Origin of the sequence: Streptomyces sp. NPDC051364, assembly GCF_040682115.1 — a bacterium.
Taxonomy (GTDB): domain Bacteria; phylum Actinomycetota; class Actinomycetes; order Streptomycetales; family Streptomycetaceae; genus Streptomyces.
This window is the reverse complement of the sequence record NZ_JBFBAH010000010.1, coordinates 98378-213720: the sequence shown is the minus strand read 5'-3', so window position 1 is coordinate 213720 and position 115343 is coordinate 98378. Positions and strand designations below refer to the sequence as shown.

Annotated in this window: 91 protein-coding genes and 11 pseudogenes (1 of these 102 cut by a window edge); 54 read left to right on the top strand and 48 right to left on the bottom strand. The window is 70.9% G+C overall.

All coding sequences use genetic code 11. The features are described 5' to 3' along the window. The 4 genes from AB0M76_RS22795 to AB0M76_RS22780 all read left to right on the top strand — a co-directional run. A protein-coding gene (locus tag AB0M76_RS22795; RefSeq protein ID WP_365954615.1) for a type I polyketide synthase crosses the window boundary here: on the top strand, positions 1-6412 show its 3' portion. It extends 152 nt beyond the left edge of the window; only the last 6412 of its 6564 coding nucleotides appear in the window; its start codon lies beyond the left edge, outside the window; the stop codon is at positions 6410-6412. Between the two features lie 5 nt (positions 6413-6417). After that, entirely contained in the window at positions 6418-9525 is a 3108-nt protein-coding gene (locus AB0M76_RS22790; protein WP_365954614.1) for an acyltransferase domain-containing protein, read from the top strand. Positions 9526-9619: 94 nt separating this feature from the next. Beyond that, positions 9620-12898 (top strand): amino acid adenylation domain-containing protein, encoded by a 3279-nt coding sequence (locus tag AB0M76_RS22785; RefSeq protein ID WP_365954613.1) that lies wholly within the window; start codon positions 9620-9622, stop codon positions 12896-12898. 297 nt (positions 12899-13195) lie between these two features. Beyond that, positions 13196-15466 (top strand): MMPL family transporter, encoded by a 2271-nt coding sequence (locus AB0M76_RS22780; protein WP_365954611.1) that lies wholly within the window; start codon positions 13196-13198, stop codon positions 15464-15466. A gap of 156 nt (positions 15467-15622) precedes the next feature. On the opposite strand, the gene AB0M76_RS22775 is transcribed toward AB0M76_RS22780, so the two are convergent. From AB0M76_RS22775 to AB0M76_RS22750, 6 genes are all read right to left on the bottom strand, one after another. Next, a complete protein-coding gene (locus AB0M76_RS22775) occupies positions 15623-16399 on the bottom strand; it encodes a MerR family transcriptional regulator (protein WP_365954610.1) in 777 nt (258 codons plus the stop codon). Positions 16400-16403: 4 nt separating this feature from the next. Then, positions 16404-17204 carry an alpha/beta hydrolase gene (locus AB0M76_RS22770; protein ID WP_365954609.1) on the bottom strand — a complete coding sequence of 267 codons (801 nt, stop codon included), beginning with the start codon at positions 17202-17204 and terminating at the stop codon, positions 16404-16406. A 168-nt stretch (positions 17205-17372) separates the two neighbouring features. Next, positions 17373-18140, bottom strand: a complete 768-nt coding sequence (locus AB0M76_RS22765) for an alpha/beta fold hydrolase (protein WP_365954608.1) — start codon at positions 18138-18140, stop codon at positions 17373-17375. Between the two features lie 333 nt (positions 18141-18473). Further along, positions 18474-19262, bottom strand: a complete 789-nt coding sequence (locus AB0M76_RS22760; RefSeq protein ID WP_365954607.1) for an ABC transporter permease — start codon at positions 19260-19262, stop codon at positions 18474-18476. Beyond that, positions 19259-20221, bottom strand: coding sequence for an ATP-binding cassette domain-containing protein (locus tag AB0M76_RS22755; protein ID WP_365954606.1), 963 nt, complete (start codon positions 20219-20221; stop codon positions 19259-19261). Before AB0M76_RS22755 ends, AB0M76_RS22760 begins: the two co-directional genes overlap by 4 nt. Positions 20222-20248: 27 nt before the next feature. After that, a complete protein-coding gene (locus tag AB0M76_RS22750) occupies positions 20249-20917 on the bottom strand; it encodes a DUF4097 family beta strand repeat-containing protein (protein ID WP_365954605.1) in 669 nt (222 codons plus the stop codon). 783 nt (positions 20918-21700) lie between these two features. Here AB0M76_RS22750 and AB0M76_RS22745 point away from each other — a divergent pair. From AB0M76_RS22745 to AB0M76_RS22735, 3 genes are all read left to right on the top strand, one after another. Further along, positions 21701-23197 (top strand): PKD domain-containing protein, encoded by a 1497-nt coding sequence (locus tag AB0M76_RS22745; protein WP_365954604.1) that lies wholly within the window; start codon positions 21701-21703, stop codon positions 23195-23197. Between the two features lie 207 nt (positions 23198-23404). Continuing rightward, entirely contained in the window at positions 23405-24373 is a 969-nt protein-coding gene (locus AB0M76_RS22740) for an immunity 49 family protein (RefSeq protein ID WP_365954603.1), read from the top strand. Between the two features lie 28 nt (positions 24374-24401). Next, positions 24402-25514 carry an ABC transporter substrate-binding protein gene (locus AB0M76_RS22735; RefSeq protein ID WP_365954602.1) on the top strand — a complete coding sequence of 371 codons (1113 nt, stop codon included), beginning with the start codon at positions 24402-24404 and terminating at the stop codon, positions 25512-25514. Between the two features lie 59 nt (positions 25515-25573). On the opposite strand, the gene AB0M76_RS22730 is transcribed toward AB0M76_RS22735, so the two are convergent. Next, positions 25574-26632: a vWA domain-containing protein gene (locus AB0M76_RS22730; RefSeq protein WP_267003483.1), complete on the bottom strand. Its 1059-nt coding sequence runs from the start codon at positions 26630-26632 to the stop codon at positions 25574-25576. Positions 26633-27057: 425 nt separating this feature from the next. On the opposite strand from AB0M76_RS22730, the gene AB0M76_RS22725 reads away from it, so the two are divergent. Continuing rightward, positions 27058-29667, top strand: coding sequence for a serine hydrolase (locus AB0M76_RS22725; RefSeq protein ID WP_365954601.1), 2610 nt, complete (start codon positions 27058-27060; stop codon positions 29665-29667). A gap of 257 nt (positions 29668-29924) precedes the next feature. Here the strand turns inward: AB0M76_RS22725 and AB0M76_RS22720 are convergent, their stop codons facing one another. The 4 genes from AB0M76_RS22720 to AB0M76_RS22705 form a co-directional block, all read right to left on the bottom strand. Further along, the gene (locus tag AB0M76_RS22720; RefSeq protein WP_365954600.1) at positions 29925-30602 is read right to left on the bottom strand and encodes a hypothetical protein; all 678 of its coding nucleotides are present in this window, start codon (positions 30600-30602) and stop codon (positions 29925-29927) included. A gap of 228 nt (positions 30603-30830) precedes the next feature. Continuing rightward, on the bottom strand, positions 30831-31010 hold the full coding sequence (locus AB0M76_RS22715) for a hypothetical protein (RefSeq protein WP_365954599.1): 180 nt from the start codon (positions 31008-31010) through the stop codon (positions 30831-30833). Positions 31011-31072: 62 nt separating this feature from the next. Next, positions 31073-34393, bottom strand: coding sequence for an amino acid adenylation domain-containing protein (locus AB0M76_RS22710; RefSeq protein WP_365954598.1), 3321 nt, complete (start codon positions 34391-34393; stop codon positions 31073-31075). Continuing rightward, positions 34390-41526: an amino acid adenylation domain-containing protein gene (locus AB0M76_RS22705; RefSeq protein ID WP_365954597.1), complete on the bottom strand. Its 7137-nt coding sequence runs from the start codon at positions 41524-41526 to the stop codon at positions 34390-34392. The genes AB0M76_RS22710 and AB0M76_RS22705 overlap by 4 nt, the downstream gene beginning before the upstream one ends. Between AB0M76_RS22705 and AB0M76_RS22700 the strand changes: the two genes are divergently transcribed. Beyond that, complete coding sequence (locus tag AB0M76_RS22700) at positions 41491-41892, top strand: ACT domain-containing protein (RefSeq protein WP_365954596.1); 402 nt, start codon at positions 41491-41493, stop codon at positions 41890-41892. The genes AB0M76_RS22705 and AB0M76_RS22700 overlap by 36 nt on opposite strands. A gap of 1 nt (position 41893) precedes the next feature. Here AB0M76_RS22700 and AB0M76_RS22695 read toward each other — a convergent pair whose 3' ends face one another. After that, positions 41894-42976, bottom strand: coding sequence for a hypothetical protein (locus tag AB0M76_RS22695; protein ID WP_365954595.1), 1083 nt, complete (start codon positions 42974-42976; stop codon positions 41894-41896). A 70-nt stretch (positions 42977-43046) separates the two neighbouring features. After that, the gene (locus AB0M76_RS22690; RefSeq protein ID WP_365954594.1) at positions 43047-43169 is read right to left on the bottom strand and encodes a hypothetical protein; all 123 of its coding nucleotides are present in this window, start codon (positions 43167-43169) and stop codon (positions 43047-43049) included. 279 nt (positions 43170-43448) lie between these two features. On the opposite strand from AB0M76_RS22690, the gene gntD reads away from it, so the two are divergent. Together gntD and AB0M76_RS22680 are read left to right on the top strand one after the other, a co-directional pair. After that, positions 43449-44540 carry a guanitoxin biosynthesis L-enduracididine beta-hydroxylase GntD gene (gene gntD, locus AB0M76_RS22685; protein ID WP_365954593.1) on the top strand — a complete coding sequence of 364 codons (1092 nt, stop codon included), beginning with the start codon at positions 43449-43451 and terminating at the stop codon, positions 44538-44540. Positions 44541-44609: 69 nt separating this feature from the next. Next, positions 44610-45908: an MFS transporter gene (locus AB0M76_RS22680; RefSeq protein WP_365954592.1), complete on the top strand. Its 1299-nt coding sequence runs from the start codon at positions 44610-44612 to the stop codon at positions 45906-45908. 99 nt (positions 45909-46007) lie between these two features. Here AB0M76_RS22680 and AB0M76_RS22675 read toward each other — a convergent pair whose 3' ends face one another. From AB0M76_RS22675 to AB0M76_RS22665, 3 genes are all read right to left on the bottom strand, one after another. Then, positions 46008-46853 carry an NlpC/P60 family protein gene (locus tag AB0M76_RS22675; RefSeq protein ID WP_365954591.1) on the bottom strand — a complete coding sequence of 282 codons (846 nt, stop codon included), beginning with the start codon at positions 46851-46853 and terminating at the stop codon, positions 46008-46010. A 254-nt stretch (positions 46854-47107) separates the two neighbouring features. Continuing rightward, positions 47108-47905 carry an alpha/beta fold hydrolase gene (locus tag AB0M76_RS22670; RefSeq protein WP_365954590.1) on the bottom strand — a complete coding sequence of 266 codons (798 nt, stop codon included), beginning with the start codon at positions 47903-47905 and terminating at the stop codon, positions 47108-47110. Positions 47906-48042: 137 nt separating this feature from the next. Then, positions 48043-48711 (bottom strand): DUF4097 family beta strand repeat-containing protein, encoded by a 669-nt coding sequence (locus AB0M76_RS22665; RefSeq protein WP_365954589.1) that lies wholly within the window; start codon positions 48709-48711, stop codon positions 48043-48045. A gap of 586 nt (positions 48712-49297) precedes the next feature. Here AB0M76_RS22665 and AB0M76_RS22660 point away from each other — a divergent pair. Continuing rightward, complete coding sequence (locus tag AB0M76_RS22660; protein WP_365954588.1) at positions 49298-49819, top strand: hypothetical protein; 522 nt, start codon at positions 49298-49300, stop codon at positions 49817-49819. Between the two features lie 246 nt (positions 49820-50065). Here the strand turns inward: AB0M76_RS22660 and AB0M76_RS22655 are convergent. Further along, positions 50066-51161, bottom strand: a pseudogene (locus AB0M76_RS22655) (MerR family transcriptional regulator). An 835-nt stretch (positions 51162-51996) separates the two neighbouring features. Here AB0M76_RS22655 and AB0M76_RS22650 point away from each other — a divergent pair. Next, the gene (locus AB0M76_RS22650; RefSeq protein WP_365954587.1) at positions 51997-52536 is read left to right on the top strand and encodes a hypothetical protein; all 540 of its coding nucleotides are present in this window, start codon (positions 51997-51999) and stop codon (positions 52534-52536) included. A gap of 317 nt (positions 52537-52853) precedes the next feature. Further along, on the top strand, positions 52854-53372 hold the full coding sequence (locus AB0M76_RS22645) for a hypothetical protein (RefSeq protein ID WP_365954586.1): 519 nt from the start codon (positions 52854-52856) through the stop codon (positions 53370-53372). A 283-nt stretch (positions 53373-53655) separates the two neighbouring features. Here AB0M76_RS22645 and AB0M76_RS22640 read toward each other — a convergent pair whose 3' ends face one another. Next, positions 53656-54309 carry a hypothetical protein gene (locus AB0M76_RS22640; RefSeq protein ID WP_365954584.1) on the bottom strand — a complete coding sequence of 218 codons (654 nt, stop codon included), beginning with the start codon at positions 54307-54309 and terminating at the stop codon, positions 53656-53658. Continuing rightward, entirely contained in the window at positions 54306-55628 is a 1323-nt protein-coding gene (locus AB0M76_RS22635; protein ID WP_365954583.1) for an AAA family ATPase, read from the bottom strand. The genes AB0M76_RS22640 and AB0M76_RS22635 overlap by 4 nt, the downstream gene beginning before the upstream one ends. A 222-nt stretch (positions 55629-55850) precedes the next feature. On the opposite strand from AB0M76_RS22635, the gene AB0M76_RS22630 reads away from it, so the two are divergent. After that, entirely contained in the window at positions 55851-56363 is a 513-nt protein-coding gene (locus AB0M76_RS22630; RefSeq protein WP_365954673.1) for a hypothetical protein, read from the top strand. After that, positions 56360-56497 (top strand): hypothetical protein, encoded by a 138-nt coding sequence (locus AB0M76_RS22625; protein WP_365954672.1) that lies wholly within the window; start codon positions 56360-56362, stop codon positions 56495-56497. The genes AB0M76_RS22630 and AB0M76_RS22625 overlap by 4 nt, the downstream gene beginning before the upstream one ends. On the opposite strand, the pseudogene AB0M76_RS22620 reads toward AB0M76_RS22625, so the two are convergent. Beyond that, positions 56449-56814 (bottom strand): annotated as a pseudogene (locus AB0M76_RS22620) (IS110 family transposase); the annotation flags it as partial. The gene AB0M76_RS22625 and the pseudogene AB0M76_RS22620 sit on opposite strands and share 49 nt — an antisense overlap. Before the next feature lie 420 nt (positions 56815-57234). Between AB0M76_RS22620 and AB0M76_RS22615 the strand changes: the two are divergent. Further along, complete coding sequence (locus AB0M76_RS22615) at positions 57235-58203, top strand: hypothetical protein (protein WP_365954582.1); 969 nt, start codon at positions 57235-57237, stop codon at positions 58201-58203. 28 nt (positions 58204-58231) lie between these two features. Here AB0M76_RS22615 and AB0M76_RS22610 read toward each other — a convergent pair whose 3' ends face one another. After that, entirely contained in the window at positions 58232-58834 is a 603-nt protein-coding gene (locus AB0M76_RS22610) for a S1 RNA-binding domain-containing protein (protein WP_365954581.1), read from the bottom strand. Between the two features lie 6 nt (positions 58835-58840). Between AB0M76_RS22610 and AB0M76_RS22605 the strand changes: the two genes are divergently transcribed. The 3 genes from AB0M76_RS22605 to AB0M76_RS22595 are packed head-to-tail and all read left to right on the top strand — an operon-like array spanning position 58841 to position 60034. Then, positions 58841-59467 (top strand): amidase domain-containing protein, encoded by a 627-nt coding sequence (locus AB0M76_RS22605; RefSeq protein ID WP_365954580.1) that lies wholly within the window; start codon positions 58841-58843, stop codon positions 59465-59467. Continuing rightward, positions 59448-59600, top strand: a complete 153-nt coding sequence (locus AB0M76_RS22600; RefSeq protein WP_365954579.1) for a hypothetical protein — start codon at positions 59448-59450, stop codon at positions 59598-59600. Before AB0M76_RS22605 ends, AB0M76_RS22600 begins: the two co-directional genes overlap by 20 nt. Before the next feature lie 23 nt (positions 59601-59623). Then, on the top strand, positions 59624-60034 hold the full coding sequence (locus tag AB0M76_RS22595) for a hypothetical protein (RefSeq protein ID WP_365954578.1): 411 nt from the start codon (positions 59624-59626) through the stop codon (positions 60032-60034). Between the two features lie 229 nt (positions 60035-60263). On the opposite strand, the gene AB0M76_RS22590 is transcribed toward AB0M76_RS22595, so the two are convergent. Continuing rightward, positions 60264-61736, bottom strand: a complete 1473-nt coding sequence (locus tag AB0M76_RS22590; protein ID WP_365954577.1) for a hypothetical protein — start codon at positions 61734-61736, stop codon at positions 60264-60266. Positions 61737-61756: 20 nt separating this feature from the next. On the opposite strand from AB0M76_RS22590, the gene AB0M76_RS22585 reads away from it, so the two are divergent. The 3 genes from AB0M76_RS22585 (at position 61757) to AB0M76_RS22575 (ending at position 68479) form a co-directional block, all read left to right on the top strand. Further along, entirely contained in the window at positions 61757-66358 is a 4602-nt protein-coding gene (locus tag AB0M76_RS22585) for a WD40 repeat domain-containing protein (RefSeq protein ID WP_365954576.1), read from the top strand. Positions 66359-66646: 288 nt separating this feature from the next. Continuing rightward, on the top strand, positions 66647-67342 hold the full coding sequence (locus AB0M76_RS22580) for an RES domain-containing protein (protein ID WP_365954575.1): 696 nt from the start codon (positions 66647-66649) through the stop codon (positions 67340-67342). A 729-nt stretch (positions 67343-68071) separates the two neighbouring features. Continuing rightward, on the top strand, positions 68072-68479 hold the full coding sequence (locus AB0M76_RS22575) for an XRE family transcriptional regulator (protein WP_365954574.1): 408 nt from the start codon (positions 68072-68074) through the stop codon (positions 68477-68479). 83 nt (positions 68480-68562) lie between these two features. On the opposite strand, the gene AB0M76_RS22570 is transcribed toward AB0M76_RS22575, so the two are convergent. Then, entirely contained in the window at positions 68563-69429 is an 867-nt protein-coding gene (locus tag AB0M76_RS22570; RefSeq protein WP_365954573.1) for an AraC family transcriptional regulator, read from the bottom strand. A gap of 217 nt (positions 69430-69646) precedes the next feature. Between AB0M76_RS22570 and AB0M76_RS22565 the strand changes: the two genes are divergently transcribed. Further along, complete coding sequence (locus AB0M76_RS22565; protein ID WP_365954572.1) at positions 69647-70213, top strand: histidine phosphatase family protein; 567 nt, start codon at positions 69647-69649, stop codon at positions 70211-70213. Positions 70214-70317: 104 nt separating this feature from the next. On the opposite strand, the gene AB0M76_RS22560 is transcribed toward AB0M76_RS22565, so the two are convergent. The 3 genes from AB0M76_RS22560 to AB0M76_RS22550 form a co-directional block, all read right to left on the bottom strand. Continuing rightward, complete coding sequence (locus AB0M76_RS22560; RefSeq protein ID WP_365954571.1) at positions 70318-70992, bottom strand: hypothetical protein; 675 nt, start codon at positions 70990-70992, stop codon at positions 70318-70320. Continuing rightward, the gene (locus AB0M76_RS22555) at positions 70989-72332 is read right to left on the bottom strand and encodes a hypothetical protein (RefSeq protein ID WP_365954570.1); all 1344 of its coding nucleotides are present in this window, start codon (positions 72330-72332) and stop codon (positions 70989-70991) included. Before AB0M76_RS22555 ends, AB0M76_RS22560 begins: the two co-directional genes overlap by 4 nt. A 133-nt stretch (positions 72333-72465) precedes the next feature. Further along, positions 72466-73059 (bottom strand): TetR/AcrR family transcriptional regulator, encoded by a 594-nt coding sequence (locus AB0M76_RS22550; protein ID WP_365954569.1) that lies wholly within the window; start codon positions 73057-73059, stop codon positions 72466-72468. A gap of 91 nt (positions 73060-73150) precedes the next feature. On the opposite strand from AB0M76_RS22550, the gene AB0M76_RS22545 reads away from it, so the two are divergent. The 6 genes and pseudogenes from AB0M76_RS22545 to AB0M76_RS22520 all read left to right on the top strand — a co-directional run. Beyond that, the gene (locus tag AB0M76_RS22545) at positions 73151-74371 is read left to right on the top strand and encodes an alpha/beta fold hydrolase (protein WP_365954567.1); all 1221 of its coding nucleotides are present in this window, start codon (positions 73151-73153) and stop codon (positions 74369-74371) included. Between the two features lie 75 nt (positions 74372-74446). After that, positions 74447-74839 (top strand): nuclear transport factor 2 family protein, encoded by a 393-nt coding sequence (locus AB0M76_RS22540; protein ID WP_365954566.1) that lies wholly within the window; start codon positions 74447-74449, stop codon positions 74837-74839. Positions 74840-74925: 86 nt separating this feature from the next. Continuing rightward, on the top strand, positions 74926-75516 hold the full coding sequence (locus AB0M76_RS22535) for a hypothetical protein (protein ID WP_365954565.1): 591 nt from the start codon (positions 74926-74928) through the stop codon (positions 75514-75516). Between the two features lie 120 nt (positions 75517-75636). Next, a complete protein-coding gene (locus AB0M76_RS22530) occupies positions 75637-76281 on the top strand; it encodes a dihydrofolate reductase family protein (protein WP_365954564.1) in 645 nt (214 codons plus the stop codon). A 216-nt stretch (positions 76282-76497) separates the two neighbouring features. Beyond that, positions 76498-77136 (top strand): SRPBCC family protein, encoded by a 639-nt coding sequence (locus AB0M76_RS22525; RefSeq protein ID WP_365954563.1) that lies wholly within the window; start codon positions 76498-76500, stop codon positions 77134-77136. 27 nt (positions 77137-77163) lie between these two features. Beyond that, positions 77164-77884 (top strand): annotated as a pseudogene (locus tag AB0M76_RS22520) (hypothetical protein); the annotation flags it as partial. 294 nt (positions 77885-78178) lie between these two features. Here AB0M76_RS22520 and AB0M76_RS22515 read toward each other — a convergent pair. Continuing rightward, positions 78179-78445, bottom strand: a complete 267-nt coding sequence (locus AB0M76_RS22515; RefSeq protein WP_365954562.1) for a hypothetical protein — start codon at positions 78443-78445, stop codon at positions 78179-78181. A 111-nt stretch (positions 78446-78556) separates the two neighbouring features. Between AB0M76_RS22515 and AB0M76_RS22510 the strand changes: the two genes are divergently transcribed. Further along, positions 78557-78712 carry a hypothetical protein gene (locus AB0M76_RS22510; RefSeq protein ID WP_365954561.1) on the top strand — a complete coding sequence of 52 codons (156 nt, stop codon included), beginning with the start codon at positions 78557-78559 and terminating at the stop codon, positions 78710-78712. A gap of 194 nt (positions 78713-78906) precedes the next feature. After that, positions 78907-79200, top strand: a pseudogene (locus AB0M76_RS22505) (glycosyltransferase); the annotation flags it as partial. Between the two features lie 429 nt (positions 79201-79629). Here AB0M76_RS22505 and AB0M76_RS22500 read toward each other — a convergent pair. From AB0M76_RS22500 to AB0M76_RS22490, 3 genes are all read right to left on the bottom strand, one after another. Then, on the bottom strand, positions 79630-80883 hold the full coding sequence (locus tag AB0M76_RS22500) for a hypothetical protein (RefSeq protein ID WP_365954560.1): 1254 nt from the start codon (positions 80881-80883) through the stop codon (positions 79630-79632). A 360-nt stretch (positions 80884-81243) separates the two neighbouring features. After that, positions 81244-81483: a DUF3732 domain-containing protein gene (locus AB0M76_RS22495; protein ID WP_365954559.1), complete on the bottom strand. Its 240-nt coding sequence runs from the start codon at positions 81481-81483 to the stop codon at positions 81244-81246. 271 nt (positions 81484-81754) lie between these two features. Next, on the bottom strand, positions 81755-83161 hold the full coding sequence (locus AB0M76_RS22490; protein ID WP_365954558.1) for an MFS transporter: 1407 nt from the start codon (positions 83159-83161) through the stop codon (positions 81755-81757). 101 nt (positions 83162-83262) lie between these two features. Between AB0M76_RS22490 and AB0M76_RS22485 the strand changes: the two genes are divergently transcribed. The 3 genes from AB0M76_RS22485 (at position 83263) to AB0M76_RS22475 (ending at position 85826) form a co-directional block, all read left to right on the top strand. After that, a complete protein-coding gene (locus AB0M76_RS22485; protein WP_365954557.1) occupies positions 83263-83790 on the top strand; it encodes a helix-turn-helix domain-containing protein in 528 nt (175 codons plus the stop codon). 820 nt (positions 83791-84610) lie between these two features. Continuing rightward, positions 84611-85177: a hypothetical protein gene (locus AB0M76_RS22480; RefSeq protein WP_365954556.1), complete on the top strand. Its 567-nt coding sequence runs from the start codon at positions 84611-84613 to the stop codon at positions 85175-85177. Positions 85178-85598: 421 nt separating this feature from the next. Further along, positions 85599-85826 carry a hypothetical protein gene (locus AB0M76_RS22475; protein ID WP_365954555.1) on the top strand — a complete coding sequence of 76 codons (228 nt, stop codon included), beginning with the start codon at positions 85599-85601 and terminating at the stop codon, positions 85824-85826. Positions 85827-85933: 107 nt separating this feature from the next. Here the strand turns inward: AB0M76_RS22475 and AB0M76_RS22470 are convergent, their stop codons facing one another. Further along, a complete protein-coding gene (locus AB0M76_RS22470) occupies positions 85934-86251 on the bottom strand; it encodes a hypothetical protein (protein WP_365954554.1) in 318 nt (105 codons plus the stop codon). 68 nt (positions 86252-86319) lie between these two features. On the opposite strand from AB0M76_RS22470, the gene AB0M76_RS22465 reads away from it, so the two are divergent. The 3 genes and pseudogenes from AB0M76_RS22465 (at position 86320) to AB0M76_RS22455 (ending at position 87606) form a co-directional block, all read left to right on the top strand. Continuing rightward, positions 86320-86658 (top strand): hypothetical protein, encoded by a 339-nt coding sequence (locus tag AB0M76_RS22465; protein ID WP_365954553.1) that lies wholly within the window; start codon positions 86320-86322, stop codon positions 86656-86658. 161 nt (positions 86659-86819) lie between these two features. Continuing rightward, positions 86820-87200: pseudogene (locus tag AB0M76_RS22460) on the top strand (hypothetical protein); the annotation flags it as partial. A 109-nt stretch (positions 87201-87309) separates the two neighbouring features. After that, a complete protein-coding gene (locus AB0M76_RS22455) occupies positions 87310-87606 on the top strand; it encodes a hypothetical protein (protein WP_365954552.1) in 297 nt (98 codons plus the stop codon). Between the two features lie 226 nt (positions 87607-87832). Here AB0M76_RS22455 and AB0M76_RS22450 read toward each other — a convergent pair whose 3' ends face one another. Further along, positions 87833-88603, bottom strand: coding sequence for a hypothetical protein (locus AB0M76_RS22450; RefSeq protein WP_365954551.1), 771 nt, complete (start codon positions 88601-88603; stop codon positions 87833-87835). Continuing rightward, positions 88587-89816, bottom strand: coding sequence for a hypothetical protein (locus AB0M76_RS22445; protein ID WP_365954550.1), 1230 nt, complete (start codon positions 89814-89816; stop codon positions 88587-88589). Before AB0M76_RS22445 ends, AB0M76_RS22450 begins: the two co-directional genes overlap by 17 nt. A gap of 131 nt (positions 89817-89947) precedes the next feature. Here AB0M76_RS22445 and AB0M76_RS22440 point away from each other — a divergent pair, with 131 nt between their 5' ends. Next, positions 89948-90232, top strand: a complete 285-nt coding sequence (locus AB0M76_RS22440; protein WP_365954549.1) for a transposase family protein — start codon at positions 89948-89950, stop codon at positions 90230-90232. Here AB0M76_RS22440 and AB0M76_RS22435 read toward each other — a convergent pair. From AB0M76_RS22435 to AB0M76_RS22425, 3 genes and pseudogenes are all read right to left on the bottom strand, one after another. Then, positions 90163-90372, bottom strand: a pseudogene (locus AB0M76_RS22435) (IS5/IS1182 family transposase); the annotation flags it as partial. The gene AB0M76_RS22440 and the pseudogene AB0M76_RS22435 sit on opposite strands and share 70 nt — an antisense overlap. A 66-nt stretch (positions 90373-90438) precedes the next feature. Continuing rightward, positions 90439-91506 carry a tyrosine-type recombinase/integrase gene (locus tag AB0M76_RS22430; RefSeq protein ID WP_365954548.1) on the bottom strand — a complete coding sequence of 356 codons (1068 nt, stop codon included), beginning with the start codon at positions 91504-91506 and terminating at the stop codon, positions 90439-90441. 205 nt (positions 91507-91711) lie between these two features. Further along, positions 91712-92479: a dienelactone hydrolase family protein gene (locus tag AB0M76_RS22425; RefSeq protein ID WP_365954547.1), complete on the bottom strand. Its 768-nt coding sequence runs from the start codon at positions 92477-92479 to the stop codon at positions 91712-91714. Positions 92480-92998: 519 nt separating this feature from the next. On the opposite strand from AB0M76_RS22425, the pseudogene AB0M76_RS22420 reads away from it, so the two are divergent. From AB0M76_RS22420 to AB0M76_RS22405, 4 genes and pseudogenes are all read left to right on the top strand, one after another. Next, a pseudogene (locus tag AB0M76_RS22420) lies at positions 92999-93418 on the top strand (transposase); the annotation flags it as partial. Between the two features lie 157 nt (positions 93419-93575). Continuing rightward, on the top strand, positions 93576-93938 hold the full coding sequence (locus AB0M76_RS22415; protein WP_014173936.1) for a MarR family transcriptional regulator: 363 nt from the start codon (positions 93576-93578) through the stop codon (positions 93936-93938). Further along, the gene (locus tag AB0M76_RS22410) at positions 93935-95422 is read left to right on the top strand and encodes an MFS transporter (protein WP_365954546.1); all 1488 of its coding nucleotides are present in this window, start codon (positions 93935-93937) and stop codon (positions 95420-95422) included. The genes AB0M76_RS22415 and AB0M76_RS22410 overlap by 4 nt, the downstream gene beginning before the upstream one ends. A gap of 112 nt (positions 95423-95534) precedes the next feature. Further along, the gene (locus AB0M76_RS22405) at positions 95535-95828 is read left to right on the top strand and encodes a DUF1330 domain-containing protein (RefSeq protein WP_365954545.1); all 294 of its coding nucleotides are present in this window, start codon (positions 95535-95537) and stop codon (positions 95826-95828) included. 45 nt (positions 95829-95873) lie between these two features. Here AB0M76_RS22405 and AB0M76_RS22400 read toward each other — a convergent pair whose 3' ends face one another. The 4 genes from AB0M76_RS22400 to AB0M76_RS22385 all read right to left on the bottom strand — a co-directional run bounded on the left by AB0M76_RS22400 (position 95874) and on the right by AB0M76_RS22385 (position 99531). Then, positions 95874-96698, bottom strand: coding sequence for a hypothetical protein (locus tag AB0M76_RS22400; protein WP_365954544.1), 825 nt, complete (start codon positions 96696-96698; stop codon positions 95874-95876). Then, on the bottom strand, positions 96640-96945 hold the full coding sequence (locus AB0M76_RS22395) for a hypothetical protein (protein WP_365954543.1): 306 nt from the start codon (positions 96943-96945) through the stop codon (positions 96640-96642). The genes AB0M76_RS22400 and AB0M76_RS22395 overlap by 59 nt, the downstream gene beginning before the upstream one ends. A gap of 112 nt (positions 96946-97057) precedes the next feature. Continuing rightward, the gene (locus AB0M76_RS22390; RefSeq protein ID WP_365954542.1) at positions 97058-97474 is read right to left on the bottom strand and encodes a hypothetical protein; all 417 of its coding nucleotides are present in this window, start codon (positions 97472-97474) and stop codon (positions 97058-97060) included. A gap of 1478 nt (positions 97475-98952) precedes the next feature. Continuing rightward, positions 98953-99531 (bottom strand): TetR/AcrR family transcriptional regulator, encoded by a 579-nt coding sequence (locus tag AB0M76_RS22385; protein ID WP_365954541.1) that lies wholly within the window; start codon positions 99529-99531, stop codon positions 98953-98955. A gap of 89 nt (positions 99532-99620) precedes the next feature. Here AB0M76_RS22385 and AB0M76_RS22380 point away from each other — a divergent pair, with 89 nt between their 5' ends. Continuing rightward, positions 99621-100067 carry a DUF1772 domain-containing protein gene (locus AB0M76_RS22380; protein ID WP_365954540.1) on the top strand — a complete coding sequence of 149 codons (447 nt, stop codon included), beginning with the start codon at positions 99621-99623 and terminating at the stop codon, positions 100065-100067. A 239-nt stretch (positions 100068-100306) separates the two neighbouring features. After that, positions 100307-100732, top strand: coding sequence for a DUF4267 domain-containing protein (locus AB0M76_RS22375; RefSeq protein WP_365954539.1), 426 nt, complete (start codon positions 100307-100309; stop codon positions 100730-100732). A gap of 54 nt (positions 100733-100786) precedes the next feature. On the opposite strand, the pseudogene AB0M76_RS22370 reads toward AB0M76_RS22375, so the two are convergent. The 4 genes and pseudogenes from AB0M76_RS22370 to AB0M76_RS22355 all read right to left on the bottom strand — a co-directional run. After that, positions 100787-100959, bottom strand: a pseudogene (locus tag AB0M76_RS22370) (transposase); the annotation flags it as partial. Between the two features lie 93 nt (positions 100960-101052). Continuing rightward, complete coding sequence (locus AB0M76_RS22365) at positions 101053-101541, bottom strand: hypothetical protein (RefSeq protein ID WP_365954538.1); 489 nt, start codon at positions 101539-101541, stop codon at positions 101053-101055. A gap of 16 nt (positions 101542-101557) precedes the next feature. Further along, complete coding sequence (locus tag AB0M76_RS22360; protein WP_365954537.1) at positions 101558-102190, bottom strand: integrase; 633 nt, start codon at positions 102188-102190, stop codon at positions 101558-101560. A gap of 237 nt (positions 102191-102427) precedes the next feature. Then, positions 102428-104116, bottom strand: coding sequence for a serine/threonine-protein kinase (locus AB0M76_RS22355; protein ID WP_365954536.1), 1689 nt, complete (start codon positions 104114-104116; stop codon positions 102428-102430). Positions 104117-104501: 385 nt separating this feature from the next. Here AB0M76_RS22355 and AB0M76_RS22350 point away from each other — a divergent pair, with 385 nt between their 5' ends. Both AB0M76_RS22350 and AB0M76_RS22345 read left to right on the top strand, forming a co-directional pair. Then, positions 104502-104792: a hypothetical protein gene (locus AB0M76_RS22350; protein WP_365954535.1), complete on the top strand. Its 291-nt coding sequence runs from the start codon at positions 104502-104504 to the stop codon at positions 104790-104792. Then, entirely contained in the window at positions 104789-105058 is a 270-nt protein-coding gene (locus AB0M76_RS22345) for a hypothetical protein (RefSeq protein WP_365954534.1), read from the top strand. Before AB0M76_RS22350 ends, AB0M76_RS22345 begins: the two co-directional genes overlap by 4 nt. A gap of 650 nt (positions 105059-105708) precedes the next feature. Here AB0M76_RS22345 and AB0M76_RS22340 read toward each other — a convergent pair. Together AB0M76_RS22340 and AB0M76_RS22335 are read right to left on the bottom strand one after the other, a co-directional pair. Beyond that, positions 105709-106374, bottom strand: coding sequence for a hypothetical protein (locus AB0M76_RS22340; RefSeq protein ID WP_365954533.1), 666 nt, complete (start codon positions 106372-106374; stop codon positions 105709-105711). A gap of 190 nt (positions 106375-106564) precedes the next feature. Further along, positions 106565-106915: pseudogene (locus AB0M76_RS22335) on the bottom strand (MarR family transcriptional regulator); the annotation flags it as partial. Between the two features lie 272 nt (positions 106916-107187). Here AB0M76_RS22335 and AB0M76_RS22330 point away from each other — a divergent pair. Continuing rightward, the gene (locus tag AB0M76_RS22330) at positions 107188-107769 is read left to right on the top strand and encodes a hypothetical protein (RefSeq protein ID WP_365954532.1); all 582 of its coding nucleotides are present in this window, start codon (positions 107188-107190) and stop codon (positions 107767-107769) included. 155 nt (positions 107770-107924) lie between these two features. Here AB0M76_RS22330 and AB0M76_RS22325 read toward each other — a convergent pair. Both AB0M76_RS22325 and AB0M76_RS22320 read right to left on the bottom strand, forming a co-directional pair. Further along, positions 107925-108555, bottom strand: a pseudogene (locus tag AB0M76_RS22325) (helicase); the annotation flags it as partial. Between the two features lie 131 nt (positions 108556-108686). Further along, on the bottom strand, positions 108687-109292 hold the full coding sequence (locus AB0M76_RS22320; RefSeq protein WP_365954531.1) for a helix-turn-helix domain-containing protein: 606 nt from the start codon (positions 109290-109292) through the stop codon (positions 108687-108689). 232 nt (positions 109293-109524) lie between these two features. Between AB0M76_RS22320 and AB0M76_RS22315 the strand changes: the two genes are divergently transcribed. From AB0M76_RS22315 to AB0M76_RS22290, 6 genes and pseudogenes are all read left to right on the top strand, one after another. Further along, positions 109525-110694: an NAD(P)/FAD-dependent oxidoreductase gene (locus AB0M76_RS22315; protein WP_365954530.1), complete on the top strand. Its 1170-nt coding sequence runs from the start codon at positions 109525-109527 to the stop codon at positions 110692-110694. 204 nt (positions 110695-110898) lie between these two features. Next, a complete protein-coding gene (locus AB0M76_RS22310) occupies positions 110899-111465 on the top strand; it encodes an RNA polymerase sigma factor (protein ID WP_365954529.1) in 567 nt (188 codons plus the stop codon). A 147-nt stretch (positions 111466-111612) separates the two neighbouring features. Continuing rightward, complete coding sequence (locus tag AB0M76_RS22305) at positions 111613-112467, top strand: CU044_5270 family protein (RefSeq protein ID WP_365954668.1); 855 nt, start codon at positions 111613-111615, stop codon at positions 112465-112467. Between the two features lie 335 nt (positions 112468-112802). Then, on the top strand, positions 112803-113339 hold the full coding sequence (locus AB0M76_RS22300) for a peptidase inhibitor family I36 protein (protein WP_365954528.1): 537 nt from the start codon (positions 112803-112805) through the stop codon (positions 113337-113339). Between the two features lie 328 nt (positions 113340-113667). Continuing rightward, complete coding sequence (locus AB0M76_RS22295) at positions 113668-114123, top strand: hypothetical protein (protein ID WP_365954527.1); 456 nt, start codon at positions 113668-113670, stop codon at positions 114121-114123. A 55-nt stretch (positions 114124-114178) separates the two neighbouring features. Continuing rightward, a pseudogene (locus AB0M76_RS22290) lies at positions 114179-114367 on the top strand (carboxymuconolactone decarboxylase family protein); the annotation flags it as partial. Positions 114368-115343: the final 976 nt, after the last annotated feature.

Genomic DNA, 115343 nt, shown 5'->3' with positions numbered 1-115343 from the left:
GGCGTCCCCGGAGGCACTGTGGGACCTGGTGCAGGCGGGCGCGGACGCCGTATCGGAGTTCCCCGAGGACCGCTACTGGGACCTGGAGGACCTCTACGACCCGCAGCGCGAGCGGCCGGGCACCTGCTACACGCGGGAAGGCGGCTTCCTCCATGACGCGGGCGACTTCGACGCCGACTTCTTCGAGATCAACCCGCGCGAGGCGCTGGCCTCCGACCCGCAGCAGCGGCTCCTGCTGGAGACCTCGTGGGAGTCCCTGGAGAGGGCCGGCATCGACCCGCACTCCCTGCGCGGCACCAGCACCGGCGTCTTCGCCGGCATCGCCTACTTCGGGTACGGCAACCACTACTTCACCCCCGAGAACATCTCGGGCTACGCGCAGATCGGCTCCCTGCTGAGCGTCGCGTCCGGCCGCGTGTCGTACGCGCTGGGCCTGGAGGGCCCGGCGGTGTCGACCGACACCGCGTGCTCGTCCTCCCTGGTGACGGTGCACCAGGCGGTGCAGTCGCTGCGCCAGGGCGAGTGCGGCCTGGCGCTGGCCGGCGGTGTCACCGTCATGGCGATGCCGCAGGTGCTCCGCGAGTTCGCGCGCCAGGGCGGCCTGGCGGCGGACGGCCGGTGCAAGGCTTTCGCCGACGCGGCGGACGGCACCGGCTTCTCCGAGGGCGTCGGCATGCTGGTCCTGGAGCGGCTCTCCGACGCGCAGCGCAACGGCCGCAAGATCTGGGCGGTCATCCGCGGCTCCGCCATCAACCAGGACGGCGCCTCCAACGGCCTGACCGCACCGAGCGGCCCGGCGCAGCAGCGCGTCATCCGGGCCGCGCTGGCCAACGCCCGGGTGCAGGCGGGCGACGTCGACGTGGTCGAGGCGCACGGCACCGGTACCACGCTCGGAGACCCCATCGAGGCGCAGGCGCTGCTGGCCACCTACGGGCAGGAGCGCGAGCCGGGCAACCCGCTGTGGCTGGGCTCCCTGAAGTCGAACATCGGCCACACCCAGGCGGCGGGCGGCGTCGGCGGCATCATCAAGATGATCATGGCGATGCAGCGCGGCGTCATGCCCAAGACGCTGCACGTGGACCAGCCCTCGACGCACGTCGACTGGACGGCCGGCGCGGTCGAGCTGCTGACCGAGGCCCGCGAGTGGACCACCGCCCCGGGCCGTCCCCGCCGGGCCGGCGTGTCCAGCTTCGGCGCCAGCGGCACCAACGCCCACCTGATCCTCGAGCAGGCCCCCGAGCCGCAGCCGGCCCCCGACGCCGCCGACCGGGTGCCGGCCGGCATCTCGGGCCTCGTGCCGTGGGCGCTGTCGGCGCGGTCCGAGCAGGCGCTGCGGGCGCAGGCCGAGAAGCTGCGCACGTTCGTCGCCGCCGACCCGGCGGCGGACCTCGCCGCCATCGGCGCCTCGCTGGTTTCCGGCCGGGCGCAGTTCGAGCACCGCGCCGTGGTGCTGGGCAGCGGCCGGGACGACCTGCTGGACGCCCTCGCGAAGCTGGCCGAGGGCGCCGAGTCCCCCGCCGTGGTGCGCGGCGCGGCCGGCGAGCCGGGCGGCTCCGCCTTCATGTTCCCGGGCCAGGGCTCGAAGTGGACCGGCGTGGCCCGCGAGCTGTACGACACCTTCCCCGTCTTCGCCGAGGCCCTCGACGAGGTCTGCGCGTGCTTCGACGCGCACCTCCCCTTCGGGCTGGGGCCCCTGCTCCTCGCCGACGAGCCCGAGGGCCGCGAGCGCACGGACGTCATGCAGCCCGCGCTGTTCGCCCTGCAGGTCGCCCTCTACCGGCTCCTCAGCCAGTACGGCCCGCAGCCGACCCACCTGATCGGCCACTCCGTCGGCGAGATCGCGGCCGCCCACGTGTCCGGAGCCTTCGACCTGGACACCGCGACCCGCATCGTGGCCGCCCGCGGCCGCACCATGCAGGCCGTCACCGAGCCCGGCGCCATGCTGGCGGTCCGCGCCCCGGAAGCCGAAGTCGCCGCGCTGCTGCGCCCGTACACCCGCACCGGCATCGCCGCCGTCAACGGCCCGGAGTCGGTGGTGGTCTCGGGCCTGCGCGACGAGGTCCACGACCTGCGCGACCGGCTCGTCGCCGACGGCCGGTCGGCGAAGCTGCTCCCCGTCGACCACGCGTTCCACTCCCCGCTGATGGGCCCGGTCCTGGAGGAGTTCGAACTGGCGCTGCGCGCGCTTCCCATGGGCGGCGAGCTGTCGGTCCCGGTCGTCTCGACGCTGCTGGGCCGCGAGGCCACCCTCCAGGAGCTGACGTCCGTCGCCCACTGGGTCGACCACGTCCGCGAGCCCGTGCGCTTCCACGACGCAGTGGAGCGCGCCCGCGCGGCCGGCGCGAACGTCTTCGTCGAGGTCGGCCCGGGCTCCACGCTCGCCGGCCTCACCAAGGACGCGTTCGCCGCGCAGGGCGTGCACGACGCCGCCGTGGTGGCCTCGGCGCGCCGCGACCGCGGTGTGGCGCAGGGCCTGCTCGGCGCGCTCGCCGACCTGCACGTCCTGGGCGCCACCGCGGACTGGGCCGCCCTGTTCGGCACGCAGGAGCGCGTCGACCTCCCGACGTACGCGTTCCAGCACCAGCGCTACTGGATGGACTTCCTCTCGGGCCTCGCGTCCGCGGACGTGACCTCCGCCGGGCTGTCCGCCGCGGAGCACCCGCTGCTGGGCGCCGTGGTGGAGCACCCCAGCACCGACGAGCTGGTGTTCACCGACCTGTGGTCCCTGCGGACCCACGAGTGGATCGCCGACCACGCCGTGTTCGACTCGGTCGTCGTCCCGGCGACCGCCTACATGGACCTGGCGCTGTCGGTGGGCGAGCACGTCGGCTGCGCCTCGGTCGAGGAGCTCTCCCTCGAAGTCCCGCTGATCCTCCCCGACACGGGCGACGTGCAGGTGCGCGTCGTCGTCGGCGCCGCGGACGAGAGCGGCCGCCGCTCCCTGGACGTGTACTCGCGTCCCGCCGAGGACGCCGCCGGTGCCGGCGGCTGGACCCGGCACGCCATGGGCAGCCTGGCGCCCGGCGCCCCGCAGGACGCCGACCGGGCCGACGACGCCCGCGCGCTCGCCGCGTGGCCGCCGGCCGGGGCCGAGCAGATCGGCTTCGACGGCCTCTACGACTCCCTTGCGGACGGCGGCTTCGACTACGGCCCGCTGTTCCGCGGCCTGCGCGAGGTCTGGCGCAAGGGCGACGACCTGTTCGCCCTCGCCACCCTGCCGGAAGGCGCCGACGGCGGGTTCGCCCTGCACCCGGCGCTGATCGACACCGTGCTGCACGCCGTCGTCGTCGGCGGCGTCATCACCGTGACGGGCGACCAGGGCTGGATGCCCTTCGCCTGGTCCGGCGTGCACCTCGCCGGGGAGTGCGGCCCGACCGTGCGCGTCAAGCTCACCCCGGCCGCCGAAGGCGTCGTATCCCTCGTGATCGCCGACGAGCACGGCCACGAGATCGCCCACGTCGACGCGCTGACGTTCCGCCCGGCCAGCGCCGAGCAGGTCCGCTCGGCGCGCGGCGGCCGCGAGCAGTCCCTGTACGCACTGGACTGGCGCCCGGCCCCGGAGGCCGCGCCGGACGCCGGCCGCGCCCAGTGGGGCGTCATCGGCGCGGAGACCGGCCGGGCCGCCCGGCTCGTCGCCGCGGGCGACGGCAGCGTCTCGCTGTACGCGTCCCTCGGCGAGGTCCTCGCCGCCGACGCCCCCCGCCACCTCGTCCTGTGCCTCGACGACGCCGTCGCCCCCGGCGACGACCTGCTCACCACGGTCGGCGACGCGGACAAGCACGTGCTGGACTGGGTCCAGCGGTTCCTCGCCGAGGACCGGCTCGCCGCGTCCACGCTGGTCGTGCTCACCCGCCTGGCGCAGGCCGCCGGCGCGGGGGACAACGTCGAGAGCCTGCCCGGCGCGTCCGTGTGGGGCCTGATCCGCTCCGCCCAGACCGAACACCCCGGCCGGTTCCGGCTCGTCGACATCGACGACGAGGAGACCTCGTGGGCGGCCTTCGCGGACGCCCTCGCCCTCAGCGAGGACCAGCTGGCGCTGCGCGGCGGTACGTTCCTCGTGCCGCGGATGGCGCAGGCCGCGCCCGCCGACCACCAGCTCGACGCCCCGGCAGACGGCGCGTACCGGCTGGGCATCGCGAAGGCGGGCACGCTGGAGAACCTGACGTGGGTCGCGTGCCCCGAGGTGGCGGCGCCCCTGGAGGCCGGGCAGGTCCGCATCGCCGTCCAGGCCGCCGGCCTCAACTTCCGCGACGTCACGATCGCCCTGGGCCTCATCGACCGGACGGACTTCGACTCCGGGCTCGGCAGCGAGGGCGCGGGCATCGTGCTGGAGGTCGCGGACGACGTGGCCGGCCTTGCCCCGGGCGACCGGGTGACCGGCATCTTCAACGGCTCCTTCGGCCGCGTGGCCGTGGCCGACCACCGCCTGCTGGCCCCCGTCCCCGACGGCTGGAGCCACGCCGAGGCGGCCTCCATGCCGAGCACGTTCCTCACCGCCTACTACGCGCTCTTCCACGTGATGAAGCTGCAGAAGGGGCAGCGCATCCTCATCCACGCCGCGGCCGGCGGCGTCGGAACGGCCGCCGTCCAGCTGGCCAAGCACGTGGGCGCCGAGGTCTACGCCACCGCCAGCCCGGCCAAGTGGCCCGCGCTGCGCGGCATGGGCCTCGACGACGCGCACCTGGCGTCCTCGCGCGACCTGGAGTTCGTGGAGAAGTTCCTCGAAGCCACGGACGGCCGCGGTGTCGACGTCGTACTCAACTCCCTCGCGCACACCTTCGTCGACGCCTCCCTGAAGCTGCTGCCGGGCGGCGGCAACTTCATCGAGATGGGCAAGACGGACATCCGCGACCCCCGGCAGGTCGCGGCCGACCACCCCGGAGTCGACTACCAGGCCTTCGACCTCTACGGCACGGCGGGCCCGGACACCATCCACGAGATGTTCCGCGACGTCATGGAGCTGTTCGCCGGCGGACAGGTGCAGCTCAGCCCGATCTCCGTCCGCAGCATCCGCGAAGCCCGCGCGACGTTCCGCGAGATGAGCCAGGGCCGCCACGTCGGCAAGCTGGTCTTCGACCTGAGCGGCGGCTTCGGCGGCGGCACCGTGCTCGTCACCGGCGGCACCGGCGGCGTCGGTTCGCTGGTGGCGCGGCACCTCGTCGCCGAACACGGCGTACGGAGCCTGGTGCTGGCGAGCCGTCGGGGAACGGCGGCCGACGGCGTTCCCGAGCTGGTCTCGGACCTCGAGGAGGCCGGCGCCGCCGTCCGGGTCGTGGCATGCGACATCGCGGACCGGGCCGCCCTGGCGGACCTGCTCGCGGACATGCCCCCCCGGTACCCGCTGACCGCGGTCGTCCACGCGGCGGGCGTCCTGGCGGACGGCACCGTCGAATCGCTGACCGCGGAGAGCCTCGACCACGTGCTGCGCGCCAAGGTCGGCGGTGCGGCCAACCTGCACGAGCTGACCCGGGAGCACAGCCTGTCGGCGTTCGTCCAGTTCTCCGCCCTCGCCGGCACGCTCGGCACCGGAGGACAGGCGAACTACGCCGCGGCGAACGGCTTCCTGGACGGTCTGGCGGCGCAGCGCAGCGCATCCGGCCTGGTCGGCACCTCGCTGTGCTGGGGCTGGTGGGAGCAGAGCAGCGGCATGACCGAGGACCTGGACCAGGCCGATCTCTCCCGGCTCCGGCGGATGGGCATCGCCCCGATGCCGACGCCCGAGGCACTGGCCCTGTTCGACTCGGCGTGTGCGAGCGGCAGGCCGGTCCTCGTCCCGGCCCGGGTGGACGTCGCCGGGCTGCGGAACAAGGCCGCCGACGAGCTGCCGCTGCTGCTGCGCGGCCTCGTCGACGGCGCCCGTCCGCGCCGGGGCAGGGCGGGCACGCCCAAGGACGGCGGCTCTGCGGACCTGTCCGCCAGGCTGGTCACCCTGCCGGCGGACGAGGCCGAGGCAGCGGCCGTGGACTGGATCCGCGACCAGGCGGCAATCGTGCTCGGACACCCGTCCGGCGCGGCCGTCGACGCCGACCAGGCGTTCACCCAGCTCGGATTCGACTCGCTGACCGCGGTCGAACTGTGCAACCGCCTGGCCGCCTCGACCGGACTGCGCCTGGCGTCCACCCTCGTCTTCAGCTACCCCACACCGCGCGAGCTGGGCCTGCACCTGCTCGGCCTGCTGCGGCCCGAGGCGGACGCGAGCGCGGACGAGGACGCTGCGATCCGCGAAGTGCTGCGGAACGTCTCGATCGACAGCCTGCGCAGCGCAGGTCTCCTGGAGCTGGTCCTGGCGTGCGCCAACCCGCCCCGGGCGAACGGCGACGCAGCCGCGGCGGACGCGGACACCGCCGCGGACGAACTGTCGGACTTGGACCTGGACGCGCTGCTCGACCTGGCTCTGGATGAGAAGAGGTAAGTGACATGACCAACTCCGCGGATCAGACGGCGGAGGGCGGGGACCGGGTCCAGCGGGCGCTCCGTGCGCTGCTGGAGGAGCGCGACCGCCTGCGCCAGGAGAACGACGCCCTGAAGGCCGGTCGTGGCGAGCCGATCGCCGTGGTGTCCATGGCCTGCCGCTACCCGGGAGGCGTCTCGTCGCCCGAGGAGCTGTGGGAGGTGATCCGCAGCGGCCGGGACGTCGTGGACGGGTTCCCGACGGACCGCGGGTGGCGGGACGTGTACGACCCGGACCCCGACACCGTCGGCAGCGCATACGTGCGCCAGGGAGGGTTCCTGGCGGACGTCGCCGGCTTCGACGCGGACTTCTTCGGCATCAGCCCGCGCGAGGCACTGGCGACCGATCCGCAGCAGCGCCTGCTGCTGGAGACGTCGTGGGAGGCCTTCGAGCGCGCCGGCATCGTCCCCGCCGACGTACGCGGGGCGGAGGTCGGCGTCTTCTCCGGAGTGAGCTCCACCGAGTACGGGTGGCGATTCCTGGAGGCGGGCCAGAGCGAGCTGGAGGGCTACCTGCTGTACGGCAGCTCGCTGAGCGTCGCGTCCGGCCGGGTGGCGTACGAGCTGGGGCTGACCGGGCCGGCGGTGTCCCTGGACACGGCGTGCTCGTCCTCGCTGGTGGCCCTGCACATGGCGGTGCAGTCACTGCGTGCGGGAGAGTGCTCGCTCGCGCTGGCCGGCGGGGCGCTGGTGATGTCGACGCCCGCGGCCTTCGTGGAGTTCGCCCGCCAGGGCGCCCTGTCGGCCGACGGCCGGTGCAAGGCCTTCGCGGACGGAGCCGACGGGACCGGATGGGCGGAGGGCGTGGGCGTGCTGCTCCTGGAGCGGCTGTCCGACGCCCGCCGCAACGGCCACCCGGTGCTCGCCGTCGTCCGCGGTTCCGCGGTGAACCAGGACGGGGCCAGCAACGGGCTGACCGCTCCCAACGGCCGCGCCCAGGAGAAGGTGATCCGGCGGGCACTGGCGAACGCGGGGGTCAAGGCCTCCGAGGTGGACCTGGTCGAAGCCCACGGCACCGGAACCACCCTGGGCGATCCCATCGAGGCGGACGCCCTGCTGGCGACCTACGGGAAGGACCGGGCCGAGGGCAGGCCGCTCTTCCTGGGATCCCTGAAGTCGAACATGGGTCACGCCCAGGCCGCCGCCGGGGTCGGCGGGGTCATCAAGGCCGTGATGGCCATGCGTCACGGGTACCTGCCGAAGACCCTGCACGTGGACGCGCCCACGCGACACGTCGACTGGTCCTCCGGCGGGGTCGAACTGCTGGCCGAGGGCCGTGAGTGGACCCGGGCTGACGGTCCGCGCCGGGCCGGGGTGTCCTCGTTCGGCGTCAGCGGCACCAACGCGCACGTGATCCTTGAAGATGCTCCGCAGCAGGAGCAGGCGGACGAGCGGGCTCCGGTCCCTGGCGTCGTCGGCGGGCTGGTGCCCTGGGTCGTGTCGGCCAAGAGCGCGGCCGCCCTGCAGGGCCAGGCGGGCAGGCTGCGCGACTTCCTCGCTGCCGACCCGCAGGCGGACATCGCCGGCATCGGCGCGTCGCTGCTGTCGAGCCGGTCGCGGTTCGACCACCGTGCGGTCGTGCTGGGCCGCGGCCGCGACGAACTCCTGAGCGCTCTGACGGCGCTGGGCGAAGGCGCGGAGTCCCCCGCGGTGGTGCGCGCAGCCGCCGGGAAACTCGGCGGTGTCGCCTTCATGTTCCCCGGTCAGGGGTCGCAGTGGGTCGGCATGGGCCGGCAGCTGTACGACACCTTCCCGGTCTTCGCGCAGAGCCTCGACGCGTGCGCGGCCGCCCTGTCCGAATGGGTCGACTGGTCGCTGCTCGACGTGGTGCGCGGCGTGGAGGGGGCGCCGTCCCTGGACCGGGTGGACGTGGTCCAGCCGGCGCTGTTCTCGGTGATGGTGTCCATGGCCGCCCTGTGGCGCTCCTGGGGCGTGGAACCGGCCGCGGTGGTCGGACACAGCCAGGGCGAGATCGCCGCCGCCTACGTCTGCGGTGCGCTGTCGCTGAGGGACGCCACCAAGATCGTGGCGCTCCGCAGCCTGGCTCTGGTGGACCTGATCGGTCACGGTGGGATGGCATCGGTCGCGGAGTCCGCGGACGTCGTAGCGGAACGCCTCGCTCCGTGGGGCGACCAGCTGAGCATCGCCGTCGTCAACGGGCCCCGCTCCGTGGTGGTGTCCGGGGAGCCGGACGCGCTCGACGAATTCGTCGAGAAGATGAAGGCCGACGGCGCCCAGGCCCGGAGGATCTCGGTCGACTACGCCTCGCACTCCCACCATGTGACCCGGGTCCGCGAGCAGGTGACCGGCCCGCTGTCCGACGTGAGCCCGAAGACGTCGACGCTGCCCTTCTACTCGACCCTCCACGGCGAGGTCATCGACACCGCACGGCTGACCGGCGACTACTGGTACGACAATCTGCGCGAGAAGGTCCTCTTCGAAACCTCCGTCCAGCGGCTGGCCGAGGACGGTTTCCGGGTGTTCGTCGAGATGAGCCCGCACCCCGTTCTGACCGTCCCGGTGCAGGAGATCGTCGAGGACGTGGACGACGCGCTGGTCCTGTCCTCCTCGAGGCGGGACCGGGACGAGGTGGAGGCCGTGGTCGGCTCGCTGGCCCAGCTCCACGTCCGGGGCGGGTCGGTGGACTGGGACGCCCTGTTCGGGACGCGCGAGCGGGTGGACCTCCCGACGTACGCGTTCCAGCGGCAGCGGTACTGGCTGAACTCCTCGCAGACGGCGGTGGCGGCGGAGGTGCCCTCGACCGATGCGCCGGCAGGCGACGACCACCTCGTCCCCCTGCCGGACCGGCTCGCCGCCCTCTCCGACGACGACGCGAAGGCACTCGTGCTCGAGCACGTCCTCGAGAAGGTCGCCGTCGTGCTCGGACACCCCTCCAGCGCGTCGCTCGACCCCGACCAGGAGTTCAAGGAGATCGGATTCGACTCGCTGCTGTCGGTGGAGCTGAGCAAGCGCCTGACCGCATCGACCGGACTCAAGCTGAGGGCGAACCTGGTCCTGAAGTTCCCGTCACCGAGGCGGATCGCCGAGCACGTCACGTCCTCGATGGCCGCGTAGGAATGTCCCGCCGGCGGGACACACCGCAAGCTCCACAGCGGTGTGTCCCGCCCGGCACCAAGTTGTCTTGAACGGCTGACCCACTTCCCTGAAGGTGGGGGTGATCTGTGAAGTTCTCCGATTCCCGGGCCTGTTTGCTGAGGAGTTGATCTGTGTGCGTTCGTTCGGTGCGTCGTCTGCGCATAAAGGCATGTGGCGGGCGCAGGAAATGGCTCCCGACACGCCGAACCATGCGCTGACCATGTGGGATGTGGACGGTGAGCTGGACGCGGCGGTCATTGAATCCGCGTTCCTGCACGTGATGGGCGAGGCGGAGGTGCTGCGCGTCAACTTCGTCGACGACGGCAGCGGGCTGCGCCTCGTACCCCGGGAACTGGGGGACTGGCGGCCGTTCTTCCTGGACCTCAGTGCCGAGGCCGATCCCGAGCAGGCGGCGCGCGAAGCGCTGGCCGACATGGTGCGGCAGCCGTTCGACCTGTCGCGGGACCTGCTGTTCCGACTGGGTGTGGTCAAACTCGCGGAGGCCCGTTCCCTCCTGGTGATCGCCTACCACCACCTCATATCGGACGGGTTCGGCGCGGGTGGCCTGCTCTCGCGGCGCCTCGCCGAGGTCTACACGGCGCTGCTGCGGGGCGAGAACGTACCGGAGCTGGCGCACCCGTGGGACGCCGAGTCGTTCGCGTCCGAGGCGACGGAGTACCTCGCCTCCCAGAAGTTCACCGAGGACACGGAGTTCTGGCGCGACTACCTGAAGGATGCGCCGGCGCCCGCGCAGGTTCCGCGGGTCGCCCTGTCCGACTCGCTGCGGGCCGCGCTCTCCCAGCCGATGAGCAGCGCCGACCGCTGGTCGGAGGTGGCCGAAACCATCGGCATGGTGAGCCGGACGCTGACCGTTCCGCGCGCCGAGGCCGACGTGTGGACCGAGACCGCGACGTCCATGGGCGTGTGGATGTCCCAGATGCTCACCGCCGCCGCGGCGGTCTTCTTCCGGCACCGCTGCGACCGTCCGGAGTTCCTCCTCTCGCTGGCCGTGGGCAACCGCGTCGGCGTGGCGAGCAGGACCCCCGGCCTGGCCGTGAACGTGGTGCCGGTACGGGTGGCCGTTCCGCTCGGCGCGACCTTCGCCGAGATCGCCGACGCGATGGTCGACGAGACGTACGAGCTCTTCGGCCACACCGCCTGCCACTACTCGGACATCCAGCGCGCGAGCGGAACCGTCCTGAGCGGCCGCGGCAGTTTCGGTGCCGTCATGAACGTCGTCGAGTTCGTGGAGCAGCTCCACTTCGCCGACAGCCCGGCGCGCTACTCCGGCGCGACGACCGGCACCTTCGAGGAACTGTCGATCGGCGTCTACACCGACGGAAGCGCCGACAGCGACCTCTACATCCGGCTCGACGCCCCCGCGAGCCTGTACCACCGCGCGGAGCTGCGCTTCCTCGGCGAGGAGCTGATCGCGCACATCCGTGCCGTGGTGGCCGCCGGTACGCAGCCGATCGGTGCGCTGGACGTGGTCAGCGGTGTCGAGCGCGACGGCGTCCTGACGGCACCGAACGACACGGACGCGGCGCTGCCGGGGCTGACGGTTCCGGAGCTGTTCGCCCAGCAGGTGGAGCGGGACCCCTACGCCATCGCGATGGTGTCCGGCGACTCGGAGGTCTCCTACCGGGAGCTGGACGAGCGCTCGAGCCGTCTGGCCGGGGCGCTGCGACGCCGGCACGTCGGACCCGAGACGGTCGTCGCCGTGGCGATGCCCCGGTCGGTGGACCTCGCCGTCGCCCTGCTGGGCGTCGTGAAGGCGGGCGGAGCCTACCTGCCGATCGACCCGACGCTCCCGGCGGAGCAGATCACATCGCAGGTCGGCGACTCCTCGGCGCGCGCACTGCTCACCGATGCGGCGACAGCCGGCGCACTCTCCTCCGGCCTGGACGTTCCCGCGATCGTGTTCGACGACATCCGCTCGGACAGCGCCGACGAGAACGACGGTGCGCCGCAGGCTGCGGTCCCGTCGCACCAGGACAGCCTGCTGGCCGTGATGCACGGCTCCGGAACGGCCGGCGCGGCCACCGGAGTCGCCGTGACGCACCGGAACATGGAGCGGTTCGTCAAGGACCGCCACTGCAAGGAGGCCGGCCACGGCACCGTGCTGTGGCACGCGCCGCACACCGCCGATGCGCTCGCCCTCGAACTGTGGGTGCCTCTGCTGAACGGCGGCCGCGTGGTCGTGGCTCCCGCGGGGGAGCTCGACATCGACGCGCTGACCGCTGCGCGAGCGGCGCACGAGATCTCCACGGTGTGGCTGCCCGCGAGCCTGTTCTCGGCGATCGCGGCAGAACGCCCCGAGAGCTTTGCCGGGCTGCGCGAGGTGTGGACCGGTGGCGACCGCGTGTCCACGGCCGCGCTGCGCCGGGTCCGCGAGGCCTGCCCCGAGCTGACGATCATCACCGGCCACGGCCTGACGGAAACGACCGTATTCGCCGCATGCCAGCGCCTGGCTGCGGACGAACCGGTGCGCCTCGCATCCGCGGTCGGCCGTCCGATGGACAACACCGCGCTCTACGTGCTGGGTCCGGGACTGGCGCCGGTCCCCGTCGGCGTGACCGGAGAGCTGTACGTGGCCGGGCCCGGCGTGGCCCGTGGATATGCCCGGCAGCCCGGGCCGACCGCGGAGCGGTTCGTGCCCTGCCCGTTCGGTCCGGCCGGCGGGCTCATGTACCGGACCGGAGACCGGGTGCGCTGGGGTACCGGCGGCCGGCTCGAGTACGTGGCCCGGGCCGACGCCCAGGTCGATGTACGTGGCGTTCGAGTCGAGTTGGCCGAGGTCGAAGAGGTGCTGTCCGAGCACAGCGGCCTTGCACAGTCGGTCGTGGTCGTCAAGGAGGACGGTTCGGGGCAGCAGCGGCTGGTGGCCTATGTGGTCCCGGTCCGCGGCCAGGCCGTTTCGGGCGAAGAGCTGCGCCGGTTCGCCGCAGGGTGGCTGCCGGAGTCCATGGTGCCGTCGGTGTTCACGGTGCTGGAACGCCTGCCGGTGACGGTCAACGGGACGGTCGACCGGGCGTCGCTGCCGGAGCCCGAGTTCGACGCGAAGTACCGGGCACCGCGCAACGAGACCGAGCGGGTGCTGGCCGCGGCGTTCGCCGACGTGCTCGAGCTGGACCGGGTGGGCATCGACGAGGACTTCTTCGACCTCGGTGGCAACTCGCTGCGGGCGATCAGGCTGGTCGGCCTGATCCGGGCGGAGCTGAACCAGGAGGTGTCGATCCGCAGGCTGTTCGCGGCGCGCACCATCACCGGTCTCTCGGACATGTGGAAGGACCTCGCCCAGTCCAGCAGGCCGACTCTGCGCAGGAGGACGAGGGAAGGCGCCGTTCTCTGACCGTGCCGTCACGCCGATGCGCCCGCGGCCCCCTGACCGGGGGGCCGCGGGCGTTCGTGCTGCCGGCCCGCCGTTCTCGAGCAGGGCTCCAGTGGGCCACCACCGGTTTCCGGTGAACTTCCGACGGGGTTCAGCTCGTGCTGGATCGAACCGTGCGACTGGTTCCGCACAGCGTTCCGTGGCTGAAGCCGGTGTGGTGGCGCGAATCCATCGCCGTCAAGAAAACCGCATGAGCGGTTTGTTATTGTCCTTGAGTCCTGCCTGTTGCTCTGCCGATCCGATGGGAGTCCACTCGCCGTGGCCACCTTCCTTTACAAACTCGGCCGTTTGGCGTTCCGGCGCCGATGGCTGCTGGTCATCCTGTGGGTGCTGATCTTCGGCGGCGTCGGAGTCGCGGCGTCCTCCGCACCCCCGCCCCCCGCCGACACCTTCTCCATGCCGGGCACCGAGTCGCAGAAGGCGTTCGACCTGCTCAAGGAGAAGTTCCCCACGGCCAGCGCCACCGGCGCCAGCGCCCGCGTCGTCATCCGCGCCCCCCAGGGCGCCAAGATTTCCGACACGGGCCCGAAGGCCGGCGTCACCGAGTTGCTCGGGAACCTGTCCAAGGCCCCCGAGGTGATCGGCGCGACCGACCCCTACCAGGCCGACACCATCAGCAAGGACGGCACCACCGCCTACGCGGTGGTCACCTACAAGGTCCCCGGCCCCGAGGTGAGCGACGAGGCGCACGACGCCTTCGACGAGATCACCGAGAAGGCCCGGGCCGGCGGACTGACCGTCGAGGCCGGCGGTGACGCCGTCAAGATCAAGGCCGAGATGGGCGGTTCCGGCGAAGGCATCGGCATCCTGGTCTCCGCCATAGTCCTGCTGCTGACCTTCGGCTCGATGATCGCGGCCGGCATGCCGCTCCTGACCGCCACCATCGGCGTCTCCATCGGCATCTCCGGCATCACCGCGCTCGGCAGCACGTTCGGGCTCTCCGCCACCACCTCGACGCTGGCGATGATGCTCGGCCTCGCCGTCGGCATCGACTACGCGCTGTTCATCGTCTCCCGCTACCGCTCGGAGATGGCGGAGGGCCGCGACCGCGAGGAGGCCGCCGGACGCGCCGTCGGCACGGCCGGCTCGGCCGTCGTCTTCGCGGGCCTCACCGTCATCATCGCGCTGGCCGGCCTGTCCGTCGTGAACGTCCCGCTGCTCACCAAGATGGGCCTGGCCGCCTCCGGTACGGTCGCCGTCGCCGTCCTCATCGCGCTGACGCTGGTTCCCGCGCTGCTCGGCTTCGCCCCGTTCAAGGTGCTGCCCCGCCGCGAGCGCCACCTGTTCTGGAGCGGGCCGCTGTCGGCCCGCAAGCAGCGCGTGTCCGCCAAGCGAGCCGCCAAGGCCGCGGCGCGCGCCGCGAAGAAGGACCCGAACAAGCCGAACCTCGGCTCCCGCTGGGCCGGCTACGTGCTCCGCAACCCGGTCGCCGTCCTGCTCGTCGGCGTCGTGAGCCTCGGTGCACTCGCGGTGCCCGCCGCCAGCCTGGAGCTCGGCCTGCCGGGCGAGGGCACCATGTCGACGGAGACCACCCAGCGCAAGGCGTACGACATCCTGTCCGAGTCCTTCGGCGCCGGCTTCAACGGCCCGCTGATGGTCACGGTCAGCGCCAAGGACGCCAAGGCCGCCGGCGACACCGTCGGCAAGGCCCTCGCCAAGGTGGACGGGGTGGCCTCGGTCTCCCCGGCCGTCGCCAACGAGGCCGGCGACACCGCCATCCTCAACGTCGTCCCGACCACCGGTCCGGCCGACAAGAAGACCGAGGACCTCGTCCACAACCTCCGCGCCGTCGCGGGCGGCCTGGAGGAGCAGACCGCCGGCGAGGTGCTGATCACCGGCCAGACCGCGATGCTCATCGACTTCTCGAAGACGCTGGACGACGCGTTCGTGCCCTACCTCGGCCTGGTCGTCGGCCTGGCCTTCGTCCTGCTGGTCCTGGTCTTCCGCTCGCTGCTCGTCCCGCTGAAGGCGGCCCTCGGCTTCCTCCTGTCGGTCAGCGCGGCCCTCGGCGCCGTCGTCGCGGTCTTCCAGTGGGGCTGGCTGAAGGACGTCCTCGGCATCGACCAGACCGGTCCGATCATGAGCACCATGCCGATCTTCATGATCGGCATCGTCTTCGGCCTGGCCATGGACTACGAGGTCTTCCTGGTCTCCCGGATGCGCGAGGCCTACGTCCACGGCGCAGGCCCGGACGAGGCCGTGGTCACCGGCTTCCGCTACAGCGGCCGCGTCGTCACCGCCGCGGCGGCCATCATGATCAGCGTGTTCTCCGGCTTCATCCTGGACGCCAACGACATGATCCAGATGATCGGCTTCGGGCTGGCGACGGCCATCCTCTTCGACGCCTTCGTCGTCCGCATGGCGATCGTGCCGGCCCTGTTCGCCCTGCTCGGCAAGGCCGCCTGGTGGCTGCCCCGCTGGCTCGACGCCATCCTCCCGAACGTCGACGTGGAGGGCGAGAAGCTCAACCGCATCGTGGCCCGCTCGGTCCCGATCCGTGAGCGCGAGCTCGCGGACCGCGTCTCCTAGCGGATCCCCGCAAGGGGACACATACAGCGGACTCCCGCGGCGGACCGGCCCCCGTCCGGACCGTCAGGGAGCCGCACCCCCGCCGGCCCGGTGGCACCAGCCACCGGGCCGGCCGTCGTCTTCGGGCCGGGCCGCCGGCAGCTGCCTCGCAGGCCGTTACTGATGCGGGATGTCGACGCCCGCTGCGCGGAGGTTCGCCTCGAGCAGCTCGGTCAGCCGGGCAGCCGCCGGCGCCTGGTCTTCCCGGTGGTGGTTGATGAGTCCGTAGCGGGTGGCGGCGTCGGGCCTGGCCCGGAACTCGGCCGGCATCGACAGCAGTTCGCGGTTGGCCAGCACCTTGGCGGCCAGGGCGGACGCGATCTCGTCCAGCCGTGGGTCGTCCGGATCCCACGACTCGGCGTCCTGGCAGAGCTTCATCAGCTCGATGTACTGGGGGTCGCCGAGCTGGCGCTCGAGCTGGCTCAGGAAGCTGTCGAAGACCTCCGGCACCAGTGCACGGGCCAGAATCAGGGCCTCCTGCTGGATGGCCACATAGTCGGCACTGAAGCCGAGCTCCGCGAACCGGTCCAGGGCCACGCACGCGCGCTCGGGCAGCAGGAGCCGGTCGCCGGCGGCGAGCCGGTGCAGCACCGCGCGCCGCGCGATCAGCTCCTCGATCCGATCGGTGAGCCGCCGCTCGACGTCGTCCAGGGCGGAGACGAACTGCTCGGGATCGGCGTCGAGCAGATCCCCGACCTCGGCCAACGGCACGCCCGCGTCGGCGAGCGTGCGGGCCTGGACCAGCCGCAACATGTCGGACGATCCGTACCGGCGATAACCGGAGCTGTCGCGTTCCGGTTCGTCGACCAGGCCGAGCCGGTGGTAGTGGCGCACGGTCTTCACCGTGACCCCGGCGAACGCGGCCGCCTGACCGATCGTGAGTCCGTACACCATCGGCTCAGCGGGCCCTCAGGTCGTGGGCGGCCGAGGTCTCGCGCACGGCCGAGGCGATGGCCCGGAAGTCCTTGGCCAGAACCTTGGAGTGGTTGCTCGCGACCTTCGCGCTCACCTTGACGTTCGGGTTCCGGGCGAGCACCGGATCGAGCGCGGCCCGCATCTTCTCCATCTCCTCCTGGCCCCCGCCGAGGCTGGCCCCCGTGGCGAGGACGTACCGCACCGGGCAGGTCAAGCGGTCGAGGACCGGCTCGATGGCGGCGTTGACCTCGTTGGCCTCGATGTTGATGTCGGCATGCTGGTCGGCGGTCATCCGCGCGGCCAGGCCCAGCGGGCGTACCAGCGGCAGCAGCCACCGCATCCGGCGGAACAGGCGCCGGATCCGCTCACGGCCCTCCTCGCCGGTCAGACCGTACGGAATGCCGCCGTCCACGGACACCACCCCCAGGACGCGGTCCGGATTCCGGTCGGCCCAGTGCGCCGCGAGCGCCGCACCGTAGGACCAGCCGACGAGCAGCGGCCGCTCCACCCCGGTCGCCTCGAGGACAGCATCGAGGTCGCGGACGCACGCCTCGAAGGAGTAGTCCGCCGACCGCCTCGACCGGCCGCGGGCCCGCTCGTCGTAGGTGATGTGCCGCCAGCCGGAGTCGAGTTCGGCGATCACGGGCCGCCAGGGCCGGGAGTCGGCATAGGAACCGTTCAGATAGACGACGGGACGGCCGGGGCCGCGCGTGTCCGTGACGGCCAGGGCCGTGTCGTCGACAGGGACCATGCCGGTCCAGGACGAGGAAGTGGAATTGGTCATGCCATCAGCGTCCACCCTGACCCAGGGTCAAGGTCAACCCGTCATATTGAGCCGCACTCCGGGCATCGCGGCGGAACACGAAGACCTCCGGTGTGGTGGTGTCAGGACACCACCACACCGGAGGTCTTCGCCACTCCTGGGCACGGCGGGCCGGCCAGGAAGCACGGGTCAGGAAGCGGCGGCGGCGAGCAGCCCCTCGGTGACGGCCGCAGTGACCTGGTCGATCTGGTCGACGAGGTAGAAGTGGCCGCCGGGGAAGACCTTCAGGTCGAAGTCACCGCTGGTCTGCTCCCGCCAGGTCCCGGCCTCCTGGACCGTCACCATCGGGTCGCTGTCCCCGATCAGGGCGGTGATCGGAGCGCCGAGCGGCTCTCCCCCGCGCCAGTCGTACGCGGCGAGGGCCCGGTAGTCGGCTCGCAGTGCCGGCAGTACGAGCTCCAGGACCTCGGGGTTCTCGAGCATCGACTGATCGGTGCCGCCCAGCCTGCGCAGCTCGGCCAGCACGTCGGCGTCGTCGTAGAAGTCGTACTGGGCACTGGTGCCCGGGCGCGGCGCGCCCCGGCCGGAGAGGAACAGCCGCTGGGGCCCGGGCAGTTCGCCCCGGGCGACGAGGAGCCGGGCCGTCTCGAACGCGACGAGCGCGCCCATGCTGTGGCCGAACAGGGCGTACGGCCGTCCGGGGTCCGCGGCCAGTTCGTGGGCCAGCTCCTCGGCCACTGCCTCGACGAGCGGGGCCACGGCCGTGAACGGCTCCTCGTGGTACCGGTCCTGGCGCCCCGGGTACTGCACGGACACCACGTCGAAGTCCGCGGGCAGCGCGCGCGCCAGCTGCACGTACGCCGTCGCGGAGCCCCCCGCGTGCGGGAAGCAGAAGAGGCGTGGCCCGTATTCCGTGGTCGTGGTCGTGGTGAAGCGCCGGAACCACGTGCTGTTCATCGTCGGTGTGTCCCTTCGTCTGTGCCGGCAACACTGCCCCCGCTGATCACACCGACCGGACCGGCAGCGGGCGGGCAGAGCGAAAGCCCGCCGGTGCCCTCGGGGGATGGGCGCCGGCGGGCGGTTCGGATGCCCCGCGAGGGCTTGCGCCCGTCCGTATCGGAGCTCATGACCCGAGCATTGCGCCCCGTCCTCGAAGGGTGCTCGCAGTCTGCTGGAGAACCCGTACAGCCGCTGTCATCCGGTGTACCGGATGGCCGGGAATGCCGCGAGGGCGGCGTGCCCGGCGGGTGCCGGGTCACGCCGCCCTGGGGCGGTCCACGCTCATGGCTGTTACCTGGGGTCGCGGTTGAAGGATGCGGTGGACCAGCGGTAGCCGAGTGCGATGAGGGCGATGGACCAGCCGAGGGCGAGCCAGCCGTTGTTGCCGATCTCGGTGCCGAGCAGCAGGCCGCGCAGGGTCTCGATGACCGGGGTGAACGGCTGGTACTCGGCGATCGGCTGGAACCAGCCCGGCATCGAGTCGATCGGGGTGAACGCGCTCGAGATGAGGGGGAGGAGGATCAGCGGCATCGCGCTGTTGCTGGCAGCTTCCGCGTTGGGGCTGACCATGCCCATGCCGATGGCGATCCAGGTGAGCGCGAGAGCGAAGAGCGCGAGGAGCCCGAACGCGGCGAGCCATTCCAGGGCCGTGGCGTCCTTGGAGCGGAAACCGATGGCCACGGCGACGGCGCCGACGAGGACGACGCTGGCGATCGACTGCATCACGCTGCCGATGACGTGCCCGATGAGCACGGATCCGCGGTGGATGGCCATCGAGCGGAAGCGGGCGATGATGCCTTCGGACATGTCGGTGGAGACGGACACGGCGGCGCCGATGACGGTGCTGCCGATGGTCATGAGCAGGATGCCGGGGACGATGTAGGCGATGTATGCGGAGCGGTCTCCGCCGCCGCTGATGCCTCCGCTCATGGCGCCGCCGAAGATGTAGACGAAGAGCAGCAGGAGCATGACCGGGGTCAGCAGCAGGTTCAGTGTGAGCGAGGGGTAGCGGCGCGCGTGCAGGAGGTTGCGGCGCAGCATCGTGGACGAGTCGCGCACGGCGAGGGAGAAAGAACTCATCGGACGGTCTCCTCGGACTGGCTGGGCTGGCTGGGGATGTTGGTGCCGGTCAGGGCGAAGAAGACATCGTCCAGGTCGGGGGTGTGCACGGTCAGCTCGTCCGCCTCGACACCGGCGGAGTCCAGCCGGTCGAGGATGGTGCGCAGTTCGCGCTGACTGCCGCCGCTGGCAATCTGCAGGGCGAGCGCTTCGTCGTCCCGGGCCACGTCGCGCAGCGCGGACGCGGCGCTCTGGTATGCGGCAGGGTCGGTGAACCTCAGCCGGACGTGCCCGCCGGGGATGAGCCGCTTCAACTCGTCGGCGCTTCCCTCGGCTGCGATCTTGCCGTTGTTGAGGACGGCGATGCGGTTGGCGAGCTGGTCCGCCTCCTCGAGGTACTGGGTGGTGAGGAAGACGGTGACGCCGTCGGAGACCAGCTCGTGGATGATCTGCCACATGTTGTGGCGGGAGCGCGGGTCGAGGCCGGTGGTGGGCTCGTCGAGGAAGATGATCCGCGGGTTGCCGACCAGGGTCATGGCGATGTCGAGGCGGCGCTTCATACCGCCGGAGTAACTGGCGGCAGGCTTCTTGGCGGCCTCCACCAGGTCGAAGCGCTCCAGCAGTTCGGCGGCGGTGCGCCGCCCCTCGCTCTTGGACAGGTGGTGGAGGTCGGCCATGAGGAGCATGTTCTCCTCGCCGGTGATCAGACCGTCGACGGCGGAGAACTGCCCGGTGACACCGATCGCCGCCCGCACCGCCTGCGGATCGGCCGCCAGGTCATGACCGGCGACACGGATCTCACCGGCGTCCGGGGTGATGAGGGTGGAGAGGATCTTGACGGCAGTGGTCTTCCCGGCGCCGTTCGGCCCGAGCAGGGAGAAGATCGTCCCCTCCGGAACGCTCAGGTCGATGCCGTCGAGCACGGTCTTGTCGCCGTAGGACTTGCGCAGCCCGTTCGCCGCGATGGCCAAGCCGGTCATGATGGACGCTCCCTTTGACGCTGCGGGTTAGAGGCTGCGGGCGGTGATGTTGCCGTAGTTGGTGCTGGCGTGGATGTTCAGGCCGGCGACGCCTTCGCTGTTCTGGAGCGAGTTGTTGATCCGGCCGTAGGTGGTGCCGGCGTCCAGGGCAGCGGAGACTCCGCGGGCGGCGCCGACCGTGATCTCGCCCTGCTCCGTGCGCAGCGTGACCGTGCCGCGCACGGCCTCTGCGATGTGGAGGTCGCCCTTCTGGGTGCTGATCTGCGCGTCCCCGCCCAGACGGCCGACCGACACATCACCCGACATGAGGGTCAGCCGGGCGCTTGCCGCTTCGTCGATGTTGACCGTGGCCTGCGCGCCCTCGAAGGAGACATCGCCGAGGCGTCCGACGCAACGGAACTCGGCGCTGGCCGCCTTCGCCTCGATACGCGATCCGGCGGGCAGCTGGACGGTCAGTTCGATGGATCCGGAAGAGCCGAGGACCTGGTTCTTGGCCGGTGCGGCCTGGATGCGCAGGACGCCGTCGATGTAGGTGACGGTGGTCTCCTCGGCGGCCTTCACGTCGCGGCTCTTGGACGGGTCGGCGGGCAGGATCTCGACGGTGGTGTTGTCCCGGTCGGCGGCGATGAACCGGATGCGTCCGGCGGGGATGTCGAGGACGGTGGAGCGGCCGGCGGGGGTGTCGAACTTCTGCATGGCGTTCTCCTTCTGCTTCAGCGTGCACTCTGTCGGCCCGCTGTTTCTGATGATGGAAAAGCTACGTTGCATTCACAGAGTTGGCAACACATGCGTTGCGCAAAATCAGCATAAACGCAGGTGAGGGGCAAGAATTCGTTGCAATGTTCCTGAGGCTAACGCAACGTACGCCCTCGGTTCGTTGCAATGGATTGAGTGTGAATGCGATACCTGGAGACACCACGGACCGCGAAGGAGGCTGTGGAGGCGAGGCGAGGCGAGGCGAGGCGAGGCGTGGCCCCTGGCCGACGCCGAGAACGCGAACGCCCGCGCCCGCGCCCGCGAGGCCGTCGAGCGCTTGCCGGCCTGACCGCTGCCGCCCCCGCCGCGCGCCCGCGGATCGTGGAACGACCGTCGCAGCCGGTGGTCCTGGGACCTGTCCGGACGATCATGCGCACGGCGAAATGACGAGGTTGCCGGGTTGGTTGGCTTTCGGTGTCACCCGCCCCACAGCTCCGGCAACGCCGGTCGGAGGGCCGGTCGCGGGTGGGTCGGGGGCTCTGTACTCTGAGCGGGCTTTCGAACTTGTTCAAGCTGTAACAGAAAAATGGGGGGCCGGTGCGTAGTCGCCGACTCGTAGTTTCAGCCGTTGCCCTTGCGGCTGGTGTGGGTCTCATACCGGGCGTGGCGCAGGCCGACGGCCCGGCGCCGGCCGGGGTTTCCGTGCCACCGGTCGAAGTGGCTGCCGACGATGCCGGGGCCGGGGCCTATCAGAGTTCGGGCGACCGGACGGTGCGAACCTCCTTGACCGGCCATGACGTGGCGGCACAGGACTCCGCCGCCGCCTCGAACCTGGAAGTCGCTCTGGCGGCTGACATCACGACCGCGCGCGGAATCTCCCTGACCGTCAACCTCTACAACGGTGTGCCGGTCCCGCACGAGGTCACGATCGCCTGGGGCGACGGCACGACGGACGCGATCACCATGAACGGTGGGGAAGTCCGGGGGTTCAACAAGCACACCTATCCGAGGCCCGGCGACTACACGGTCACCGTGACCGCCACGGACAGCGTCAACAAGGTGCAGGCCGTGAACCAGCTCGCGTTCTCGACGGCCGGTTCGTTCTTCGTCCCGCACACGCCCACCCGGCTTCTCGACACCCGCTCCGGCGTCGGCGCGGCGAAGGCCAAGGTCGGTGCGTACTCGTCGGTCTGGGTGAAGATCGCGGGCAGGGCGAAGGTCCCGACCGGGGTCGCCGCGGTGGTTCTCAACGTCACCGTCACCAACACCACCGCCGGCGGACACGTGTCCGTCTACCCTGCGGGCAAGCAGCGGCCCGAGTCCTCGAACATGAACTACGTCGCCGGGCAGACCGTTCCGAACCAGGTGATCGTGCCGGTCAGCAAGGACGGGTACGTCGAGCTCTACAACGGCGGCTGGAACGCGGTCGACCTGCTCGCTGACGTGACCGGCTACTTCGACCGCTCCGCGAACGACGGCTACACCTCCCTGAACCCGGTCCGTTTCGTCGACACCCGCGACGGGCTCGGCGCGGCGCGCGGCCAGGTCGCCGGGCAGGGCACGTTCGGTGTGCAGATCACCGGCAAGAGCGGGATCCCCGCCGGGGTGAGCGCCGTGGCGCTGAACGTGACCGTCACCAATCCGCGGGAGGCCGGTCACCTGACGGTTTTCCCGAGCGGGCAGACGGCGCCAACCACGTCCAATCTGAACTTCACGGCCGGTCAGACGATCGCGAACTCCGTCATCGTGCCCGTCGGCGCCGACGGAAAGATCAATGTCCGCAACGGCGCCTGGGCGGGGACCGATGTCATCGTCGACGTCGTCGGCTACTACGGCGCCGGCAGCAAGGCGGCCTTCACCAGCACGACCCCCGGCATCCCGACGGGTGGACCGTGGCGGCTCCTCGACTCGCGTCGCTGGGGCGGCCCCGGCACCTGGCCGTGCCTCGCCGGCGGCTACATGCCCATGGACATGGATTCCGGGAATCGTGACCGTCTTCCCGTCGAGGCCTACGTACTGAACGTCACCGTCACCAGCACGAGCGGTCCCGGCTTCCTCTCGGTCGCCCCGGACCCGTACGCGATGGACGCGTACAGGAACGGACGTCCGACCCCGCCGCCGCGGCCGGTGTCCTCCACGCTGAACTGGACGGCGGGCAAGGACGTTCCCAACCTGGTCCAGGCGAAGCCGGGCCCCCACGAGGTCATCGACCTCTGGAACCAGAGCAGCCGTGAAGCCCACTACATCGTCGACTGGTTCGGCCAGTACGACGCTTACTAGGACTTCTCCGGCCGATCCGCTTCCCCGCCGAGCCGGTACCCGGCGGGGAAGCGGCGCCCCGGACCGCCGTCGGCGCCCACCGGCACCGTCACCAGGTTGGCCATGGGTCCTGCCGGTAGCCCGGGTCTCCCGGTCGGACCCGGGCAATGTCCGAGCCCGCTGATAGCGTCCCCCGTCCGGCCGGAAGATCACGAAGGGGCGACAGCCGTGCAGGACGAAACACGCCACGAGGTCAGCGGAGAGCGCATGGCCCGAGCGCTCGAGGACATCAGCCGACGGACCCGGCGGCGGTGGTACGACATGCGCTACGACCACGCATCCCCAGCGAGGCTCCAGGAGTTGCAGGACGAACTCCTCGACCACGTCGCCGCCCGTACCGTGGAGGACCCGGCGCTCGAGGAGTCGGCGCGCTCGGCGCTGAGGACCGCAGCGGAGTGCTCCCTGGGGTTGCTGAGCCTCGGCTGCTTCCCCCACGGTGACCAGGAGATCCTCTTCCCGCTCATCGGCGAGACCCTCAGCAGCGAGGACATAGCCTTCGGCGACGTCGTCGAGCTCGACCCCGAGGGGCAGGCCCCCACGGCCAGGACGTGGATCGACACGTTCGAAACGTGCACGGTCAGCGGCCTGGTGTGGGAATGGCAGAAGGTGATCGGCCTGCTGTTGCGGAACAACTACGCGCCCGCGATCCACGACGGGGTGCCCTACTCGAAGCTGAACTCGACGTCGGACCCGGCCGACCTCGCAGCGATGGACGCACTCTGCGGCTACCTGGCCCGGGCAAGCGGCCACCTGCCCCGCGACTGGCCCACCGTGCCCCTCTGCAAGCCGGACGCCGACGAGCGCGCACAGGCTGCCCGAAGGCTCGACGCAGTCGGCCCCCTGACACGGGATCAGCGTCTCCTTCGCGTACTCCTCGACGACGACCAGCAAGCGTTCGAGCAGGCACTCGCGGCCCGGCTCATCGAGTGCCGGGAGAGCGTGGGCCCCGATCCCGCTCCCAGGACCCTGCTGCCGCTCGGCACCCTCGCCCTGGCCGCCCTTGCAGTCCAGGTGCACGGGTGGGACCTGGCCGTCCGGTCCGGCTACCTGCCGCCCGGCATGCTGGGCTCCCCGGATGCGCTGCAGCGAGCAGCGGACGCCGACGGGAACGCCCTGAGCCATTGGACCGCCACGTAGTCATCTCGCCACTCGGGAGAACCAACCCATGAACACGCCACCATCGCCGCCCGGAGCGGAGCGAACCGACGGATCAGCCGTCCGGATCGGCGCTCTCGTTCCGCTGACCCGGCCCGGCTGGGTCGAGGCAGGCCAACACCTGCTCGCCGGACTCGAGCTGGCCGTTCGCGAAGTCAATGACGCCGGCGGGATCCTCGGGCGACCGCTCGAGCTGGTGGTCCGGGACACCGCGGCCGATCCACACAGGGCCGCGGCGGCCGTGGACGAATTGGCCCGCCTGGGCGTGGCCGCACTGGCGGGGGAGTATCACAGCGTCGTCGCTCGCGCCGCTGCCGCCAGGGCCGACGCCCTCGGCCTGCCGTTCCTCTGCTCGTCAGCGGTTCTCGACGCGCTCACCGAACAGCCGACGGAATGGGTCGCGCGCCTCGCACCGGCGCAGTCCCACGGCTGGCAGATCTACGCGGACTTCCTCCTCGGCGCGGGCCACCGTCGCATCGCCGTGGCAGCCCAGCCGAGTGTCTACTGGGCGTCCGGGGCCCGCATCCTGCGGGACTACCTCGCTCCACGCGGCGGCACGGTCATCGAACTCGACATGAGCGAGCTCACCCCCGCCGCGGTGTGCGACGAACTCGTCGACAACCGTGCGACAGCCCTCCTCCTTCTGGTCGGCCACCCGGAGCCGGCCGTGCCGATCGTCAAGTCCGTCCGCCGCGACCAGCGCCTCGCCGAGATCCTGATCGGTGCTCCGGCCGGGCAGCCGGAGTTCGCCGAATGGGCGACGCTGCTGGGCGAGGACGGGGCCGCGATCCCGTTCTTGCGCTACCTGCCCGAGCGCCTCGGCCCACTCGGCGCACGAGTCGGGACGGCCCTCCGCGAGCGGCTGGGCGAAGCGCCCTCCTTCGTCGCCTTCGAGGGCTACGACACGGTCGCCGTCCTCGCCGATGTGCTGCGTTCCAACGGCGCGGACCGGGCGCACACTGCCGAATCCTGGCCGCGCGTCGCAGTCGAAGGCACCCGCGGGCAGATCCGGTTCTCCCGCACACCAGGCATCAGCGTGTGGCAATGGGCTTGGACGCCGGTCCAAGTCGTCGATCGGGATCCGGCAGAACCCGGTCGCTTCCGGATCCTCCACACAGGCTGAGCCGCCCGGGACTTCGCCGGGGTGCACACGAGGCACCTCGGCGCCGCTCTCCCCTCGTTTCAGAGCATGATGAGCAGACGCGTCTTCGGCTTGAGCTTCCGGTTCACCGAACGGCTCTGCACGTACACCTCCAGCTTGGGATTGCGCCCCGCCTTCACGGAGACGGTCCCCTGGATGCCCGTGCCGAACAGAAGGCTGCGGGCCGCGTCGCCCGTGTATGCGCGGTCGGTGTCCTTCTCGACCACGATGACTTCCTTGTCGGGCTGAACCTGCACCCGGGTGCCCAGCTGGTAGTAACACGACCCGCGTTCGTACGTCACGCCCGGGTGCGAATCGACGAAGGACCGAATCTCGACCTCCGTGTCGACCTTCAGGAGTCGGTACTTGTCGGCCGGGACCGGTTCGAGGTTCGCCCGCACGTCGTCGACCGAGATGTCCTGGCCGACCGCGAACAGGTTCTTCGTACCGCGTACGCCCTTCTCGCGGCCGCGGAGGAAGCTGGTGGCGGCGGCGCGCACGGTACCGATCGCCTCCTCGACACCCTCCTGCGAATCGGCATCCCAGATGGCGATGTTGCCGGCCGGGAAGCCGTAGTTCTGGGCGGTCCGCTTCGCCAGCGAGTTCGGAACGAGGATGGCGGAAGTCCAGTGGCCCGGGAGCGCACCCATCTTCGCCGCGATCTTGTCGAGCCAGGGGCCGAGGATGGCCATGTCGCCGTCGTGCCGCCGGTCGCCGCCGGAGGCGTTCTCCTCGCCGTCCGTCACCACGATCTGGAGGAAACTGTGCTCGCCGTACGCCTCCCAGATGTGGCCCAGGTCGTCCAGCGACTTCAGTGAGGCCTCGATGAGGGCGGTAGCGCCATTGTTGACCTTGTACAGACCCCGCATGGACGGCAGATGCTTCACGTCCATGTCCCAGACCAGGTTCTCCACCTTGTGGTCGAAGGAGTAGAGGCTGATCCGGGTCTCATGACCGAGGCTGTCCGACTCGGCCTTCAGGCCCGCCACGAACTCGTCCACGACACGGATGAGCTGACTCTGGTGCTGATGCATGGAACCCGAACAGTCCACTACCAGCGCGACGTGATTCACCTTGTGCTGGATCTTGTTGGCGGACATGATTCTGCTCCTTCTCCGAGCTCCCCGAGTGATGTCTCCACACTATGAGCAGCCACTGACAACGAGCCTGACGGCCAATCACCCGCCCGCCCGGGCCCCCGTAACGGCCCCGGGAGGGAGACGGCGCAAGAGCCGGACACCCGTCTTCCGGGCCGCCCTCCGATGACAGCGATGCCGTCCAGGAGCCGAGGCAGGTGCGGCGAGGCGCAGCCGACGATGACGGCTGCCCCACCCGACCCACCCGCCCATCAGCTGCTGTCCGCGGCCGGAGTATGACCGGACGGTCACAGGATCCGGCTCCGGGAACGGACGGGGCGCGGCGTACATCTAGCCGGTCGGCGAGGCTCCTGCGGGGGCCTCGCCCGACGGTATCGGCAAGAACCGGGCGGCTGCCGCCCGGGGGTGAGTGGCAAGGCGGAGCAGGAATGAAGGCGGTAGCGGTGGCGGGCGGTTCCCCGGACACCCCGGAGTCTCCGGACACCCCGGAGACTCCGGAGGCGGAAGCGACCGAGGTACTGGGAACGGATCCCGGTACGCAGGACACGCCCCCCGGTACCGGCGGCTCGGACACCCCGGAGCGCGCAGAGGCCGAAACCCCTGCCGAGGCAGACGACGCCACCGAGACCGATCTCGAGGAGGACGCGCCGGAAGAACCCGAGGCGAAGGCCGAAGCCGAGCCGGAGGCCGACGCGGAGCCCGAGGCTGACCCGGACCCGGAGCCGGACCCGGACCCGGAGCCGGAGCCGGAGCCGGAGCCGGACCCGGACCCGGACCCGGACCCGGACCCGGACCCGGACCCGGAGCGGGAGGCTGACGTGGAGCCCCAGGCGGAAGCTGAGGCCGAGCACGCATCCGAGGCGGAGGCCGAAGACAGCTCCGAGGCCGAGACAGAGGCCGACGCGGAGCCCGAGGCTGACCCGGACCCGGACCCGGACCCGGAGCCGGACCCGGAGCCGGAGCCGGACCCGGAGCCGGACCCGGAGCCGGACCCGGACCCGGAGCCGGACCCGGACCCGGAGCCGGAGGCTGACGTGGAGGCCCAGGCGGAAGCTGAGGCCGAGCACGCATCCGAGGCGGAGGCCGAAGACAGCTCCGAGGCCGCGACAGAGGCCGACGAGACCGCTCCCGAGGCCGAAGCACAGCCCGACACGGAGGCGGAGCCCGAGACGGAGGCCACCGAAGGGGACGTATCCGACCCCGAGACGGAGGCCACCGGCGGGGACGTACCCGACCCCGAGACGGAGGCCGGAGACGGGGGTGGTGGCGGCGGTGCTGCCGGCCAGGACGAGGGCGCGCCCGTCGAGGATGCCGAGGAAGCCGAGGAAGCCGAGGAGGTCGAGGCCGAGGAGCCTGCAGAGGCCGGTCCCGCGGACGACGCTGGCCGGGAGCCCCGGCCGGTGCCGTCCTGGGCACGGGACGGCGAGGCCGAGGCCGATGCGGAGCGGACCAGCCAGTTCGTGGCGCTGAAGGAGCTGGACGCCCCGGCGAAGAAGGCCCCTTGGCCGGAAGCCGTACCGCAGAACCGGACCCCGGCCCAGGCCCCTGCCCCGGCCCGGACCCCGGCCCCCGCCCCGGCCCCTGCCCCGGCCCGGACCCCTGCCCCTGCCCCCGCCCCGGCCCGGACCCCTGCCCCGGCCCGGACCCCTGCCCCGGCCCCCGCCCCCGCCCCGGCCCGGGCAACGGCCCCGGCCACGGCTCCCGCGGAGGTCGTCGAGCCCACCCGCGAGGTCCCGCAGCCCCCGCTGGATCTGCTGGCCGAACTCACCAACACAACTCCCCCGCCGGAGACCCCGCGCCGCACCGCGGTCCGGCGCGTCAAGATCTGGACCCCGATCCTGCTGCTCCTGGCCGGCGCGGTCGCCGGCGGGCAACTGCTGCGCCCGCTGCCCGCCCCGCAGCTCGTCGCGGCCGAGCAGGCGCACAACCTCGACGGGCAGTTCTCCGTACCGTGGCCCGCCAAGGGCCAGGGCGCCGTACGCGTGCCCGGTTCCGGCGACATCGGCGCCTTCGGCGAGCAGAAGCCCGTCCCCACCGCGAGCGTCGCCAAGGTCATGACGGCCTACGTCATCCTCAAGAACCACCCGCTCCGCAAGACCGAGGCAGGCCCCCAGATCGAGGTCGACGCGAAGGCCGTCGCGGACGGCACCTCCGAGAACGAGTCCCGGATCGAGGGCTTCGTCGCCGGGGCGAAGTTCAGCCAGCAGGACATGCTGAAGATGCTCATGATCAAGTCGGCCAACAACGTGGCCCGGCTGCTGGCGCGCTGGGACACCGGCACCGACTCCGAGGCGGCGTTCGTCGGCAAGATGAACGCCGCCGCCCGGGAACTCGGCATGCAGAACACCACGTACACCGACCCCAGCGGTCTGGACGCCGGAACCGTCAGCACGGCCGCCGACCAGCTGAAGCTGGCCGAGGCCGTGATGAAGGACGAGGCGTTCCGCGCGGTGGTCGCGCTGCCGAGCGCCGAGATCAAGGGGCTGTCCAAGACGCTCACCAACAACAACACCCTGCTCTCGGTCAACGGCCTGAGCGTCCGCGGCATCAAGACCGGGTCCAGCACCCCCGCGGGCGGCGCCCTGATGTGGGCGGCGTACAAGTCGGTCGGTGACGAGACCCCGCTGATCCTCGGCACGCTCATGGACCAGCACGTGGACGGCCCGGACCTCAACGGCGAGAACAGCCTGAAGCTCGTGCTGGCGAACAGCAAGAAGATCATCGAGGCGGTGCGGCAGGCGCTCGACTCGGCTCCCGTGGTCCGCAAGGGCCAGACGGTCGGCCACGTGGACGACGGCCTCGGCGGCCGTACTCCGCTGGTGGCCACGAAGGACCTGAACGTGATCGGCGTACCGGGCCAGCAGCTGAAGCTCACCCTGCGGCCGGGGGCCTCCGGGACCCCGCACGCCGCGAAGGCGGGCACCGAGGTCGGCGTCCTCACGGCCGGTGACGGGGAGGGCGCGAAGAGCGTGCCCGTGGCGGTCGGGACCGAGCTGGCCGAACCCTCCTTCGCCACCCGGGTCACCCGCCTGCAATAGGTCGTGTCGTCTGGCTGGGCGTACCGTCGCGCAGGAGCAGGTACGCCCGGCCACTGAACCCGTCCGGCCCGAGGTGGCAGTGCTGCGGCGGGCTCGATATTGCGTCAATACAGCGGCAGTCAAAAAGGCCTCGGCCTGGCGGGAGTGCGACCCTGACCGATCGACGACACGGGCCGCGCCGGCACACCCTGTGAGAGGCACTACGGCGGAGGGGGGAGGCCCTCTGGTGCAGCCCTCTGGTGCACCCTCGGCGTGGTTCAGGAGGCTGCGGCGGCCGTCTGGATACGAGGTACGAAGGTCCCCTCGGCCATGCGGTGGGCGGTGGCCGGGTTCAGGTCGCTGCCCGGCCCCTCCAGCCTGATCTCTGCGATGACCGTGCCCGTGCACATGATGAGGTCGAGGCCGTCGAGGCTGCCGGCGTTCCGGTAGTACGCGTGGCTGGTCACGCCGGCGACGGGAGACACGTTCGCCTTGGTGTACTTGGCCGACCAGGCCGCCTCCTTGCCGCACGCGTCGTGGGCGGCCTTCTGGTCGGCGTAGGCCTTGATGCCGAAGATCACGGTTTCGCCGAATGCCTCGAACTTCGCCGAGCCGTCCGCGATGGCGGTGCAGTCCCAGTGTGCGTCCGGGCCGCACTCCACCGGGGACTTGGGCTGTTCCTCGATGTCGGCACGGCCGGTCTTCGGTGTCCACTCGGCCATCTGTGACGGGTCGGGCAGCGCCGACTGAATCCGCTGCTCGGTGTTGAAGACGGTGGCGAAGTCCGTCGTGCCGGCCGCCGGCTTGCCTGAAGCGGCTGTACCCGCACCCGTGTCGGCCGCAGTCGGCGGCTTCTCCGTACCCGCCCCGTCCGCACCGCTTCCGCAGGCGGTGATCAAGGCTGCGAGCGCCACAAGGACCGCAGCCTTCGAACCAACGCCGGACCTCAACTGCATTTCCCGCTCCCCGTTTGACCCGTCGGACGGCGCCCACTGGACCCGGTTGCCGCATCGGCAGGTGATCCTTGCAGCTGATCGCTGTGGTCATCAAACGAACGTCCGGTCCTGGACGCGATCACGGTTGCTGGTCCGCCTTGGTGTGGACCGCAGGGCGCCGGCGGGCCGGGGCTTGCGCTCGCCTCGCCGCCCAGCGCCCTGCCGTCGCCGGACGCGCTTTTTCAGGGCTCAGCCGTTCTCCGTGGGCTTCTGCTGGGCGGTGGGGGACGGCTTGCCCTCGCAGCCGCAGCCGCCGCGCTGGACGGTGAAGCGGCGGCGCGGCGCCGGGGCGGCGGCGGGAGCGGCGGAGTCGGGGGCGTCGGAAGCGGTGTCGGAAGCGGTGTTGCTCGGGCGGGTGTACTCGGTCATGTCTCCTGCTTTCGGGTGGGTGCGGCGCCGATACGGCTCCGCACGAAGGTGATGGGAGCGGTTCAGGGCCGGGTGGCCCCCCAGGAGAACCCTGCGAACGCCGGACGGCCGGTGGGGGCCTGCGGCGCCTCCACCCGGGGCGTGAGCGAGCAGACCGGGGTCTGCGGGCCGGCCGTCGCCAGCCGGCGCGCGGCGTGGGCGGCCCTTTCTGCCAGCCCCTGTGCCGTGCCCGGTTCGTAGAGCGCGGAGTCGTACTGGAGGAGCAGTTTCAGGCCGCTCGAGCAGCGCGAGAACTGGAACGAGAGCTCGAACAGCCCCTCGACCAGCGGGATGGCGCCGCCGGTGAGCCGGAGCGCGCCCGGCCCGGTGTCGATCTCGTCCCAGAGGGTCACCCACACGTCGAAGAACGGGTTGCGGCCCGGGTTCCGCGGCGGGTCCAGGGTGCGCACCAGCTCGCTGAAGGGCAGCCCGCCGTGGTCCATCGCGCCGACCGCCTGGTCCGCGAGATCGTCGACCAGCGCGGCGCAGGGCGATCCGCCCTGTACGGCGGTCCGCAGGACCACGGTGTTGACCATGCAGCCCACCGCCTCCGCCGGGCCGGGCCCGAGGGCGGGGCGGCGGCTGACGGCCGTGCCGAGGCTGATGTCGCCGGCGCCGGTCGCCTCGTGCAGCGTGGCGGCGACGGCGGCGGCCAGCACCGGGAACAGCCCCGTACGGCGGCTGCGCGCGAGCTCCTCCAGCCCCTCGAGTTCGGCGGCGTCGAGGTGCACGGCCGTGACCGCGGTGGCCCGGCCGGCCGGGCCGGCGCGCGGATGGTCGACGGGCAGCGGGAGCGGAGCCGGCGGCGGGCTCAACCGGCTCCGCCAGTACGCGAGGTCGTCACCGGAGGTCGGCTCGTACGAAGCACGGCCGGGCAGTCCCGGAACCGGAACCGGAACCGGGTCCGGGTCCGGACCGGTCCCGGCCAGGGCCCGGGCGATGATCTCGAGCGAGGTCTGGTCGCCGACGATGTGGTGCAGGACGACCAGCAGCCGGTCCCGGCCGCCGGGGCGGCGCATCAGTGCGGCCCGCACCAGCGGCCCGTGTGCGAGGTCGAACGGCGCGTGGGCCCACTCCTGTACGGCGGCCGCGCGGGCGGCCTCGTCGGGCAGGTCCAGGACCGCCAGGCGGGCGCGCTCGGACGCGGGGGCGGGCACCGGCTCCCCCCACTCCTCGCGGAAGACGGTGCGCAGCTGCGGCTGGAGCTCCTGGAGGCGGGCGAACGCTGCGCCCAGCGCCTCGGGATCGGCGGCGCCGTGGCACTCCAGCAACATCGGCACGTGGTACGCGGCGCTCCCGCGCGCCCCAGTACCCCGGGTCCGGTCCTCCAACCACAGCCACCGCTGAGCCCCACTGACGCCCGGTGACCCGTCGGCGCCCCCGGCCGGGGCCACGACCTCGACCTCGACCTCGGCCTCGGCCGTCGCGGAGGCGGTGCGTGGCGCCAGTCGGTCGGCGAGGTCGGTGACGCTCGGGCATTCGAACACATCGCGGACGCGGACCGGCACGGACAGCCGTTGCGCTGCCTCCACAGCCAGGGAGGCGGCCTTGAGGCTGTTTCCCCCGAGCAGGAAGAAGTCGCCGTGGTCCGGGACCGGTTGGCCGAACGCCTCGGAGAACAGAGCCCGCAGCACGGCACGGACGGCGTCGGCCGCCCCACCCGCATCCCCCGCGGGCCGCAGCCCGGCAGACGGAACCGCCGCACCGCCGGAGGCACCGGCATCCCCCGCGGGCACGAGCCCGGCGGACGTGTCCGGGGCAGCAACGGCCGGGAGGCCCGTGGGGAGGGGCCGGGCGGAAAGGCTGCGCCGGTCGATCTTGCCGTTGGGAGTGCTCGGCATACGGTCCAGCGGGATCACCGCGGCCGGGACCATGTAGTACGGCAGCCGCTCGGCCAGCCTGGCCCGCCAGTCGGCGGGCAGCGGCCCGTCGGTGACCACGTACCCGGCGAGCAGCGGCTGCGCCGTCCCCTCGGGTACGACCACGGCGGCGGCCGCGACGCCCGGCAGAGCGGTGAGCGCCACCTCCACCTCGCCGGGCTCGATGCGGAAGCCGCGGATCTTCAGCTGCCGGTCGGCGCGCCCGCGGAAGTCCAGGGTGCCGTCCGGGCGGTGGCGGGCCAGGTCGCCGGTGCGGTAGAGCCGGGCTCCGGGGCGGGGGTCGTCGGGGTCGGGTACGAAGCGTGGCGCGCCCGCGTCGGGCAGGCCCAGGTAGCCCCGGCCCACGCCGGCGCCGCCGATCCACAGCTCGCCCTCGACGCCGGGGCCGACCGGTGTGCCGGAGCCGTCGCGCACCGAGTAGCGCAGGTTGGCCATGGGGCGGCCGATGGTCGCCGGCTCCCCGGGGGCGCCGGGCAGGCACCGGTGCCAGGACTGGAACACCGTAGCCTCGGTGGGCCCGTAGACGTAGATGAGGTCGCGGCCCGGGGCCCAGCGGTCCACCAGCGCCTGGCTGAAGGACTCGCCGCCGGTGACGACCGTCCGTACGCCCGCGAAGGCGGCCGGGTCCAGCTGGGCCAGCAGCGCGGCGAGCAGGAACACGGTGTCGGCGCGGCGTTCGCGGACCAGTGCGGCCAGGGCTTCGGCGGAGGCGACGGGCTCGTCGAAGACGACGACGGCCGCCCCGGCCCACAGGGTCGCGAGGATCTCCCACACCGAGACGTCGAAGGCGGGGCTGGCGAACTGGAGCACGCGCCGGCCCGGGGCGAGGCCGAAGGGGGCGGCGGAGGCCTCCAGCAGATTGGCCAGGGAGTGCTGTTCGATGGCCACCCCCTTGGGGCGGCCGGTGGAGCCCGAGGTGTGGATGACGTACGCGAGGTCGGCCGGGCCCGGCTGCGGCCCGCCCGGCTCCGGCACGGCCGGGCCGACGGCGCCCGGCGCGTCCAGGTCGACCTCCAGCACACCCGGTGCGGGGAACAGGTGGGCGAGCCGGGCACTGGTCAGGGTGATCGGTGCGGGGGCGCTCTCGATGAGCTGGGCGAGCCGCTCGGCCGGGTGGTCCGGGTCCAGCGGTACGTACGCGGCTCCGGCGCGCAGCACCGCGAGGACGGCGACGACCAGCTCGGCGGAGCGGGGCAGGCAGACCCGGACCAGGACGCCCGGCCCCGCCCCGCGCTCGCGCAGCCGTACCGCGAGCGCCTCGGCGAGGCCGTGCAGCTCCCCGTGGGTGAGGTCCCGGTCGCGGGCCAGCACGGCGGGCCGGTCCGCGACCGGGCGGGCGCGCTCGGCGAGCAGGTGCGCCACCGGGCCCCGCGGGACGGGCGCGGCCGTGTCGTTGAGTGCGGCCAGGGTCTGCTGCCAGGCGGTCACCGCCGCTCCCGGGCGGGTCATCGGTACTGCGGTCAAGGCCGTACGCTCCCTGCGGTGTGCGGTCGGTCGGTTTCGGCAGGGCAGGCGGGCGGGTGGGGCGGCGCCGGCCGGTCCTCGGCTGCGGGGGACCAGGACGGGTGGCGGTGCAGAAGGTCCACCACCTCGTCGAGCAGCCCCTTGGCGGTGGCCTCGGGGAACAGCGCCCGGTCGTAGGCGAGTTCGAGCAGGACCCGGCCGTCGCGCTCGTTCGCGTAGATCCGCAGGTCGTCGGTGAGCGGGGTCTGCGAGGGGGCGGCGGACAGGAACTCGGGCCCGCCCTCGAAGCGTTCGGGCGTCTCCCAGCTCAGTCCGGCGTCGAAGAGGAGCCGGCGGCCGCGCGCGGGCCGCTCCGCGATCTCCACGGCCATGGTGTCGAAGGGAAAGCGGGCGTTGTCATACGCCTCGGCCAGCCGGTCGCGCACCTGGACCAGCAGCTCGGCCGGGCTGTCGGCCTCGCCGGGGGCGAGTCGCACCGGCAGGGCGTTGACGAAGCAGCCGACGGTCTCGGCGGTCTCCGCACGGTCGCGGGTGCCGGCCGGGCAGCCGATGACCACCTCGGCGCTGCCGGAACGGCGGTGCAGCACCAACGCCCAGGCGGCGAGCAGGGCGCTGAACGGGGTGGCGCCCCCGGACCGGGCAGCAGCGTGCAGCACGGCGGCGGGCAGGGCGCGGTGGACCAGTCCCGCTCCCTGCTGTCCGGCGCCCTCGCGGGGGCCGGCGTCCGGCAGGTCGAGGCGGGGGAGCGGCCCGGCGAGGGTACGGGTCCAGTACGCGCGCTGGCGGGCGGCGTCGGGACCCTCCAGCCAGGCGGCCTCCTCGGCCACCCAGTCGCGGTACGGGTGGGCGGGTCGGCCGTCCCACGGTTCGCGTCCGGCGGCGAGGGCGTCGTACGCGGCCAGCAGGTCGCGGGCCACGACGGCGGCGCTGTCGCCGTCGTACACGATGTGGTGGGCGGTGATCACCAGGATGTCGCCGCCGGGGTGGCCGGTCAGCAGCCGCACTGCGAACAGCGGGCCGGCGGCCAGGGCGAACGGGGTGCCGTGGGCGGCGTCCACCGCCTCGGCGAGCGCCTCTTCGGTGCCCTCGATGCGCAGGACGGACAGCGGCGGCCCGTCGGGCAGGCGGTCCATGACGATCTGCCGGACGGTGCCGTCGACGACGGCCACCCGGGTGCGCAGCGCCTCGTGCCGGTCGGCGAGGGCGGTGACGGCCGCCTGCAGGACGCCGGGGTCGAGCGTCCGGCCGGCCCGTACCGCGTCGCTGATGTTGAGGGCGACGGGGTTGCGGCTGGTCCGGGCGGCCATCCAGATCCGGCGCTGGGCGCGGGAGAGCGGCAGGACGGCGCCGTCGGGGCCGGGCGCGAGCAGGGGCGCGGCCGCCGGGGCGGCCGGGGCGCCGAGCGGGATGGCGTCCGGCTGCTCGAGCACGGCCGCGAGGGCCCGTACGGTCTGCTGCTGGAACACGGCGACGAGCGGCACCCGGACGCCGAACTCCTCCTGGAGGGCGGCGGCGAGGCGGGCGGCGGTCAGGCTGTGGCCGCCGAGGGAGAACAGATCGGCCTCGGGGTCGGTGACCGGGGTCCCGAGCACGTCCGCCCAGATCTTGGCCACGCGCTCCTCGGTGGGGTTCAGGTCCGCGCACGCGAGCGGCTCCTCGCGGGGCGGGGCGGGCAGTGCGCGGCGGTCGAGCTTGCCGTTGGGGTTCAGCGGCAGCTCGTCGATCGCGACGTACGTACGGGGGACCATCGCGGCCGGGAGCAGCTCGGTGAGGTGGGCCCGCAGGGTGTGCGGGGCGGCGTCGCCCACCACGTAGGCGACGAGGCCGAGTTCGCCGCGCTCGTCGGGCACGGCGATGACGGCGCAGCGCCGTACGTCCGGGTGCTCGGCGAGGACGGCCGCCACCTCGCCGGGCTCGACCCGCTGGCCGCGGATCTTGACCTGGTCGTCGATGCGGCCGAGGTAGAGCAGGTTGCCGTCGGGCCGGCGGGCGGCGCGGTCGCCGGTGCGGTACATGAGCCGGCCGGGGCGCAGCGGGTGCGGTACGAAACGGTCGGCGGTCAGCTCCGGGTTGCCGAGGTAGCCGCGGGCCAGGCCCGCGCCGGAGATGCACAGCTCGCCGGGGACGCCAACGGGGGCGAGGTCTCCGTGGGCGTCGACGACGTCGACCGTCTTGTTGGCGATGGGGTGCCCGATCAGGACGTCGGCGCCCGGGTCGGTGATCCGGTGGACGGTGGTCCACACGCTGTCCTCGGTGGGCCCGTACTCGTTGTAGAGGACGGTGTCGGGGAGCAGGTCGGCGTGCCGGGCGGCGAGGGCCTCGGGGAGCCTCTCGCCGACCAGGACGATCTGGCGGACGGAGGTGAGCCGGGGCGCGCAGCGCTCCAGCATCAGCTGGTAGAGGCTGGGGACCAGCATGATGTGGGTGACCGCGTTGCGGCCGATCTCCTCGGCCACGTGCTCGACGTCGAGGAGGCGGTCCTTGCCGAGGACCACCACCCGGGTGCCGGCGATCAGCGCGGAGAAGATGTCGTTGACCCCGCTGTCGAAGTGCAGCGGCGGCACCTGGAGCACGGCCGCGTCCGGTCCGAACCCGTAGTAGCCGGCCCGGTAGTGGACGGTGTTGACGATGCCGCGGTGCTCGATCATGACGCCCTTGGGGCGGCCGGTGGAGCCCGAGGTGTAGATGACGTACGCGAGGTCGTGCGGACCGGCCCGGAGCGCGGGCGGCAGCGGGGCGGGGGCGGCGCCGGGCTCCGCGGGGGCGCGCGGGTCGAGGACGGGCAGACCGGTCAGGGCGGCGGTCTTGGCGTGGTACGGGCCGTCGGCGAGCACGGCGAGCGCCCCGCTGTCGGCGAGGGCGAACGCGAGCCGGTCGCCGGGCTGTTCGGGGTCCAGCGGGACGAAGGCGGCGCCGGTCTTCAGGACGGCGAGCGCGCTCACGACCATCCACTCGGTCCGCTCGGTGACCACGGCCACCAGCGTTCCGGGGCCCGCGGCGCAGGCCGCCCGCAGCCGGGCGGCGACGGCCTCGGCGCGGGCGTCGAGCTCGGCGAAGCTGAGGACGGTGGTGCCGTGCACCACGGCGGGCCGGTCGGGGCCGGCGGCCGTCTGCTCCTCGACCAGGTCCAGGAGGGTCCGGTGCTCGGGGAAGGGGGCGGCGGTGTCGTTGGCCTCGTCGAGCAGGAAGCGCCGTTCGGCGGCGGGCAGGACCGGGATCCCGGGCAGCGGGGCGTCGGGGCCGGCCAGCAGCCCGGCGAGCAGGTGGACCAGCCGCTCACCCATGCGGCGTGCGCTGTCCCGGTCGAAGAGGTCGTCGGTGTAGCCGACCCACAGCTCGCCCGGGGCTCCGGCCCGGGCGTCGAGGAAGCTGAACGCCAGGTCGAAGTCGCTGACCGGCTGTTCGAGGTCGAGGTGGCGCACGGCCGGGCCGGTGCCGCCGGGTGCTCCGGCGCCGTCGTCGAGGACGGTCTCGACGAGGACGTCGAAGACGGGGTTGCGGCTGGGGTCGCGGGGCAGCGCGAGGTCCTCGACGAGCTGCTCGAACGGGTACTCCTGGTGGGTCATGGCCTCCTGCGCGGTGGTGCGCACGGCGGCCAGCAGCTCGCGGAAGGAGCCGGCGGGGTCCACCGGGGTGCGCAGGACCACGGTGTTGGCGAACAGCCCGACCGTCTCGGCGGACCGCCGGTCGGGCCGGCCCGCGACCACGGTGCCCAGCAGTACGTCCGGCTGCGCGCACAGCCGCCACAGCAGGACGCGCAGCGCCGCGGTGAAGCCCATGAAGGGGGTGGCCGCGTTCGTGCGGCACAGCTCGGCCAGCGCGCGGGTGAGTTCCGGGTCGAGGGTGAGGCGTACGGTGCCGCCGGCGGCGCTGCGGGCGGCGGGGCGGCGCCGGTCGGCGGGCAGTTCCAGCGGTTCGGGCAGGCCCGCGAGGCGCTCCTGCCAGTACGCGCGGTGCTCCGCGCCCGCCGGGCCCGCGAGCCGGGCGGCGAGCCGGTCGGTGTGCTCGGTGTACGTGGGCGCCGGCTCCTGCGCGGCGGCCTGGCCGGTCAGCGAGCGCACGAGCTCGCGCATCAGCAGGCCGAAGGACCAGCCGTCGCAGATCGCGTGGTGCACGGTGAACAGCAGCACGCCGCCCGTCGCCGGGCCGTTCCCGGACCGGGGGTCGGGCAGCCAGGAGACCTTGGCCAGCGGGCCCTCGGCGAGGTCGAAGCGGTGGCGGCAGGCCCGTGCGAAGGCCTCGTCCACGGTGGTGTCCCGCTCGACGGCGAGGACCGCGGAGGGCGCGTCGAGGATCACCTGGGTCAGGCCCCCGGGCGTGTGGCGCAGCACGGTCCGCAGGGATTCGTGCCGGGCCACCAGCGCGTCGACGCCTGCGGCGAGCCGGTCCTCGTCCACGGGGCCGTCGAGCCGGTAGGCCTCGACCATCGTGTACGGGGGGACGGGCGACTCGTCCAGCCGGTCCAGCAGCCACATCCGGCGCTGGGCGTTCGAGGCGGGGAAGGTGTTCCCGGACCGGGGTGCCCGCGCGGCGGCCTCGGCCGCGGCGTGCGCAGCGGGGTCCCGGGGCAGGGCCCCGCGTTCGCGCAGTACGGAGGCCAGCGCCCCCGGGGTGCGCAGGTCGAGCACGTCGTGGACGCGGGCCGCATCGGGGCGTCCGGTGCCCTCGCACAGCGCGGCGACGAGCTGGACGGCGGCCAGGCTGTGGCCCTCGGCCTTGAAGAAGTCCTCGTCGGCGGAGTGCGGCGGGTGGCCCAGCACCTCGGCCCAGGCGTCGTGGACGAGCTGTTCCAGGGGGCCGGCGGGCTGCCATCCGGGGCCCTGCGCAGCGATGGGGAGCGCGAGCAGCGCGGCCCGGTCCACCTTGCCGTGGACGGTGAGCGGCAGCGTCTCGAGCCGGTGCAGGCCGGCCGGGACCATCGGGGAGGGCAGCTGCTCGCGCAGCCATGCGGCGAGGGCGTCGGGGGCGAGCGGGGCGCCCCCGGGCGCCTGCGGTCGGGCCACGTACCAGGCGTGCAGGGTCACGGTGGCGTCGGCGGCGGTGCGGGGCACGACCACGGCCTCGATCACCTCCGGGTGCCGGACCAGGGCCTGTTCGACCTCGCCGGTCTCCACCCGGGTGCCGAAGACCTGTATCTGGCCGTCGGCGCGGCCGAGGAACTCCAGTTCGCCCTCGGCGTTCCAGCGGCCCTGGTCCCCCGTACGGAAGACGCGGGCGTTCCCGGCGTGCGGGGAGCGCCCGAAGCGGGCGGCGGTGGCCTCGGTGTCCCCGCGGTAGCCGGGGGCGACGCCGGGTCCGGCCACGTGGATCTCGCCCGGTACGCCGGGCGGGGCGAGTTCGCCGGAGGGGGTGACCACGAACACGCCGTAGCCGGGTGAGGGGCGGCCGACCGGCACCCGGTCGAGCCGCTGGGCGAGCGCGCCGTCCCGGATGAACATGGTGGCTTCGACGGTGGCCTCGCTGGGCCCGTACAGATTGCCGAAGGTGGCGATGCGCAGCCGCCCGGCGGTACGCGGCAGCAGCCCGCGGGCGATGGTGTCGCCGCCCAGCAGCAGATGGCGCAGCGGGAGTTCGCCGTCCTCGGGCAGGGCGCGCAGCAGGACGGACAGGAGTCCGGGCACGCAGTTGACGAGGTTGACCTCGCCGTCGCGCACCCGCTGCCACAGCGCGTGCGGGTCGAGCCGGTCGGGGTCGCCGACGGCGACGAGGGTGCCGCCCGCGAGGAGCGTGGCGAAGACCTGGAAGGCGGTCGCGTCGGAGGTGATCGCGGAGAGCAGGGCGGTGCGGGTCGCGGCGTCGATGCCGAGCGCGCTGATCCCGGTCAGCATCTTGTGGCACAGCTGGTCGTGGTACACGGCGACCGGGCGGGGGGTGCCGGTGGATCCGGAGGTGAACAGGACCATGGCCGGGGCCCCGGGCTCGGCGGCGTCGCGGGCGTCTGCGTCGGCCGGCGCTGCGGCGAGCAGGGAGGTCAGGCCCGCCACCGGGACGGGCAGCTCCTCGTCGGCGGGGCCGTACCCCTCGGCGCGCAGCACCAGGCGGGCGCCGCTCAGCCGGGCCAGCAGGGACACGCGCGCGGCGGGGTGGCGGTGTTCGAGGGGGACGACGGCCGCGCCGGTGCGCAGGACGGCGAGGAAGGCGGTGACGAGGTCGGCGCCGCGCGGGGCCATGACGCAGACGGCGTCGCCGGGGCCGATGCCGTGCCGTGCGGTGAGCGCGGCGGCGGCCCGCCCGGCCTCGGCGGCGAGCTGCCGGTAGGTCAGGGTGCGGCCTTCGCCGGTGACGGCGACGGAGTCGGGGGTGCGCCGGGCGGACTCCTCGAACAGGGCGGTGAGGGTGGCGGCCTCGAAGGCCGCGGGGACGGGCAGCTCGGCGAGGGCGAGGAGTTCGGCGCGCTGGGCGGCGCCGAGCACGTCCGTCTCCGCCGGGGTCCGGCGCGGGTCGGCGGCGAGGGCCTCGAGTACGGCGGCCACGCAGCGGGGCAGGGCCGCGGTGAGGCCGGCGGAGCCGTGGGCGGTGACCGACAGTGCACCGTCCGGGGCCGGTTCGGCGCGCAGGACCAGGCCGGCCCGGGGGGCCGGTGTGCGGTCCCCGTACAGGGCCGGGCAGACGACGGCGAGCTGCGCCAGGGCGGAGCCCGTGCCGGGGGTGACGGCGTCCAGCCGGGCGCTGAGCGCGTCCCGGTCCTGCCAGGGGCGGGCGGAGGCCTGCTCCAGCTCGGAGTGCAGGGCCTCGAGGAAGTCGGTGGCGGGCGCGGCGGGGTCCAGCGGGGCCAGCAGCGCGAACTCGGCACCGCCGGACGGTGTGCCGAGCGCCGGTACGAGGACCGGCACCCGCCCCGGCGCACCGGACCCGGTGGAACCGGTGAGCCGGGCGAGGGCGATCCGGGCGGCGGCGACGGTGAGCAGCAGCAGGCCTTCGGGGGCGCCGCCGGTCATCGCGTGCAGGGCGGCGGCGGCTTCGGGGGCCACGCGGCCGGGCGGTGCGGCGACGGCGCCGGGCGCGCCCGCGGGCTCGAGCAGGGGTTCGCGGCAGGCGCCGTTGAGGCGCGGGAGCCAGAACTCGGCCTCCGCGGCCGACGCCTTAGGGTCGTCCCCATGGCCGAACTCTCCGTCACCATCGTTGCGCAGCACTTCTACGTCCTCCCTGAGCAGTTGTGGGTGCACCGCCTGCCGGCGGACGCCCCCGTTCCCCCGTTGCCCGGCCGTCCGTGGTCCTCGGTCACCCGGGCGCGGGACGGGCTCACCGTGGTGTGCGCCGAGCGGCTGCCGGGCGCGTCCGGCGCGAGCGGTCCGTGGCGCGGGCTGTACGGGACCGGCGCACACTCCCTGGACCTGCCGGGCATGCTGGCGAGCGTGCTGGTGCCGCTGGCCGGGGCCGGGATCGGCGTGTTCGCCGCGTCGACGTTCGACGCGGACCTCGTACTCGTACCGGCCGGGGAGTACGAGCAGGCCCGGACCGCTCTGGAAGCGGCCGGGCACGTGCTGTCGTCGGACTGACTCAGACGCCGGTGAGAATCCGCGCCGGCGCCACGCCGAGGGCCGGGAACAGCTCCACGTCGCGGCCGTCCACGCCGCGCATCAGCACGTCGATGGCGGTGCTCATCAGGTCGATGTGGAACTGCGTGAACGTGCCCAGACCCAGGCCCAGGTGCACACCCGGGTGCCGCTCGTTGGCGAAGTGGTTGCCGGGGAGCAGCGGGGAGCAGCTGGCGTTGGTGCCGAAGCCGATCTCGTGGACCTTGGCGTAGCGGTCGTCCTTGGCCAGCAGCTTCTCGAGGTTGACGGCGAACTCGGTGCGTCCGGCGACGGCCGGGCGGACCGCGGTGATACGGCCCTCGGCCAGCGTGATGATCGCCGGCTGGTCCGCCATGGAGGCGAGGTCGCGGTAGACCTGCTCGGTCTCGGCGAGGCTGGTCTCGTGACCGCCGCGGTGGACGATCGGCGCGCCCTGGAGGGTGATGTCGCCGTTCAGCGTGAAGTGGGTGTGGAGCTCGAATTCGCCCGAGGCGTTGACCAGCGAGCTGAGCTCACCGGTGGGCAGGACGACCTGCTGGCCGGGCAGGAGCGGGCCGTGCAGCGAGAACCAGTGCTCGGAGAGCTGGTGCTGGAAGACGGCCTCGGTGCCGAACTCGCGGCCGAGGAAGAGCATGTCGTCGGCCTGGTCGAGGAGGGTCAGGAACTCCTCCTCGATGCCGAGCTCGCGCTCGTAGTCGACGTCGGCGACGACGCGAACGTTGTTGCGCAGGCTCTCCTCGGAGAAGGGCACCGAGAAGCTGGAGAAGGCGCCCATGGCCATGCCCACGAGGTCTTCGTCGTCGAAGTGGACGAACTCGTCGTCGGCGATCCACAGGACGGAGGCACGGCGGCCGGAGGCGCGGATGGCGGCCATCTCGGCGATGAGGCCCGCGCGGGAGTCGGGGCCGGTCCAGGTGAACTCCTGTACCGGGACGGTGCTGGTCTCGACGGTGAGCGCGCTGCGCACGCCCGGCGACGTGACCAGGAGGAAGACGTCTCCGAGGTCACCCCCGAACACCTTGCGGAACTGCTCAGGGCTGATCGGTACGGGCTGTGCGGTGTTCAAGGAAACCTCCCTGTAAAGGCCTGCCGGGGTGCGAGTGCCGTTCACTCGCACCCCGGAACACGACTCGAACTCAGCCCTCGAGGCGGTCGTACTTCCCGTACTTGCTGATGCGGGAGCTGATCGACGGCTTCTCCTGGGCCACCGGCTTGTTGTTGGCCTGAACGGTCTGCTGGTCCATGTCGTTCTGGGTCACTTCGACTCCTCGTCGTGTTCTGGTGGAGCTCCGGTAGCCGCGGGTTGCGGGGTTCCGGTGTGGTCGGGGCCGGTCCCGGACGGGGCCTCGGCCTTTCCCGAGAACAGAACAACTCGCTTGGCTACAGAACCGCTTGAAAGACGTTGGAGACGGCATGCCGACCAACTTGCATGGGTGCGAGACTGGTCGGGGCGAAGTCTGTGCGACGTCCTTGAGTGCCATTCGAGTGGATCCTGAGAGGCTGCGGCAACTCCACGCCTCCTGAGAAAGGGAGCCACCATGCAGACCATCGCACCGGCCGTCATCGCCCCGACCGCGGCGTCACAGCCGGGTCCGGGGGTCCCGCGCATCGAACTCCTGCCCGACGAGCGCCACAGTGTGGCGGCACTCGCCCACGAGTACGCGCGGGCCTCGGCCTCGCTGGACGCCCGGCGATCCCTCCAGCTCGCCGCCCTGATGGCCCATGAGCTGCCGCGTTCGCTGCGGCGGCTGATGACCGAGTTCCGCCTGGCCGGGTCCCCGCACGCGGGCTTCCTGATCAGCGGGCTGCTCATCGACGAGAACGCGCTGGGCCCCACCCCGATGAGCTACCAGGAGCGCCCCGACCGCCCCGAGCTGCGGCACGCGGACGCGGTGCTGTCCCTGGTCGGCTCCCTGCTCGGGGAGCCCTTCTCGTTCAGCAGCCAGCAGCGCGGCCGGCTGCTCCTCGACCTGTTCCCGGTGCCCGGGCACGAGCTGGACCAGCTCGGTTCGGGATCCACGGCCATGCTCGACTGGCACACCGAGGACGCCTTCCACCCGCACCGCGCGGACTGGATGATCCTGCTGGGCCTGCGCAACCACGACGCGGTGCCCACGACCTTCGCGGCCATGGAGGACATCGAGCTCAGCGAGGAGCACCGCGCCGTCCTCTTCGAGAAGCGCTTCGCGATCCTTCCGGACCAGTCGCACACCAAGAGCTTCAACGTGGCCACCGGCGCCGCCGACGCGACGGGTGCCTCCGGAGCCGAGCAGTTCCGACGCATCGACACCATGGCGAACCGGCCCGAGCCGATCGCCCTGCTGGAGGGCGACCCCGCGGCCCCGTGGCTGCGCGTGGACCCGCCGTTCATGCACACCAACCCGCTCGACCCGCAGGCCGCGGACGCGCAGGACGCGCTGCTGGCCGCGATCGAGGCGAAGCTGACCGACGTGGTGATCGGCCGCGGCGACCTGTTCGTCATCGACAACAAGCGTGCGGTGCACGGCCGCCGGCCGTTCACCCCCCGCTACGACGGCACCGACCGCTGGCTCAAGCGCATCAACCTCACGGCCGATCTGCGGCGCAGCGCCGGATCCCGGCTCGGCGACCACGGCCGGGCCGTGGTCTGACCCCACCACTGCCGCAGGCGCTCACGCCGCGCGCGGACGACCCTTTTCCCCTTGAAAGGATTCAAGGCCTTGGCCGCAGAACCCAATCTGATCCGACGCCACCGGCTGTTCCGCCGGTTCTGGCTGGCGCGCGCGGTCTCGCTCGTCGGCGACGGCGCAGCCATGGTGGCGCTCGTCCTGCTGGTCAGCCGTGGTGACCACGCCGGAACCGGTGTGTCGCTGATCCTCCTCGCCGAGTCCGTGCCGCGGTTCTTCGGGCCGCTCGCCGGAGCGCTCGCGGACCGGATGGGCGTGCGGCGCCTGCTGATCGCCGCCGAGCTCGTCCAGGCCCTGGTCTTCGGGGTCGTCGTACTGGCACGGCCCGGGCTCGCCGTCCTCGTGCCGCTGGTCGCGGTGGCCGCCGCGGCCTCCACCGTGTTCTCCGCGGCCGGCCGCACGGTGGTGCCGCGCCTGGTCGACGAGAAGGACCTGATGCCCGCCAACGCGTGGATGGGCACCGCCTTCAACCTCCAGGCCGCGCTCGGCCCGGTCCTCGGCGGCGTGTTCTCCGCCTGGGGCGGCGAGTACGGCGCGCTGGCCGTCAACGCGGGCAGCTTCGTGGTCTCCGCCCTGCTGCTGACCCGTATCCCGGCGCTGGAGCCGCTGCGCACCGGCCAGCGGCGGACCCTGCTGGGCGACACCGTCGAGGGGCTGAAGTTCGTACGGCACCACCGGGTGTCCCGGGCCATCGTGCTGCTGCTCCTGCTCGGCCTGTTCTTCGGCTCGCTCGACAACCTGGCGCTGGTCTTCCTCGCCGAGCACACCCTGGACGCCGGCGAGACCGGATACGGCATCCTGTCCGCGTCGTTCGGCGTCGCCATGGTCGCCGCCTCGCTGTGGCTGGTCCGCACCGCCGAGAGCCGCTCGCCCGTGTGGGTGCTGCTGGCGGGCTGGTTCTTCACCGGCCTGGGCCTGCTGCTGACGGCCGCCGCTCCGGTGCTGCTCGCCGCGATCGCCATGCAGCTGATCGCGGGCCTGGGCAACGGTGTGGCCAACGTCGGCGAGGAGACGCTGCTGCAGAAGGCCGTGCCCGCCGAGGTGCTGGGCCGGGTGGGCGGCACGCTGTCCTCCGCCGCTTTCTTCGGCAGCACGGCCGGCTACCTGGCCGGCAGCCTGCTCAGCCCCGACAGCCACGCCCGGCTGGTCTTCGTGATCGCGGGTGGCGGCATCTTCCTGGCGCTCGCGCTGTGCGGCCCCGCGCTGCTCTCCGCCCGCGCAACGCTCACGGCAGCCCCGGCCGACACCGAGGACCAGGAGCAGCAGAAGGCCGCCCAGGCGGCCGCCGAACCCGCTGCCCAGGCCGTCGTCCAGCCCGGAGCCGTGGCCTGACACCCCGGCGCTGAACCTGCGGCGCTTCACGCACTGCCGGATCGTGCCCCCGGCCCGACGGATGACCATCCGTCGGGCCGGGGGCACGTCACGGTCGGTTCAGCAGTCGGGGATGACGGTGCCGTTGTTGTCCTTGGCGACGTCGTTGCCCCATCTGGACAGGTAGTACGCGGACACCCATTGCCCGGCGGGACCCACGTCCGGGTCGGTCTTCAGCCACCAGTGGTTGAAGCTGCTCCCGCTGCGCACCTCGCGCCCCCAGGCCTTGCAGAACACGTAATTCGTCCCCTTGTAGAGCGTGCCCGTGCTGGTCGTGCTGGTCGGCGAACCGTAGACGGAGGCGTTCCCGAACGTGTCCACCCAGTACCGGCTGCCGCCGGGCGGCTGGGGGGAACCCCCTCCGGGGCCGTAGAGGCGGATGGCTCCGTAGTAGTCACCGTGCGAGGAGAGCGCGGAGACCTGGACGTGGCCGCCGGAGTACGGTGCCTCGGCGATGTAGCCCTGGCCCAGGTACATCGCCACGTGATGGATGGTCGAGGGCGTGTTCCCGAAGAAGACCAGATCGCCGGGGAGCAGCGGTGCGGTGCCGTTGCTGCGGTAGAACCTGGCGACCGCCCTGGAGGAGGTCCACTGGGTTCTGGTCACTCCGTTGATGACGTCGGTACCCACTGCGAGGTAGTAGGCGTAGCGGACCATTCCGGAGCAGTCCAGCCCACGGACGTGGCAGTCGTTCGGGGCACCGTTGGAGGGGTCGCAGATCCCGTACGTGGGGCCCGGCTGCCCACCGTGGCCGCCGCCCCAGGAGTACGGGGTCCCGATCAAGCCGCAGGCGGCGTTCACAGCCGAGTTGGCCTGCGCGGCCGCCCCGGAGGACAGGACTGCGCAGGCCGGGGCCGCGCGGGCCTGCGGGGCGCCGGAGAAGAAGACGATGACGGAGGCCAGCATGGCGAGGAGCGCGGCGAAGCGCAGGGCGGGGAGGGAGCGCCGCGGTGGGAGGTTGACGCGCGTAGGTGGCGACGTGTTCGCGGCTCTCCAGACTGACGTTCTGGAACGAGCTGGTGTGCTGGGTCAATTTGATGTCGCCGTCCGGGGCTACCGAGGTGACCACGGAGGCCTGATAGACCTCGCCCTGAATCCTGTGCCTACCCTCCACACGGTGATGACACCCCGCCCCCTGCCCGCACCTGCGTCCCGCACGATCACGATCCGGGTGCATCCGCGAGCTCGCGTACCGCGTCGGCGACGGCCCGGAAGTCCTTGCGCAGGATCTTGGAGTGGTTGCTCGCGACCTTCGCGCTGACCCGGATGTTCGGGTTACGGGCGACCACCGGGTCGAGGTTGGCGCGGATCTTTTCCATCAGCTTCGGGTCGCCGCCCAGGTTGCCGCCGGTGGCGAGCACGTACCGGGCCGGCACGGTCACACGGTCGAAGACCGGGTTGAGGGCGGCGGGCGCGCAGAGCTCGTTGATCTCGATGTTGATCTCGGCGTGCTGGGCGGCGCTCATGCGCGCGGCCAGGCCGAGCGGGCGGGCGATCGGGAACAGCGGGCTCATCCGCCGGAACAGCTTGCGGATCTGTTCGCGGGCGGCGTCGTCGAGCCACTCGTGCGGCATGGCGCCGTCCACGGACACCACCCCCGCGGCGCGGTCCGGGTTCCGGGCGGCCCAGTGCACGGCGAGCATCGCGCCGTAGGACCAGCCCACCAGGATCGGCCGCTTCACGCCCCTGGCCGCAAGGACGGCGTCGAGGTCGCGCAGGCACGCCTCGAACGAATAGTCCGTGGCGCGCTTCGACTTGCCGCGGGCGCGCTCGTCGAAGGTGATGTGCCGGTAGCCGCTGCCGAGGTCGGCGATGACGCGCCGCCAGTGCGACTGGTCGGCGTAGGAGCCGTTGAGGTAGACCACGGGACGGCCGGAACCGCCGGTGTCGGTCACGGCCAGTGCGGTGTCGTCGATCGACACCATGCCGGTCCAGGCGGACTGCTTGACGGAGGTCATGGCTTGCCTCTACTTCCAGGGTCAGAGGTGAATCAGAGCGGTGGGCTGACAGTGATGTCGGCACAGGGCGTGCGGCGCCGCGTACTCCGGGGCTCTCCTCGGCCTCTTCGGACCGGGTACTCCCCAGGGGCTGCGGGTCAGATGCTTCGGGCGGTGATGTCGCCGTAGGCGGTGGTCGCGTGGATGTTCAGGTCGGGGGTGCCCTCGGTGTTCTTGAGGGCGTTGTGGATGCGGCCGTAGGAGGTGCCGGCGTCCAGGGCGGCGGAGACTCCGGCGGCGGCGCCGACCGAGATGTTGCCGTGCTCGGTGCGCAGGGTGACCGTGTCGTGTACGGCCTCGGTGATGTTGATGTCGCCCTTCTGGGTGCTGATCTCGGCGGGGCCGAGGAGGCGGCCGACGGTGATGTCGCCGGCGAGGAGGGCGAGGTGGGCGCTTGCGGCCTCGTCGAGCTTGACCGAGCCCTGGGCGCCTTCGAAGGCGACGTCGCCGAGGCGTCCGACACCGCGGAACTCGGCGCTGGCCGCCTTCGCCTCGATACGGGAGCCGGCGGGCAGCTGGACGGTCACCGCGACCGAGCCGGAGTTGCCCAGGATGCGGTCCTTCGCCGGTGCGGCCTGGATGCGCAGCACGCCGTCGGCGTATCCGACCGTGATCTGCTCCGCGGCCTTCACGTCACGGCCCTTCGAGGCGTTCGCCGGCAGGACCTCGACCGTGGTGTCCGTGCGGTCGGCGGCGATGAAGCGGATACGGCCTGCGGGGATGTCCAGGACGGCGGCGATCTGGGCGGGAGTGTCGAACTTCTGCATTGTTCTTTCCTTCGGCTCGCTGTTTCCGATGAAGGAAAAGCTACGTTGCGTTTAGAGATCCTTCAACACTGCCGTTGCGCATGAATGGTATTTCTGCAGCTCAAAGGCGATAAATTGTTGCAATGGGTTCCAAATTAATGCAACGAGAACGCCCTCTGTGTTGCAATCAACTGGAGGTGAAGGCTATGCCGGAGGCACTGCGAGCGGGCTGCGGAAGGGGTCCGGGTGGCGCGCCTGGTTGTCAGCGCCGAACTCGAGCGCGCAACAGTTCCCGTACTTCCCCGACGCCCTCCCCGTGATCGGACTTGGTGTCGAGGCGCTGTGTGTCCTCGGAGAACGGCTCCGCCCACAGCGGCGGTCCTGCCGCTGCCAGAAAGGAGGCGCCCGTCGGGGGAGTCGCCATCCAGTGGCAGAAGGCATCAGGCGGCGACTGGGGCGCCTACGCAGCCGAAGTCAGCCGGCGCACCACCTCGTGAGCGCACGCGAATCCCGACGCCGGAGACGGTGGCCGGTCGAGAGTAGTAGCCGGTCAGGCCGCAGATCGCCGGTCGGGTTCGAGGACGCAGCGCACACTACGATGATCAGCATGGAACCGGTGTCCACCCTCGTCCACTCGGACAGCCCGTTCATCAACTTCCGCGACTTCGACTTCGCCGGGGGCTCCCACGGTTATCGCTGGGTCGACACCAAGCGCTTCCGGCTGTCAGCCGATACGCCCGACGACCGCGACGTGTTGGCGGCCTTGATCGCGCACCCTCAGTTCCGGGACACGTACGACGGAGCGGGCGTTCAGGACCGGCCCCGGCACGGCCAGTGGTGGCTTGACCGCATCACCCCCGACACCTACAAGGCAGTCGACGACGCAACCGCAGCCGACATCATCCACTCGTGGGCCGGCCGGCACGGCGACATCCCGGAGAAACTCGAGGCACGCCTGCGGCAGGAGATCTGCACCCCGATCCGCACGGCAACCACCCGATACGTGCTGGGACGGCTCCCCGAGGACGCGTTCCACGACTACGGCCCCATCCACATCGACTACCACGAACTGGTCCTCATCGACCGCCCCGCAGCCGCACTCACTCTGCTCGTCGCAGCCGACGACTAACCCTCCTGGGACTGCACCGCCGATGCTTGAAGCCGAGGCATTCGGAGGCCGGACCCGACGCGACGCGCCCGGCCTCGCCGGAGCGGAGGCCGAACTTGCGCAGATCGACCAGCGGAGCGCGCAGCCAATTGACCTGGGCATGCCGGGTGGCGCCGCCGGTCCCGCCCACAGCGCCATGCCCGCTCAGCGCCGCACATGACCGGTGGGCCGTCCAGGAGTCGCCACGATGCTCAGGTGCGACGCGGTTCAGGCTATGAGCAGGCGGAGGCCGAGATCTGCCGCGTCGAGGTCGGCGAGGTCGCGGTTGCGCTCGGCCCACCGGCCGGACTCGAGGTCGTCGCCGAGCCTCTGCACTGCCCGCTGCTCGGCCTCCGGCCCGACCCTCGTCCACACCGACATCGCGCGGCGCACGTGATCCCCAGATACGCCTCCGGTCGGCGCCAGTACGCTTCGAAGAGGCCGTCGGTGCAGTCCCACGGGATGGGGACCGGCTCCGCGCGGGCGCCGATCGCGTCGGCCATCCCAGCAAGCGAGGGAAATGGTGCGAGGACGGCGGCGAACTCGGGCAGGTAGTCGCGGGTAAGCCAGAACCGGTCCTGCCATCCGGGCTCGTCGGTATCGAACGTGAGCACCACCACGCGGCGGGCCACGCGCCGCATCTCGCGCAGCCCCGCTATCGGGTCCCCCCAGTGGTGAACGGTGGGGACGGCCATCGCGACGTCGAATGACCGGTCCTCGAACGGCAGGCTCTCCGCGGCGGCGGCCACGCACGGCGCCGCGCCGGCAGGCCGCTGCCCCCGCATGACCGCCGACGGCTCCACTGCGGTCACGTGGCGATCAGCAGGCTCGTAGGAGCCGGTGCCGGCCCCGACGTTCAGCACCGTCTGCGCGTCCCCGAGCGCGTCCCAGATCTGCGCGGCGATCCGCGGCTCGGTACGCCGTGTCGCGGTGTAGGCGCCGCCGATCGCGTCGTACAGCCGTGCACCGAGCATCTCCAGTGCTCCTCCGGTGTCACCTTCAGTCCCTTCGCCCGTGCCTCGAGTTCCCTGTCGATGGCCGCCGCCATGGCGTCGGCGTGATCACGCCGCTCCAGCAGCAGGCCGCGCAGTCGGCGCAGGTGCGCGACCGCGTCGGTGGACGGGTCGCCGACCAGTTCCGCGACCTCCCGCAGCCCGAAGCCCAACCGCCGATAAGTCAGCACTTCCCGCAGCCGCTCCACGTCGCCCGCCGAATAGGCCCGGTACCCGGCCGCGGTCCGCGCCGACGGACGCACGAGCCCGATCGCGTCATAGTGATGCAGCGTGCGGACGCTCACGCCGGCCAACTCGGCAACGCCGCCCACGGTCCAGTGATCCTCCACGGCACCGACTATGCAGCCTGACGCCACGTGAGGGTCAAGAACCTCACTCCCGGCAGTGGCTGCGTAGGTCACAGGCAGAAACGGTTGTAGCCGGATTCCGGGAACGGCTGGGGGCCGTTGCCCTGAAGAATGTTGGCGAAAAGTAGGAACGAGGGTCTGCTCGTATCGCGTGATGGCAGCCTGAAGCTGCGGCCTGGCCGCGCATTCGCGGGTCGTAGCCGGGCATGTGGGCCGGGTGGTGGTTGGCGCGTATGGGGCCCGGGCACAGACCGCGGATTCGATCGTGTTCAAATAGGTGTTGAGCCTGTGGCCACGGGCCTGACTGCGGGGGGTGGAGTTGCTTTGGGGTGCACGGGCTGGTGGCGTGCCGGGCTGATGTTGGCCGTAGGCGTGGTGACGGTTGCCTGCAATTCTGCGGCGTACCACGCCGTGGGGCTTTCGGCCGACCAGCTGGCAGGCCAGTGGCGCAGCAGGGAGGGTACGGTCTTGACCTTCCATGAGAACGGAAGTTTCACCAGCGACGAGGTTGCCCTGTTGTCGGCGGCAGCGAGCTGCGGCGACCGATCGCACCTGTCCTCCGGCAACTGGCACTTCGGTTCGAGGCTGGGCGAACCAGTGGATCGCGGCGCCTACTTGTAGCTCACGTTCTCCGGTACCGACTGCATGGTTCCAGTCTTCATCTTCGGCGAGGTGGACGATCCCGTGATGTGTCCGCCCGACGGCGATCCCGACGCCGGCTGCCAGTACGACGAATGCCTCCGCCGCGTCACACCTGCCCCCGCTCCTTGACCGGGGCCCGGCCTTGTCGAGTCCGGCAGTGACCACGGTGCCTGGGCGCCTATGGGTGGGTGGTCACAGCAAGGGCCGAGTCCTCGACGTACGTCGTACTGCGCACAAGCAGGGGCGGAGCCCGGAGCCGGTTCGGGCGTACAGCGAGTCAATCAAGGCCGCCGCCGCGCATGCCGTCATCCAGCCGAACAACGCCAAGGCCACGCTCGGCACGATGCTCGCCTCACGGCACGGCGCCCAGAGCGCCACCGTGCCGGAGACGGTGGAAGCTGCCCGGGCCGGGGTGCACCTGGCAGCGGCGCAGAAGATTCAGACAGTCCGCGGTGTCGCCGGACACCTGTGGACCGTCCTCAAGGACCGCGCCGGAGAGTACTTCGACCAACTGCGAAGCGACGTACGCGTCAGCGCCTTCTTCCGGGATCTGTCCGCCCGCGCCTGCGACAAGATCGCCGGGTGGGCGCAGGCAGCTGCTGACCGGCTCCGCCAGGACACCTGGGGCTCTGAGCACGGCGGAGACCTGCCGAGCGCCGAGGCCCTTTTGCACCTGGGCGCCGCCGCACGCGCCTAAGGTGCCCCTCGCGGCAGCCGTGGCGGCACACTGCCGACTCCTGCGGACAAGGTGGCGGACGGGGTGGACATCCCAGCCATGCGGAAGATGAGGGAGGCCTGGCCCGCCCCCTGCCGGCTGCTCGTCCACGGGTTTCGGCATCGGCTGCTCGCGGCCGGTCGACCACGGCCAAGAGGCCCGTGAAGAGGCCCCGGGCAGCACTGAGCAGGCGGATACACCTGCGGCGCGGTGGCGGTCCCGAACAGCCGCAGTCCCGTAGGCCCCAGCGCTAGCCGCGACTGGTCCCGGCGACCCGTACCCAGGTCGCCGGGACCCTGGTGACGGAGTTCACCACGGACGTTGTGGCAGCGCCGGAGCGTTCCGCGCTGTGGGAGGAGGCCACAGCGCGGTCGCACATGCGCAATCGGCTGCGCAGCAACGACCAGGACGACTTCCGAGCCAAGATTCGCGGCGTCGACTTAGGGGAACTACAGGTATCCGCGCTGGCCTACCCGCATCTGGAGATCGTGCGGACCGCGAAGCATATACGTCAGTCCGACCCGGCGGCTTACCAGATCAACTACCTCCTCCGTAGAGAGGGGGTGCTCTCTCTGAACCGGAATGACACGGCCCTGCGTACCAGTGACCTGGTTGTGTTGGACAGCAGCCGTCCATACCGCGGTGATGTTCGCGCCGGTCCAGGCACCTGGTCCCATGTGACCGTGCAGGTCCCCCGAGGGCTGCTGCCGCTGCCGGAGAAGACGGTGCAGCACCTGCTTGGGGTCCCGATCAGCGGGAGCTGCGGCATGGGGGGTGTTTGCCCACTGGCTGACCGACCTCAACGCGCGCGCCGGTGAGTTCACCCCAGCCGACCTCCCCACTCTCGCCTCGGTCACCCTGGACCTCCTGGCGTAGCCCACCCGTACTCGTTCAAGGCCCCGGTCTCCGCTGCGAAGTAGGGCGGACGTTCTGTCCCACGGCGCGTAGCAGGGTCGCGTTCGACACGACGTTCCGGGTGCCCGCGTCGGCGCCGGGGCGGCGCGTACCGCTCCAGGGAGCGGACGGAGGCGGGGCGGGAGCGGGCCAGCAGCATCGGGGGCGGGCGGGTGGCCGTTGTTCACCCGGCCAGGAATTGTGCTCCTACAGGAAGTTCCGGGTCCGGAGCGCCCGCGCGGTGTCCTCGCACCACTTCCGGTACGAGGGGAGCTGCTCGAGCACCTCGAGGTTCGTGCGCCGTACGAGCAGTTCCGCACTGTCGCTCAGTACTTCGCGGCCGTCCGGCCCGAGGAGGGCCTTCCAGACCTGCTTGGGGTTCCGCTTCTCCTTGCTGCCCTTCATCGTGACGTGGCCCTCCAGCGCGGAGGGCGCGGTGTACGGGTACGCCTTCAGGGGTTCGGCTCCGACGACCTGTTCCAGGGCTTTCCGGTCAGCCAGCATCCAGGACTCGGTCATGAGCACCGGAACTAGAGGTACCGAGACCCCGGCCCGCGCGACCAGTCCCCGCCGCTGCTCCAGCTCGGCGACCAGCTTCAGGCGTTCGTCGCGGGCGTCCTCATCACCGTGGACGAAGACCACGTCGCAGTCCCGGGCGAGTTCCTCGGCCGCGCGCAGTACCCGCTCCGGCTTGTCGTTCGTGCGTACGCCGGACACTTCGCACCGCAGTACCTCCACGGTCTGCGAGCTGTGTTGCTGGATCAGCCGGTCCAGCTGGCGCTTGACGAGGCTCGCCAGGTAAGGCCCGTCGCTGCCTTCGACGAGCAGCCCGGGTTTCAGCGGCCGGTACTTGTACGTCACGACGCCCCCCGGCCCAGGTTCCTCAGCAGCCTCTCCACGTGCTCCGGTGAGACCGTCTCGCCGGGATCCCGCTCCGGATCGAAGGCCCGCAGCGGACGGGCCACGGTCGTGCGGACGACGCTCTGCGTCTGCGGATCCACCCGGTCGGCCTGCTCCATGAAGACGAGGCTGCCGGAGAGGTCGTCGCGGAGCGCTGCCAGCAGGGCCGGGGAGTGCGTGGTGGCGATGAGCTGCCGGTACGGGGCGGCGGGGGCGGCGGCGTCCGGTGTCACTCCGGTGCCTCGCCTGAGCCTACGTACGAGATCGCCGACGTGCTCGGGGTGCATGCCGTTCTCGATCTCCTCCACGTACATCCCGCACGGCCAGACCGGGTCCGCGGCAGCGGCGAGCAGGGCCACCATCCGCAGGGTGCCGTCGGAGAGGGCGGGCGGGCTGATCCAGCCCGTGTTGCTGAACTCCACCTCGAAGTCGTATTCATCCCGGCGCCGGTCGTACAGCGGCCGGATGTCCTGCACTCCGTCGATGAGCGCGGCCAGATCACCGACGAACCGCCTCCAGTTGCCCGGCGACTCGTCCTTGATGCGGTGCAGGACCGCCGCCAGGTTGCCGCCGTCCGGGGTGGTCCTGCCGGTGGCGACAGCAGCCGTCGGCGTCCGCAGCGCCTCCGGATCGAGGACGAAGGGGTGCCAGGAGGCGCACTCACGGGCCACCAGTGCGCGCAGTTCGGCGCCCGGCGCCACCGCGAAGTCCTCGGCGTACCTTTCACCGTCCTCTTCGGCGCCGCCTTCGAAGTCCCCCAGAGCCTGCGGATCCCAGGCGGGGCCGATGTTCCCCTTGAAGGCCAGATAGTCCACGTCGTCCGTGCGGGCAAGGAAGGCAGAGCGCGCCTGCGCGATGGCAGACTGCGCTTCCTCATCCAGCCCCACGTTCGTCATCCACCCGGGTTTGACGAGGCTGCTGACCCAGATGGCGCTCGTCCTGTGCACTCCCACCTTGCCGTTCGGCATGCGGCCCACGCTCAGGCGGATACGGACCGGGAGCGGGCCGTCCTGCGAGGCGATCAGTGTTCCGACGGTGATGGCGAGCGTGTGGCCCGGCTCATCGGCGCCCCGGTGGAACAGACTGCCCGGGGACAGCCGGGAGTCTTCGCGGACCGTTGCCTCGAAGCCGCGGTCGGCGATGCCGGCGACCAGGCGCAGCGCATCGAAGAGGTTCGACTTCCCGGCACCGTTCGGGCCCAACAGGATGAGCGTCGGCGGCACATCGAGGCTGAAGTCGCGGAACGACTTGAAGCCGTCGATCCGAATCTGGGTGATCATCCTCTATTCTGCTCCTCTGGGCCGTCACGTGCCCTGCCACCCTAGCGTCGAAGACATCACCGGCATGCGAACGGGTGCTCTGGCGGCGCCGTCTGACTGCTCGCCAGGCGTACGTGTCCACCACTCAGGCCGCATCCACGACGCCGTCGCGCCCACTACCTGCACGGCAGCGGCACGCCGCTGGAGCTCGACATCGACCGGGCGTTGAGCGAGGACCCCGCGATGCGGGCCGATGTTCACAGGGACATCCAGAAGAATCAGGACGAGTGGAAGCGGGAGGCTCTGGCCGCCTTCGAGAAGTCCGGCGGCGCGCCCGTCTCGATTCCCGTGGAGTACCGGGCACCCGGACCCCCGCTCGAGCCGGGCGCGAGCTTCCAGAACCGGGACTGGTATCTGGGCGTCGGCGGTCATCAGCGGGTGGTCTCCGGCGAGGTGTCCGTCGTTCCGGGCGCGGACGGAGAGCCGAAGATCAGCATGGACTACCAGGTCAACATCTACGACCGGTACAACTGGGACGGCATCAAGTCGACCCCGATCGGTCCGACGGACATCAAGGACTCGGAAATGGCGCGGCTGCACACCGTCGGTCTGGCCCGGGAGTTCGACATGCGGGGCACCAGTTCAGTACAGAAGTACGATTTCGATGCACCCGGTGCGGGCGTGGCGCCGCCGGCGGACGCGGGCCGTGACGGTACGCGCAGTGACCCGTCCCGCGGTGAGGAGAAGAACCGGTGAAGCGCAGAACGGTCGGGGTCGCGGTCGGGGTCGCAGTGGTGGCCATGACGGCCGTGGGGCTGATGGCGATTTCGTCGCCGGGGCGGATGGGCCGCAGGTCGCGGCGCATCCTGGCCTGGTCGGCGATGACATAGGCGTCGCGGGCGTCGGTTTTCCCCTCACCTCTGTAGCCGTCGGAGGCACGGTTCACCAAGCGGCCGGGGATGTAGAGGACTTCCTGGCCATGGTTGATCAGCAGAGCCAGCAACAGCGCGGGCTCCCCGCCCGCCATGTCGATGGCCCAGGTGACCTGGTCGCCGCCCGTGAGGGCGAGGACGTCCCCGATCAGCTTCAGCAGCTCGGGCTCGTCGTTGGCGACCCGCCGCGACAGCAGCGTTTTGCCGTCTGCGTCCATTGCGAGGCCGTGGTGGTGGCCCTTGCCGCTGTCGATCCCTGCCCATATCCGGCTCATCGCGCTCCTGACCTGCTCGTCGTACGCTTCGTACCACGGACGACTTCGCCGGCATTGCTCTACTCAGCGACTTGTTCGCACTTCCTAATCGGCGGCCGAGTCGTCGTGGGGAGCCGGGCGGCCAAGCATGTGGAGCCACAAGCCGGCAGCGAACCGAGAGCCACACCCGCCTCCCCTGGGTGCCGCAACCCTACGAATGGCTGGGGCCTCCCAGGAAGAAGGTAGAGCGAACCGAACTCCGCCGCTTCGCGACGCCGGTCCAAGGACCCATTCCTCCCCGGCCTGAAGGGCGGAGCCTCCTGGGAGAAATCCGGTGAGCGAGCTCGGCCAAGGTCCGCCCGGCAGGCAGGGGACGGTGGGGCGGGCTTGCCGTGGGCGGCTTCAAGCGGGCCGACGACGGCAGCTACTACGGTCGTCCGGGTGAGAGCCGTGAACCCGACCGCCGAGGCGTTGCTCGCGGGCATACCCGCCCTTGCCCCGTACGCCCGCAAGGCCACGCTGCTGCGCCCCAAAGCGGGTGAGCCGTCACCGCACGGCAGTCATGTCGGCGGTCCGCTGGTGTGGCCCGCCGGCGAGAAATGGCCCGTGTGCAAGGGGCCGCACATGGTCGAGGTACGCGAGAAGCTCTCCGATGCGGATCGGGAGACCATGCAACGGATCGGCCGGGACGCGCGGACCCGGCGGGTCCGGAGGTCGCACGCCGCGTACCGGATCACCGAGGAGGAGGCCGCACTCCGTACCCGGATCATGGGAGCCGATGCGCTCGACGCGCTCACGTGGGAGCGGATCCGCCGGGTGCCGGTGTCCAGCGTCCCCGGCGTACCGCTGATCGGGGTCCTGCAGCTCCTCAAGCAGGACGTGCCCGCGGCCGACTGGCCGGAGGGCATGGACGTAATGCAGGTTCTGTGGTGCCCCCGGGAGCATGCCGAACTGCCGGGGCAGGGGTACTACTGGGGACCCGCCGTCGAGATGTATTTCCGTTCGGCCGCTTCGCTCACCGCTGTGCCGGATGTCCCCGTGCCGGTCGACGCCGTGGCCTCGTACGTGCCCCGGCCCTGCCTTCTCGATCCGGTCGAGGTGATAGACCTCCCGGCCCAGGACGAACTGCCCGGGGAACTCTTCGGCGAGGCGGAGTCCTGGGCCGAGCAGCACGGTATCGAGTACCACCGCACTCTGGCCTGCCTGGAGGGATGGAAGGCCGGCGGCTGGCCGAGCTGGCACCTCACGGACCTGGTCCCGATCGACTGTGCCTGCGGTGCGACGGCCCGTCTGTTCCTCACGGTCGACAGCGGCCGTGATCCGGATCTCAATGTCGGCCGGTTCGGTGAACTGCGCATCTTCACGTGTCCCGTGGATGTCTCGCACCCGCTCCGCCTGAACATCCAGTAGCACGCCCCTTCCATGTTGCGGGGGCCTGCTACTGAACGTCTGACGACCGGGCCTGAACGCGCGACAGCCCGATGCGGCGGTTCCCCGGGTCGACGTCGATGATCTTGACGGTGAGGATGTCGCCGACCTGGATCCCCTCCTCGGGCTCGTCCACCGACGTCTCGGCCGGTTCGGTGTGGTGCAGCAGTCCCTCGAAGCCGTCGTCCCGGTCCTCGATGCGGACGAAGGCACCGGAAGGTGTGATCCGGGTGACCGGTCCCGTGACGATCCGGCCGACCTGCTGCGCAAGCGCCGGCATCGGATCTTCCTCCAGCGCCTTGAGCGAAAGCGGCACCCGCTGCCGGACGAGGTCGACGTCGAGGATCTCGGCGGTGACCTCTTGACCCACCGTCAGTATGTCGGAGGGGTAGTCGATGTGGCGCCAGGACACCTCGGGCAGATTGATCATCGCGGTGAAGCCGCCGATGTCGACGAAGGTGACGCCGAAATCGGGCATGGCGACGACGGTGCCGGTGCAGATCCGTCCTCGGTGCAGGGTGGTGAGGAACGCCCAGTCGCGGTCGTCGGCGGTCGGCTCGGTCCTCCAGCGCGCCCGCAGGACGCCGTCCTCGTCGGGCAGGACGGCCGTCATGAGCGGTTGCCTTTCGTCGATGCAGAGGGACAGGGCCGCTGCGGCACGGGCGCCGCAGACATGCGCCGCCAGTTCCGCGAACTGGCTCTCGTCGGCGACGATGCTCGCGATCCGGCCGTCCTCGTGACCCCGCAGCAGCAGAAGGACCTCATGCGGGCCGATCCCGTGACCCTCGCCGATCTCAAGGGCCTGCCGCCCGAGGTCGGCCGCGAGCTCCGCGGCCCCGACGGCAAGATAGACCGGGTCGAGATGGTGCGGTACGCACTCGACCACTGGGACAAGCTGGATGATCTCGACTTCAAGAACAACTGCGCCAACTTCACGTCGTCGGCCCTTGAGGCCGGAGGTATGCAGAAGAAGTTCGACTTCTGGCTGGGGCCCCGCGGGGACAACACCTGGGGCCGGGAGAGCGGCCTGGGGATAGAAAGGATCGACCGACGGGTATACCACTCCCGCTCGTGGGGGCTGGCCAAAGACCTGCACGGCTTCCTTCTGCACAACGGCGGTGAGGAAGTCGCGAGATCGGAAGCACGCCCTGGCGACGTGATCTTCTACGAGCAGGTCGGCCCCCGATCCGGACGAGCCGCCCGGGGAGATCTACCACGCTGCCGTCGTGACGTCGGTGACCCCTGACGGCGACATCAAACTGACCCAGCACACCAGCTCGTTCCAGAACGTGAGTCTGGAGAGCCGCGAACACGTCGCCACCAGGAACCACGGCGAGCAGCGCATCCGCATCGTCCGACCCCACCCGAATTGGTACTGATGGAAACCTCACGCTCCGCCGCGGTGTCGGGCGCCGCGCGGGACCGCACGGTCACGTCCGGCATGGTGCTCACGGCACTGCTCGTCCCGGTCGTGGCCGCCCTCGGTGTGGTCACCTCGTTGCGCGTCGAAAACATCGACATGGACTGGGTACACCGGCAACAGGCGGCCTGCCGGCACATGCCCTTCCCGAAGATGGAATACGTCCTCGCATGGTCGGGACCGCTCGTCGGCCTGTCGGCCATGACCATCTGCGTACTGCTCGGGCGGTGGATCCGTCGATGCTGCGGCCTGCGACTCTGGGACACCTGGCCTGGGCTCTTGGCTTTCGTCTGCTCCATGCTCAACGTTCTGGCAATTCTGCTGGAACTGTTCATGCTGTGGACCACCTACAACCCCGACATGCCGGGGTCGATCCTCGGTGACTGCGGTTAGCCGCCCACATCGCGCCGCGCGCCGGGCGCCCGCCGCGCGGCCACGGGATCAGCGTCGCCGGGTCCGGGTCAGGGACCTGGTTCTCGGCGTGGCTCCTCGTCGGATTGATGAGGGGCACGGGCCCGCCGGACAGGTGCCCTGACGTGTGAGTCATCCGCAGAGCGGGACTTGCTTGCGGAGGAGCCGGCATTCGGCTCCTCCGGGCATCTGCCGTTCGAGCAAGCCGGGGTCAGTCCTCCGCCTCCGCCAGGGGCTCGTCCGGGTCGGTGGCCATGGTCAGCTGGGTGATGCCGCAGCCGTCCGGGGTGCGGACGTCGATGCGGTACAGGCCCGGGGTCGGGGCGGTTGCCGTTGCGGTGGCCACGCCGTCCTCCCAGGTCAGGGTGAGCGGGGTCGGGCGGGTGGGGTTCTCGAGGTCCGTGAGGCGGCAGGTCAGGCCCGAGAGGGTGTCGACGTCGCTGAGGTGGAGCTTCCAGGGCCGGCCCGCCGGGACCAGGTCGGGGGCGCTCAGGCCGCAGCCTGCTTCGCCCTGGGGCGGGCCGGGGTTGATGTCGTCGCGGACGATCTCGGTGACGGCTTCGAGGGCGGTCTGCGCCTTGGCGACGTCGCCGTGCTGGAGCGGCAGGTGGGTGATGATGTCGGTGAGGATCGCCGACTCCTTGTAGACGGTGCCGTCGCCGTGCACCTGGAAGTACCGGACACGGTCGTGCCGGTCGAGGATGAAGGTCCCGTCGGAGTTCTGCCGGGCGCCGTCGAGGTGGGCCTCGACCTTGCCGTCGGTGATCGTCAGGTTCTGCCAGGTGGGCTGGTTGATGCCGACGACCGAGCGGTGGCCGGGCAGGGTGATGCTCTTCTGGCCGTGGTGGAAGCGGGCCGCGTTGCGCGCCAGTTCCGCGTCGCCGCCGATGGCCGCGACGTCGCTCGGCGTGAGGTGGCGTACGTCGTCCCCCGCGCGCAGGCTCCGGTACTGCGGCAGCAGGTCGTGCAGGCCCGGCATCGTGGCGCAGATGGCCCGGAGTTTGCGGTGCGGCAGCCGTACGGGGGTGCCCCGGCCGGTGGCGAGGATGACGGCGGCCTTGACCGAGCCCTGGAAGGGCGTGCCGAGGGTGATGACGCCCCGGGTGTCGGCCTGGAGGTCGCTGTCGTAGCCGGGGTCGAGGGCCGCGCGGGTGACGAGGCCGCCCATGGAGTGGGCGACGAAGACGAGCCGTCCCTCCCGCTGGTCCTGGCGGTGGCGGCGGGCCTGGGTGTGGGCGGGGTGGCGGCGCCAGTCGGTCAGGTGGAGGCGCGCGGCGTCGGCCAGGAGACGGCCGTTGGTGGCGACGGGCAGACGCCAGTCGTAGGCGAACTCCAGGATCGCGGCGTCGTCGGCGACGCTGGAGCGGATCGTGCCGACCAGGTCGGTGTACGGCTCGCTGCCGGCGAGGTACGGGGTCCAGGCGGAGTGCTTGAGGAGGCCGGTCGCCTCGATGCGGCCGTTCTTGCCCGCCAGCTCGTCCTCGGTCATGGCCAGGGACTTCAGACCGGAGGGCGTGGTCCAGGCCTTCAGCAGCCAGGAGACGCCGCCGAGGCCCCAGACGTCCTTGCCGGTGCGCGTGTCGTGGAGGGTGCTGCCCATGATCCCCGGTACGACGACCACTGCGTCCTGGGTGACGTGGTCGGGTAAGTCGTCCGTGCGGTGCCGGTGCTGCTGCTTGTTCATGGCAGTGAAGAATAGGGACCGTGGACGGGCAGCGGGGCGAGATCGGCTTAGCCGATGCGGTGGAGGAGGCTGCGCTGCCGGTGGTGGCGGAGCCGCCTGCCGGCACCTTGTACGTCCTGCCGATGGAGGACGGGACCGAGGCACTGCGGCAGGCCCTCGGCGCGCAGCTGGAGGCGGTGGCGCTGTGGTGGGAGCGGCCGCCTCCGGCCGGGCCCGGATTCGTGAAGGTGGCGCCCGCACAGCCGGTGACCAGCCGTCATGACGTGGAGTGCTTCCTGGAGACGTCGGGGATCCGGGAGGCGGAGCCGGACGTCCCCGTGGTGCTGTACGTGTCGGGCCACGGCCTCACCTCGGGCGCGGCCAAGCACTTCGCGGTCCTGCGGGACACCGATACCCATCGGCTTCTGGCGACGGGGCTGCGTACGACGGAGATCGCGATCGCCGCGCTCGACTCGCACGCCCGGGACGTCCTGGTGATCGTGAACATGTGCGAGTCCGCCGATGTGGGAGGGGAGCTGCTGGAACTCTCACGGAGCCTGGACACCGCGCGCACCACGCGCGCCACGCTGAACGTCCTGACCACCGCCGCGCCCAAGATGCGGGTGATGGGCGGGGAGTTCGCGCTCGTCCTGCGCCGGGCCCACGAGTGGCTGCGTACGGCCGGCGGGATCACCCGCCCGTACCTGACGATGGACGAGTTCAGCCGGGCCCTGTACCAGGCGGCGCAGGCGGTCGGCGCGGAGCTCGGCCGGAGCCTGTCCCTCGACTGCCGCCCGCTGATGGGCGGCAAGCTGCACGTGGCGACGGCCGCGCTGCCGAACCCGGGCTACCGGCCGGAGCGGGCCGCTGTGGAGGAGAGCCGGCAGGAGGTGGCGGCGACCCTGGAGGACCTGGACTACTGGCTGGAGAAGGCCAGCGGCCGCACCGGAGCCGACGACCCCGGCTGGTACTTCTCGGGCCGCAAGCGCCTGAACGCCTCGGTGGTCTCCTTCCTGAAGGGCGCGCCGGGGGTCCTCGTCGTCACGGGTATCACCGCGAGCGGGAAATCGGCGATCCTGGGCCGCGCGGTGACCTTGAGCGACGCGACGTTCAGGACGTCGGCCCTGTTCGCGGCCGCCGTCGGCCACTGCCCGCCGGACACCGTCCCGGACGAGGGCGCGGTGACCATCGCGGTCACCGCGCACAACCGGGAGCCACTGGGGCTGTTGTCGGTCATCGCGAAGAAGCTGGGGGCCGTGGCGGACCCCTCGGGCAGGGATCCGCTGAGCCGCTGGCAGTTGGGGCTGCGGAGGTTCCTCGGCTCGCCCGGCCCCATGGTGACGGTCGTCGTCGACGCCCTGGACGAGGCGACCGACCCGGCGGCGGTGGTGCACCAGGTCCTGGTACCGCTGGCCGGGCACCTGTCCGGCGCCGCGCCGTCGTCGCCCGTACGGCGCGGGTTACGGCTGGTCGTCGCCGTCCGCAGCAGCGACGGCGCCGACCGCCTCGTCCCGGACGGCAGCGGCAGCGGCAGCCAGGAACTGCTGGGCCGGCTGCGGGACGCGTTCCCCGGGGCGGCCGTGCTGCGTACCGACGACGAGGACATGGGCAAGGACGTCGAAGGGTACGTACGGGCTCTCCTGGACGGGGAGGCCAAGTGGGCGGGACACGACCTGACCGAGGTCGCGCGGACGGTGGCCGGGGCGGTGGGGCGGTCCTTCCTCGACGCCCGCGTGGCGGCGCACCAGCTGCGCACCGAGGGGCCGCGGCTGCCGGCCGACGCCGGCTGGCTCGCGCGGCTGGGCGAGGGCACGACGGGACTGCTGAAGGACGATCTGGCGAGGTCGGCCGAGGACGGCCTGGGGGCGGACGAGGCGCTCGCGCTGCTGCGCGCGACGGCGTTCGCGCAGGGACGCGGCATCGCCTGGGGGGAGGTGTGGCCCGCTGTCGCGTCCGCCGTCCACGGGAAGGCCCTCCGGGATGCCGATGCCAAGATCCGGGTGCTGCTGGAAGGCCGCCTCGCTGGGTATCTCACCCGTGACGTGGAAGAGGACCAGCGGGTGTACCGGCCGGCGCACGAACGGCTGGCCGCTGTCCTGCGCGCCTGGCCTGTGGCGGGCGCGGCATCTCGTGGGGGGATGGGAATGACGGATGGTCAGGATGAGCCTGCCGAGCAGCCTGATGAGGCCGGCGGTGCTGATGAGGTGACGGGGCCCGGCGCGACGGGGGACGCGTACGAGGACACGTACGAGGACACGTACAGGGACGACGATGCCGCCGTGCACGCCCGCATCGCGCGGGCGCTCGCCGATCTGGCCGCGCCGCACACCGGCGGCCTCGCCGCCGGAACCGCCCCGCACCCGTACGTACGGCGGTACCTCGCGCGCCACGCCCGCCTGGGCGGGGTCCTGGACGACGAGCACGTGCCGGCCGACGTGCTGCCGTGGCTGACCGGCAGCCCGATCCGCGGACTGCTGGGCCCGGGACGGGGGCGGGAAGGCCGGCTCTGGCTGGAGGCGTGGGCCGCGGTCGAGCCGTACCTGCACCGGGCGGACCGGGAGGACCACCCCTCGCGCCTGGCCAGCCTGCACCTGGCGCACACGGCGCTGCGCCACCCCGGCCTGCCGCGCCCGCGCACCCCCGAAGAGGCGGCGGGGCCGCTGGCGGTGCTCTGGTCCCGGTGGACGCCGCCCGTGAACGTCCTGGCCACCCTCGACGCCACCGTGCGTTCCCTGACGGCGATACCGGGACCCGACGGGCGCCCCGCCCTCGCGGCGGGCGACGACGACGGCGGCATCGAACTGATCGACGCGGTCGAGGGAACGGCGGTCCGCGAACGGATCGGCGCCCACGAGGGATCCGTACGCCACCTGCTCCTCGCGCCGCGCCCCGCGCAGTCGCCGCTGCTCGTGTCCGGCAGTACGGACGGCACCGTCCGCCTCTGGGACCCCGCGACCGGCCGCCTCGTCGACCAGGTCCACCGGCCCGGCGGGATGTGGATCGCCGACGTGTGCGCGTACCGCGACAGCGGGCACGAGCTCGCGGTGCTCTGCGTCAACGGGGACGGCGTGGTGGTCTGGTGGAACGAGCGGATGGGCCCGCTGGACCTGCTGACCCTGCCGGGCGACACACCACGTACGGCGACCACCGCGCTGGCGGCGATGGAGGAGGAGGGGGAGGAGGAGCCGCCCGGCCGGCCGTTGCTGGCGATCGCCGACGGCGCGTCCCTGGCATTCCGGGACACCGCGGCCGAGGTGGAGGTGGCGCGGTTCGAGTTCCCGGCCGACGTACGCGTACTCGCTCCGACCACGCGGCCGGGGACGGTCGCGGCCGGCCACGCGGACGGGAGCGTCACCGTCTGGGGCGTCGGCGGACCGCTCGCCACCCTCACCGGCGCCGGCGGGCCGGTGAGCAGCCTGGCCGCCCTCACCCTGGGCGAACGCCACCTCCTCGCGGCCGGGACGGGCAGCCGCATCGCCGTATGGGACGTCTCCCGATGGGACACCGCCACGAAGGAGCCTGCGGCGCTGCTCGGCGGGCACACCGCCGCCGTGACCGCGCTCAGCCCCGTTGCCTCCCCGGATTCCGGGATCCTCGCGTCGGCCTCCACCGACGGCACGCTGCGCCTGTGGAACCGGGAGGTCCTGGAGCGGGCGCTGGCCACCCCCCGTACGCCGGCCGAGCCTGCGCCGACGGGCGGGGCGCTGCTGCTGCCGGAGCCGGGGGACTTGGGCCTTCGTTCCTGGTTCGCGCTCACCGGAGACCGCCCGCAGATCGACGTGCGGGACATCGGCACGGGGGACGCGGTCGCCCGGATCGACACCGGCCGGCCGCCGTCCGCGATGGCCTGGGCGCGCCGGCGGGAGGGGCGCGTACTGGTGTCGGCCGGATGCGAGGACCACGGCATCCGTCTGTGGGACGCGGGTACCCGGCAGGCGCTGCCGGACGTCCTCGAGGGTCACTTCCTCCCCGTCCGCGCCCTTGCCGGCTGCGCCACCGCCGACGGCCGGCATCTGCTGCTGAGCGGCGGGGACGACGAGACGGTCCGGCTGTGGGACCTGGACCGCCCGGGTCCGCTGCGCGAGTGGACCGGTCACGGCCTGCGGGTCCTGGCGGTGGCGGCGGCCTCGTGCGAGGGGGGCGGGGACTGGTTCGCCTCGGCCAGCTCCGATGGCACCGTACGGCTGTGGGACGCGGAACGCGGTGGTGCGCTGGGCGGGCCCCTGCGCTGCGACCAGGGGCTCCTGCACGCCGTCGCCGTCAATCCCGGCCCGCTGGGCGGCCTTCCGCCGCATCTGGCCAGCGGCGGCGACACGGGCACGGTGCGGCTGTGGGACCTGCGCGAGCGCCGCCCCCTGGGCGAGCCGCTGACCGGCCACACTGCGGCCGTGCACGCCCTGGCCCTGTGGAACGCGGAGGGCCACGGCAGCTTCGTCGCCTCCGGCGCGGCCGACGGGACCATCCGCGTCTGGGACGCCGCCACCGGGCAGTGCCGGCTGCTGCTCGCGGTGGGGAGCCCCGTACGCAGCCTCGCCGCGCACCCGTCGGCGGCCGGCGGGCGCTTCGTGCTCTCCTTCGCCGGGGACGCCGGAGCCGCCGCGGTGGAGATCGACCTCGCCGAATGCCGGGCGGGCGGAGCCTGATCACCCGCATGCGCCCCCTGCGTTCCTTCGTGCGCCCCCGATGACCACCGCAACCCGGTCGCGTTGGTCGTACCAGAGCATGAAAATGATCGTTCGGCATGTGCCACGGATCAATACGCCGTAGGGCGCGCGCCATCCGCTCATGAGCGCCCCTCATGAGCATCACACCGTCACGAGACCGGCTCTCCGGGCGGCCGGACCGCCCGCCGGCCCGGCCGCCCTGCGCGAGCCACGAGCATCACCGGCCCGCGCCTCGCGGAGGGCGGCCGGAGCAAGGAGAGCGGCCGCATGAGCCGGGACACCGTACAGCCGGACGTCGTCCTCGTCCCCGCGCCCGACCACGGCGTCTGGCGCCTGGGGAAGGCCAAGAACCCGGTCACGTACGAAAGGATCAGCCAGGAGGACGCGTCCCGGACGGGCGGAAACCGCTGGAGTCTGGTCAGCTACGACACCCTCTACTGCGCATCCCAGCACGACGGGTGCTTCGCAGAGGCCTTAGCACCCTTCCGTGTGGACCCCAAGATGCGGGAGGTCATCGGGGACGAATGGATGAAGCCGTCCTACATGACCCCCGGCAAGATCCCCCGTGACTGGACCACACGCCACATACTGGTCCGCCTGCAGCCTCCCAAGGAGGTCCGCTTTCTCGACGTGGACGACGAGCGGACCCTGGAAACGCTCTCCCGCGAACTCAAGGACGAGCTGGCGGAACAGGACGTGGACAGGCTCACCACGGAGCACATCCAGGGCTTCAACCGCCGGATCACCCGGCTGATCTCGGCGTGGGCCATCACCCAGCGCACCGGCCCCTCGAGGCAGGAGCGCCTCATCCACGGCATCGCCTACCGCTCCCGCTTCGGGATGCGCCAGTGCTGGGCCGTCTTCAACGACGTGGAGCTCAAGCAGGAGGAGACCAGCCTGATCTTCCCCGAGTCGGAGGCGCTGCGGCGGGTGGCCGAGGAGTACGACCTGACGATGCTGTGACCGGAGTCCCCCAGCCGCCCCTCACCCGCCCCTCACCAGCCCCCCTCAATCCCCTCGCGTTGCCCACCAGAAAAGGGGACTGAAACCAACCTGAAAGCCGCCACATCGCTGTCGTCCAAAAGAGCGAAACAACTCGTTCCCTGCCGCCCCCGCACCGCCGGCCACCCTCCCACCCCAGCAACATATGGACAGGTCAGGACGGAAGTCCGGGTTCAAACCGGTCAGTTGACGCACCGTCGAGAACATGCTGAATTCCGGCTAAGAGGTGGAGTTGGAAGGTGATAATGGGTAACCTAACCAGTACGTAGACCAACTTGGAGCATGGGGGGCATCTCATGAGCAACACCCGTTGCGCCGTCATTGCGTTCTTACCCGTCGGGCTGGCGCCACGCGTCGCGGCACCACCGCCCGCCACGGGCTCTGCACCCTCAGATCACCCCAGTCATCCATGTGCCGGATCCTCGCGGACCGGAATACATCGATGCTGAGCGCCGACCGCTGACCGCTGGTCGGCACGCCCCACCCCACCCGCGCTGGTACACGCTTCCCGGCGGGTCGGGAACACACCACGAAGCGTTCGCAGCTCGCCGAGACCGAGCGTCCCTTCCGTCTGCCCTCGCGGCAGCACGCGACAGCCAGGTCCTGCGGGCACACCCCGACACCCGTCGCCTGAACACGCGACCCGCCACCGGACGGGCGCGCAGTCAGGGCAACGAGGGAGACCTGACCATGCCTTCTGACACCACCACGCCCCCCGTCGCCGTCGCCAAGAGCGTTGCCAGCGCCGAAAGAGCCCATGTCGCCACCGTGCGCATGCACATCAGCGAGATCGCCCGCTTCCTCCAGGAAAACCTGGGGCAGCGCCTGACCGCGCGGATCGCCAACATCAGCGATCCCAAGCAGGTCGGCAAGTGGGCATCGGGCGACACCACGCCCCGACCCGAGTCGGAACAGCGCCTGCGCGCAGCCCTGCAGGTCTTCCAGCTCATCCAGGACGCCGAAAGTCTCTACACGGCTCGCGCGTGGATGATCGGAATGAACCCGCAGCTCGAGGACGAGGCGCCGGCCCAGTGCATCGCCGACGGCAGGATGCGCGACGTGATGGTGGCGGCCCGAGCCTACGTCGACGGCGGCTGACTCCACACCGGGCCCGGTCCCAGACCGAGCGCTTCAGCCGGCCTCTTCGGCCGACCGAAGCGCTCACCGGTCAGGCACCTTGTTCAGCTCTGTTCCCGCTCCACCGGAAGCCACAGCTCGGCATCGGTTCCGGTCCCGTCCGCGGACAGGCGGGTGTGCAGGATCTCGGGGCCGGGGCGGCTGCGGTACGGGTTGGACGGAAACCACTCCGTGAACACGTCCCGCCACAGCTCCTGGATGGCCTGTGGCGCCGGCCCGGACGTGGTGAAGACCGCCCAGACGCCGGCCGGGACAGGGAGAACCGTGGTGCCGTCGGGGGCAGCCGCCGACGTGATCACCCCTTGGTAGTAGTCGAGCTCGGTGCCTTCGGCGCGGCTCGGGTCCAAGTCGTCGCAGACGGCGACGATGCCCTGCGGCCCCTGGTCCGACAGCTTCTCCAGGCGCCCGAGGATCTGCCGGTCGATCCCGCGGACGAAGTCGATGATCGCCTGGTTCGGCCCCGCGTGCACCAATGGCACCCGGGCCTTGAGGCCGACGACGCTGAAGTCCGGCCTGTCCACTACGCGATAGCGCATGCTGCTGCTCCCTTCGACGGTGAGGCGGAAGGTCAACCGGGGCTGGGAGACGAGCGCGGCGCCGATACGCCGGGCCTCACCGGGGCCGACCCCGTGCATGACCCGGAACGCCCGGGCGAACGCCTCGCCCGAGCCGTAGCCGTAACGCACCGCGATCTCCAGCAGAGACTCACGCCCTGCGAGCACCTCGGCACCCGCGACAGTGAGCCGACGGCGCCGTATGTACTCCGACAGCGGCATGCCTGCGAGCGCGGAGAACATCCGGCGCAGGTGATACTCCGATGTGGCCGCGATGCGCGCCAGCTCGGCCGCATCGACCTGCTGGTCGAGTCGGCGCTCGATGTACTCCAGGCTCTGGTTGAGACGCTCCAGCACTCCCGGTCCCCTTCCTCTTTCGCGATCACCACGCTAGGCATCAGGCCCCCTGCCGGACCCGACATCCTGTGCCCGATCAAGTCGGGTACGCGCGGCAGCCCGGCTCCGCCGACTCAGGCGCTCCCAAGTCGCCCGGGAGGCGCGCGTACGCGAACGGGCCTGCGAGTTCGACGACGGCGAACGGCCTGATCCAAGCCCGGGGCTCTACGCTCGAACCATGAGGCATCGCGACCAAGCCCCCGAGGTTCAGGACGTACGGAACGCGGCAGCGGAAGGCACGGCGCGCCGACTCGTGCTCCTGCGACACGCCAAGAGCGCCTGGCCGGACGGGGTTCCCGACCACGACCGTCCGCTCGGGCCCCGCGGGCTGCGCGACGCGCCCGCGGCCGGCCGACTGCTCGCCCGCTCCTTCGACGTGCCGGATCTCGTGCTGTGCTCCCCGGCACGCCGCGCCCGGGAGACCTGGGACCTGGCCGCGGCGGAGCTGGACCGCACGCCGCCTGTCCGGCACGACCCGCGCCTGTACGCGGCGGACGCGCGGGACCTCCTCGACGTCGTCCGCGAAGTCTCTCCCGAGGTGGGCACCTTGCTGCTGGTCGGGCACAACCCGGGCCTGGAGGATCTGGTGCTGCTGGTCGCCGGGGCGGCGGTGGGGGACGTCCTGGAGCGCGTCCGCACCAAGTTCCCGACCTCGGCCGTGGCCGTACTGAGCCGGCAGGGCGCCTGGTCGGACCTCGAGCCGGGCGGCGCACTGCTCACGGACCTGGCCGTCCCCCGGGGGTAGCGGGAGGGCCGGGGTGTCCTGGAGGGCGGGCCGGGGCCCCTCGAACCGAGCGCGGTCGCCGGCGCCGCGCGGCAGCCCGATCCCGCTGGGCAGCAGTCCAGGGTCTACCCGCGCCCCCACTCAACCGGCGGGAGCGGCGGCGGGGGTGGAGCGAGCGGTCGGGGCGGTGCCCTGGGCGGGACCGGCGGCCGGTGCGGCAGCAGGTCGATCGGCTCGCGCAGGCGCAGCGTGGCGGGGAGGTCCAGCCGCCCCTCGCGGGAGGCGACCACGACGTCCCGTACCGCGAGCTTGGCCTCCACTGCGCACTGCCCGCTGCGGACGGCGGCGAGCAGGCCGTCGCGGACGACCCCGACGAGCCCGGTGATCCTGAAGAGCACGGTGAGGTTCACGGCGACGGTGGCGGCCTGGGCACCGTCCACGAGCAAATCCACCGACGGGTGGTGTGCGGAGCTGATGGTGTGGGTGGCCAGGGCGACGACCTCCTCGCTGCCGGGGTACCGGCGCGTGCGGCGCGCCGCCTCCTTGAGGGCCTCGTACTTGGACCAGCCCGAAGCCACCAGGGAGACGAGGTCGAGGTCGAGGAAGCCGTTGACGACGGTGGCCAGCTCGCGCCCCACGGCCCGGTCGGCCGCGGTGGTCAGGCCGTGCACGCCCGGGAGGAGGCCCGTCACCGCGCCATGGGCCTGGAGGGAGTCGGCGAGCGCTTGGGGGGCCTGCCCCTCCGGGCCGAGCAGCAGGGCCCGCACGGTGAGGGGATCGGCGACGGGGGCCGTGGTCATGAGTCCTCCTCCTTCAGCGTCTGGTCACCCGGGTCCGGGTGCGGTTCCAGCCGTACGGAGCGGGTCGGCGGGCCGGTCTCGGAGGGCTCGGCCACGTTGGTCGCCGCGGGGGCGGGGCGCAGCCGGGAGCTGACGTGGTCGTGGACCCAGCGCGGCCCGCGGTGGCCGTGGCTGAGGAACGCGTATCCCGCGAGGGCCAGCAGGGCCGCGCCGAGCAGGATCAAACCGACGACCAGGCCGACGGGGACCTGGGTGGAGGTGGGGCCGGGGGCCGGGGTCGGGACCGGCGTGGGCGGAGTCGGATCCGGAGGCGTCGGGGTGGGCGGGACCGGACCGTTCCCGGTCACCGTGAACGCCGCCGCGGCGCCCACACCGGAGCCATCGGTGCACTCGGCCCGTATGGTGTACGAGGCCTCGCCCGTATCGGGTGTCACGTCCAACCGGGTGCTGAAGGTTCCGTCCTCGGCGGGGGCCACCGTGTCCCACTGTTCGCCCTCCCATGACAGGGCCACCTCTGGGCAGTTGAATCCCGAACCGGATATGGTCACGGACCCGCCACCGAGCTGCATCGAGGGGGGATCGAGCTTCACCTCCGGCTGCGGCCCGGGCACAGCGGTCACCGTGAACTGCTGCTTGGCAGAGACCTGCTCGTACCCGACGCAGGTTGCGGTGACGGTGTGATCCGTGGCCCCTGCGTTGGACGGAACGGCGAACTCGGCGGTGAACGCGCCGCCGTTCACCGTGATGTCCGTCGGCGTGCGAGTCGGGAGCAGGCTGCCGTCCCACGTCAGCGTGACCGTACCGGCCTGGCCGTGGTGCGCGGCACAGCCGGCGAACCCGGAGCCGGTGACGGTGACCGGCGTCTGTACGGGACCCCCGGCCGGGTCCAATGTCAGGGCTGTCGGCCCGGGCTCGGGTATCACTTGGAAGTCGGCGGTGGCCTTGAGCTTCGAATCGGCCGTGCAGAGGGCGGTGACGCGGTAGGTGCCCGGAGTTGCACCGGGCGGAACCGTGACGTCGGTCTCGAACTCACCGTCGGCGCGGGCCGTGATGACGCTCGGGTTGTCGCCGCCCTCCCAGGTGACGTGGATCTCGGCGGCTTCGGCAGGGCGCGGCTCGGGCGCGAGCCTGGCCTTCGTGCAGCTGCCGAATCCGTAGCCGTGGACCCCCACCCTGCTCCCCGGCGGGCCCTCGTACGGATCGAGCGTGATGGACCGCGCTGCCGCGGCCTGGACCGGCGGGGCGGCAGCAGGAGCAGCAATGGGCGCGCCCCACGCGAACACCGTGCTCAACAGCACCGCGGTCAGCGAGCGGCCGGCCCATGGGGCAAGGGGAAACATGACCCTCCGTGAGCTGCTTCCCATTCTCCTCCGGGTTCCACCGGCCCGCCTCCTCGCTGACCTGGCCGTTCGCCGACAGTCCGGGCTGCGCCGGCGCGGTCCCCGGGGCTGGGGAGGCAGGCGTGGTCCGCGCTCAGGTCGGCTGCGGCGTGGCCGTGCTGCCGAGGAGACGGTCCACGAGGAGTTCCGGGTAGCCGGAGGCCGGCGGGTCGATGCCGAAGATCGCCCGCAGGTAGAGCGGCGCGACGAGCTGGTCGAGGATCTGGTCGAGGGGTGGCGGGACCTCGCCGCGGGCGGTGGCGCGGTCGCGGATGCGCTCGATGGCGCCGATGCGGCGCTCGAACTGCTGCGCGCGCTCCCCCTGGGCTGTGGCGCTGCCCGGCATGGACAGGGCGACGGCGCGGATGAGCAGTCGCCCTTCGGGCGTGCGGATGCTCGCGACGCCCGCTTCGGCCCATGCCGTCAGGTCGCCGCGCAGGGTTCCGGTGTCGGCCAGTGGCCAGTCCCGTTCGAGGCGGGTGACGACCACGTCGGCCAGGAGCGCCTCCCGGCTGCCCCAGCGCCGGTAGACGCTGGTGTGGTTCACCCCGGCGCGCTGCGCGACTGCGGGGATGGTGAGGTCCGCGCCTTCGGGGTCGGACAGCAGGTCGATGACGGCCTGGTGGACAGCCGAGCGGACCTGCTCGGGGCTCTTGCGGAGGCGCGGGGCCGGTTGTTTCGAAGTCACCCGCACATCGTAAGCACAATTATTTGCTTATTGGCGCCCCAGGGGTCTACAGTCCTGCCGTACGCACAGATCTGTGCTTAAGGAGAGTGTGATGAAGCCGCTGCTGTTCCCCGACAACACCCAGTTCCGGTACGAGACCCTGCGCTCCATGAGTCACATCGCCTACGGCGGCGCCGACTTCGGCGAGGTCGTCTCCACCAGCGAGCGCATCAAGGAAGGCGACTACGACAGCTGGCACGAGGAGTGGATGGCGACCGCCGACCGGGTCGCCACGGAAGCCCAGCGGGCCCTGGACGCGGGACACACCATCAGCGCCCGGGACGGATTCCTGCGCGCCTCGAACTACTACCGGTCGGCGGAGTTCTTCCAGCACGGTCACCCGTGCGACCCCCGCCACGACTACGCCTACGACCGCAGCGTGACCTGCTTCCAGGCCGCGGCCGCGCTCTACGCCCCCCGCATCGAGCCGGTCCGCATCCCCTACGAGGACACCACCCTGCTCGGCTACCTCTACCGGGCCGACGACACCGGCACGCCCCGCCCGACCCTGATCATGCACAGCGGTTTCGACGGCACCGCCGAAGAACTCCACTTCAGCGGCGCGCTGGCCGCCGTGGAGCGCGGGTACACCGTCCTGACCTTCGACGGCCCGGGGCAGCCCGGCCCCCGCCACCACCAGGGCCTGGTCTTCCGCCCCGACTGGGAGAACGTCATCACCCCGGTCGTCGACTTCGCCGAAACCCTGCCCGAGGTCGACAACAGCCGCATCGCGCTCCTCGGGAGCAGCATGGGCGGCGTACTCGCCCCCAGGGCGGCCGCCTTCGAGCACCGCCTCGCCGCCCTGATCGCCGTCGACGGCGTCTACGACCTCGGCCAGATATCCACCCGCCACATCCCCGGCGACCGTGACGAGGCCGAACGGCTCCTGCGCGCGGATTCCGCCCCCGAACTCGACGCACGCTTCGAGCAGATCATCGCCCAGGACGCCACAGCGCGTTGGGCGATCAACCACGGCATGTACGTGATGGGCGTCGACAGTCCCCGGGCCTTCAGCGCCTCCTACCTCGACTACACCCTGGGCGGCGGTATCGCCGAGCTGATCCAGTGCCCCACCCTCGTGTGCGACGCCGCCGAGGACGAGTTCTTCAAGGGCCAGCCCGAGCAGCTCTACGAGCACCTGACCTGCCCCAAGACCCTGATGGTGTTCACCGCCGAGGAAGGCGCCGGCGCCCACTGCCACCCCGGCGCCATGCGCCTGGCCCTCGCCCGCATCTACGACTGGCTCGACACCACCCTCGACACCGTCGCCTGACGCCCCGGCACACCTCCGGCACACCCCGACCGGGCCCGACCGGACCCGCCCCGACCACACCTGAAGGAAGCCGTCATGAACCGCACCGGTATCGAAGCCGCCCTCAACGACCTGCTCTTCAACCACGACATCACCCTGGAGGAGGCCGCCGAGCGCCACTTCACCCCCGGGTACCGCCAGCGCACGGACGGCGACTGGGCCGACCGCGCCGAGTTCCTCGACCACATCAGCCACCTGCGCGGCATCGTCGCCGGTGGCACGGTCGAGGTCCACGACGAGCTGTACGACGGCAACAAGTACGCCGACCGGCACACCTGCCACATCACCAAGAACGACGGCACCACCGTCACCATGGAGGTCTACGTCTTCGCAGACCTCGCCCCCGACGGCCGCTTCCACCGCATCGAGGAAACCACCCTGATGCTGAGCGGCTCCGACGCCGACCGCAACATCGGCAGCGCCCGCTGACCTGCCGACGGACCCCGGGCCGGTGGCCGCCACGTGCCCGGCGACCGGCCACGGGCACAGGCTGGGGTTCCGGTAGCGTCGGTTCCATGATCGCCCCCGATGCCCCTGATGGCCCCGATGCTCTCGACGCCCTCGTTCGCCTCTGCCCGCCGCCCACTGAACGGCCGCCCGCGGTGGACTGGGCGCAGGCCGAGCGCGCCCTGGGCGCGGCTCTGCCCGCGGACTACAAGCAGCTCGTCGGGACGTACGGCGACGGCATCTTCGACGAGACGATCTGGCTGCTCGTCCCCGACTCCGCCTACAGCGACTGCGACCTGCACGCGCAGACGACGGAACGGGACGAGATCCTGACTGACCTGTGGGAGTTCGAGCCGAAGCCCGCCGGCCTGCTGGAGGCGGGGGCGCGGGTCCTGCCGTGGGCGTTCGAGGAGGGCACGGGGGCGTTCCTGTACTGGCTGGCGCGGCCCGGGCAGCACCCCGACGAGTGGACCGTGCTCTACAACGAGGGGCGCGGCCCGCTGTGGGAGAGCCACGACACGGGGTGCCTCGCCTTCCTGCTTGCGGTGCTCACAGGAACCGCGGGAACGGCGTACTTCGGCCACCTCTACGAAGAGCTGAAGCTGACGGAGCACCGCTTCGCGACGGCCGACCAGACCCTCGGAGCGTCCAGGCGCTGACGCTGCCCGGCTGGACTTGGCGTGCTGTGCGGTGGAGCCGGGTTCCGGCGCGGCGATGAGTCTGCGGGCACCCGCAGGTCTATCTCTTGACGGAGACAACCGACTCATCGGGAGCAAGCCATGGGCCTCATCCACATCGAGATGTTCGCGACCCTCGACCTCGTCGGGCAGGCGCCCGGCGGCCCCGACGAGGACCCGGTGGGGTTCCCGTTCGGCGGCTGGCAGGCGCCCCTGCTGGACGAGGTCGCCGGGGCACAGGTCGGTGCCGCGTACGAGGGCACGGACGCCCTGCTGCTCGGCCGGCGGACGTACGACATCTTCGCCGCCTACTGGCCTCACCAGGAGGGCGGCCAGGACAACGAGATCGCCACGCTCTTCAACAGCGTCCCGAAGTACGTGGCCTCTCGCGGCCGGCCCGACCTCTCGTGGGCCGGGTCCACGCAGCTCGGCCCGGACCTGGCCGGCGCGGTGCGCGAGATCCGTGACCGGCACGAGCACGTGAAGGTCGTCGGGAGCCTCAACCTCGTGCAGACCCTCCTGCGCGAGAAGCTCTTCGACCGTCTCGACCTCTGGGTGCACCCGATCGTGCTCGGCGTCGGGAAGAAGGTGTTCGACGACGGCGCGGTGCCCACCAACGTCACGCTCCTCGAACCCCCGGCAGCCGGCCCGAAGGGCACCGTGTACCTGCGCTACGCGCTCGCCGAAGGCACGCCGGCGACGGGGGACATGAGCGCACCCGATCGCGGTACCGGAAGCGGCGACTGAAGCCGCCCCGCGCCTGGCGTCCGCGCTGCTGCGGTACGGGAACCGGGATACCGGAAGGCGGCCAGGAACCACGTCACCCGCGCCCGAGAGCGGTTAGAAGGTGTCACGCAACCTATTGCCCCTCACCTGAATCGATTATAGCCTCTAACGGTCGCTTGATGCTCTGCCGCTCGGCAACGCCCACCCGCCGAACGCCGCACCCCGAAGGGGAACCCCATGCCCGGCATCCATCGCACCCGCATCCAGGCCCTGTTCGCCATCCCGCTCGCCATCGGCCTCCTCGGCGCCGCCGCGTTACCCGCCGATGCAGCGGCCTTACCCAGCTCCCGCACCGCCAAGTCCCTCACCTGCCGCGGAGCAGGCGTCGACCCCGCCGCACGCGTCCGCCACCGGGCCGAGATCCTCATCAACGCGCCGCTGCGCACCGTCTGGAAGCTGCAGACCGGCATCGAGCGCTGGCCGTCCTGGCAGGCTCCCGTGACAACCGCGGAACGCTTCGACCACGGCCCCCTCCGCCCGGGTTCGGCCTTCCGGTGGACAACCCCGGTACCCCCCAACCCGACTCCGGCCACCAGCCTGGAGATCACCTCGACCGTCGAACAGCTCCGGCGGCACTCCTGCATCCGCTGGACGGGCCCCGCGACCGGCGAGGGACTGCACATCGACGGCGTCCACGTGTGGAACTTCACCGAGATCCCCGGCGGCGTCAGGGTGAGTACCGAGGAGACCCACACCGGCCCCCAGGTCGACGCAGACGTCCCCACCGCAACCGCCATCCTCCGCCAGGGACTCGAAGCATGGCTGAACGACCTGAAGGCCACCGCCGAGGCCCGCACCCGCCACCACCCGAACTGACCCGTGTGTGCTGGCCCGGTCTGTTTGTACCTGCAAGACGTGTGGCACTGAGCCCTGAGCATCAAGCCCGGCGGCCACGCCGTCGGCTTCAGTGACGTGGGCTGGCTCCCCTGGACGCAGGGTTCCGGAACCCAGACGCGGTACGTTCCCTACGGCCTGCTCCCGCTGATCTGCCTGGTCGCGCTGCTGCGCGGCCAACGGTGGATCGCGCTGCCGGCCTCGGCGGCGATGCTCTTGGCCGGATCCCGGATCCCGGATCCTCCCGGATCGCCGGCTCGACGCTCTTCGGTGACGAAGGCGTGGTGGGCGTCGGCTACTACGGGCTCGGCGCTCCGCTGCGAGCCCATGACCTGGTGCTCTCGGGGGCCTTGTTCCTCACCTGCGCAGGACTGGCGGCCTACCGCCCGAGCCCGCTGCGCCGCCGCTCGTACGGCTGGTTCGTCCCGGTGCGGGTGCCCTGTTCATGACCGGCTCCCTGCACATCACCTCGGGTGATCCGTATTTCCAGCGGGGCCAGTTCGCCCTCGAAGTCGCCGCGTTGACCGCCGCGTGGGTGGTGACGGCGGCCACCGGCGACTACCGGTGGCTCATCCCCGTCGCCGCGTTCACGGTCGTCCGCAGCGAGGCGATCGTCACCCAGCCGTACCTCGTGGGATCCCTGCCGAGCAACGTCGTGCTGCTCTGCCTGATCATGCCGATCCCCCTCCTCGCCATCACCGCACAACGCCGCCAGAGCCGCACCACCTGAGCCGCCGGCCCGGCCCCGACCCGCGGTCCGGCTCATCGTGACAGGGTGTCACGGCCCCAAGGGGCCGTGACACCCTCGACGACGCGACCGCGACCTCTTCCCGCCGGTGACGCCGCCGGTCACCCAAACTAGGGTCGCTCGGCGGCTGCACTGGGCCACGGCGCTCCCGTACCTGGTGGCTCAGCTCGCCGCGTCCTCGTCCTCAGCCGCGCCGACCACTACCAGCGCGCCACGCCCTGGTTGGCCCGGCTGACGGTGCGATCGATCGGGTGACCAAGGGGCCGCGCACGGGCCTCAGCCTGTCTCCTCGGGCGGCGTGGACCGCGATGCACGGCGCCCCTGCCACCACACGGTCACACCGGCGAAGCCACCGGCGGCCACGAAGAAGCCCACCTTCACCGCAGCCTTGCCGGACAGCCAGGCCGCGCCAACGCCCAGGTTCAGGCCAAGCCACCAAAAAATCGCGCACACGCCTGCCGCAGCGAGCACTCCCGCCACGACACCCATTGCAGCCCGCAGCCATTGGCGTCCGCCGGTACGGTCCCCCGTGTCACTGGTCATGCGGACCACGCTAGGGGACCCGTGGCGCGGTCTTCGTCCGCACGGAGGATGATCGTACGGGCAACTTTCGTCGCGGAAAGCGGCCGAGGCGCGAGCCGAAAGTACCTGAGCGTGCGCCAGGCTGCCGGGCCGTACGAGTCGACGTCGACCAGTACGGGCGCCGCCATCGTCCTGGTCACGAACACCTCCGCGCAGCCCTGCATGCTGCACGGCTTCCCCACTGTCGCCGGCGCGGGCAACGGCTCGCCGGACAGGAACCGCCCCTGACCGCGCGGCGGGGCACGGTGACCCTGGCCCACCTTCGTCAACGTCCAGGGCGAGGCGGACGGCTGCTGCGTGGCCGGGGGCCATCCCGTCCGGCTTCCCCACGCTGGTGCTGGGCGTTCCCGGTGCGGGATCGCACCAGATCGCCACGGACGACGGGGTGTTCGCCGAGTGCGACGGCAAGGTGACGATCAACCCTCAGCCGATACCCCGGCCCCCTCGACGCATCCGCCGAGATGATCGAGCGCTGGTACGCCAAGCGGAACTGCCTCGGCGACATCGACACCCAGCTCGACCTCGTCAACCTCGTCTTCCGCGACCAGGACGACGACCCCACGTACACCCAGCACGTGTGGGCTTACGACCACGAGAAGCTCGTCCAGCTCTTCACCGAGGCAGGCTTCACGACCGTCGAGCCGTGGACCTTCGACTCCGCCATGGCCAACCCGAAGCGCCGCTGGGGCAGCGTCTACGTGAGCGCGACGAAGTAGCCACAAACCACCTGGGCGGCCCCGGGAGGCGCCCCTCCCACCCCTCGGGGCCATGTCCTGACCGCATTCCACGGCACACCGCACCCCATCCGGCCATGCCGCCGAGAGAGCCAACCGTATGCCCCAGCCCTACCGCCCGTCAGCGATCTCAGGCTCGCAGCCACCCCGAACGCCGTCTCCTGGGCCCGCCGCCACACCGTCGACGTACTCCAGCGCCGGCGGTTTCCCGCCGAGGACACCGAGGTGGCCCGCCTCCTCGTCTCGGAGCTCACCACCAACGCCATCCGGCATGCACAGCCACCGTGGCAGCCACCCGGAGGTGGCGGTGGCTCGCCGGTGTTGCCCCCGGAAGGCGGCGTTGAGCTTCGTCGTGTGGCGTGCCGCGGGGTGGGCAGGCCGGCGGTCGGTGCGACCCGCCCACCCCGTCGGTCAGTGCGCCTCGATCTCGTTCACGATCCACGCACCGAGTTCTGTGGTCATGGTGGTGTGGCCTTCGTTCCGGCTGGCGCACGTGAAGGCGTCGAGCGTGCTCTGGTTCGGCGTGATGGGCTGGTAGAGCGTCTTCGAGTCGTTGATGTCGCCGACCGCGACGGCGCTGACGCTGGGGATGAAGCAGGACGTGGCGATGACCTCGGGGTCCACCACGTTGCCGAGAAGGCCCATGAGGAGGGCTGCGAGGCTGAAACTGCCCACCTCGCCCGCAGGGAACTGCGCGGTGAACAGGCCGCCGGGAGCGCCGTCGACGTCGGGCAGCCCGCTGGTGCGAACCTGTGTCGGCTGCTCGCCCGCCTTCTGGAGCCTGGCGACGATCTGGTCACCCTGCGCCTGGATCTTGAGCCACGTGTCCTGCAGCGTGTCACCGTCGCAGCGCACCGCTGTCGCACCGGGCTGCGCGCCGTTCCCGACGCCGGTGTGCACTCCGTTGGCGACACCGATCCTGCGGATGCCCGATGGCCAGCCCCCGACGTTCTCGAGCTCTTGGACGAACGCTTCCCGCTCCGGTGCCGGCTTCGCTGTGGCGTCGGCCTTCTCGATGTGCCACCGGGCCATCTGCCGTGCGGCGGGGCTGTTGAGCAGCCCGGAGAGCTGCCGCAGGAAGGGGCCCACGTTCGGGTTGTCTCCCCACTTGTCCGTGGCGTAGTGCGTGAAGGCCTGGAGGGAGATGGGGAACCACGCGCCGTGGTGGGGGGTGTCGTAGGAGAAGTAGGTGGAGGTCTCAGGGTCGGGAAGATCGGGGTCGTGCTGCATCTTGGCCAGCGCGTAGCGGGTGACCAGTCCGCCCATGCTGAATCCGCCCACGGCCAGCTTGGCCTTGCCCACGCGCTCGTTGATGGCCCGACGGATGCATTCGATGGCGGTGTCGGCGTTGGCCGTGATCGATGCCGTGCGGTCGTTGTAGCCGAGGATGATCACATCGCGGCCGGTGGCGTGGAGTTCGCTGATGAAGCGGAAGTCGCCGTTCTCCTCCAGCCCGTGCCAGAGCTGGTCGAGATCGCTCGATCCGCCCGAGAAGCCGTCGGAGAGGATGACGGGCCTCATGAGCTGCCGACGGTTCAGCGGGCTGTAGTACACCCAGGCCGTTCCGCCTTCGAGGGGCCATTCGTCATGCGGTTCGGGTGCGGAGGGAAGTGAGCGGGCCTGCGGGGAGACCGTGCCCCAGACGTCTACGACAGAAGTGGACATGCTCTGCTGACTCCTTGCCTACGGGCGGACTGGCCGGGCATCGGACCGCTACGTGCTGTAGCCGCAGACAGCCACCAGCCAGTGTTGGTCACATAGCGCAAGCATATGCCTACTTTGAGTAATTTTGCTGCGGATGGCGGGAGGAGCCTCGTCAAGGCCGGGGCCACCTCGGCTGCTGCCGGCCCCATCATGTGCCCGGCAGCAGCCGACAGCCTGGTCAAGCGGCTTGGAAAGGCGCCGGTGGCCAGTGCCAGTGCCCGTACGCCCGGGACAAGCAGGTCATCACCTCTGGGTGTTGCGGCCCATCACCGTCAGCCGTAGTCGTACCGACTTCTGCGAGGTCGGGTACGACTGGATGCCTCACCGAAACCGGCGTGACCACCCCGCCACCGGCCTCACCCCCGGATAGCTCAGTAGGCAGGACAGATCCATGGACCTCTCCTCGGTGACGACCTGGTGCTTGAGCTGGAAGAGGCAGGTGACTGTCACGCGGTCTTCGTCCAGGGCGAGGTCTTCAAGCCCTCCCCGTGCTTTGGCCATGTCGGAGAGGTAGTAGGGCTGGGTCGGCTGGTCGAGCATGAGGAAGCGGGGTATGCGCACCGGGTGCGCGGTGGCGCGGTTACCGGTGCGTTCCGGGCGCGGAGTGCATCGCGGCCAGCACCAGGTGCTCGTCCTGCATCGTCTCCAGGGTTGTGACGGTGTCCTCGTCGTCGGGGTCCGGGATGACGTTCACGACGAGGAGCCCGCCTGTGGATCGGATTCCTCGCCCACGGCCGCTGCGGGCCAGATGACGTCCTCGGCCACCCGCACCAGCCGGAAGGCCAGCTCTGGGTCGGCGTCCGCGCGGCCCGCGACGGACGGGACTCGCTTCTCAGGCGGCGCCGACCTTCGCGGCCTCCGCGGCCTCTGCGACGTCGGCTGCCTTGGCGGCGGCCGGTCGCGGCTTGCGGACGAGCGGGACTGTCGCGCACGCGGCGAGCAGGGACGCCACGGCGACCGCGTACCAGCTGTACCGGAAGGCGGCGACAGCGTGTCCGGGGGCCGGGGTGCCGAGGATGCCGATCAGGATCGCGACGCCGAGGACCGCGCCGATCTGGCGGCCCATCGAGGTGATGGCCGAGCCGGTGGCGAAGCGGGCCGGCGGCAGGGCGGCCGCCGACGCCCCGGTCAGGACCGGGATTGTCATGCCGACGCCGAGGCCGGTCAGCATCATGCCGGGCAGAAGCGAGGCCGCGTAGGCCGAGCCGGTGTCGAGCGTCGCGGCCCACCACAGGATGCCGGCCGCGAACAGGACAGTTCCCGCCAGCGCGATGCGGCCCGCACCGAATCTGGCGACGGCGGGCCCGATCCGCAACGCGACCGGCGGCACCAGCAGCGGTCCCGGCGCGATGGCGAAGCCGGTGCGCAGAGCCGAGTAGCCCCACACGCCCTGGCACCACAGCACCGCGCCGAGCAGCATTCCGGCGAACGCGACGGTGAACAGCGTCAGGGCGGCCGCGGCGGATGCGAACGCCGGAACCCGGAGCAGCGGCAGCTCGACGATCGGCACGGGGTGGCGGGCCGAGCGCAGGACGAACCAGATGCCGAGCAGCACTGCGGCAGCCAGGCCGCCGAGGGTGCCGGCGCTCGTCCAGCCCCAGTCAGGAGCCTTGACCAGGCCGAGCGAGAGCGTTGCGATCGATCCGGTGAGCAGGGCGGCGCCGAACAGGTCGGGCAGCGGACTCTTCTCTGCCCCAGCGCGTGCGGGCGATGGCAGCACCTTGATACCGAGCGCGAACGCCGCGATCCCCGCTGGCACGTTGACGATGAACACCCAGCGCCATCCGGCCTCGACCAGCAGCCCGCCGGCCACCGGCCCGAGTCCGGCGGCGATCCCGCCGATCGACGCCCAGGCCCGCACCGCCCCGGCGCGCTTCTCGACCGCCGTCGTGTCGAGCAGCAGCGCGAGCGACGTCGGCATCAGCAGCGCAGCGCCGGCGGCCTGCACGAGCCGTGCCGCGACCAGCGTCCCGACGTTGGGAGCGAGTGCGCAGCCGACCGAGGCGAGGGTGAACACCGCCAATCCGGTCAGGAAGACCGGCTTGTGGCCGGATCGGTCGGCGACTCGGCCGGCGACTACGAGGAGCGCCGCGAAGACGATCGCGTAGCCGTTGAGGACCCAGGAGAGGGAGCCGAGGCCGCTGGCGTCGAACGAGCGGCCGATCGCCGGGAGGGCCACGTTGACGATGAAGAGGTCGAGGTTCGACATGAAGACCGCGGCCGCGACCGTCGCGAACACGGCCCGGGACACCCTTTGTGGGTTTGAAATTCCAACTGTCATGGATCGGAGACTAGCCGTGTGAGTTTGAAAACACAACGGACTTGGGGGAGGATGGGGAGGTGACCTCGAACGCGAAGCAGGGCGAGAACTCGGTTCCGCACCCCGAGGTGCCCGGTCGGCCGTGCTCCGCGGCCGCCGCGCTGCAACTCGTCGGCGAACGATGGGCCCTCCTGGCGATCCGCGAGATCTTCTACGGCAACCGGCGCTTCGACCAGATCGTCCGCAACACCGGCGCCCCCCGCGACCGCCTCGCCGCCAGACTGCGCGCACTGGAAGAAGCGGGCGTGGTCGAGCGCCGCGCCTACAACGAGCGCCCATTGCGCTTCGAATACCACCTCACGCAGGCCGGCCGCGATCTCGCACCGGTGATGCACGCGCTGCTGGCCTGGGGCGACCGCTGGGCGGTGGACACTCCGCCGGTCGCCTTCAGACATCGCGGCGGACCCGGCTCCGAGCACGACGCCGAGCACGACCTCGATCTGACATCGACGTGCCGGACCTGCGGCGAGGAGGTCGGGGCGGGAGGCCTCACGATCGACGTGCGGGCACCTGGATGGGACCGGGGCGGGCCGACCGAAGGCCTCTGAACTCAGCAGCGATCAGGAGCGAAGGGGTCGCCTCGATTGGCCGGCCGAGCCGTCTGGGCATGTCCTGCGGCAGAGTTGGAAAGGGACCGTGCATGCCTGTTATCGGCGGTCACCAGCACTGGCGAGGTACGCGACCAGGTGCTCGGCGGGACGATCGCCGAATTGGCCGGGCTCGGCTGAGGCAGGCCCGGCGTGCCCAAGTGCGACCCCGGCAGATTGAGCACTTCAGATGGCGAACCCCGCCAACTGAGGCGCTCGGTCACATCTCGGTACGGCGCCGCGGCGGAGGCGTTCGGCCGCGGCTTCGCTTTCCGGTTTTGCTGCGGGGTGCGCGGCCCGCTTCGGGGCGGTGACCCGGCGGGTTCATGCCAGGCCGGCCGTTCGGCGGCGTGGCGGTGGGCGTCGAACGCGTGAGCCGCAGTCGGAGCGGGACCGGCTGGGGTGGTCGAGGCTGGCTCGAGCAGGCGGGACAGCGAGTGCCGCCCCGGTGTCGGTCCGTGCGGGCCAAGGCGCGGCCGGGTACTCGTGGCCGGCCGGCACCGGGGCGTGGGTGCCGGCGTGCGGGGTGGGGGTGGTGGTGAACGCATCCGGGGGCCGCGCGTAGCGCGGCGAGAAGCAAGGGCAGGGACCAGCGACGCCATGTGGCTCTCTGCGATTCGTCGCTTCGGCACCGGCCTTCGTAAGTGCTCCAGAACTCACCTGGGTACTGCTACTCATGCGTCGCACAACGCAGACGTTTACCGTCACACGCATGCCCAAAACCCCGCTGCGTAGAGCCCGAACCTCCAGGAGATCCGTCCGGTACGCCGTCACAGGGCTCGTGCTGGTCGCCCTGTCAGTCGCTGCGGCGACGGCGGCGAACCGCGTATGGAACGGCGCGCCGTATCCCTCGGCCGACCCCGACGCGGTCGCGCAACGGCTCAAGGACCAGTCCGACGAGCTGTACGACGGCTTCGCGCTACCCGAAAAGCACGCGGTGGACTCGGGCAGGGTCGACACCGGCGCCTGTTACTACCGAGGGCTAAGGAGCATCGCCCACATTGACGAGGCACGCAGCGACGTCCGGAGCTTCGGACTCGATTGGAGCGTGCCCGACATCCCCGAAGCCACCGCACGAGACGCGCAGCGGCGCGTGCGCCAGCAGCTGGTGAAGCAGGGTTGGAAACTCACCCACGAAGGCGACCGCGCAGGGGCAACCCTCCGCGAGCTGGGCTTCCGATTCGAAAACCCGGAAGGCGGCGACCAGGTCGACGTTCAGTGGAACGACTCAACCACGACTCTGTTCATCAGCGTCTACGCCCCCTGCGTGCAGGGGCCCGACGGCTTCGAGGAGTACGACTGGCCCGAGGCGGCCTGGCACCCGAAAGAGCAAACCTCGAGGCTTTGAGGGCCACTCCACCCTTGAGGATGGGAAGCGAGCCGTCACTCGGCGCTGGATTCGTCGGCAGAGCGGCTGACTTCCTTGTCAACGGACTGTCTCGGTGTCCCCTGGCCCACGCAGAATGAGGACCAGCTTTCCCACCGCCCGCGCGCTCTGCACCGTCCGCAGCTGAGGAGCCGTGTCTCGGTGTTGTGGGTACGGACATTGCTGACGCGGTGCGCCACAACGGAGGCAAGCTGGTCTGGAAGGACGACTGCCCATGCGCTGGGCGTAGGGCATGATCTTCGAGCCGCCTGGTGTCGACCACTCCTCTGCCCCGGCTGGGTGCTGTGCCGGTGCTCTCCGCAAGCGACTGCATCCTTTGGCCTACTGTGGTTTCGGCCCTGTGGAGGACGATCTTGCGGCACCGCCGCGAGAGGGTTGATCCGTGCGAACAACCATCGGATACACCGTCGAAAGCATCGGCTACGTCGTAGGAGCCCAGGGGCTTGTCAGCTTCGCTTCGCAGACCTTCTTCGGCACGGAGTGGGGCTGGATGCACAAGGTCGTCGACCTTCCGTCCACCGCTTACCTCGGCGTCGTCGCCATGGGGCTGGCGCTTATCGTCGGTGGGGTGAAGACGCGGAAGGCGCCCGAGCGCCAGGAGGTCGCCTGACCGGCGGGCCTTTCAGCCCGCGACTCCCCTTTCCGTGTCGTAGCGGTCGAAGCCCGCAGGCCGCCCGCCGCGTGACCCGCGCTTAGGGTCTGTTGCGAAAGTGCTGATCACAGCCACTCGTTGATGGCTGCGACCAGCACGGTTGCCTCGTAGCGGACGGCGAGTTTGTCGTATCTCGTAGCCACCGCGCGGTGCCGTTTCAGGCGGTTGATGCCGCACTCGACGGCATGGCGTTGTTTGTAGTCTTCCTTGTCGAACGCCGGGGGCCGACCGCCGCGGGAGCCGAGCTTCTTGCGGTTGCGGATCTGGTCGGCCTTCTCTGGGATCGTGCATACGATCCGGCGTTTACGCAGGTAGGCGCGGTTGGCACCCGTGAACAGATGCGGGAACTCGCAGCCCGCTACAACGGCGGCCCCTGCTACCAAGGCGACGGTGCACAGGCATACGGCCGGCTGTTCGACGCCAGTCTGGACGACGCAGGGAGAGCGTTGCGATGAACGAGACGAAGAACCAAACCCAGCAGCGTCCCAGCCCCGGGTCGAGTCGGGCAGGCACTATGCTGTGCGCCCTCTTCCTCACGCTGGGCAACTTGGTGGCGGCCTATCTCGAACTGCTCGCGTACGCGGTCGAACCGGCCGGCCCCTGGGACAGCGAGGCCGTCGCCCACGCCCACTTCGCAGCAGGCCTGGCTCTGGCCCTGGCTGTCGTGACGGTACTGCTGTCATGGGTGTTCATGAAGGCCGAGTGGCTGCGCAGATGGTGGCTCGCCGTTCCGGCGGCCCTGGCCCTGGCCGCGATTCTGCGCCTGACGCTCCTCGCGCCTGACCTTTGAGACCTCGCGGCGAGCCGGCGTGCTCGTACGCCGGGTGCAGCCCGATAAATCATGCCTGCAGGGCCCGCTTCATCACTCTGACAGATCGGGAACTGTGGAGTGCAGTCCCGTGCTTGAACCCCCATCGAGCGTAGTGGGACGGTCCACATTGCGCACTGCCCGCTTGGCGGGCGGTCGACCGCGGCTGGGACATTCTGTACGAGCCGCAGTTGGTGCTCCAGCACCCGACGACGTCCCCGGCTCGGCACGCGGTCTACTACCGGATGACGGCCCGCAACCGGGTCTTGCTGGCCAAGCGGCACCTGCCCGCCCCGCTGGTGCCGGTCTACCTCGGAGTGTGGGTGGCGCTGACCGTGGCCCGCCCCCGGTCCGTCACGGGGCTGCGGGCTTGGTTCGGCGGGTTCGCCGAGGGCATCCGGACGTCCGGCGGCTCCCGGCGCCCGATGCGCTGGCGGACGGTCTGTCGAATGACCAGGCTGGGCCGGCCCCCGGTCATCTGGGCTGCGGCGGTCTCGCGCCCGCTTCGGCCTCGCCCGCCATGACGAGGACGGCGAGCTCGCCCTGCGCCGGGCCCTCGCGCTCGTCCGCGGCCGGCCCTTCGCGGCGATCGACCCCCAGCGCTACGCCCGGGCCGAGCCGGTCGTCCAGGAGATGGTCTCTGCCATCGCCGACGTCGCCTACGAACTGTCCACCCGCCGCCGGGAGGCCGCCGACTACGCCGGCGCGCTCTGGGCCGTGCACCAGGGACTTCTGGCTGCCGAGGAGAGCGAACTCCTCCACCGGCAGGTCTTCCTGGCCCACCACGCCGCCGGAGACGTGGACGCCCTCCGCGAAGCCGCCCCGCGGCTGGCCCGCATCAACGAAGGTCTCGGCGGGGGAGTGGACATGGAAGCGGAGACGGCCCAGCTGCTGAGCACGCTGCTGCCGAAGCCGGTCATCTTGCGCTGACAGCCGTCTAGGATCCGCGGTTTCGTGAGCACTGTGGGCGGATCATGAGCACTGTCCGAGCAAATTCGGGTGACCATGAGCATCGGTGACGTTCAGTAGCCCTCACTTGTTGGATTCTTCCGGTCTTCCGAGCCTGGGCTGCGAGGGTGGCCATCGTTCCTGCCCCCATACCTACGACTACTACCCTCACGATTCCTTGATGAGGGTTATTCAAAAGCCCTCAAGGTCAGACGGGCGGCATTAGATCGCTCTCGCTGATGGTGTACGTCAACGGGGGATAGACGAAGTCCGTTTCATTGTTCTCACGGCGCCGCAGTTGATAAAACTCGCGCCTCTGCTCATCGCCGGCCGACATGAGGCGCGCACCCTGTGGGAGGTATGCATGTCCGTCGCGAAACCGAACGAAGGTCTTTGATGTTCGAAAGGTTACACCCAACCATTGATTGTCCGCTGTCTGGACGGACGCATCCAATACGATCTTATGTCTGAGTCGCCGATTCGAGTCGACAGAAAATGCGACGACACCATTGTGGGCGAGGGGGATCTCGAACTTCTCACCGCCGGACCCCTTTGATTCGAAGATCAGCTTCCTCGGCGGGCTCGCTTCGGGATGTCGGTAGCAGGAGAAGACCGCGATAAACGACTCGTTGGCCAGGTCGAGGGCTTGGTCGGAATGGCTGCCCATGGTGGTGTAAGCGTTCGTGTAGCTCTCTATGAGAGCGTTGTTGAAGCCGACCGAAAGCGCCGCACGTTCTTGAATCTGTTGCGCCAGCCGTTCGTGCACTGCCCGGAAATGCTGCGTCGGACTGCTGTACCGAGTGGTAGTGCGTACGAGAGGCAAACCACCCGCCTCGTCAATCTTGGTAAGCACGGCGCCTTGCCGCCCTTTTCCTACGTCTTCCAAACGAGCCGATGCGGACAGCTCCGCAAAGAGATTCTCCTCGGTTGGCAAAGCGCACGAGAGGATCTCATCCGAGATCCTAGACTCGGGGGGCAACGTAGTCTCCCATGTTCATACTGAAGAGAAATTTGTCGCCGTAATCAATGAAGGATGAGGTCCTGTTCTCCTCGGCGTACAACCCGCGCAGCTCGTTCAGGCCGGCCGGTGTGGGTGGCCCCAGCTTCACCAAATCTCCGGGCACCTTGAGGAACGTGTGGCCGTTCTTGTGAACGGCTTCGGCATTCGAACAGCGCACCACGTATCCCAGGCGGGTCGGGAGCAACTCGGCGTCCAACGTTGAGGGCCGGATTTCGTGCGTATACAGGCGGTTGGTGGACAACGGCATGAAGAACACGGAGCCAGGGTAGAGGGTCAGGGTGAACTGCGGGGGGAGCGCGACCCCGTCGCGTTCTTCGGTCGGCTCCTTGAGGCGAAAGTGGAGTTTGGTCAGCCCGCTGGTACCCTTCACACCGTAGTCGAAGGCGTCTTCGGCAAGGGGCTGCAGCTTGTCGACCCGGTCATAGAAGGTGCAGAAGGCCATGATGCCATTGACGGGCATGTCTTTGGTCTTGTCGGCATGGGCCGAGATCTTGGCCTTGGACTGCTTGCGCTCGGCCGTGGCAAGGGTGTTGTGGTAGATCTGAGCGAGGACGTGATTTAGCGGTGCCTGGTTCCGGAAGACGGCGGCGGCCTCGCGGTTCAGAGCCTCGACGATGCGCGTGTCGGTCGGGCGAAAGCTCTCGGTCGGCCCAGAGAGATTCGTGGAGCACCGGAGCAGGCGGAAATGCAGTTCGTCACGGTTTCGCGTCACGGGCGTCAGATAAATTCCGCTGCGATGGGCTGTTCCAGGCTTGGTGGACTCCGTCAGGGACTGGAACGCGTGCTCCGCACGGATCCGTCCGAAGTGATCGGTGCCGAGTCCGAAAAAGCGGCGGTAGTACACGCCGACGCCGTGTATGCGGATGGGAACTCGGCCGAGGTCGACGATGGGCCAAGGTTTGTCGACCTCCTCGCAGTAACCGTGCGATAGCTCCCGGATAACGAATACCCGGGCAGCCGCATGCAGTTGTCGGCTGCTGATCCCGGATATATCGCCACACAGGTAGACGGTCTTCTGTGCGAGGTTGGGCGAACCAGAAGCAAGGTCCTCTGGCGTGATTGTGGACCCGAAGAAGTCCCTGATCAAGTCATTATCTTGCAACATCGAAGGCGCAACCAAGATGTTGCTCGCATCCTCGATGCAGGCTTCTGTCAGCTCTGCTGTGTACATCAAACGGTACCTGCCATTCGCCCGCCTTGGTGGATTTCTCAAAATCGTGGACATGGCAACGGCCCGCACTCTTTCATTCGCGTTGCGAAGCGTAAACGAAAGGAGACGGACCATTGAACCTTGATGCTCTCATGGGGCTTGACAGCGGGCAACGGGTTCTGCTGTACGGGCGGTGTGCGGAGCTGCGCGGTGATCTCGTGAGGCCGGGCGGACGGCCCTCGGCGATCGGGCTGTACCCATCGGTGATGCTGGTGGTCTGCCTGATGCGCAAGAACCTCACGCAGGAGGTCGCGGGTGCGGTCTTCGGTGTCAGCCAGTCCACGGTCAGCCGCCGCTGGGACCTGCTGCGCGTGGCGGTCCCTCGCCAGGCCTTCATTTTGTTGATCAGCCGCTCGACGGTGTTCCGCTCCTTGTGAAGATCGGCGTCGTGTCTGACGGGCCGGCCGCCCCTTGCACCCTTCTTCTCCCGGTCGGCGGCCTGGTCCTTTGCCTGCCCGGCTGTCAGGACGAACGCGAGCGGACGGCATGTGCGTTCCGCGGCGAGATGGACCTTGCTGGGGTGTGACCGAGATACGCGCCAAAGGGGCAACGGGATGATCTTGAAGCACTGATCCGCTCGGATTTACCTGTGGCGACGTGCAGCGGGGTCGCGTTCGGCGACGTGCCGGGCGACCGAGTCGACGCCGGGGCGGGCGTAGCGCTCCAGGGAGCGGACGGAGGCGTGGCGGGAGCGGGCCAGCAGCATCGGGGTGGAGGTGCCGTCCTCCGCGTCGTGCGTCAGGGCACTGTGACGTAGCCGGTGAAGCGTCCAGCCGTCCTGGTCCTCGATGTCGTCGGGCGAGGCGAGGGGGTTTGCCAGCAGCCGGGTGTTCTCCTCGAAGATCTCCTCAGCGCGGCGGTAGGAGAGCCGGGCCCGGCCGGTCTCCGGGCACACGTCGAGCGTGGGTGTTCCGGCCGGGGCCTTGCGGTCGGTGAGGAACAGCGGGCCGCGGGTACGGCGGGCGATGAGGCGGGGCAGGAGCTGGGCGGTGCCGGACTGCCAGTGGATCCACTCGGTCGCCCCGCCCTTGGCGGTGATCCTGCCGCGCTTGTCCTGCGGGTAGAGGTCTTCCACGTTCAGACACAGCACCTCGTCGGCCCGTGCGGCGGACTCGTAGAGCATCTTCCACTGCGTCTTCTCCCGCAGCGCGACGTCGAGGCGCCACAGGGCGGCGATCTGGTTCTCCGCGAGAGCCTTGGTGCGGTCCGGCGGCGCCGGCCGCCGCTCGATGCCGATCGTCGGATCGCACTCGATCCAGCCTTGGCGCTGCCACCAGCCGATCGCCTTGCGCGCGATGGACAGCTCCCGGTTGACGGTGTCGGCGTCCATCTCGTCCGCCCGCGCCGCCGCCAGCTCGGCCAAGACCTCCGGCAGCGCCGGGTCGTCGATCGCGGCGACGGGGAAGACGGGCGGTTTCGCGCCTCGGCGGGCGGGTCCGGTCGGCGGCGGTTCGCCGGCGAGCATCCATCCCCACGTCGTGAGGGAGATCCGGTAGATCCGCGCGGAGGACTTCGCGATGCCCGCGCCGGTGAGGTACCGCTCGACCGCCGCGGTGTACGACGACGGCGGGGCGGACAGAGGTACGACCCGAGCGCGCGGCAACCGAAGTGCGCCCCCGCTCCCGAGTTCGGTCACGGGTTCGATCGTCACGCCGTCCCGCCCTTCCGGTACTGCCGCAGTAAATGCGTACACCTCGCCCCGGCGGCCGGATTGGTCCGCCGCAGGTCGCGGTGATCACGGTAGGGGCTCTGCCGCAGTAAATCCGGTATTTACTGCGGTAGTTGTGAATACGTCTCCGCGATCGAGTAACCGCCCGAATGCGTTTCTGCTGTGCTGACTTGAGGGGAGTGGACTGTCAGTGCCCGGGGCCAGCATGCTTACCTGGGTCATGCCCCAGATCCTCCGTCACGGGCAGGCACTCGGCGAGCAGGTCGACGACGTCGCGCCAGGCTCGCTGCGCGTGCCGTGGGTGGTAGCCGACGCCGGGGACCACGGGGTGGCCGACCGGCGGGTGGTGGAAGGCGTGCAAGGCGCCGCCGTAGACCGCGAGGCGCCAGTCGACGCCCGCGGCCTGCATCTCAGCGGTGAACGCGTTCCGTTGCGCGGGCGGCATGATCGGGTCTTCCGACCCGACCCCGGCCCACACCGGGCAGCGAATGCGCGCCGCCTCGCCCGGTCGGCCCGTGGTCAGTGCGTTGACTGTCCCGATCGCGCGCAGGCTGACCCCGCCGCGCCCGAGTTCCAGCCCGACGGCACCCCCCGTGCCATAGCCGACGGCGGCGATCCGGTCGGGGTCGGTCCGCGGTTCGGTGCACAACACATCGAGCGCCGCATGGCCGATGCCTCGCATCCGCTCGGGATCAGCGAGCAGCGGCAGGCAACGGGCCAGCATCTCCTCGGGGTCGCCCAAATAGCGCCCGCCATGAAGGTCGAAGGCCAGCGCTATATATCCCAGCTCGGCGAGAGCATCGGCCCGGCGGCGCTCGACGTCGCTGAGCCCCATGCCCTCTGGTCCGAGCAGCACCGCGGGCCGGCGGTCGACACCGGCCGGGAGCGCGAGGTGCCCGATCATCGTCAAACCGTCGGCCGGATACTCGACCGTACGCGTCGTAATCGTCGTCATGAGACTGGACTGTAGTGATCGTCGAGCCCGGTCCGGCCGGTGTTCTGCCGCTGGCAGAACAGCGCGGGTATCCCTCTGAAATACGGCGAGGGCCCACAAGAACCGTCACAAACCCCGCCCCCACGGCAGCGCTATCGGATCACCTGCCCGGGCCACGGTGTTGGAGGCTGACCCTCGCAGCAGGATTCTGGGGTATACCGGCCCGCTCCCGTGAAGGGCGTCACCAGCTAGTTCCCTCACGGCTCAGGCAGCCTGGCCGAGACCGGCGGCGGTCAGGTCCTGCTCGCGCAGCGGGGTGAAGTCGACGTCGAGTTTCGGGTCGTACGCCTCGGGCTGGATGCCGAGTTCGTGGGTGCTGTACTCGCCGAACCGGTTGATGTGTTCGGTCAGGTACGGCGAGATGTGCGCCAGGTCTTCCGGGTCGGACTCTGTCGGGAATCTTGAGGACGGACAGTCAACGATCGTGACGTTGCGTCAGGCTTGTGGGAGCGTTCTGCCCATGTCCCCCAGGAGCCTGACATGTCCCTCCAGCCCCGTCCCGGAGCCGAGATCCCGGCGCTGACCGTGCGGGTCGCCCGGGCCAGCAACCCCCACGGCACCACTGCGATGTGGATCCGCGACCGCCTCGACGGCCTGTTCAGCGACGAGGACTTCACCGCCTGGTACCCGCGCGACGGCCGCCCCGGGCTCTCGCCCGCGCAGCTGGCCACCGTCTGCGTGCTGCAGTACGCGCTGAACCTGTCGGACCGCCAGGCCGCCGAGGCAGTGCGCTGCCGCATCGACTTCAAGCACGCCCTCGGCCTGGAACTGGAAGACCCCGGCTTCCACCACAGCGTGCTGTCCGACTTTCGCGACCGGCTCGCCGAGGGCGACCGCGCCGACCGGCTGCTGGGCCTGGCACTGACCCGGATCCGGCGGGCCGGCCTGCTCAAGGGGCGCGCCGCCCGCGCCAGTCGACCATTTCCATAAACTATGAATATAAAAATGCTATGCTTCGAGCGTGAGTCGTCAAGACACCGCTCCTGGCGCGTCCGCCGCCATCGGGGCAGCCCTCTACGGCCTGGCCACCAGGGCCGCGAGACGCCTGCCCCGGGACATGAGCCTGACGTCCGCCGCCACCCTGGCCACCCTGGACCGGACCGGCCCGCGGCGCATCACCGATCTGGCCGCGGTCGAGGGCGTCACCCAGCCCGCGATGACCGCCCTGGTCCGGGTGATGGAGGAGTCCGGCCTGGTCGAGCGGCGGGGCGACGCGTCCGACAAGCGGGTCACGCTGGTGTGCCTGACCGAGGCCGGCGCCTCCTATGTCCGGACGCGGCGCCAGGCGGGCGTCCACGCGTTCGAGCGGTTGATCGGCGAGCTCACCGGCGACGAGGTCGAGGCGCTGGTGGCGGCCCTTCCGGCGCTGAAGCATCTGGCAGAGCTCGAAAGCCAGGACCGCGAAGGGCCGAAGCAGTGACCGGGCAGCCGGTCGGCGGGGTCGCGGTGAAGGCGTTCTCGGTGGCGCGTTCCGAGGCGCGGCTGCTGGTCCCCGCCCTGATGTTCATCGCTCTGGTCGTGGCGGCGGTCGCCAGCCTCGGGACGCCGCTCATCACCAGCGTGGCGACCTCGTTCCACGTCTCGCTCGGCAGCGCGCAGTGGACGCTGACCGTCGCGCTGCTCAGCGGCGCCGTCGCCACGCCGGTCCTGGGCCGGCTCGGAGCCGGCCGGCACCGGCGGGCCACGATCCTCGCCACGCTGGCGGTCGTCGTCGCCGGCAGCGCGCTCACCGTGCTGCCGCTGCCGTTCGCGTGGCTGCTGGCCGGCAGGGCGGCCCAGGGCTTCGGGCTCGGGCTGACGGCGCTGATGATGGGCGTGGCCCGGGACCACCTCCCCGAGGAGCGCAGCGCGGCCGTGATCGCCCTGATCTCGGTGGTCTCGATCATCGGGTCCGGCGTCGGCTACCCGCTGGCCGCACTGCTCGCCGAGCTCGGCGGGGTACGGGCCGCCTACGGCCTCGGCCTGGTCGTCACCGCCGCCGCCCTCCTGACCGCTTGGCGCTCCATGCCCGAAGCCCCCGAAGGCCGCTCCGCCCACGTGAACGTGGCCGGTGCGCTCGTCCTGGCGGGTGGACTGCTCCTCGTCCTGTTCCTGGCCGGCGAGAGGAACCTGTGGAGCCGACACCTCGCCGTGGCGGTGACCCTTGCCGTCGCCGCCGTACTCCTGCTCTGCGTCTGGACCGTTTCCGAACTGCGAACCAAGACGCCCCTGGTCGACGTCCGGGCGGTACGGCACCCGGCGGTCGCCGGGGCGAACATCGCCATGTTCGTCGGCGGGAGCGGCATGTACCTCCTGCTCACGCTCATCACCCGCTACGCGCAGACGCCGCACAGCGCCGGCTACGGCTTCGGACTGACCACCTTCGTGGCGGGGCTGGTCCTCATCCCGTTCTCCGTGCTGGGGTTCGTCGCCGGCAAGCTCACGCCGCGGGTCCGGACGCGGATCGACGGCCCCCTGCTCCTGGCCGGCAGCGCCGCCATCGTCGGCGGCGGGTTCGTCCTGTTCGCCGCCGCCCGGTCCAACCTGGCCGAACTGCTCGCGGCCATGGGCGTGCTCGGCTTCGGCGTCGGCAGCTTCTCGGCCGCCATGCCCGGCGTCATCCTGGCCGTCACCCCCAAGAGCGAGACGTCGAGCGCCATGAGCTTCAACTACGTCGTCCGCAGCGTCGGGTACTCCCTGGGCAGCGCCATCGGCGGTCTGGTCCTGGCCGCCGGCACCGCCACGGGCCGCCTCTTCCCGAACGACGACGCCTACACGACCGCGGCGCTGGTGGGCGTCGTCGCGATGGCGATCACGACGATGGCCAGCCTCGCCCTCGCCCGCCGACGCTCACCCGAGACCAATCCGATCACAGCCCCAGTCGGTGTGCCGGGCCTGGGCCGGTCGAGTCGAACCGGAAGCTGAGGATCGAAGCCGTCCGACTTCGACGCCGTCTCCGTCGGCTCGCTGACCCACAGCGCGCCGGCCATGGATCTGAGCATGCTTCTGAGCATCAATTCCGAACACAGGAGGTACCGTGGTCAAGGGCTATTGGGTCAGCGCCTACCGCACCATTGCGGACCCCGAGAAGCAGGCTGCCTACAACAAGCTGGCTGGTCCAGCCGTCGAGGCCGCGGGCGGGCGGCTGCTCGCCCGCGGCAGCCGGGTCGTCGCACACGACGCCGGAATCGCCGAGCGCACCGTCCTGATCGAGTTCGACAGCTTCGAACAGGCGGTCGCCGCACATGCGAGTGCGGCCTACCAGGAGGCGCTGGCCGCACTTGCTGACGGCGTCGAGCGCGACTTCCGCATCATCGAAGGCCTCGCCTGACGATCGAGGCTGCGTCGGCGACGAACACGAAGCCGACTGCGGGGATCACCCCGGCTCGTCAGCGCGCCGCACCGTCGCGAACAGCGTCAGGCCAGTGGCATCGGCGGTGATGTCCAGTCCGGCGACGGTTCCCGGCGGCACGGCGGCATGGACGTCGGCCTCGATGTCGGCGGGGGTGCGTTCGACGAGGTTCCAGCGGCCGATGTGGGTCATCAGGGCGGCGTAGGGGTTCGGGGTCGCGATGTTGGAGAAGTAGAACGTGTCTCCGGGGCGGCACAGGCGGGACGGAGTGGTGCGGATCAGGGCTCGGGCGAAGCGTTCTTCGAGGTAGTCGAAGAGGCCTCCGGCCAGGCCCAGGTCGAAGGGGCCGTGGTCGGCGGCCAGGTGGGCGGCGGTGCGCAGGACGTTGCCGGGGGCCGCGGCGGTCTGGGCGCGGGTCGCGGGCGGCAGGTGTGTGAGGGCGTACTGGAGGGCGTCGGGGTCGACGTCGTTGAGGACCAGGCGGTCGGCGGGGTGCAGGAGAGCCGGGTCGACTCGGCGCAGGTCGGCGGCGCCTCCGGACGCTATCAGCAGGATGCGGCGGCCGGTGGCGCGCGCGGGGGCCGTGCTCGGGACGTCCGCCGGGTCGCTCCCGAGTGCGGACTCGATGAGTGCGGCCTGGTGGGCAATCTTGTTGCGGTGCTGGTCGGTGATGGGAGCGTGCAGGAGGTAGTCGTCGAAGTGGTGGCCCCAGGTGCCGGGCACGCCTCCGGGCTGACCGCGCAGGATGTACTCGATGATCTCGAAGTCGCCGGCCCGGCCGCGAGCCTGCTCACGGCTCAGCTGGACCATGCCGCCGGCGTCGGCGAACATCTCGGCCAGCGGTGCCATGGCCGCCGTGACGGTGTCCTGACGGGCCGTGGCGAGCGCGGCGGCGGAGGGCGAAGTCGTCGAAGTAGCGGTGTGCGGTCGCGCGGTCTGCGCCGGCGATCGCCGGGAGTTCGGCCATGGCTTGCCGGACGAAGTCGGCCAGCGCGGTAGGGCCGACTGTCTGATCCGCCGTGATCGCCTGATTCAGCGGTCCCGGCGGCGTGGGTAAGTCCGACGGTTCGGTCGTCTCGACGTCGATGGTCGTCATCGCGGATCCCCTCGCTGCTCAGCTCCCCTGGTCAGGAGATTAGCGGTGGTGCGGGCCTTTCTCCAGAAATCGGGAAACAGCACGCATATGATCCGGCGTGACGACCGACGTATCACGTGATGGGCGGTTGCCGGTTGGGGAGCGGAATGACGTTCGGCTCGGGTAGTGCGAGCATTCTGCGGAGCTCCTGGTTTTCCAATTCGAGTTGATTGATGGCGCGGACGCGGCTGGGGACGTCGGTGCGGAGCTGGTCGAGTTCTGCGTTCTTGTTCGCGATGGTTTCTTTGAGCTTGACGATGGTTTTGCGGAGGCGGACCTCAACGTCCGGAGTGACCCCACGTTCTTTGACGCGCTCGTAGAACTCGTTTTTCAGATCCAGATGGCGCTGGGTGAGCGCGTTGCGGGGGACCTTGGCTTCTTGGGCGAGGGCGACGATGGTGAGGGCACCGTTGGAATGTTGGGGGGTGCCGCCCAGGATGCGGTCCATCGCGGCGCGGATGCGATCGCGTTCGTCGGGCGCCGGGGTCATCCGGTGACCTCCTGGAGGGTGTTGCGGGTGCGGTCGTGGTGCTCGGCCATGCCACGGAGCTTGTCCGCGTTGGCACGCAGGCGGTCGCCGACCGGCAGGGGGTGTGGGCCGCGCGTTTGTCGAGGACGTCAGCTCGGTCGCGGAGCCGGGCGGCGTGCTCGTCGGTGCGGACGATGTTGCCGCAGCCGGGAACGCACCGGTCCAGGCTTGGGGTTTCCTTGATTCCGTCGCGATGACACAGGGCCTGCTCGCGTTTGTAGTGGCAGAGCAGGAACGCCTGCGGGTTGTCGTAGATCATGGCGTCCTCGTTTGCGAGGAGGCGTCGAGCGGTGGTGCTGGTGATGACGGTGCCGGCGAAGCGCGGGGCGTGGATAGCGGCTGTGATGCCGCGGCGGGCTGCAGGGCCGGAGATGCCGCCGCCAGCTTCAAGATCGTCATGAAGGTCGGAGACGGTGTCGGCGACCGCGAGCACGGTCTCCACGTCAATGAGATCGTGGATCCCGCCGCGGCTGCGCGAGGCGTACCCCTCGGAGACGAGGGCCGTTCGCAGGTGTCCGTACTGGACAGCGAGGGCGACCAGACCGTTCGGTCTGCGGGCGATATGCCAGGCCAGCGACCTGCGGAAGCGGCCTGTTCCCACCTTGCCGTTGGGGTCGGGCGGGATGGTTTCACCTGTGAGCTGGTGGGCGGCAGCCTCCGTGTTCGCCCAGGTGACGAAGTCCTCGATCCTCGGACCCCGTCTGGCCCCTGGCCCCACTCTCCGAGAACCCCAGCGCGAGCAAACCGGCTATCCACTGGCGCCACTGCCCGCCGGCGGGCTCGCTTCGGGATGTCGGTAGCAGGAGAAGACCGCGATGGCGCGCCGTTCTCGCCGACGACGGTCCAGTCCGGTGTCAGGTTCCCCCACCGCCGCTCGAACTCCACACCGAAGCCCCGCCCGCGCAGGGCAGCGCCGGCGGCGAGCTCGATGACATCGGGCCAGAAGTTCTGATCGCGCCACAGGTTCGCGGCGAAGGCGTCCGCGGCCGGTTCCGGGAGGAGGTCGAGCTGCTGGTCCAGCCAGATCCGCCAGGGCTCGTACTCGTCCAGCACCGCCTGGTCGTACGAGAGCATCCGGTTCTCCGGCGCGCTTGCCGTAGCGATCGCGCTGTTCCGCGACGAACCGGGGGCCGAAGCGGCGGAACTGTTCCGTGGTCATGCGCCCGGATTCTCCGGCTCCGCGGCACCTCGCCGCACCCGAGTTGCTAATGGCGTGCGTAGTTCCCGGAGGCCAGGCAGCAGGGATGCGAACACGCGATCATCGTGTCCCAACAGCTTCTGGAGACAGCCAGGACGCGCGGTACCGAACTCCGTCGCGGATATCCCCCCTTGCCCATGCGCGGCATTGCGCGTGCAGTCGTTCGGCCAAGATCATCCCGTGGCGGGTTTCTGGCGCGTCTGGGTCATGCCCCTGGCTGCGTGCCCGCCGGGACGGTGTGTCAGACCACGGCGAGCCGGTCCACCAGCAGCTCCACCCTCGGCGCGGCGTCCTCGGGCAGCAGGCGTCCCGCCCGGGTCAGGGTCGCAAGGCCGTGCAGGGCCGCCCAGAACACCTCGGTGAACAGCCCCGGGTGGACGCCGTCCCCGGCGACCTCGCCCAGGCTCTCCAGCAGCGCGGCGAAGGCGTCCTTCAAGGGCTCCGGGGTGTCCTCGTGTGCGAACGCCAGGCCGCCGTCGAGCTGGAAGATGGCGTCGTAGACCGCCGGGTTGCGTGCGGCGAAGTCGAGGTAGGCGCGGGCGAGGGCGGCGACTCGCTCGCGCGGACCGTCCGCGGCGGCGGTCGCGGCCCGCACCGCCGCGGCCAGCTCGGCGGCGCCCTCGAGGGCGACGGCGCCGATGATCTCCCGTTTGCCGCGGAAGTGGCTGTAGAGGACGGGCTGGCTGTATTCGATGCGCTCGGCGAGCCGGCGGGTGGTGACCGCGTCCCAGCCCTGCTGCTCGGCGAGTTCACGGGCCGTCGCCACGATGAGGCGCTCACGCTCCGCCCGTTCGCGCTGCTTGCGTTCCTGTACCGACATGATTCGATCCTAGCATCGCTAGACAACAGAGCGGCAGTAGTACTAGCGTTGCCTCGTCACCTAGCAACGCTAGATCCCAGGAGCGCATCATGTTCAACGCACTCGAGGTCGTCACCACTGTGATCGTCGGCGTGATGGTGGGGGTGGAGTTCTCCGTCGCCTTCGTCATGAACCGGATCCTCAACGCCCTCCCCGAGGACAGTGGCCAACTCGGCCATGCCCACGGGGGCCGGATGCTCGGCGCCGTGATGCCGGTCTGGTACATCGGCTCGCTCGTCCTCGTCGTGGTCTGGGCCATCGCCGGATGGCACCGCCCCGGCGCCGGCCTCGTCGTCACCGCCGGCGCGCTGCTGATGCTCAGCGTGATCATGTCGATCCTGCTGCTCGTCCCGATCAACAACCTGAACAAGACGTGGACCCCTGACAACCGGCCCGCCGACTGGAAGCAGCAGTTGCACCGCTGGGACCGCTTCCACTACGTCCGCGTCGCCGTCATCATCGCCGCCTTCACCCTGCTCGTCGCCGCCCTCGTCTGAGCCCGCGGGCCAGCCCCGCGCTGGCGGCGCACGATCCCCGCTCCCCGGGCGACAGCGGGCCACCGAACTCCGAACTCCCGACATCGGGGAATGCAGCTGCCGCTCAGATCCCACAACGGCGATTCCGACAAACTACGCCCCTCGATCAGCCGCGTCCGCGCGGCCTGATCAGGCCCCACACGACTCAGCAAGCTCCACGAAGCTCACCAAGCTGACGAAGACTCGCAAGGAGAAGAACAATGTCGCTGAAGAAGATCAACACCGTCCTGGCCGCCGCCTTCATTCTCTTCATCCTCTGGTTCGGGACGGAGTACATCCTGAGCCCGGAGACGACGGCGCCGGGCTACGGCCTGCCGAGCTGGCCGTCCGGCGACGGCGACGGCTTCCTGGTCATCAAGGGAATCCGCGACGTCGTCTTGGCCCTGGTTCTGGGCATCCTGCTGGTGACGGGTCACCGCCGGGCGCTGGGCTGGGCGCTGCTGGTGGAGGCCCTCGCCGCGTACGGCGACATGACCAACGTGCTGGCCCACCACGGCTCCGTGGCCACCGCGCTCGGTGTCCACTGCCTGACCGCGACACTGATGGTGGTCAACGGCCTGCTGATAATGCGCGAGACCCGCAAGGTCGCGGCCGCTCCGGCGACGCCCGCCCCGCAGCCCGCCTAAGGCAGGCGGCGGTCGGCATTTGGACCGCGTCTGCTGGAACACGTCGGGCCCGACCCAGGGGGCGAACCGCTCGTCGACGGTCGGCCGGGCCCGTGTTGCTCGGGAGATCGAGCCACGGTGCGCCGGTCCGAAGTCGCCAGAGGACCCCAGCCATCCCGGCCGTCAGCTCCCGGCCGCGATACCACCGCCTCAATCTGCTCCCACAGCGCCGAAACGCTCTCCACCACCGGTCCCGGGATCCCGCATGTCCGTCTCGGGTCCCGGCGTTCCCCGTCCCGTCACCGCTCGGCTACGGCTCCTCATCGTGCTCGGGTGCGGGGTCACGTAGTGGACGCTGGCCGGTTGCTGGGGGCGGAAGAAGGCGTAGCGTAGGGCCCGAAGCAGTCGGCTGCGAGGGTCGCGATCGGAGCGCCGCAAGGGCAGGCTCGATTGATCCCTTCGTTGCCCGTCGGTCCGCAGCACCCATTGCTGTTCTCCCAGTTGGGCAGTGGCTGAAGGCCGGCGGCGTCGTCGGGATGCACCAGCACTGTCTGTCGGATGCCCGCCGAGATGACGAAGCCTTCTTCGTGGCAGACCAGAGTTCCGCGTGACTGAGCCCGCTTCGGGTCCTCCTGATCGTCCTGCACGACGTAGGGAGGTCCCCAGGGCTCGGGGTCGATTGCGTAGTGGCCCTGCGGAACGGTGGAAGGTGCCCGGCGTGTCTCCTTGTCCCGGTCGCGCTCGTCGTCGGAGACGTCAGGGATGGCGGCAAGCTCGGCCAGCCCCGGCGTGATCGCGGTGCCGCACTTGGAACAGAGGAAGACGGTCATGCCCTCGTTGTAGTCCTCAGGGCTGCGGCTTCGCATCCTGGTTTCGCTGCTCGGAGTCGATGCGCGCGACGATGCCACGGAAGTCGGGCATGCCGAGCTGGACAGTGGGGTGTCGGGCCGCGAGGTCACGCATGGCGGCGAGCTTCTGCTCTGCGGCGGCGAGGCTGGCCTCGATTGCAGCGACTTCCCCGAGCCAACCCTGTTCCTTGGCCTCCTGAAGCCGGTCGAGCAGGTTCGCGCGGATCTCCTCCAACCGGGGCAGCTGCTCAGGGTCGGGCCGCAGGACAGGGCAACGGATGCAGGCGTGCTCGTGGACGCACGGGGTACCGAAGTCACGGGCGCAGACGCCCAGGGCAACCTTCCGGAGCTCGAAGTGGGCCAGGAAGTCCTGCCACTCCTGCGCGGTCGGCTCGCGGTACTCGCTGCTGGGCCGCAGCGACCGGCGCCGGGAGATGAAGGCCCTGTGGTGGTTGATGACGTCCTCGGGATAGATCGCGGCGTATCCGAGCGTGGTGTCGACGGTCTGGTGGCCGCAGATGCGGGCGGCGATGTGTGCGGGCAGGCCGGAGCGCAGGGCGTCGGTGACGAAGATCCTTCGGAAGTTGCTTGGAATGGGCCCTAGGCCAAGGCGCAGCCGATCGGCTGCCATATCCATGTGCATGGCAACTTCGTTTCGGCTGGGGTGGCCTGTGCGGAGACGCGCGAAGGCAGGTGCAGGGTGGGGACGGCGCGGAACCCGAGGGTCGGGCTCTGCTCACCGAACCGCCGGACAGCGTCCCCGTGCACCCCCGGATGAGACACGCCGCATACGTGACCACGCCGGAAAGCCCGGACACCGCCCCGGCCGCGACCCGCAACTCACCCTCTGGTGAATGGCGGATCAGGCTTAGCAGCGGGCGAGTGTGCCGCTCTTCAGGGTGGATTTGTCGCTGAACAGCCAGCCTTCGGTGTTCGTGCCCTCGATACGGGCGTAGATCCACTTGTTGCCTTGGGCATTGGTGACGTAGCAGTGGTAGTAGACCTTCACGCCGGACTTGACCGCGGTCACATAGGAACACTCCGCGTACGGCCCGGTGTAGAGGTGGGTTTCCTGGGCCGCGTAACCGTAGCCGTCGCTGCGGTTCGAGTGGGCCCAGCCGGTGCACGCCGTCGACACCGGGACGGGCTCCTTCACCGGGGCGCTGGCCGTTGCCTTCGGCGAGCCGGACGGGTTAGCGGCCGGCTCGCCGCCGCCGTTGCCGGGGGCCGGCGTGGGACCTGTCTCTCGGCCCCCGTCCTTCTTCGAGGAGGTGCTGGACGGCGACTTGCCGGGGCTTATGGAGGTCAGGTCCCCCGGGGAGGCCGGGCCGCCGGACACGTCACCGTCGGCGGCGGTGCTCGCCTTCGGAAGCGCCGCGTTCGACCCGCCGCCCGCGCTGCCCCGCATGTCCATCAGGGCGTAGGCGACGCTGCAGCAGGTGAGGACGGTGGCGGCTGCCACCGCGACGACGGTACGGGTGCGGCGGCGCCGCGCGCGGACGACCGTGGTGCTGGTCTCGGGACGGCTGCCGTGACCGTCGGGTATGCCGGGGGCCATGCCCGGCTGCGGAAGGGCGCCGTAGGCGTCGGTCGGCGTGTAGGAGACGACGGGCTGGGGGGCGGGCTGGGAGAACGGCGCGGCGGGGGGACCGAAGGCCGGCGGAGTGACGGGCTGGGGAGCCGGCGCCGGCGCGACGTCCGCCGTCCTGCCGCCGGCGACCGCCTCCAGCATTTCGCGCGCCTGCCCGGCGTCGGGCCGCTGCAGCGGGTCCTTGGCCATCAGCGCGCGCAGCACCGGGGTGAGCGGTCCGGCACGCCGGGGCTCCGGCAGCGGTTCGCCGACGATCGCCGCCAGCGTGGACCACACCGACGTACGACGGAAGGGCGAAGAGCCCTCCACGGCCGCGTACAGCGTCATGCCGAGCGCCCAGATGTCCGACGCGGCACCCGGTTCCAGGCCCTGTGCGCGCTCCGGCGGCAGATAGTCGAGGGAGCCGACGATCTGACCGCTCTGGGTCAGCTTGGCCAGGGCCTCGTCGCCAGAAGTCTCCATGCTGGCGATGCCGAAGTCGGTGAGCACGACCCGGCCACTGCGCTCAAGCAGTACGTTGCCGGGCTTGACGTCCCGGTGGAGGACCCCGGCCCGGTGTGCCGCGTCGAGCGCGTCCATCAGCTTGGCGCCGATCGCGGCCGCTTCACGCGGGTCCAGTGAGCCGCGCTCCGCCAGCACGTCGTCGAGGGAGGGCCCGTCGACCAGCTCCATGACGATGACCGGCAGCCCCTGCTCCTCGACCACGTCGTGCACGGTGACCACACCGCTGTGCCGGATACGGGCGGCGGCCTGCGCCTCCCGCTGCATCCGGACCTGCAGATCGGCCAGTTCGGCCGGGGAAGCGTCGGTGTAGGCCCGCAGGACCTTGACGGCCACCTCGCGGTTCAGCAGCTGGTCCACCGCCCGGGCGACCACACCCATGCCACCGCGCCCGATCATCGCGGTCACGCGGTATCGCCCGCCCAGAACCTCGCCGACCAGCTCTGCGCCGTTCGCCCCCGTCACCTGTCACGCTCCGTTCGTCGCACTGTTCAAGATCCGCCACGCGGCGGGCACCAGCGTAGGGGTACACGTGCGGGCGGGTTCGTATGGCCCCCAGCCCCCGGCCCTCGGTGCGCAGGCGCACCTTCCAACAGCCCGTGATCATCCAGACATCTGGCGTGAGATCAGGACACTCGTGCGGTTCCCCGCGTAGCCCGCCCGTTCGACCAGGAGCCGGCCCGCCAGGGCCATGCGGCAGGCAGTGCCGCGGTCGCTCTCCCGCGGCAAGTGTGGACGGACCACCTGGGTCAGGCCCCGGACTACGTCCCGGTCTACCGCACGCCGAAGGGGGGCCCACGCCCAGTACGAACTGGACCACGGCCCGAACCCTGCCAACCACCAGCCGGGGGTGGACATCGGCGGCGGCATCGTCTCCGATGGCAAGATCTACTTCGGCGAACGGGCGGTGGCCGCCGAGTACGCCGGGCCGACCGGAGCGAACTTCGCCAAGGGGATGGTGAAGTATGAAATGCATCCGAAGTTCCTCGAGGAGTTCGTCGACCACGTGAAGGTCCACGACAGGAACGGTCCGGGTGGCGCCGTCCGCCTCGAATTCGAGATACCGGTGGAGAAGCTCGACCGGTTCAACGAGCTGACCCAACGTCGCAGCTGGGTCGACGTCTATGGAGGACCGAGTTGAGATTCCACGATCACCAGGAACTCGATGTGACAGTCGTGGCGGTGGCGCCCGTGGGCGCGAAGGTCGAGGTGGACGGGCACGAGGGCGTGTTCGGCTTCATCGACCAGGTGAAGCATCCGTCCTGGCGGGACGAGAACGTGGCGCCGCCCCGCGCCGGCGACAAACTCCACGTCTGCGTCCTGGACCGCACCCGCGAGCCGTATCCCCGGCTCAGCGCACTCCAGAACGACATCGACCTCGCCCGACGCCTGCGCGGGGAGGCGTAGCCGAGCGAGGGCGGAGCTCGTGTCGTGGCGTGGCGACGGGTTCATCCCCGCGTACGCGGGGAGCGGGCTTCTCAACCTGTGACTTTCGATTGGGCACGGGCGGTTCGGCAGGACTTTCATCGACTCCGGCAATCGAGGCAAATATCTCGGGCCGGAAGCAGGCCCATCGACGACCTCGACCTGCAGCAGAATTGGAGGAGACGCAAGAAGGAGAAGAAGAAGCGGCCCGACTGGGGCATTCTGAAGGGGATCGTCCTGTTGGCGACGCCGGAGGGCTGGCGCACCAACGTCCTCACCATGAAGGCGGAATGCTCTGCGGGCGCCTGGACCTGTCGATCAACACCGACCCACAAGACGCACGGGCTGCGGCAGCGGCAGCGGCAGCGGTGATGGTGACGGAACTCGCTCGCGACTTCCACGACACCGACGTCGGGGTGAACTCAGGGCTTTGACGTCGTCGCGTGACGCCTGGTTCGTGGCGTTCTGTCAGCTCGGCGGTGGCCCCGGAACGTGACAGGCACGGCTTCCAAGATCATGGAGTTCGCCACGCCCCGTGATCCGAGTGGAAGACCGTGCCTGTCGGCGCATCATCGCTGATCCATGGGTAGGTGTGGCGGAACGCTGGAGGGTGCCGCCCTCGGGCGGGCGTTTCACCGCCCTGTCGGCCGCCGCGGCCTCCGGCGCCGCTTCTCGTACGCCTCCCGGATTCCGCCGGCCAGCCCCAGGAGCACCGCCGCCCCGACCGCCACCTCGGCTGCGGTGCGCAGGCCCCGGCCGTGGACGTCCCCGGCAGCCCGCGGGGAGACCTTGCCCTGCGGGTCGTGCACCACCGTCAGGGACTCGCCCTCCTTCGCGAGCCGCGAGGGGGTGTCCAGGTGCTCCGGGCCGCCCGCGGGGCAGTCCAGGCGGTGGTCATACGAGGTCCGGGTCGTGGAGGTCCAGTGGCCCTCGGCGTCCATGGAGGATTCCGTCTCGGTGTGCTCGGTGACCTTCAGCACGATGCAGCTGATCTCGACGCCGCGGTCCTCCAGCGCGCTGTGCCCCACGGACACGAGTGCCAGGATGGCGCCGAGGCCGGCAGGGAGGGCGGACAGCGCGATGAGCGAGGCTCTGCGCCGCGCGGCGAGGGCGGCGTGCCAGCCGAGCAGGACCAGCGGGAGCAGCAGCCCGCCGAGGAAGAACCCCCAGTTGGCCAACGACCCGTATGCCGACTCCCAGGCCACCCCGAACGCCAGGGTCGCGGTCAGCGGCGGCGCGGCCAGCGCCACTGCGGTCCGCCAGAGCCCGCGTGCCCATCCCCCGTGCCAGCCCGCCATGCCCCGCCCCCGTGGCTCGTACTTGTGCGCTCCAGGTAACCGCGACGGCACGGGGCACGTAAAGAGCGCGGCAGCCCGGCCCGACTGAGGAGGGAGGCACCTGGTGACGCTGAGACCGCCGGTTGAGCCGATGCTGGCGCAGGCCGCCGAGGCGCTGCCGGGCCCGGGAGTGCTGGCGGGGGCCGTCGCTCTAACGCGGCGGCGTCCCCGTCACCTCGACGTCGTCGAGGAACTCCAGCATCCGGCTCAACACCTTGACGCAGGCGGCCACCTCGCCGTCGGTGAGGCCGCCGCCGGTCCGCCGCAGCAGGGCGTGCTCGCGGGCGGTCGCGGCGGTGATCGCGGCGAGGCCGCCGTCGGTGAGCCGGATCAGCGAGGACCGCTGGTGTGCCGGGTTGGGGACCGCCTCGGTGAAACCCCGCGCGGCGGCGTGGTTGACCATGCGCTGTACGAACTGTCGGCTCAGCGACTGGGCCTGGCCCATCTGCGGGACCGTCATCGGCCCGTGCTCTCGCAGCAGGTCGAGCACAGCCCGCACGCCGTGGGTGCCCGGCCCCCGCCGCACCCTCGCCGACGTCGACCCCGAAACCGTGCACCACGTACGGGAGATGGCGCCGCGCACCCGTCGGGTGACGGATAGTCAAGATCGAAATCATGGGCCGCCCGGCAGGCTGTCCACCGGCTTTCGTCGCCCAGACCCCCCACCGCCGCACGCCTCTTGTCATGCGCGGCTCGGGAACAGGTGAGGGCTGCCGGGCGCCGAGCAGTATGTGTGAGACTCCCTCTGATTGATCACTCGGGGGGAGTTTCGCGTTGAACGCGCTGTTGAAGAGGGTGTGGATCGGGCTGGCCGCGACCTTGATCGTGAGTCTGGCCGCCGTGGTCCTGCCGGACCATATCCAGGTAGACGACGACGGGCGCATCCACCTGGGCGCGCCCGCGCCCACGCCGTCCCCATCCACGGCGGCGCCCACACCGGAGTCCACGTCACCGCCCCTCACACGGGACGCCGTGGACGAGGTGATCCGGACCGCGGTCAGCGCGGCGGGCCTCGACCCGGCGCAGGGCCGCCCGACCGGCGCGGCCGGCGCCAACTCGAACAGGACGGGCTGGACGGCCGTCCGCGAGAAGACCGCCGCACCGTCGGAGATGAACGCGATCTGCGCCGACCTGGAGCGCCAGGGCTGGACGCTGAACCCGAACGGCGACCGCCCCGACGCCTCCCGCAGCTACAAGCGCGGGGGCTGGTACCTGCTGGTGAGCACGCGCGGGCAGACCCAGGCGCCGTCCACCACCTCCGCCTTGACCGACTCGCAGACCTACCTGACCCTGACCGGGCTCCAGCTGAACCTTTCCGACATACCCCTCCCCGAGATCACCGTCCGCATCGGCTGACCCCTCACAGAGAAGCCCACACCGTCTTCCCGGGACACCCCTGTACGGAGCCGACCCGGGCGCTTGCTTCCCATGTGCGTGAGGGCGGCGCCCGGGCACGCCCTGGTGGGATTAGGGGCGGTTCCCTGCGGCGGTGGGGACGTGGAGCTCGAGGGCTCGGGGGCGTCCAGCAGCGTCTTGCGCCGCTCCTCGCGCTCGCCTGCCCGCAGGGCCTTGCGCTGCTGGTGCACCAACCGCCCGAGGGGAGGTCCTTGGTGACACCGACCCAGGTCTCGGTGTCGTACGGGACGGCGTACAGGCCGGTGATCTGCTTCTCCGCCCGACAGCGGATCAGGGCCTGGTAGCCCTCCAGCCACACCAGGGACTCGGGCCGGTATACCCGCGTGCGGAGGAACGCGGCGATGGTCGCGGCGTCCCTCGGACTGGAGAAGTGGAGCAAGGCTGCTTCGGCGTCGTCCTGCTCCTCGCCACCGGCCCTGACGATCCGCCCGTCCTCGTCGCGCTGGATGTGGACCTTGAGCTGTCCGCTGGTGAGGGCGCGGGAGGCGAGTTGCTCAACGAGTCGTTCGTCAGGACTGCGGAGGCTCTGGAGCACGGCTACAAGCGGCTTGAAGCTCGCGGAGGCGACCATGTCGGTGGGATCCTCCCCGGCCTCCAGGAGGCCGGCACGATGATCCGCGCGACCTTCGTGCTGCCGTCGCGGTTGAGGCGGAGCGCGCGGCCGATGTTCTGCACGATCTCGACTTGGGAGCCGCGGGTGTCGGCGAAGCAGATCGCCTTCACACCGAACCGGCGCGACAGCTGACCCCCTTACCAAACACCATCGGCAGGACAAAACGGTCTTTCAGTGCGATTCCCAACCGTCGGCGGCGAAGCGCGTAAGTCATCGTGGGGGCTGATGCGGCATCTGGTCGCGGTCACCCGTCCTGACTGGGGTGGACTTCCTGTCGTGCCAGGGGGGTGGTGGCCCAGCCGTGTTCCAGCAGGGCGAACAAGTCGCGCATGGTCCGTGCCGGGTCTTTGCTTGCCCGGGCGATGCTGGGGGCTTCCAGGGTGAAGCGTGCCAGGCCGGTGACGGCGGGGTCTTCCGGGGTGAGCCCGGTGGCCTCGGCGAGGGTGACGGCCAGTGTGTTCTCGTGGCGCGACCACATGCGCCGGGCGTAGTCCCGCAGTGCGGGGGTGGATTCGACGAGGACGAAAGTGGGGTCGTCGGTCCGCACGGCAGTACGGGTGTGCACCATGTGGTCGCGCAGGGCGTGCAGCACGGGCTGACCGGGGGCTCGGTCGTGAATGGCAGCGACCAGGGCGCTCTCGACGTCCGCGTCCAGGTCGAAGACGAGAGCTTCCTTGCTGGGGAAGTGCTTGAAGAGCGTGCTCAGCGAGACGTCGGCCGCCTCCGCCACTTCGCGTACACCGACGTTGTCGAAGCCGTGCTCGGTGAACAGCCGCACTGCGGCATCCGCCAGGGCCTGCCTTGTCCGGGCCTTCTTGCGTTCGCGGCGCCCTGTCGTTGTTTCGGCCATGCCCCCACCTTACCTCCCTGTGGCGATTCGATCGAAAATGCTATCCGATAGAAAATCGGAGCAGTTGTACTTTTGGAGCTGCTGTGCTTCGGTGTGCGAGTACACCTCCGGCACCCAGCTGCCGGGACGGGGGCGCGTCCCCACACCGGAACGACTGATCTGCCATGCCGAAACAGGGCGTCACCACAAGGCGCCAGCACTCTCTTCAACCGTCGAACGGAGCGTGAACCTCATGTCCACCACCCCTCGCATCGCGATCGCCGGCGCCGGCCTTGGCGGCCTCGTCTGCGCGCGCGTCCTGCAGCAGCACGGCGTGCCGGTCACGGTCTTCGAGCGTGAGACCGATTCCCACTCCCGCTCGCAGGGCGGCACTCTCGACATCGATGAAGACACCGGCCAGGGAGCCCTGCGCGCAGCCGGACTGTTCGACCAGTTCCTCGCCCTGTCCCGGGCCGAAGGCCAGGAGTGGCGCCTGTACGACCGCCACGCGACCCTGATACGCCACGACCAGGCCGACGAGGACGATCTGAGCAGGCCCGAGATCGACCGCGGCCAGCTGCGCGCGCTTCTGCTGGACTCCCTCGCCCCCGGCACGGTCCGCTGGGGCCACTCCGTAAGGGCCGTCACCCCGCTACCTCACGGCACCGCCCGCCTGCACCATCACGACCGCGCTGGCGAGGACTTCGACCTGGTCATCGGCGCCGATGGCGCCCGGTCCCGAGTACGCCCCGCGCTCTCCGACGCCCAACCCTCCTACGCCGGTGTCACGATGGTGGAAGCCCACTTCGACGACGTCGACCACCGTCACCCCGGCATCGCCCACCTGGTCGGTCGCGGCACCATGTCGGCCAAAGCGGGCCGCCGCAGCCTGGTGCTGCAACGCAACAGCAACGGACACGTCCGCGCCTACATCACCTTCCGCGGCCCCCAGGACTGGCATGCCAGCCTCGACCTCGCCGACACCGAAGCAGTACGCGCGCGCCTGCTCGCCCAGTACCAGGGCTGGCACGAGCGCCTGCTGGACATCCTGCGCGACAACGAGGGCGGTTTCATCAACCGGCCCATGTTCGTCCTTCCCGTTCCCCACTCCTGGCAGCGCGTCCCCGGCATCACCCTGCTCGGCGACGCCGCCCACCTGATGCCGCCCGTCGGGGTCGGTGCCAACCTCGCCCTGCTCGACGGCGCCGAACTCGCCCAAGCCGTCATTGGCCACTCCACCATCGACGAGGCCCTCGACGCCTACGAAAGCGTCATGCTGCCCCGCGCCACCGACAACGCGAAGACCGCCCAGCAGATGCTCACCACCCTCATGCCTGACACCGACTCCGACGACGCCGCCTTCCCCGACACCCTCTGGCCAGCCAGCCCCCTCCCTGACTCGCGCCCCGCTCACACCAACTGAGCCCGGCCTGCGATCTGGGCTTATCCGTCCACCCTGCGGCTCACCGGTCACTCAAGCACTCCGGCAACGACATCGGGGTGGCTCCCGCGAGGAGCCGGTTCGGACTCTCCCGAGTCCGGCGGCTGAGGCGTGTTCACGCGGGATCCTTCTGGCGTGTGTTGTACGTCACATGCAACGCAGTCGTGTGTGCGGACACTACCCGGTGTGGACCACCAACTGTTCGCGGAAATCTATGAGGCACACGCCCGGGCTGTGTATGCGCATGCCGTCCGTATGACCGCCGACCGTGCCGGGGCAGAGGACATCGTCTCCCTCACCTTCCTTGAGGCATGGCGGCTCCGCGAAACGCTCGACAGCGTCAGCAGCCATCGTGCATGGCTGTTCGGGATCGCTACGAACGTCATACCGAATACCCGCAGGGCGGCACGCCGTCACCGGGACGCGATAGCCCGCCTTCCGCCTTCAGACGCCGTCCCCGACCTGGCGGACGATGTCGTCTCCCGCATCACCGACGCGGCTCAGGCCGCTGCCGCCCTTGCCGTTCTGAACCGGCTGCGACGCGCGGACCGCGAGATTCTCCTGCTGCACGTGTGGTCCGGCCTCAGCCACGACGAGGTGGCGCAGGCATGTGGGGTGCCCGTGGGTACCGTGCGCTCGCGTCTCTCCCGCGCCCGCGCCCGCCTGCGCAAACTCGCAGCCGCTTACCTCGCGGAGCCCCCAGCCTCCAGACGCGTCCCCGCGTCGCCAACCGCACGGGAGGGAAACCTGTGAATGCCGCCGACGACGCACGACTCGACCCGTCCGAGGGCGCGGAGACCATCCGGCGCCTGCCCGGCCTTGCCGATACAGACCTGCCATTCCGTGGACATCGCCGGATCAAGGAGCACCTGATGCGCGAAACAGCAAGGGACGCCCGACCTGCCCGTACCCCGATCCGTCGTCCTCTGGCTGTTCCTCGCCGCCGGGGCCGCGACATGTGCCGTAGCGCTGGCCGTCACCTTCGGCGTAAGCAGCTTCGACGAGCGCCCGCCCGTCGCCCGGCCCGAGCCGGCGGCTGTGCAGTTGCTGGACCGTGTGGCTCTAGTGGCGCAGGAGGCGCCCGCTCCGACCGTCCGGGACGGCCAGTTCCTGTACACGAAGACGACCGGACACTCCACGTCCCTGTCCGAGACCGCGGGCGGAGGAATGGAGGCAGCCCGGACAGACGAATCGGCCGAGCGCTGGGTATCTGTGGACGGGACCGCCGGCACACTCACACGTAACGCAAAGGGCAACGCGACGGATCCGGCCCGAGGTAAGGACAATGCCAGTCTCAACGGCCCCACCTACCGCTTTCTCGAATCCCTCCCGACTGACCCCGACCATCTGTTGGAGACGATCTACGCCGACACCCGCCTCAACCACGGAGCCGACTCGGGATCGACCACTGGCCCCGATCAGGAAGCGTTCGTTGCGATTGGTGACCTGTTGCGGACTGTGGAAGCCCCTCCTGGCGTGAGCGCCGCTCTCTACCGGGCTGCCGCGCGCATCCCCGGCGTCATCCTGGTGCCCGAGGCAACTGATGCCGTCGGCCGGACAGGCGTCGCGATTGCCCGTGTCCACAAGGGCGAGCGAACCGAATGGATCTTCGACAAGGGCAGCCTGCGCCTGCTGGGCGAGCGAACCGTGCTTCTTAAAGACAGTGCGTGGGGGAAGGCCGGAACGCCAGTGACATCCGTAGCCATTGTCGGACGGGGGGTCGCGGACAGGGCCGGACAGACACCGAAGCAGTAGCGTGCGTTTTCAGGCCAAAGAATTCGATCGTGTGACCGACTCGCCCGCAGAAGACACTGCTGAGCGATCTCGGTCACGCGCAGCGCCGCGGCCCCTGGTTACTCTTCCGGCTGCATGCGGCTGGGTTTATTCCAACTGCACGCCCATGTCTGGAGTGTGAGCTTCCGTCAGGTAGTTCAAACAGGGGGCGTGGTTCCATGCGTTCCGTACGTATCGGCTTTGCCGTGGCTGCCGCCGTTGGCGCCGTGCTCATCACAGCGTCTTCGGCGGGGGCTGCCACGCCGTCGCCGTCCGCGCCTGCTTCCGGGGCACTCGGCCCGGCTGCAGAGCAGCAGATGAGCAGCGAGATCGCCGCGTCGAAGCCCGTCATCGCGACCTACAAGGGCAAGCAGATCAACCTTGCCCAGGGGTGGCAGGGTGCTCAGGTCTGTGCCGAGGTACTGAGTGGCGAGGTCAAGTGCTTTGACAGCCAGGCCGAGGCTGACTCGTCCCTGGTGAAGGAGAATGCCGCAGTCGCCAAGAAGGCGAACGAGACCCGGAAGGCACTCGGCCAGCAGGCGCCTGCGTCGACGTCCTCGAGTTGGGACTGTGGGAGCGGATGGGTCTGTCTGTGGGAGCACTCCGACTACAGCGGTCGACGCCTCCAGTGGAGCGCAGGCGGCACCAAGAACCTCAGCAACTGGAGCTTCCGCGACCAGGCCAGCTCCATCTGCGTGAACCGGCCGCAGTTCGGCGGGACCCTGATCGACTTCCGGGACTTCCAGCCGGACCCGTCGATGTCCATACCGGCCGGCAGCTGCTACGACCTGACCACGCTCGGGTACGTGCACGGTGGCACATGGAACGACAAGGCTGACGCGCTGAGCATGTAATCAGCCGCCCTCCGGGACTGCCGCGGCGCCACTGGGTGCAGGTCAGGCCTTGAGGCGCGAAGTTCGAAGAACTCATGGCCAGTAGGCCCAGGTCAGCGACCTACCTGGGCCTACTGGCCGTTGAGAGCCTCGAAGGGCTGGCACCTCATTCGAGGTGCCAGCCCTTCGCGCTGTCGGCTCATGAGGATGGTGCTGGGCCGTGGGGTATCGGGCGTGGGGGCGGGGACGGTGACGAGGTCTGCCGGGTGGTTTGGTTTCCGCCGGAGTCGGGGCGTGTGTTCTACCGTCGTGGGGAACGCGTAGCGGCTGTGGGGAGGGTGGAGCGGCAGTGGCCACATTGTTGGGGGAGCAGGAGCTGGATGCGCGGGTGGAGTTCCGGGTTTTCGGCCTGCAGGAGTCGGACGACAGCGTGGTGCCGGTCCCGTTTCCCGATGACTTCAGGTGGGGGGTCTTCCTGCAGGAGCATGTCCGCCGGTTCGACCTTTTCAGCGCTGGCCATACTCACACCGCTTCCGTGGCCGCCAGGGTCTGGGATGGCGAGCCCGACCCGGGTGAGGGGGAGTGGGACGAGCAGGCGGAGATCGACTATGAGTCGGTCACAGGCGACGTTGCTCTCTGGGGTTCAGGGCGTTCCGAAGGCCTGATCCGGCTGGGGAGTGCTGGGCTGTGGAGGGTCCGGGTGGGGTGTGCGGGCAGGGCGGAGGCCGAGCGCGTGACGCGGGACGAGGGAACGGCTTACGGAGTGGAGCGGTACGTGATCGATTTCTGGCCGAAGGCCGGATGAACAGTGGGCCCAGCACGGGACTATGCCGGGCCCACTCCTGAGCGGCGCCGCGTTATCCGAGGAGCGCATCACCGCCGTCTCCTCCTGGCAGGATGCCCCGTACTTCACCGACACCGACACCGAGCGCGCTGCGCTCGCCCTGGTGGAGGCCACCCTCCAGCCCGCCCCGCACGGCAAGGAGCGCGTCTGCGACGAGCTGTACGCCGAGGTGGCGAAGCACTACGACGAGAAGGCGCTGGCCACGGCAAGCCGCAGCCGGTCAGCTCCCCTTGCGGATCAGCAGTGGGACTGATCTGAGCCGTCCGCGGCACTCCGCCAGACACGACCGCTGCTCCCGGTCGAGGTTACTGCGCCAGGACGTGGATGCCTGCATGGACGGGGCCGCTCGGTCTGCCTGAACAGCGTCGGGGGCCAGGGGTCCGTATGGGGCGTTCCACGTCCGGCTTCGCCGGCCGTTGGTGCTGTCCAAGGCCAGAGCCTGGGGACGGGCGTGTGTGTATGGGTACCGCTGCGCAGAGGGAATGTGCTGGGCCGGCCGCTGGCACACGCGGTCGAGTTCGACCGGATGCTGCGCGGTGCCTTGGCAGGCGCCGGCGGTGGTGTTGCTCATGGGCGCGTTCCTCCTGATGGGGCGGGGCCGGACGGCACGCCGGGTTCTCGGCCTGTGGCGACGGCTTCGTCGTACGCGGCGAAGGTGCGATAGAGGGTGGAGCGACCGACGCCGAGGCGCCGGTCGATGGCGGTCGACGGCAGTGTCATTACTACCCGGACGTCCGCCCCTCCGCGGACGTGGAGCTCGTAGCCGACGGCGACTCCGTCAAGGAGACCGTGGTCCTCAAGAGCGCCGCCCCGCCCACCCGGTGGCGTTTCCCGCTGGCCCTTAAGGGCCTGACGGTCACGGTCGACACCAATGGCGGAATCTCGTTCACCGATGCGGCTGGCCGCCAGAAGGCCTGGCTGCCGCCCGGCTGGATGGAGGACTCCAACAAGCCCTCGATGTCTGGCACCACCCTGCCCTCCGGACGGGTCGCCGGCTCGGCCGCCCACGACGCCGACACCGAGCGCGCCACCGAGGCCGCACAGGAGGGCGTTCTGCCGTGGCTACTCGAAGGAGAGGGAGCCCTGGCCGGGCTGGCTGAGGTAGTTCTGCCAGCCGGCGGAGAGGGGGAGGTTGGCGCCGAAGCTGGTGCCGGAGCCGAGGTGGGTGGCGATCGTGCCGG

Coding starts and splice junctions, on each gene's coding strand:
- AB0M76_RS22790 (WP_365954614.1), top strand. CDS start 6,418: ATGACCAACTCCGCGGATCAGACGGCGGAGGGCGGGGACCGGGTCCAG.
- AB0M76_RS22775 (WP_365954610.1), bottom strand. CDS start 16,399: ATGGTGTACGGACTCACGATCGGTCAGGCGGCCGCGTTCGCCGGGGTC.
- AB0M76_RS22770 (WP_365954609.1), bottom strand. CDS start 17,204: ATGACCAATTCCACTTCCTCGTCCTGGACCGGCATGGTCCCTGTCGAC.
- AB0M76_RS22765 (WP_365954608.1), bottom strand. CDS start 18,140: ATGAACAGCACGTGGTTCCGGCGCTTCACCACGACCACGACCACGGAA.
- AB0M76_RS22760 (WP_365954607.1), bottom strand. CDS start 19,262: ATGAGTTCTTTCTCCCTCGCCGTGCGCGACTCGTCCACGATGCTGCGC.
- AB0M76_RS22755 (WP_365954606.1), bottom strand. CDS start 20,221: ATGACCGGCTTGGCCATCGCGGCGAACGGGCTGCGCAAGTCCTACGGC.
- AB0M76_RS22750 (WP_365954605.1), bottom strand. CDS start 20,917: ATGCAGAAGTTCGACACCCCCGCCGGCCGCTCCACCGTCCTCGACATC.
- AB0M76_RS22735 (WP_365954602.1), top strand. CDS start 24,402: ATGAACACGCCACCATCGCCGCCCGGAGCGGAGCGAACCGACGGATCA.
- AB0M76_RS22730 (WP_267003483.1), bottom strand. CDS start 26,632: ATGTCCGCCAACAAGATCCAGCACAAGGTGAATCACGTCGCGCTGGTA.
- AB0M76_RS22725 (WP_365954601.1), top strand. CDS start 27,058: ATGAAGGCGGTAGCGGTGGCGGGCGGTTCCCCGGACACCCCGGAGTCT.
- AB0M76_RS22720 (WP_365954600.1), bottom strand. CDS start 30,602: ATGCAGTTGAGGTCCGGCGTTGGTTCGAAGGCTGCGGTCCTTGTGGCG.
- AB0M76_RS22715 (WP_365954599.1), bottom strand. CDS start 31,010: ATGACCGAGTACACCCGCCCGAGCAACACCGCTTCCGACACCGCTTCC.
- AB0M76_RS22700 (WP_365954596.1), top strand. CDS start 41,491: ATGGCCGAACTCTCCGTCACCATCGTTGCGCAGCACTTCTACGTCCTC.
- gntD (WP_365954593.1), top strand. CDS start 43,449: ATGCAGACCATCGCACCGGCCGTCATCGCCCCGACCGCGGCGTCACAG.
- AB0M76_RS22675 (WP_365954591.1), bottom strand. CDS start 46,853: ATGCTGGCCTCCGTCATCGTCTTCTTCTCCGGCGCCCCGCAGGCCCGC.
- AB0M76_RS22670 (WP_365954590.1), bottom strand. CDS start 47,905: ATGACCTCCGTCAAGCAGTCCGCCTGGACCGGCATGGTGTCGATCGAC.
- AB0M76_RS22665 (WP_365954589.1), bottom strand. CDS start 48,711: ATGCAGAAGTTCGACACTCCCGCCCAGATCGCCGCCGTCCTGGACATC.
- AB0M76_RS22660 (WP_365954588.1), top strand. CDS start 49,298: ATGGAACCGGTGTCCACCCTCGTCCACTCGGACAGCCCGTTCATCAAC.
- AB0M76_RS22635 (WP_365954583.1), bottom strand. CDS start 55,628: ATGATCACCCAGATTCGGATCGACGGCTTCAAGTCGTTCCGCGACTTC.
- AB0M76_RS22630 (WP_365954673.1), top strand. CDS start 55,851: ATGCGGGCCGATGTTCACAGGGACATCCAGAAGAATCAGGACGAGTGG.
- AB0M76_RS22610 (WP_365954581.1), bottom strand. CDS start 58,834: ATGACGGCCGTCCTGCCCGACGAGGACGGCGTCCTGCGGGCGCGCTGG.
- AB0M76_RS22590 (WP_365954577.1), bottom strand. CDS start 61,736: ATGAACAAGCAGCAGCACCGGCACCGCACGGACGACTTACCCGACCAC.
- AB0M76_RS22580 (WP_365954575.1), top strand. CDS start 66,647: ATGAGCCGGGACACCGTACAGCCGGACGTCGTCCTCGTCCCCGCGCCC.
- AB0M76_RS22575 (WP_365954574.1), top strand. CDS start 68,072: ATGCCTTCTGACACCACCACGCCCCCCGTCGCCGTCGCCAAGAGCGTT.
- AB0M76_RS22565 (WP_365954572.1), top strand. CDS start 69,647: ATGAGGCATCGCGACCAAGCCCCCGAGGTTCAGGACGTACGGAACGCG.
- AB0M76_RS22560 (WP_365954571.1), bottom strand. CDS start 70,992: ATGACCACGGCCCCCGTCGCCGATCCCCTCACCGTGCGGGCCCTGCTG.
- AB0M76_RS22555 (WP_365954570.1), bottom strand. CDS start 72,332: ATGTTTCCCCTTGCCCCATGGGCCGGCCGCTCGCTGACCGCGGTGCTG.
- AB0M76_RS22545 (WP_365954567.1), top strand. CDS start 73,151: ATGAAGCCGCTGCTGTTCCCCGACAACACCCAGTTCCGGTACGAGACC.
- AB0M76_RS22540 (WP_365954566.1), top strand. CDS start 74,447: ATGAACCGCACCGGTATCGAAGCCGCCCTCAACGACCTGCTCTTCAAC.
- AB0M76_RS22535 (WP_365954565.1), top strand. CDS start 74,926: ATGATCGCCCCCGATGCCCCTGATGGCCCCGATGCTCTCGACGCCCTC.
- AB0M76_RS22530 (WP_365954564.1), top strand. CDS start 75,637: ATGGGCCTCATCCACATCGAGATGTTCGCGACCCTCGACCTCGTCGGG.
- AB0M76_RS22525 (WP_365954563.1), top strand. CDS start 76,498: ATGCCCGGCATCCATCGCACCCGCATCCAGGCCCTGTTCGCCATCCCG.
- AB0M76_RS22515 (WP_365954562.1), bottom strand. CDS start 78,445: ATGACCAGTGACACGGGGGACCGTACCGGCGGACGCCAATGGCTGCGG.
- AB0M76_RS22500 (WP_365954560.1), bottom strand. CDS start 80,883: ATGTCCACTTCTGTCGTAGACGTCTGGGGCACGGTCTCCCCGCAGGCC.
- AB0M76_RS22465 (WP_365954553.1), top strand. CDS start 86,320: ATGAACGAGACGAAGAACCAAACCCAGCAGCGTCCCAGCCCCGGGTCG.
- AB0M76_RS22455 (WP_365954552.1), top strand. CDS start 87,310: ATGGTCTCTGCCATCGCCGACGTCGCCTACGAACTGTCCACCCGCCGC.
- AB0M76_RS22445 (WP_365954550.1), bottom strand. CDS start 89,816: ATGTACACAGCAGAGCTGACAGAAGCCTGCATCGAGGATGCGAGCAAC.
- AB0M76_RS22440 (WP_365954549.1), top strand. CDS start 89,948: ATGGGGCTTGACAGCGGGCAACGGGTTCTGCTGTACGGGCGGTGTGCG.
- AB0M76_RS22425 (WP_365954547.1), bottom strand. CDS start 92,479: ATGACGACGATTACGACGCGTACGGTCGAGTATCCGGCCGACGGTTTG.
- AB0M76_RS22415 (WP_014173936.1), top strand. CDS start 93,576: ATGAGCCTGACGTCCGCCGCCACCCTGGCCACCCTGGACCGGACCGGC.
- AB0M76_RS22400 (WP_365954544.1), bottom strand. CDS start 96,698: ATGGCACCGCTGGCCGAGATGTTCGCCGACGCCGGCGGCATGGTCCAG.
- AB0M76_RS22395 (WP_365954543.1), bottom strand. CDS start 96,945: ATGACGACCATCGACGTCGAGACGACCGAACCGTCGGACTTACCCACG.
- AB0M76_RS22390 (WP_365954542.1), bottom strand. CDS start 97,474: ATGACCCCGGCGCCCGACGAACGCGATCGCATCCGCGCCGCGATGGAC.
- AB0M76_RS22385 (WP_365954541.1), bottom strand. CDS start 99,531: ATGTCGGTACAGGAACGCAAGCAGCGCGAACGGGCGGAGCGTGAGCGC.
- AB0M76_RS22380 (WP_365954540.1), top strand. CDS start 99,621: ATGTTCAACGCACTCGAGGTCGTCACCACTGTGATCGTCGGCGTGATG.
- AB0M76_RS22375 (WP_365954539.1), top strand. CDS start 100,307: ATGTCGCTGAAGAAGATCAACACCGTCCTGGCCGCCGCCTTCATTCTC.
- AB0M76_RS22365 (WP_365954538.1), bottom strand. CDS start 101,541: ATGACCGTCTTCCTCTGTTCCAAGTGCGGCACCGCGATCACGCCGGGG.
- AB0M76_RS22360 (WP_365954537.1), bottom strand. CDS start 102,190: ATGGCAGCCGATCGGCTGCGCCTTGGCCTAGGGCCCATTCCAAGCAAC.
- AB0M76_RS22340 (WP_365954533.1), bottom strand. CDS start 106,374: ATGGCGGGCTGGCACGGGGGATGGGCACGCGGGCTCTGGCGGACCGCA.
- AB0M76_RS22320 (WP_365954531.1), bottom strand. CDS start 109,292: ATGGCCGAAACAACGACAGGGCGCCGCGAACGCAAGAAGGCCCGGACA.
- AB0M76_RS22315 (WP_365954530.1), top strand. CDS start 109,525: ATGTCCACCACCCCTCGCATCGCGATCGCCGGCGCCGGCCTTGGCGGC.
- AB0M76_RS22300 (WP_365954528.1), top strand. CDS start 112,803: ATGAGCAGCGAGATCGCCGCGTCGAAGCCCGTCATCGCGACCTACAAG.